The organism is Pseudomonas pudica (assembly GCF_015680405.1).
GTDB classification, from domain to species: domain Bacteria; phylum Pseudomonadota; class Gammaproteobacteria; order Pseudomonadales; family Pseudomonadaceae; genus Aquipseudomonas; species Aquipseudomonas pudica.
This window is the reverse complement of sequence record NZ_JADLJS010000022.1, coordinates 1-84,717: the sequence shown is the minus strand read 5'-3', so window position 1 is coordinate 84,717 and position 84,717 is coordinate 1. Positions and strand designations below refer to the sequence as shown.

Sequence of the window (84,717 nt, the reverse complement as noted above, 5' to 3'; positions counted from 1 at the left end):
TCCCACAGGTACTGCACAGCATATGAACCCTGTGCAGTACCTGTGGGAGCTGGCTTGCCGGCGATAGGGCCGGTACAGGCTGACTTCAGGCGCCCTTCAGGGCCTTGATCTTGGCCTGCAGCCCTTCCCGGGTCTGCTCGCCCATCAACTGTTCCCGCACCTTGCCCTTGTCATCGATGATGTAGGTCACCGGCAATGCCTCGCTGCGTGGCAGGTCATAGCGCTCGGCCGGGTCCTGTGCCAATACGGTGAAAGCAATGCCCAGGGTTTCGGCAGCCTGCTTCAGTTCCTGCCCCTGCAAGCCATCGAAGTTCACCCCCACCACCTTGATACCATCGGCCGCCCATTGCTTGGCTGCCGCGTTCAGTTCAGGGATTTCGGTACGGCACGGCCCGCACCATTCGGCCCAGTAGTTGAGCACCAGCCAGTGCCCATCAATCTGTTCGGCCTTAACCGTATTACCGTGTTGGTCCACGCCATAATCGGCACCGCAACCACCGAGCAACAGGCTCGCGGTGATTGCCAGTACTGCTGCCAGACGCCTTGCCATGGGTCAATCCTTCTCGAGTTTTAAAGCAAATTGGTCAGTCGCTGCGGTTAGAATAGCCGCCACAACCTGCTGGATGCGACCCGACATGACCGACCTTACGCTCTATCATAACCCGCGCTGCTCGAAATCCCGCGGTGCCCTGGAACTGCTCGAAGCTCGCGGCCTGGCGCCGACCATCGTGCGCTACCTCGAGACACCGCCCGACGCTGCTACCCTGAAGGCCCTGCTCGGCAAGCTGGGCATCGCCCCGCGCCAGCTGCTGCGTACCGGCGAGGACGAGTACAAGGAGCTGAACCTGGCCGACCCGGCGCTGACCGACGCACAACTGATCGAGGCCATGGCCCGGCACCCCAAGCTGATCGAGCGGCCGATCCTGGTCGCCGGTGACAAGGCCGTGGTCGGACGACCGCCCGAGAAAGTACTGGAGATTCTACCGTGAGCCAGCCCTACATCCTGGTGCTGTATTACAGCCGCCATGGTTCGACCAGCGAGATGGCCCGGCACATCGCCCGCGGCATCGAACTGGCCGGCATGGAGGCCCGCCTGCGCACGGTGCCGGCGATTTCCACCGAGTGCGAAGCAGTGGCCCCGGACATCCCGGCCAGTGGCGCGCTGTACGCCACCTTGGACGACTTGCGCCACTGCGCCGGCCTGGTATTGGGTAGTCCGACCCGCTTCGGCAACATGGCGGCGCCGCTCAAGTACTTCCTGGATGGCACCAGCAGCCTGTGGTTGGGCGGTGAACTGGTCGGCAAGCCGGCGGGTGTTTTCACCTCTACCGCCAGCCTGCACGGCGGGCAGGAAACCACCCTGCTGTCGATGATGCTGCCGCTGATGCACCACGGCATGCTGGTAATGGGCTTGCCGTACAGCGAATCGGCATTGCTCGAGACCCGTGGCGGCGGCACCCCGTATGGCGCCAGCCATCATGCTGGCGCCGATGGCAAGCGCGAGCTCGACCAGCACGAGATAGCCCTGTGCCGCGCACTTGGCCAACGCCTGGCGACCACTGCCAAGGCACTGGAGGCCGCACGTGGCTAAGAAGCCCAAGGTATTGCCGGCGCTGGAATGGCTGGCACCGCGTCTGCGCCTGACGCGGACCTTGAGCCTGGCGTTCTTCTTCGGCCTGATCGCTCTGCTGGTGGTGAACAACCTGTGGTTCGCCAACCTGCACGGGGCGCGGGTCGAGGTGATCCTGGCGATCGAACTGGTGCCGTTGCTGCTGTTGCTACCGGGCATGCTGACAGGCAGCGCCCGGGCACATGCCTGGACCTGCTTCGTGGTGAATATCTATTTCATCAAGGGCGTGCTGGCGGCGTTCGACCCGGCACGGGCGGTATTTGGCTGGGTAGAAGTGCTGGTGAGCCTGGGGCTGTTCATTACCGGGCTGCTGTATGTGCGCTGGAAGTTCCAGCATGAGCGGCGCATGGCGGGCGAAGGCAGTTGATATCCCGGGGCCGCTTAGCGGCCCCAGCAATTTCAATGGTTGACGGTATGCGCCAGCATCACCGACAACTGGCACAGCGGCCGCCCACTCTCGGCATGCCACTGGTTGAACGCCTGCTGCACCAAGGCCAGGTCCCGCTGGCTGGTCGGCGGTTTGTCGATCACCTTCTGCGCAATCAACGCCGCAGCCATGTCATCGGTAGGAATGAACGTATCCTTGCCGACCATGCGCAAGAAGCGCGGTGCCGACAACCCGCCCAGCTGGTTGCCGTGCTTGGCCAGGTACTTCCACAAACCGACGATGTCGGTCACCGGCCAGTCGGCGATGAAGGCGCCGAAACTGCCCTTCTCCTTGGCCACGTCAAGAACCATCTGCGCATTGCGCGGCACGCTCTTGAGCTTGCCCAGGTGGCGGATGATGCGCTCGTCGTGCATCAGCCGCTCGAGGTGCTCGGCGCCCATCAATACCACCTTCTCCGGGTCGAAGCCGAAGAACACCTGCTCGAACGCCGGCCACTTGGCATCCACCAGGCTGTGCTTGAGCCCGGCGCGGAATACGCGCAGGGCCAAGGTCGACAGGTAGCGGTCGTCGCTGATATCACGCAGCTGCGCCGGTGTGCGCGGCTGCGGCAGGAAGGCCTCCAGGGCCTGGCCCGAGCCGAAGCGGTTCAGGCAGTACTCGTGCAACCACTGGTAATCGCGCATGGGCTCAGATGTTCAGCACGTCAAGAAAACGCGGGGTGGCGTTTTCGTCGATCTTCAGGCTGGTGAAGTCGAACAGGTTGCGGTCGGCCAGCTGCGACGGTGCCACGTTCTGCAGGGCGCGGAAGATGCTCTCGGTACGGCCCGGGTGCTTGCGCTCCCATTCCACCAGCATGTCCTTGACCACCTGGCGCTGCAGGTTTTCCTGCGAACCGCACAGGTTGCACGGGATGATCGGGAATTCCTTCATGTCCGAATAGGCCTGGATATCCTTCTCGCTGCAGTAGGCCAGCGGACGGATCACCACGTTGCGGCCATCGTCGGCACGCAGCTTCGGCGGCATGCCCTTGAGCGCGCCGTTGAAGAACATGTTGAGGAAGAAGGTTTCGACGATATCGTCGCGGTGGTGTCCCAGCGCCATCTTGGTCGCGCCGATCTCGTCGGCGAAGGTGTAGAGGGTGCCACGGCGCAGGCGCGAACACAGCGAGCAGGTGGTCTTGCCCTCGGGGACCAGCTCCTTGACCACCGAGTAGGTGTCCTTCTCGACGATGTGATACTCGACGCCCAGTTCCTTGAGGTAGGCCGGCAGCACGTGCTCGGGGAACCCCGGCTGCTTCTGGTCCATGTTCACCGCCACGATCTCGAACTTGATCGGTGCCACCTTCTGCAGGTGCAACAGAACGTCGAGCATGGTGTAGCTGTCCTTGCCGCCGGACAGGCAGACCATGACCTTGTCGCCATCCTCGATCATGTTGTAGTCGGTGATGGCTTCGCCGGCGAGACGACGCAGGCGTTTTTGCAGTTTGTTCTGGTTGACCGAGAGGGTGCCCATAGCGCTTGGATCCGCGAGGTGTGACAAAAGCGGGCTATTTTACGCACAAACGCGGCGGTGCTGTAGGCATTCCGATAAAGACTTCATTGTAATCAACAGCGCGCGTTACAGCGCAATTTGCTCTAAAAAGCGCGGTTTATGCGGGTAACGGCTTCCTATACTGCGACATAAGGCCACATTACCGCTTGCTTAGGTGTTCGGGCCTCGGGCCGCTTGCGCTCCATCTGGGGGGCGTTTGGCAACATTGAGAGGAGTGATCGGCATGATTCATCACGTTGTGGGGCTGTTTACCCATCCCGACCAGGAATGGCGGGAAATTCGTGGCGAAGAAGAAACCATCAGCCACATGTACCTGACGCACACCCTGATCCTGGCTGCGATCCCCGCCGTTTCGGCGTTCATCGGTACCACCCAGGTCGGCTGGGTGATCGGCGACCGGCCAGCGGTGATGCTGACCATGGAAAGCGCCATCTGGATGAGCATCATGTCGTACCTGGCGATGCTTGCCGGGGTGGCGGTAATGGGGGCGTTCATCCATTGGATGGCCCGCACCTACGATGCCAACCCGTCCATGGCACAGTGCATCGCCTTTGCAACCTATACCGCCACACCGCTGTTCATCGGCGGCCTGGCGGCGCTGTACCCGCACCTTTGGCTGGGCATGCTGATCGGCACCGCCGCCATCTGCTACACGGTGTACCTGTTGTACGTCGGTTTGCCGACGTTCATGAACATACCATCCGACGAAGGCTTCCTGTTCTCCAGCTCGGTGCTGGCGGTAGGCCTTGTGGTACTGGTGGCGATCATGGCCGCCACTGTGATCATCTGGGGACTGGGCGTGGGGCCCGTCTACACCAACTAGAACAGACTCGACCAACACTGGGGCATCAAACCTGGGGCCGCCGCAAGGCGGCCTCTGGCTGTGCGCTGACCGGTGGCTCGGCAGGCTGCCCGGGGTTGCGGCATAATGCCCGGTCAGGAGAACCACCCCGCCATGCCCGAGCTGCTCAGACAACGCGTCGAAACCTGTTACCAGCAAGCTGAAACCTTCTTCAAACGCCCCTTCCCGCGCCCGGAAGTCAGCTTCAAGCTGCGCGGGCAAAAAGCCGGTGTCGCTCACCTGCACGAGAACCTGCTGCGCTTCAACCTGCAGCTTTACCGCGAAAACCAGGAAGACTTCCTGCGCCAGACCGTGGCCCATGAAGTGGCGCACCTGGTGGCACACCAGCTGTTCGGCGACCGTATCCAAGCCCATGGCGAGGAGTGGCAGCTGATCATGCGCGGGGTGTATGAACTGCCGCCCAACCGTTGCCACAACTACGAAGTGCAACGGCGCGTGGTGACCCGCTACATCTACCGGTGCCCGTGCCCGCAGAGCGACTTTCCGTTTACCGCGCAGCGGCACAAGCTGGTGCGCCAGGGGCGGCGCTACCTGTGCAAGCGGTGTCGGGAAATATTGGTGTATAGCGGCGAGACGCGCGTCGAGTAGATTGTGCCTTGCCTGTTCCGGCCTCTTCGCGGGTAAACCCGCTCCCACAGGGGTACCACTGACCTCAGGGCTTGAGATATCCCTGTGGGAGCGGGTTTACCCGCGAAGAGGCCGGTGCTGGCGATACATGATTCACAGGCACAAGAAAGGCGACCCAAGGGTCGCCTTCTTTGCCTCAGTCTGTGCCTTACTTCTCGACGAAGGCACGCTCGATCAGGTAATCACCCGGCTCGCGCATGCGCGGGGAGATCTTCAGGCCGAAGCTGTCCAGCACTTCGCTGGTCTCGTCGAGCATGCTCGGGCTGCCGCAGATCATTGCGCGGTCGTCCTGCGGGTTGATCGGTGGCAGGCCGATGTCGCTGAACAGCTTGCCGCTGCGCATGAGGTCGGTCAGACGGCCCTGGTTCTCGAACGGCTCACGGGTCACGGTCGGGTAGTAGATCAGCTTGTCGCGAACCGCTTCACCGAAGAATTCGTTCTGCGGCAGGTGCTCGGTGATGAACTCTCGGTAGGCCACTTCGTTCACGTAGCGCACGCCATGAACCAGGATCACCTTCTCGAAGCGCTCGTAGGTTTCAGGGTCCTGGATGACACTCATGAACGGTGCCAGGCCAGTGCCGGTGCTCAGCAGGTACAGGTGCTTGCCCGGGTTCAGGTCGTCGAGTACCAAGGTACCGGTAGGCTTCTTGCTGATGATGATCTCGTCGCCTTCCTTCAGGTGCTGCAGCTGGGAGGTCAGCGGACCGTCCGGCACCTTGATGCTGAAGAACTCCAGGTGCTCTTCCCAGTTCGGCGAAGCGATGGAATAGGCGCGCATGAGCGGACGGCCGCTTTCTTGTTGCAGGCCGATCATCACGAACTGACCGTTCTCGAAGCGCAGGCCCGGGTCGCGAGTGCACTTGAAGCTGAACAGAGTGTCGTTCCAGTGGTGCACACTGAGGACACGTTCGTGGTTCATGTTGCTCATTTAATGGGGCTCCTGAAGAAAGACGCGGCGCGCGCAAGACGCGCAGTTGCGCGATAGTTTAGGGGCAGCGACAATATCTGTTAACTGGATTATCAAGATATGTGTTATCGGTTATATCGATATGCGATTTACACTTCGTCAGCTGCAAGTCTTCGTTGCCGTGGCCCAGCACCAGAGCGTTTCGCGCGCCGCCAGTGTGCTGGCCTTGTCGCAGTCGGCCGCCAGCACCTCGATCACCGAGCTTGAGCGCCAGTCCAGCTGCCAGCTGTTCGACCGCGCCGGCAAGCGCCTGAGCCTCAACGCCCTGGGCCAGCAACTGTTGCCGCAGGCCGTGGCCCTGCTCGACCAGGCCAAGGAAATAGAAGACCTGCTCAACGGCAAGTCCGGTTTCGGCTCGCTCGCAGTCGGCGCCACGTTGACCATCGGCAACTACCTGGCCACCTTGCTGATCGGCAGCTTCATGCAGGTGCACCCGGAAAGCCAGGTGAAGCTGCATGTGCAGAACACTGCGCATATCGTGCAACAGGTGGCGCATTACGAAATTGATCTGGGTCTGATCGAAGGCGATTGCAACCACCCGGACCTGGAAGTGCAGCCCTGGGTCGAGGACGAGCTGGTGGTGTTCTGCGCGCCGCAGCACCCGCTGGCCAAGATGGGCCGGGCCGATGTACAGACCTTGTCCCAGGAAGCGTGGATCCTGCGTGAACAGGGCTCGGGCACGCGCCTGACCTTCGACCAGGCCATGCGCCACCACCGCACCAACCTCAATATCCGCCTGGAGCTGGAACACACCGAAGCGATCAAGCGCGCGGTGGAATCAGGCCTGGGCATCGGCTGCATCTCGCGCCTGGCCCTGCGTGACGCCTTCCGCCGCGGCAGCCTGGTAGCGGTGGAAACCCCTGAGCTGGACCTGATGCGCCAGTTCTACTTCATCTGGCACAAACAGAAGTACCAGACCTCGGCCATGCGCGAATTTCTCGAACTGTGCCGCAACTTCACCGCGGGCTTCACCCGCAGTGACGAGATCGTGTTGCCACCGATCGCTTAAAGCAGGATCACACCCCACACCAGCGCCACCATGGTCAGTGCCACCAGTTGCGCGGCGCTGCCCATGTCCTTGGCGTTTTTCGACAGCGGGTGGCGCTCCAGCGAAATGCGGTCGATGGCAGCTTCCACCGCCGAGTTGAACAATTCGACGATCAAGCCCAACAGACACACGGCGATCATGATCGCCCGCTCCGCACGGCTGACCGGCAACCAGAAGGTGATCGGGACCAGCAGCACATTGAGCAGCACCAACTGGCGGAACGCGGCCTCGCCCTTGAAGGCGGCGCGCAGGCCGTCCAGCGAATAGCCGGCGGCGTTGAAGATACGTTTGAGGCCGGTCTGGCCCTTGAATGGCGATGTCATGTGAGTCACTTCACAACGGAAAGGCCGGCAGACTAGACCGGCTCGGGTCAAAAAAGCGTGAAGCCACGCGCACTCAGCTGCTGGCAACCGATTCAAGTTGTTGCAGCAGCAACGCCGCCTGGGTGCGGGTACGCACACCCAGCTTGCGGAAGATCGCGGTCACGTGGGCCTTGATGGTCGCTTCCGACACGTTCAGCTCATAGGCGATCTGCTTGTTCAGCAAGCCTTCGCAGACCATGGTCAGCACGCGGAACTGCTGCGGCGTGAGGCTGGCAAGGCCTTCGCTGGCGGCCTTGGCCTCGGCCGAGACATCGACCTTTTCGAAAGCCTGCGGCGGCCACCAGACCTCGCCGTCGAGCACCTTGCGCACCGCATCCTGGATCACTTCCAGGGTGCTGGACTTGGGAATGAAGCCACTGGCGCCAAACTCGCGGGACTTGACCACCACTGCAGCCTCTTCCTGCGCCGATACCATCACCACGGGGATCTGCGGGTATTGCCCGCGCAGCAGCACCAGCCCGGAAAAACCGTAGGCACCCGGCATGTTCAAGTCCAGCAACACCAGGTCCCAGTCGGCTTTTTCGCTCAGACGGGTTTCCAGTTCGGCAATGCTGGCGACTTCAACCAGGCGTACATCCGGGCCCAGGCCGAGGGTAACGGCCTGGCGCAAGGCGCCACGGAACAGCGGGTGGTCATCGGCAATCAGGATTTCGTAAGTGGCCATCGATCTGGGGATCCTGTTCTGTGTCGGGCACTCGGGTAAGGGTCATTATGAACCAAAGCAGGGGTTGTGCCCCTTGGACTATAGGAAGGTATGCAAACGCTGGTGGGTGTCGTCCTGCTCGTCCAGCGGCAGGCGCCGCTTGCCGCTCAGGTAATGCAGGCTGAACACATCCAGGTAGGCGTCCAGCGCTTGCGAGGCCTGGGTATCACCGGCCAGGTCCAGGCACATGGCGGCGACTTCCGCGGTGCAGAAATGATCGTCGCGCTTGGAGCGCCGCAGGCGGTAGCGGGACATCTGCTCGGCCTGCAGGCTCAACACCGGGAAGCGGTCAAGGTACGGGCTTTTGCGGAACATCTTGCGCGCTTCGGTCCAGGTGGCATCCAGCAAGATGAACAGCGGGCGCTTGCCCGGCTCGCGCACTACCTCGCTGACCACCCGCTCCTGGGCAACGAACTCGCCGGGGAAGACGATGTAGGGCTGCCAACGCGAGTCGTCCAGCAATGCCAGCAAGCGTTCGTCGACAGAAGTGCGCAGCCAGCCGAAAGCCGAGGTGTCCTCTATCAGGTCGGCGATCAGCCAACCAGTATTGGTGGGCTTCAGCGGCTCGGTGTCATGCATCAGCAGGCACACCCCGGAATCGGCCTGCACCCGGGGCTTCCAGGCGCACAGGCAATGAGTGGCGATGACCCGGCAATCGGGGCAGCGTTCGGCACGCGAACCACGAGCGATGAAGGGCTTGTTGCTGCGGGCCAGCCGTTCGGCACGCAGGCGCGCTACCGCATGGCTCATGCCGGCAGGCCTCTGGACAGGTTGGGAATGGACACAAGGATGACTCGGAAAAAACTAAGGGCGCCAGTCTACCAGAACAGGGGGCAATTGCTGTGCAGGTGGCGGCGCGGTCCCTATAATCGCTGTTTTTACCGTACCCCGGCCTCGCGCCTGCGCGATTTCAGGGAACGCCGTCGACCCGCGCATGTCAAAGCGCCAGTCATCGAACCAGGAGAGATTCATGCTGCGCCGTATCGTCCCCGCCCTGAGCCTGTTGCTCGCCCTGCCTCTGGCATCCCAGGCGGCTTCCAAGCAGGAATACGACCTGAACAACATGCTGCAGAAGGTTGCCAAAGAGAGCAGTGTCGGCACCCCGCGAGCCATCAACGAGGACATCCTCGACCAGGGTTACACCGTGGAAGGCAAGGCACTGGTCAACCACCTGAGCGTGCGCCAGGACCATGCCGCGCGCATGCAGGCCAACCCGGAACAAGTACGCAGCCAGCTGGGTGACAGCGTCTGCCGCAACAGCGGTTTCCGCAACCTGATGTCCAAAGGCGCGGTCATGGTCTACCGCTTCACGGTCTACAAGACCAACCAGCCGATCATGGACCAGGCTTTCGACAATGCCAGCTGCGTGGCCGGCAACAAGAAGAAGTAACCCACTTCGATAGCTACGCCTTCTCATCTTCACGGGCGCACCAACGCCCTTCAGCGGCATCGGCGCGCATATCTGCCAGCAGCGCCTGCAGGTAGCGCGACTGGCATTCCAGCCCCGACAGCCTGCGCCGGCACTCGGCTTCCAGGCTCAGGTGATGCACCTGGGCCGCATTCTCCAGCTGCTGGTAAAGCTGCCGGTCCACTTCGATGATCAAGCGATGCATACCGCCACCTCCTGCATCGACACGTTTCGCTTTACCCAGTTAACCAAACCCACATCCCCCGTGGCCGCATGCCGACGGGCGGCTGTACCGAAGACCCTCGGCACAATTGAGCGCAAGGGTCTAGATTGAGGTCAGAGGTATTGGTGCAGAAGGAGACGTTGCATGCCTTACCAATCGAGTGAACCGCTGTTCAGCCACTTCCGCGATAACAACATCGACCTGAGCAACATCGACGCACAACTGCAACTGGTAGCACCGAACAGCCCCAACCTGCCGCTGTACCGCGACATGATGCTGACCATCCTGCGCATGGCCCATGACGACACCGACCGCTGGAGCGCCAAGATCACCCTGCAGGCCCTGCGCGAACTGGACCATTCGTTCCGCACCCTGGAACGCTACAAGGGACGGCGCAAGGTGACCGTGTTCGGCTCGGCGCGCACCCCGCTGGAACACCCGATGTACGCCCTGGCACGCGAACTGGGCGCAACCCTGGCACGCTCCGACCTGATGGTCATCACCGGTGCCGGCGGCGGCATCATGGCAGCTGCCCACGAAGGCGCCGGCAGCGACCACAGCCTGGGGTTCAACATCACCCTGCCCTTCGAACAACACGCCAACCCCACGGTGGATGGCACCGACAAGCTGCTGCCGTTCCATTTCTTCTTCATCCGCAAGCTGTTCTTCGTCAAGGAGGCCGATGCCCTGGTGCTGTGCCCGGGTGGTTTCGGCACTCTGGATGAAGCGCTGGAGGTGCTGACCCTGATACAGACCGGCAAGAGCCCGCTGGTACCGGTGGTGCTGCTGGATTCGCCAGGCGGCAGCTTCTGGCGCGATTGCCTGGACTTCATCAGCCGCCAACTTGAGGAAAACCGCTACATCCTGCCCAGCGACCTGAAACTGCTGCGCCTGGTGCACAGCGCTGACGAGGCAGTGGAAGAAATCAACCAGTTCTACAGCAACTACCACTCCAGCCGCTGGCTGAAGAGCCAGTTCGTGATCCGCATGCATCACCCGCTCAGCGAGGCGGCGCTGTATGACATCCAGGAAGGATTTGCCGACTTGCGCCTGAGTGGCAAGTATCACCAGCAACCTGATAGCAGCGCCGAGCACGAAGTGGGCAATTTCAGCCACCTGACCCGTTTGTCATTTGCCTTCAATGGTCGGGACCAGGGCAGGCTGCGCGAGCTGGTGGACTTCATCAACCTGCCGGAGAACTGGGCCAAGCCGCAACCCATGCATACCACACAGCGGGCCAGGGAGGCGTTGAAGGTCAGTTGATTCCGTGTCCAACGTCAGGGGCGCAATTCACCCTGTGGGAGCGGGTTCATCGAGGCGTCGAACCGCCGCGAAGAATCCGGCGTGGTGCATGGCACCGGCTACGCCGGTGTTCGCGGGTAAACCCGCTCCCACAGAGTCCGTGCCTTCAGTAATCGTCAAGATCACGCCCACTGAGCAGGCGGCCGATCATGTCCATGGGGAAACCCCGGTAAGCCAGAAACCGGGTCTGCTGGGCACGGCTGCGCGGATCCTGCGGGCGCTGCCCGGCAAACTTGCGCTGCCATACGTCACGCATGCGCTCGCCCCAGTCCACCTCGCTCTCGCGAAGCGCCTGCTCGATATCAGCACGCGCCAAACCGCGCTGGCCTAGCTCTTCGCGAATACGCGCAGGGCCGTAACCGGAGCTGGAACGGTACCGGATGAAACTTTCCAGGTAGCGGGCTTCGCTAAGCAGCCCTTCTTCGGCGAGCCGGTCGAGTTCAGGCTCGATAAGCTCGTCCGAAGCGCCGCGCTGACGCAATTTGCGCGTCAGCTCGACGCGACCGTGCTCACGTCGCGCGAGCAGGTCCATGGCTGTCCGCCGGATGGCGACGGGGGTGTCGAGTACGGCGGACATGTTCGGCTATCTACCGCGCAATCAATAACCGGCGTCAGCGTCGGCCATATCATCGGCATCGGCTTCGGCAGCAGCAGCCTTACCAGCAGCCGCAACAGCCCCCGAGGTCAGCAGCTTCTCGCGAATCTGCTTCTCGATCTCGGCACCAATAGCCGGGTTTTCAGCCAGGTACTTGGCAGCGTTTGCCTTGCCTTGACCGATCTTGTTGCCCTGGTAGGCGTACCAGGCACCGGACTTCTCGACCAGGCCTTGGGAAACACCCAGGTCAATGATCTCGCCGTTACGGTAGATACCCTTGCCGTAAAGGATCTGAAACTCGGCCTGACGGAATGGCGGCGAAACCTTGTTCTTGACGATCTTGACGCGGGTTTCGCTACCGACCACCTCGTCGCCTTCCTTGACCGCGCCGGTACGGCGGATATCCAGACGCACCGAGGCGTAGAACTTCAGAGCGTTACCACCGGTGGTGGTTTCCGGGCTGCCGAACATCACGCCGATCTTCATACGGATCTGGTTGATGAAGATGACCAGGCAGTTGGCGTTCTTGATGTTACCGGTGATCTTGCGTAGCGCCTGGGACATCAGGCGCGCCTGCAGGCCCACGTGCATGTCACCCATCTCGCCTTCGATCTCGGCCTTAGGTACCAGAGCAGCCACGGAGTCGACGATGATCACATCAACAGCGTTGGAACGCACCAGCATGTCGGTGATTTCCAGGGCCTGTTCGCCGGTGTCCGGCTGCGAAACCAGCAGGTCGTCGACGTTGACGCCCAGCTTGCCGGCGTACTCCGGGTCGAGGGCGTGTTCGGCGTCGACGAAGGCGCAGGTGGCGCCGTTTTTCTGGGCTTCGGCGATGACCGACAAGGTCAGCGTGGTCTTACCCGACGATTCCGGGCCGTAGATCTCGACGATACGGCCTTTTGGCAGGCCGCCGATGCCCAGGGCAATGTCCAGGCCCAGCGAGCCGGTGGAGATGGCGGGGATAGCCTGGCGCTCGTGGTCGCCCATGCGCATGACGGCGCCCTTGCCGAATTGGCGTTCGATCTGACCCAGGGCCGCAGCCAAGGCGCGCTTCTTGTTGTCGTCCATTGAAATCCTCACGTGTTCGACTTGGCCCTGACGGCCGGAATACCTGTATAAGTAGCCAGTATTATTCCACAGGCAAGCGCCCGCGCAAACCCCTGTCTTCGATTTACTCGGCACCAAGCTGTAACAAGCCGTCTAACGCGGCGATCACCGTCTGTCGGCGCACCGCCTCGCGGTCGCCGTCGAACTGGCGCCGCTCGCTGAACACGTGGTTGCCGTCGGCCCAGGCCAGCCACACGGTGCCCACCGGTTTGGCCGGCGAACCACCGTCCGGCCCGGCCACGCCGCTCACCGCCACGGCAAAGCGCGCGCCGCTGGCGGCCTGGGCACCACGGGCCATCGCTTCGACCACTTCCTGGCTGACCGCGCCAACCTGGCCGAACAATGCCGCGGGCACACCCAGCTGACGGGTTTTCTGGGCGTTGGAATAGGTCACGTACCCAGCCTCGAACCAGGCCGAGCTGCCGGGCACACGGGTGATGGCCTCGGCGATGCCGCCACCGGTGCAGGATTCGGCGGTGGTCACCTGCGCGTTGAAGCGGCGCAGGTGTTCACCCAGGCGGGTGGCAAGCGTGGTGATCGGGTCCATGTCGGGCTCCTTGAGGGCTGCCCTCTACCCTAGCATTTCAGGGATGAGAAGTTCGCCATCGGATTTTTGGCGCTCGATCTCGCAAGCGGCAAACCTCTCAAGGCATGCACCTGAAGCCCGCACCGATCAGAAATTCAGCCGAAGCACAGTCCGCCAGATGTTCTTCATCGGTGAACGACGATGCTTGGCCCAGTTGCGCTCCCACCACTCATCCTCGTTGCGCACCACCTGTTCCAGGTCGCTACCAGCCACTGCGGCGGCGTGCTGGCGGAACATCATGGGGAACACGCAGTGCTGGCGTATCCGGTGCTTGACCACCACATCCACCGGGGTGCCATCGTAGGGCGTCTCTGCCAGGATCCGGCAGCCCTCGCGCGACAGTACATAAGCATGCAGCGCCACCACCCGCCCGCGGGCGATGAACGGGAACCAGGTCAGCCAGGTTCGCCCCATGGAATAGCCCAGGTGCAAGGCCTCGAAGGGCCGTTTCTGCATGAAGCGGTTCACCCAGCGCACTTGCGAAGGCTTGAACTCATAGGCCTTGGCATCGTCTTCGAAGATCAGGATTCGATCGAGGCCATTGTCCAGCGCATGCCGGGCCAGTTGCTGATGGGACTCGTAGCAACCGCGCTTGGGGTCGCTGTTTTTCTCGACAACATGAAAGTGCACTTCGTTGTCGAGCTGTCGCCCAATGGTTTCGCTGAACAGCGTGCGCCGGTCAGCGCGGGTATCGAGGGAAATACAAAAAACCGCATCTACATCAAAACGAATTGTGCTCACTGCACTGATCAACCTGTTGCAATAATTTTTTACTGGGCCGCAGGCCACCGCAAATGCGTCAGGCAAGCCATCCCTGATGGGCGAAGGCAGGCAATTCTCCACGGAGGCACCATGATGTCAACCTGCCTTCAGCGCATCCCTGTGCACTCGCCGGACTTGCAGGTACAGCCTGCAGGGTAGCCGTGTTAACCTATGCGGCTTGAAAATCCGGTGGGTCTCGGCGACGCGCATGCAACACAGAACGCCCCAATTTGCCCCACAATATTGAGACCTACTTTCTAAGCCCTTGATGAATAAAGCAATTTCCGATTTCTCCGCACACACCCCAATGATGCAGCAGTACTGGAAGCTGAAGAACCAGCACCCGGACCAGCTGATGTTCTACCGCATGGGCGACTTCTACGAGATCTTCTACGAAGATGCGAAAAAAGCCGCAAAGCTGCTGGACATCACCCTGACCGCGCGCGGTCAGTCGGCCGGCCAGTCCATCCCCATGTGCGGGATTCCGTTCCATTCGCTGGAAGGCTACCTGGCCAAGCTGGTCAAGCTCGGCGAATCGGTGGTGATCTGCGAGCAGATCGGCGACCCCGCCACCAGCAAGGGCCCGGTGGAACGCCAGGTAGTGCGCATCATCACTCCGGGCACGGTCAGCGACGAGGCCCTGCTCGACGAGCGTCGCGACAACCTGATTGCCGCGCTGCTCGGTGACGAGCGTCTGTTCGGCCTGGCCGTACTGGACATCACCAGTGGCAACTTCAGCGTGCAGGAGATCAAGGGCTGGGAAAACCTGCTGGCCGAGCTCGAGCGCCTGAACCCGGTCGAGCTGCTGATCCCCGACGACTGGCCGCGCGACCTGCCTGCCGAGAAACGCCCGGGCGCCCGTCGCCGGGCGCCATGGGACTTCGACCGCGACTCGGCGCGCAAGGCCCTGTGCCAACAGTTCGCGACCAAGGACCTCAAGGGCTTTGGCTGCGACAAGCTGACCCTCGCCATCGGCGCCGCCGGTTGCCTGCTGATCTACGCCAAGGAAACCCAGCGCACCGCCCTGCCGCACCTGCGCAGCCTGCGCCACGAACGCCTGGACGACACAGTCATCCTCGACGGCGCCAGCCGCCGCAACCTGGAGCTGGACATCAACCTGGCCGGCGGCCGTGACAACACCCTGCAGTCAGTGATCGACCGCTGCCAGACCGCCATGGCCAGCCGATTGCTGAGCCGCTGGTTGAACCGCCCGTTGCGCGACCTAAAGGTACTGCAGGCACGCCAGGACTCTATCCGTTGCCTGCTCGACAGCTACCGCTTCGAGAAGCTGCAGCCGCAGCTCAAGGAAATTGGCGATATCGAGCGGATTCTCGCCCGTATCGGCCTTCGCAACGCCCGCCCACGCGACCTGGCACGCCTGCGCGATGCCCTGGGCGCGCTGCCCGAGCTGCAGAACGCCATGGCCGAGCTGGAGGCGCCGCACCTGGCCCGCCTGGCCGCCATTACCGGCACCTACCCCGAACTGGCCAGCCTGCTGGAGCGGGCGATCATCGACAACCCGCCGGCGGTGATCCGCGATGGCGGCGTGCTCAAGGCCGGCTATGACAACGAACTGGACGAGCTGCTGGCGATCAGCGAGAACGCCGGCCAGTTCCTGATCGACCTGGAAGCCCGGGAAAAGGCCCGCACCGGCCTGGCCAACCTCAAGGTCGGCTACAACCGGGTGCATGGCTACTTCATCGAGCTGCCGACCAAGCAGGCCGAGCAGGCCCCGGGCGACTACATCCGCCGCCAGACTCTGAAAGGCGCCGAGCGCTTCATCACTCCCGAGCTGAAGGCGTTCGAGGACAAGGCCCTGTCGGCCAAGAGTCGCGCCCTGGCCCGCGAAAAGATGCTCTACGACGCCCTGCTGGAAACCTTGATCAGCCACCTGGCACCGCTGCAGGACAGCGCCGCCGCCCTGGCCGAGCTGGACGTGCTCAGCAACCTGGCCGAACGTGCACTTAATCTGGACCTGAACTGCCCACGCTTCGTCGACGAGCCGTGCCTGCGCATCGAGCAGGGCCGCCACCCAGTGGTGGAACAGGTATTGACCACACCGTTCGTGGCCAACGACCTGGGCCTGGACAACAGCACACGCATGCTGATCATCACCGGCCCGAACATGGGCGGTAAGTCCACCTACATGCGCCAGACCGCCCTGATCGTGCTGCTGGCGCATATCGGTAGCTTCGTGCCGGCTGCCAGCTGCGAGCTGTCGCTGGTCGACCGCATCTTCACCCGCATCGGCTCCAGCGACGACCTGGCCGGCGGCCGCTCGACCTTCATGGTCGAGATGAGCGAAACCGCCAACATCCTGCACAACGCCACCGACCGCAGCCTGGTGCTGATGGACGAAGTGGGTCGTGGCACCAGTACCTTCGACGGCCTGTCGCTGGCCTGGGCCGCCGCCGAGCGCCTGGCCCAGCTGCGTGCCTACACGCTGTTCGCCACCCACTACTTCGAGCTCACCGTGCTGCCGGAAAGCGAGCCGCTGGTAGCCAACGTGCACCTGAACGCCACCGAGCACAACGAACGCATCGTGTTCCTGCACCACGTGCTGCCTGGCCCTGCCAGCCAGAGCTACGGCCTGGCCGTGGCGCAGCTGGCCGGCGTGCCGACGGCCGTCATCCAGCGTGCCCGTGAACACCTGGCAAGGCTGGAAACCACCAGCCTGCCGCATGAACAGCCCCCGGCCCATAAGGCCAAGGACGTGCCACAGGTCCCGCACCAGAGCGACCTGTTCGCCAGCCTGCCACACCCGGCCATCGAGAAGCTGGGCAAGCTGCAGCTGGACGACATGACCCCGCGTCAAGCTATCGAAATGCTATATCAACTAAAGAACCTGTTATAACGGCGCCCACTACAAGCTGGTAGAATCCGCCGCGGTTTGCTGGTGCTGCAGGTTATTAGCCTGGCCTGCAGCCACATGCCCGCAAACCGCGCGGACCTGAGAGGAAGGGCCGCCGCCGTCGCCTGAGGAGAGAATTAGAAATGACCTTCGTCGTCACCGACAACTGCATCAAATGCAAATACACCGACTGCGTGGAAGTCTGCCCGGTGGACTGCTTCTACGAAGGCCCGAACTTCCTGGTCATCCACCCGGACGAGTGCATCGACTGCGCCCTGTGCGAGCCGGAATGCCCAGCGCAAGCCATCTTCTCGGAAGACGAAGTGCCTGCAGGCATGGAGAACTTCATTGAGCTGAACGCCGAACTGGCGGAAATCTGGCCGAACATCACCGAGCGTAAGGATGCCCTGCCGGACGCTGAAGAGTGGGATGGCAAGACTGGCAAGATTGCAGACCTGGAGCGCTGATAGCGTCCGGACACGAAAAAGGCCCCTTTGGGGCCTTTTTTGTTTTCTGCGGGCAAAAAAAAGGGGCGGTTTGACCCGCCCACATTTTTTCCGTAGTCCCTGCTTGTCCCAAACATCATCCTGATGAAATCGCTTCTTGCGACGTCCCTGGCTTCCATCCTGAAAGCCTGTGCATGTCCCTGTGCACAGTTCGAATACTAGCGACTTGAGCCGGTCGGGCAACCGCGAAACCTCACAGAGTGTTGCAGGTGACACATTTCCTCACAGCCGAATAAACCAGGATTTTCAATGAGTTGGGAAAACGCAGGTGCTGGATACGACAATGATTTACTGAAGCGTACATAGAAGGCTTACAGAACAAGTAAGCAAAGGCTTACACGCGATGTTACTGGGGTAGCGCAGTACATAATGTTTTGGGGCTGCTTTGCAGCCCTTTCGCGACACAAGGCCGCTCCCACAGGATAGTGGCGCATTCGAAGGCGATGAAATACCTGTGGGAGCGGCCTTGTGTCGCGAAAGGGGCGCAAAGCGCCCCCGGCAATTTTGAATGGGGCACCTCTGATCGAAACATACAAAAACGCCCCGAAATCATCGGGGCGTTTTCTGTTACAGGCTTTCGCTACTGGAACAATGACTCACTGGACAAGCCGTTCTTCTCGAGGATCTCACGCAAACGCTTGAGCCCCTCGACCTGGATCTGCCGCACCCGCTCACGGGTCAGGCCGATCTCCAGGCCAACATCCTCCAGGGTGCTGCTTTCATGCCCGCGCAGGCCAAAGCGACGCACCACCACTTCACGCTGCTTGTCTGTCAACTCGCCCAGCCATTGGTCGATGCTCTGCGACAGGTCGTCATCCTGCAGCAGTTCGCACGGGTCGGTCGGGCGGTCATCGGTCAAGGTATCGAGCAGGGTCTTGTCCGAGTCCGGGCCGAGCGACACATCCACCGAAGACACCCGCTCGTTCAGGCCCAGCATGCGCTTGACCTCGGCGACCGGCTTCTCCAGCAGCGTGGCGATTTCTTCTGGCGAGGGTTCGTGGTCCAGTTTCTGCGTCAGCTCGCGCGCAGCGCGCAGGTAGACGTTCAGTTCCTTGACCACGTGGATAGGCAGGCGAATGGTGCGGGTCTGGTTCATGATCGCCCGCTCGATGGTCTGGCGAATCCACCAGGTCGCGTAGGTCGAGAACCGGAAACCACGCTCCGGGTCGAACTTCTCGACCGCACGGATCAGCCCCAGGTTGCCCTCCTCGATCAGGTCGAGCAGCGAAAGGCCGCGATTGACGTAACGACGGGCAATTTTTACAACCAGGCGCAGGTTGCTTTCGATCATGCGCTTGCGGCCGGCAGGGTCGCCCTTTTGCGACAGGCGCGCAAAGTGCACTTCCTCTTCCGGCGAAAGCAGAGGCGAGAATCCGATCTCGTTGAGATACAACTGGGTGGCATCGAGCGCCCGGCTGTAATCGATATACTTGTGTTGCTTGAGCGAAGAGCCTGACTTGGCCCTCGTCCGAACCGAAGATACAGCAGGTTCGTCTGACACCACATCCGTTTCCAAAACGATCCCCGTCTCCATCAGAAGCAGGTCATCGTCGATGTCAAACTCCGGCACTTCTTTACTGAGAGCCATTGTTATAGTCCTTTGCTGAGTTCGAACTCAGACTCGAGCGGCACCTGTCTCCCTGGCAGCGCTGGAGCCTGTCCCCTCTACATCACAGGAACAGGCCGGGTACAACGGTCAACGACGTGGCAGGAACTGGAGCGGATCGACGGGTTTGCCCTGGCGGCGAATCTCGAAATGCAGCTTCACCCGATCTGTGCCCGTGGACCCCATTTCAGCAATTGACTGCCCTGCCTTGACCTGCTGCCCCTCCCGAACCAACAGCCTGCGGTTATGGCCGTAGGCACTGACGTAGGTATCGCTGTGCTTGATGATGATCAGTTCGCCGTAGCCCCTCAAGCCACTCCCGGCGTACACCACCGTACCATCAGACGCAGCAAAAACAGGCTGTCCCAAATCACCGGCGATATCAATGCCTTTATTCAAACTACCGTTTGAAGCGAATTTTCCAATCAGCACACCGTTGGCAGGCCAGGTCCAGCCGCCTACCGCACGCTCCGCGGCAGGCACCGTAGCGACCACCGGGGCGCTGCTGGAGGCTGCCGGCGTGGCCGGTTTGCTGGTGCTGGCAGGGGGTGTGCCGGTGCTTCCCACAGGCCGCCGGATAACCGTGGTCTTGCTCGACGACGATGGGCTGGATACCACCGTGGTGCTGCCGGTAGAGCCACTGCTGAAACGAATCGCTTGCCCCGGGCGAATGGTATAGGGCGCCGCGATGCCGTTGCGCGCAGCCAGTTCCTTGTAGTCCCAGCCATAACGGAAGGCGATGGAGAACAGCGTATCACCAGGTTTGACGATGTACTGCCCGGTAGTTACCGCCGGGCGCTTGGGCACGGTGTTATTGCGGTCGACCACCCGTGCACTGTTGCTGCTGGTGCTCGAGCAACCCACCAGTAGCGCGCCCATGGCCAGTGCAATCACCAGAAGCGTGAAACCCGAACCGTCCTTGCGCTGCCGAATGACTGTGTGACCCACCCGCGCTCCCCTCATGGTGCCAAAAACGATATGAAGACAAGAAATGCAATATTATTGCAATTATAACCAAGCCCGCCCGCATTGGCAGGGTTGGTGAAAGACTGCTGCAAAGCCATGGCACACGCTGTACGCTAGCGCTCCACCCCGCCAGATAGACAGGGCGCTGCTGCAAGAATTCGGTGCTGGCGTAAAAATATCGCGCGGCTCGAACCAGCAGTGTTCAGGCCAGCGGGCCGTTGAGCAGCGGTACGAAGCGCACTGCCCCCAGCACGCGGCGGGAGAATCCATGCTCCTCGCGCACGATCAGCATCAGCTGCTGGGTTTCGCCGGCGGACCCCACAGGGATCACCATACGACCACCGGGCGCCAGCTGGTCGAGCAGTGCCTGCGGCACTTCCGGCGCCACAGCGGTGACGATGATGCCATTGTACGGCGCGAGCGCCGGCCAGCCTTCGCAACCGTCACCCCAGCGGAACACCACGTTGCGCAGGTTCAGTTCTACCAGGCGCTCCTTGGCCCGGTCCTGCAACACCTTGATGCGTTCTACCGAGAACACCCGCTCGACCAGCTGGGCCAGGATTGCCGTCTGGTAGCCAGAGCCGGTACCGATTTCCAGCACCTTGTCCAGCGGGCCGGCCTCGAGCAGCAGCTCGCTCATGTGGGCAACCATGAACGGTTGCGAGATGGTCTGGTTGTGACCGATCGGCAGCGCGGTATCTTCATAGGCGCGATGCGCCAGCGCCTCGTCGACGAACAGGTGGCGCGGGGTACGACGGATCACGTCGAGCACCTTGGTGTTCGAAACGCCCTCCTCGCACAGGCGCTGGATCAGCCGCTCCCGGGTACGCTGGGAGGTCATGCCGATGCCACGCCGCAGCATATCGTCCTCACGCATCAGAGCAGGCCCTCCAGCCAACCGTCGAGCTGCTCGAAGGCGTCACTGAAGGTGCGATCGAGCTGCAGTGGAGTGATCGATACATAGCCTTGCATCACTGCATGGAAGTCGGTACCCGGGCCACCGTCCTCGGCGTCCCCGGCCACAGCGATCCAGTAGCCTTCCTTGCCGCGCGGGTTGACCACCTTGGTCGGCGCCGCCGCCCGCGCCCGGTGACCGAGGCGAGTGAGCTGGATGCCACGAATGTGCTCCAGCGGCAGGTTGGGGATGTTGACGTTGAGCACGGTACGCGGCGGCAACACCAGGCGCGACTGCGCCTCGACCAGGCGGCGGGCGATATGGGCCGCGGTCGGCAGGTTGTCCGGCAGGCGCGACAACAGCGAAAACGCCAGGGAGGTACCGCCAAGGAAGCGACCTTCCAACGCGGCTGCGACCGTGCCCGAATAGAGCACATCGTCACCCAGGTTGGCACCGAGGTTGATCCCCGACACCACCATGTCCGGCGCCTGTGGCAACAGCCCATTGAGCCCCAGGTGCACACAGTCGGTCGGCGTGCCGTTGAGGCTGATGAAGCCATTGGCCAAGGTCTGCGGGTGCAGTGGCCGGTCCAGCGTCAGCGAACTGCTGGCGCCGCTCTTGTCTTGATCCGGGGCAATAACCACGCACTCGGCGTAATCCGCCAGCGCAGCGTGCAGCGCGGCGATGCCGGGTGCGGTAACACCGTCGTCGTTCGAAATCAGAATACGCATGAGCTGTCCGTCTGCCCCGCCGACACCAGATCCACGACTTCGCGCACCACCACGGTGGCGAAGCATCCGGCCGGAAGGACGAATTCCAGTTGCAGGATATCAGGCTCGGGATAATGCCACGTAAGACCGCCAATAGGGAGCCGCAGAATGCGTCGTTCGTGATCCATGCCCGCCAAGGCCAGCCACTGGCAAAGTGCCGGCTGCCGTGCGGCGATCGCATCCTCTTGTTGCGCGGTGCCTCCGGTAGCTGGCGAATCGCCGGCCCCCCACAGCGGGCCGGTCGGATGCAGGTCAAGGATCGCCAGCCGAGGATCAGAACATTCCGACTCTCCAGCAGGAAAGAAGCTACGACTCGTGGTGAACGCCAACAGGTCGCCCACCTGCGCACGCGCCCAGCTGCCGTCGGCAACACGGGCTGCCAACACTTGGTTGAACAGGTAGCTGCGCCCGGCAGAAAGCAACCGCGAACGCACGTTGCGCTGTTCGGGCAGGGCCTTGCGTGCGGCCCAATCGAGGGCGTCATGAACGTTGCCACCACCGTGGCCGAAGCGCTGGGCGCCGAAATAATTCGGCACACCGTGCTGCTTGAGTTGTTCCAGGCGCGCATCCAAAGCCTTGTGATCGGCAGCCAGGGCCGTCAGGCGCAGCGTGAAACCGTTGGCCGAATGTGCACCGCGCTGCAGCTTGCGCTGATGGCGCACCTGTTTGAGCACACGCAGGCTGGCATCCTCGGCACGCGACAGGTCCGGGTCGGCCTTGCCTGGCAGATGCAGGCTGAACCACTGGCGGGTCAACGCCTGGCGGTCCTTGAGGCCGGCATAGCTGATCGTACGCACCGGCACGCCGGCGGCACGCGCCAGGCGGCGGGCGGCCTCCTCGGTATTCAGGTCACGCTTCTCGACCCACAGCCAAAGGTGCTCGCCCTGGCCCGACAGAGGGATGTCCAGTACTTCGTCGACCTGAAAATCTTCGGCCACCGCCTTGAGGACGGCGGTACCCAGTGGTTCGCCCGATGCGCGCGGGCCCAGCAGTTCCAGTTCGGTCATGCTGGCAGCAGCAGGGCTACCGAATGCACGGCGATGCCCTCCTCGCGGCCGGTGAAGCCGAGCTTCTCGGTGGTGGTAGCCTTGACGTTGACCTGGTCGAGTTCGACCTGCAGGTCTTCGGCGATCAGCTTGCGCATGGTCTCGATGTGCGGGGCCATCTTCGGCGCCTGGGCGACAATGGTGGCGTCGATGTTGCCGACCTTCCAGCCCTTGGCCTGCACGATGCCGACCACATGGCGCAGCAGAACGCGGCTGTCGGCGCCCTTGAACTGCGGATCGGTGTCGGGGAAGTGTTTGCCGATGTCACCCAGCGCAGCCGCGCCAAGCAAGGCATCGCTCAGGGCGTGCAGCAGCACGTCGCCATCGGAATGGGCCAGGAGGCCGTATTTGTGGGGGATACGCACCCCGCCCAGGGTAATGAAATCACCGTCGCAGAAACGGTGCACATCGTAGCCGTGGCCAATACGCATAGAAAAACGCCCTGAATGAGTCAGGGCGTGATTCTACCTGCTTTAGCCGGTATTGGGGCCGTCGTTGTAGGAGCAGCCTTGTGCTGCGAATGGGCCGCAAAGCGGCCCCGGCAATATCGGCGATAGCGTCAGACCCAGGGTCTGCTTCGCAGCCCATTCGCAGCACAAGGCTGCTCCTGCAGGCGATCAAGCAAACACCAGCTACGCCTTAGACCCGCCCCAGCGCCACCGCATGATGACGCAGGTGCTCCTCGATGAAGCTCGCGATGAAGTAGTAGCTGTGGTCGTAGCCAGGCTGCAGGCGCAGAGTCAGTTCATGCCCGCCTTTGCGTGCCGCCTGCTCCAGCGCTTCAGGCTTGAGCTGCTTCTCGAGGAAGTCGTCGCGGTCGCCCTGGTCCACCAGCAACGGCGGGCATTCGCCGGCCGGGGTCTCGGCAAGCAGCACGCTGGCATCCCACTCACGCCAGCGCGCACGGTCTTCACCCAGATAGCGGCTGAAGGCTTTCTCGCCCCACGGGCAATCCATCGGGTTGCTGATTGGCGAGAACGCCGACACCGAACGGTAGCGCCCCGGGTTGCGCAAGGCGCACACCAGCGCACCATGCCCCCCCATGGAGTGGCCACTGATGCTGCGCTCACCCGAGGCCGGGAAGTGCGCCTCGATCAACGCAGGCAACTCGTCCACCACATAGTCGTGCATGCGGTAGTGCTGGGCCCACGGCTGCTGAGTGGCATTGAGGTAGAAGCCGGCACCCAGGCCGAAGTCCCAGGCACCGTCCGGGTCGCCCGGCACCTGCTCGCCACGCGGGCTGGTGTCGGGGGCGACAATGATCAACCCAAGCTCCGCGGCCAGGCGCTGGGCGCCGGCCTTCTGCATGAAGTTCTCGTCGGTGCAGGTGAGGCCGCTGAGCCAGTACAGCACCGGCAGCTTCTCGCCCTGTTCGGCCTGCGGTGGCAGGTAGACGGCGAACACCATGTCGCAACCCAGCACCTTGGAGTGATGCCGGTAACGCTTGTGCCAGCCGCCGAAGCTCTTCTGGCAGGAGATGTTATCCAGGCTCATGGCAAACCTCAGAAGTGGATCACGCTGCGGATGCTCTTGCCTTCGTGCATCAGGTCGAAAGCCTTGTTGATGTCTTCCAGCCCCATGGTGTGGGTGATGAAGGTATCCAGCGGGATCTCGCCCTTCTCGGACATTTCCACGTAGCTTGGCAGCTCGCTGCGACCACGCACGCCGCCGAATGCCGAACCACGCCATACGCGGCCGGTGACCAGTTGGAACGGACGAGTGGCGATTTCCTGGCCTGCGCCGGCCACGCCGATGATCACCGACTCGCCCCAGCCCTTGTGGCAGCATTCCAGCGCAGCACGCATCAGTTGCACGTTGCCGATGCACTCGAAGGAGAAGTCCACGCCGCCGTCGGTGAGGTCGACGATCACTTCCTGGATCGGGCGGTCGTAGTCTTTCGGGTTGATGCAGTCGGTGGCACCCAGCTGGCGGGCGATTTCGAACTTGGCCGGGTTGATGTCGATGGCAATGATGCGCGACGCCTTGGCCTTGACCGCACCGATCACTGCCGACAGGCCGATGCCGCCCAAGCCGAAGATGGCCACGGTGTCACCCGGCTTGACCTTGGCGGTGTTGAGCACCGCGCCAATACCGGTGGTGACGCCACAACCCAGCAGGCAGACCTTTTCCAGCGGCGCTTCTTTCTGGATCTTGGCCACGGAGATTTCCGGCAGCACGGTGTACTCGGAGAAGGTCGAGGTACCCATGTAGTGGAACAGCTGCTGGCCCTTGTAGGAGAAGCGCGTGGTGCCGTCCGGCATCAGGCCCTTGCCCTGGGTGGCGCGGATGGCCTGGCACAGGTTGGTCTTGCCCGAGAGGCAGAACTTGCACTTGCCGCATTCCGGGGTGTACAGCGGAATGACGTGGTCACCAACGGCGACCGAGGTAACGCCCTCGCCTACCGCTTCGACGATCGCGCCACCTTCGTGGCCGAGGATCGACGGGAAGATACCCTCCGGGTCGGCGCCGGACAGGGTGTAGGCATCGGTGTGGCAGACACCGCTGGCGACCACGCGCAGCAGCACTTCACCGGCCTTGGGCATGGCCACGTCGACTTCGACGATTTCCAGGGGTTTCTTGGCTTCGAAGGCTACGGCAGCACGGGACTTGATCATCAAAGGTCTCCAGACAGAGGGTCGATTCAGTCTGGCAGTGTAATTCACCACCTTTTGATGAATAATCCGGACAAAGACAAAACATTATTGCCATGCAGGGATAATCAATGAGCAGCCGCTGGGAAGGTATCGACGAATTCGTCGCGGTGGCCGAGTCGGGCCAGTTCACCGCGGCCGCCGAGCGCCTGGGGGTTTCCTCATCGCACATCAGCCGGCAAATCGCCCGGCTGGAGGAGCGCCTGCAGACACGCCTGCTGTACCGCAGCACCCGGCGGGTGACCCTGAGCGAGGCGGGGCAGACATTTCTGCAGCACTGCCAGCGCCTGCAGGATGGCCGCGAGGAAGCCCTGCGCGCCATGGGCGACCTGGCCAGCGAGCCCAAGGGGTTGCTGCGCATGACCTGCGCGGTGGCTTACGGCGAGCGCTTCATCGTGCCGCTGGTGACACGGTTCATGGCGCTGTACCCGCAGTTGAGGGTGGACGTGGAACTGAGCAACCACACCCTCGACCTGGTGCATGAAGGCATGGACTTGGCCATCCGCCTGGGCCGGCTGGCCGACTCGCGACTGGTGGCCACCCGCCTGGCGCCCCGGCGCATGTATTTGTGCGCTTCGCCAGCTTACCTGGAACATTATGGTCGGCCACACAGCCTGTCGGAACTGGCGCGGCACAATTGCCTGGTGGGCAGCTCGGACTTGTGGGCGCTACAGCAGGACGGCCGGGAGATCAGCCAGCGAGTGCAGGGCAACTGGCGTTGCAACAGCGGGCAGGCGGTGCTGGACGCGGCGCTGCAGGGAATGGGGTTGTGCCAGCTGCCGGATTATTACGTACTGGAGCACTTGAATAGTGGCGCGCTGGTGTCATTGCTGGAGGCGCACCAGCCACCGAATACCGCGGTGTGGGCGCTGTATCCGCAGCAGCGGCACCTGTCGCCGAAAGTGCGGCGGCTGGTGGATTACCTGAAGGAAGGATTGGCGGGGTTGCCGGAGTATCGCTTGAGTTGAAACCTTGTGCTGGCTGGTCTGGCCTCTTCGCTGGTAAACCCGCTCCCACAGGCACAGCGCAAACCTGAAAGGATGTGCGATACCTGTGGGAGCGGGTTTACCCGCGAAAAGGCCGGCACTGGAACGAGAAATTCAGCGGCGCCCTGCCCAACGCTGGCGCAACCACTCCAGGTCTTCCGGCCGGGTCACCTTGATATTGTCGCTGCGCCCTTCGACCAGCCGCGGTGCCTGGCCGGACCACTCGATTGCGGACGACTCGTCGGTTACCAGCACATCCGACACCAGGCACTCCGCCAGCGCCCGATGCAATGCCCCCAGGCGGAACATCTGCGGCGTATAGGCCTGCCAGATGGTGCTACGGTCGACAGTAGCACCCACCCGGCCATCGGCATCGGCCCGCTTGAGGGTATCGCGCGCCGGTACCGCCAGCAGGCCACCCACCGGGTCATCCGCCAGGTCCGACAACAGCTTGTCCAGATCGCTGCGCGCCAGGTTCGGGCGCGCGGCATCATGCACCAGCACCCAGTCGCTGTCCGCCGCCCCTTGGGCATGCAGCATCAGCAAGGCATTGAGTACCGAGTCGGCACGCTCGCGTCCGCCCGCCGCGCGTTGGATACGCGGGTCACTGGCGCAGCGCAGGCCAGGCCAGTACGGGTCATCTTCGGCAATGCTGACCACCACGCCCTTGAGCATCGGGTGGCCAAGAAAACAGTCGAGGCTGTGCTCGAGAATGGTCTGCCCGGCCAGCTCCAGGTACTGCTTGGGGCGGTCGGCAGCCATGCGGGCACCTATGCCCGCAGCAGGAATCACGGCCCAGAAGGCCGGTAAGGTTTCGATCATTTCTGTGGCAACTGGAAGAGGGTTTCGCCCTCTTTGACCATCCCCAATTCGTGGCGAGCCCGCTCTTCAACGGTCTCCATGCCTTTTTTCAGCTCCAGCACTTCGGCATCGAGCACGCGGTTGCGCTCGAGCAAGCGCTCGTTTTCGGCATGCTGCTCGGCAATCTGCTGCTTCAGCTCGGTCACTTGCGCCAGGCTGCCATTACCCACCCAAAGGCGGTACTGCAGGCCACCCAGCAGCAGGAGCAGGACGAGGAACAACCAATAGGGACTGCGCATCACGTTATCCAGGTTAAAAAGGCTGCCGGGTATTATTTACTTCGGGGCCTCGAATAGCACGAAGCCTGGCCGAGGCCAGGCTTCGTCGACAGAAACCCGTTGGAATGTAGGAAAGAACAGTACGAACGTTCCTACAACTCCGGCTGCTGTCTTTTTACCATCTCTTGCTTAGCCGCGAAACTCGGCACGACCGCGGTAAACCGCTTTGGCACCCAGCTGCTCTTCGATGCGCAGCAGCTGGTTGTACTTGGAAACGCGGTCGGAACGGCACAGCGAACCAGTCTTGATCTGGCCAGCAGCGGTACCCACGGCCAGGTCGGCAATGGTAGAGTCTTCGGTTTCACCGGAACGGTGCGAAATCACCGCGGTGTAGCCAGCAGCCTTGGCCATCTGGATGGCTTCCAGGGTTTCGGTCAGCGAGCCGATCTGGTTGAACTTGATCAGGATCGAGTTACCGATGCCCTTCTCGATGCCTTCCTTGAGGATCTTGGTATTGGTCACGAACAGGTCGTCACCTACCAGTTGCACCTTGGCGCCGATCTTGTCGGTGAGGATTTTCCAGCCAGCCCAGTCGGACTCGTCCAGGCCGTCTTCGATCGAGATGATCGGGAAGCGCTCGGTCAGGCCTTTGAGGTACTCGGCAAAGCCTTCGGCGTCGAACGACTTGCCTTCGCCGGACAGGTTGTACTTGCCGTCTTCGTAGAACTCGGAAGCCGCGCAGTCCAGCGCCAGGGTCACGTCGGTGCCCAGCTTGTAGCCGGCTTTCTCGACGGCTTCGGCGATGGCGCCCAGGGCGTCTTCGTTGGAAGCCAGGTTAGGCGCGAAACCACCTTCGTCACCAACGGCAGTGTTCAGGCCACGGGCCTTCAGCACAGCTTTGAGGTGGTGGAAGATCTCGGTACCCATGCGCAGGCCGTCGGAGAAGGTCTTGGCGCCAACCGGCTGAACCATGAACTCCTGAATGTCGACGTTGTTGTCGGCGTGCTCGCCACCGTTGATGATGTTCATCATCGGTACCGGCATCGAGTACTGGCCCGGGGTGCCGTTCAGGTTGGCGATGTGCGCGTACAGCGGCAGGTCCTGGTCCTGGGCAGCGGCCTTGGCGGCAGCCAGGGAAACGGCCAGGATGGCGTTGGCGCCCAGCTTGGCCTTGTTTTCGGTACCGTCCAGTTCGATCATGGCGCGGTCCAGGGCCTTCTGGTCGGCAGGGTCCTTGCCCAGCAGCAGGTCACGGATCGGACCGTTGATGTTGGCGACGGCCTTCAGCACGCCCTTGCCCAGGTAACGGCTCTTGTCGCCATCACGCAGCTCCAGCGCTTCGCGCGAGCCAGTGGAAGCACCGGACGGCGCGCAGGCGCTGCCGATGATGCCGTTGTCGAGCAGTACATCGGCTTCCACGGTGGGGTTGCCACGCGAATCGAGAACTTCACGACCTTTGATGTCGACGATTTTTGCCATTGTTGTAAGCACTCCAGAATTGACGAAAACAACTTAGCTTAGGAAATTCTTGCCGTTCACCGGGCGGACTTGCAGTGGGCAGGCCGGGTGAAGGGAACCCCTGACCGACTGGTCAGGGGTGGATCGGACGGTACTTTACCCGAGAATCGAGCTTTACGCGGTTTCTACCGTCGGAAAACTTTTCACCAGGTCGTCCAGTTGCTTGAGCTGGGCCAGGAACGGCTCCAGTTTGTCCAGGCGCAGGGCACATGGGCCATCGCACTTGGCGTTGTCCGGATCGGGGTGGGCTTCCAGGAACAGCCCGGCCAGGCCTTGGCTCATGCCGGCCTTGGCCAGGTCGGTGACCTGGGCGCGGCGACCACCGGCGGAATCGGCGCGACCACCCGGCATCTGCAGGGCGTGGGTCACGTCGAAGAACACCGGGTACTCGAACTGCTTCATGATGCCGAAGCCGAGCATGTCCACCACCAGGTTGTTGTAGCCGAAGCTCGAACCACGTTCGCAGAGGATCAACTGGTCATTACCGGCCTCTTCGCACTTGGTCAGGATGTGTTTCATTTCCTGGGGTGCGAGGAACTGCGCCTTCTTGATATTGATCACTGCGCCGGTCTTGGCCATGGCCACCACCAGGTCGGTCTGCCGAGACAGGAAGGCCGGCAGCTGGATGATGTCGCATACCTTGGCTACAGGCTCGGCCTGATAAGGCTCGTGCACGTCGGTGATGACCGGCACGTTGAAGGTGCGCTTGATCTCCTCGAAGATCTTCAGCCCCTCTTCCATGCCCGGGCCACGGTACGAGGTTACCGACGAACGGTTGGCCTTGTCGAAGCTGGCCTTGAACACGTACGGGATACCGAGCTTCTCGGTCACCCGCACGTACTCCTCGCAGACCTTCATTGCCAGGTCACGGGACTCCAGGACGTTCATGCCGCCGAACAGGACGAACGGCTTGTCGTTGGCGATCTCGATGTTACCGACGCGAATGATCTTCTGGGTCATTGATCAGGCCTTGTTCTTCTGAGCCAGGGCTGCCTTGACGAAGCCGCTGAACAGCGGGTGGCCGTCACGCGGAGTCGAAGTGAATTCCGGGTGGAACTGGCAGGCGACGAACCATGGGTGGTCCTTGGACTCGACCACTTCCACCAGCGCACCGTCTTCGGAACGGCCGGAAACCACCAGGCCGGCATCGACCAGTTGCGGCAGCAGGTTGTTGTTCACTTCGTAGCGGTGACGGTGACGCTCGGTGATCACGTCCTTGCCGTAGCAGTCGTGCACCTTGGAACCGGCGGCCAGCTGGCAGTCCTGTGCACCCAGGCGCATGGTGCCACCCAGGTCGGAGGCTTCGCTGCGGGTTTCGACGGCACCGGTGGCATCGGCCCACTCGGTGATCAGGCCGACTACCGGGTGGCCGCTGTTGCGGTCGAACTCGGTGGAGTTGGCGTCTTTCCAGCCCATCACGTTACGGGCGAATTCGATCACGGCCACCTGCATGCCCAGGCAGATACCCAGGTACGGCACCTTGTTCTCACGGGCGTATTGCACCGCGGTGATCTTGCCTTCCACGCCGCGCAGGCCGAAACCGCCCGGCACCAGGATGGCATCGGCGCCTTCGAGCAGGCTGGTGCCCTGGTTCTCGATGTCTTCCGAGTCGATGTAGCGCAGGTTGACCTTGGTGCGGTTGGTGATGCCGGCGTGGCTCATCGCTTCGATCAGCGACTTGTACGCATCCAGCAGTTCCATGTACTTGCCGACCATGGCGATGGTCACTTCGTGCTCAGGGTTGAGCTTGGCATCGACCACCTTGTCCCACTCGGACAGGTCGGCGCCATTGCACTGCAGGCCGAAGCGCTCGACGACGAAGTCGTCCAGGCCCTGTGCGTGCAGCACGCCCGGGATCTTGTAGATGGTGTCGACGTCTTCCAGCGAAATCACCGCGCGCTCTTCAACGTTGGTGAACAACGCGATCTTGCGACGCGACGAGGCATCGACCGGGTGGTCGGAGCGGCAGATCAGCACGTCAGGCTGCAGGCCGATGGAGCGCAGCTCCTTCACCGAGTGCTGGGTCGGCTTGGTCTTGGTCTCGCCAGCGGTGGCGATGTACGGGACCAGGGTCAGGTGCATCAGCATGGCGCGCTTGGAGCCCACTTCGACGCGCAGCTGGCGGATGGCCTCGAGGAACGGCTGCGACTCGATGTCACCCACGGTACCGCCGATTTCCACCAGGGCCACGTCGGCATCGCCGGCACCCTTGATGATGCGACGCTTGATTTCGTCGGTGATGTGCGGGATGACCTGGATGGTCGCGCCCAGGTAATCACCACGACGCTCCTTGCGCAGTACGTGCTCGTAGATGCGGCCGGTGGTGAAGTTGTTGTTCTGGGTCATGGTGGTGCGGATGAACCGCTCGTAATGGCCCAGGTCGAGGTCGGTCTCGGCGCCATCGTGGGTGACGAACACTTCACCGTGCTGGAACGGGCTCATGGTACCCGGATCGACGTTGATGTACGGATCCAGCTTGAGCATGGTGACCTTCAGGCCCCGCGCTTCCAGGATGGCCGCCAGGGAAGCCGAGGCAATGCCTTTCCCCAATGAAGAAACAACACCGCCCGTGACGAATATGTAGCGCGTCATGAAAAACCCTAGAAGTCTGCGTTAAGGCGGCCAGCGCCGCCGGAGAAAGCGAAGGAAGGCCGAAGCCCCCGATCACCTGCGTCAATCACAGTGCATCTCGAAAAACTGCCGCGTCTGTACAGACCAGGAATATCCCGGCATGGAGCTCGCTCGTCATTTTAAGAATCAGCCCAGCAAAAAACTGCTTGGTAATCGGCAACTCCTGTGTTTTCGCGGAACCCACAGAAGCTGTATCAAGAAGGGAGGGTAGTCTACCCGAATGTACCCTTCAGCTCAAACCTTGCGCGTTCGTCGGCAATTGCCAATACAGCTGGCAATCCGCCTGCACCAGCCCGGGCAGGTTGGCCACCGCCAGCAGCCGCTCGCCCTGGTACAGCAATGGCAGGCGCGGGCGCAGGAAGAGCGGCACCTGCAACTCGTTGAGCAAGCGCTTCAGGTCGCGTCGGCCACGGCCGGGGACATCCAGCACTTCACCGCCCTGGCGGTAGGCAATGCGCAAGCCGTGCAGCGGCGCTGCGCCAGCAAGACGCACCCTGCCGTTACCCGGCAACGGCAAAGACTCGGCGGGATCGGCCCAGCCCAGTTCGCCGACGGGCAGTTGCAGCCAGTCACCGCTCAACCACCAGATGCGCCCATGACCGCGCAGCAGCTGCCCATCGGCAAGGCGCCAGACGGGCTGGGCATCGGCGGCGGCATCGCACAGGTCCGCCCAGCCGGCCCAGTGCCGGGTGTCAGGCAGGCGGGTACGGCGGCTCAGCCAGTATTGCAGGGCATTGCGCTGACGGGCCGGCGACAGCGCCAGCAGGGTGGCCAGGTCGAGGGAGTCCAGCCCCGGCCAGGCCACCGGCGCGCCCTCCCCGGCGAGCGCCAGGTCGTCCTGCGCCAGTTCGTCCAGCAGGCCCAGGGCTTCGCCCAGGTGCTCGGCGGCGCGGGCCAGGTTCTGGCTGGCTTGTGGCCAACGTTGCCGAAGTAGCGGAAACACTTCGCTGCGCAGGTAGTTGCGGGCAAATTGTGTGTCAGCGTTCGATGGATCTTCGATCCAGTCCAGCCCATTGGCCTCGGCGTGGTCCTGCAGCTGCTGACGGGAACAGCCCAGCAATGGCCTGACCAGGCTGCCCTGCCCTAGCGCGCGCTGCCCCGGCATTGCAGCCAGGCCACGCAGGCCTGCGCCGCGCAGCAGGCGGAACAGCAGGGTTTCGGCCTGGTCTTCGCGGTGCTGGCCGGTGAACAGGATGTCACCCGGGCCGAGGGCTTGCCTGAAGGCAGCATAGCGGGCGTCGCGGGCGGCCTGTTCGAGGCTGGCGTCGGGGGTGACCTGGACGTGGATGACCTGGAGTTCGATGCCGAGATTGTCGCAGACGGTTTGGCAGTGGGCGGGCCAGGCATCGGCGGCGGTTTGCAGGCCGTGATGGATGTGGATGGCGCGCAGTGGAGGTGATGCGTGATTGCGGGCGTAGTCAGCCAGCAGGTGCAGGAGGACGGTGGAATCGAGGCCGCCGGAGAAGGCGATGTACCAGGTGGGGGCGTTGAGCCAAGGTGTGAGGTTGATCATCGAACCCGCACTCAATTCGAGTATGCAGTCGCGGGTGAACCCGCTCCCACAGGGATCGCGCCGTTTCAGAGGGCTGCGCAATACCTGCGGGAGCGGGTTCACCCGCGCACACCGGCGAAGCCGGTGCCATTCATCTCGCTATCAGAGACCGTAGCTCATCAGGCGATCGTAACGGCGGGCCAGCAGCGCGTCATGGTCGAGCTTGCCGAGCATGTCCAACTGCTGCACCAGGTCGGCACGGATGCTTTCCGACATCTTCGCCGGGTCACGGTGAGCGCCGCCCAGCGGCTCCTGGATGACCTTGTCGACGATGTTCAGGCTCTTCAAGCGCTCGGCAGTGATGCCCATGGCTTCGGCTGCATCAGCTGCCTTGTCGGCAGTCTTCCACAGGATCGAGGCGCAGCCTTCCGGCGAAATCACCGAGTAGGTGGAGTACTGCAGCATGTTCAACTGGTCACACACGCCGATGGCCAGCGCACCGCCGGAACCACCCTCGCCGATCACGGTGGCGATGATCGGGGTTTTCAGGCGCGCCATCACGCGCAGGTTCCAGGCGATGGCCTCGCTCTGGTTGCGCTCTTCGGCGTCGATGCCTGGGTAGGCACCAGGGGTGTCGATGAAGGTCAGGATCGGCATCTTGAAGCGCTCGGCCATTTCCATCAGGCGGCAGGCCTTGCGGTAGCCCTCAGGGCGCGGCATGCCGAAGTTGCGGCGTACCTTCTCACGCACTTCACGGCCCTTCTGGTGGCCGATGACCATGACCGGCTTGCCGTCCAGGCGCGCGGTACCACCGACGATGGCAGCGTCGTCGGCGAAGTGGCGGTCGCCGTGCAGCTCTTCGAACTCGGTGAAGATGTGCTCCAGGTAGTCCAGGGTGTAAGGACGACGCGGATGACGGGCCAGGCGGGCGATCTGCCAGCTGGTCAGGTTGCCGAAGATGCTTTCGGTCAGGGTGTTGCTCTTGTCTTGCAGACGGGCAATTTCATCGCTGATGTTCAGCGAGTTGTCGTTGCCTACCAGGCGCAGGCCTTCGATCTTGGCTTGCAGGTCGGCAATCGGCTGTTCGAAATCGAGAAAATTCGGGTTCATAGTCATCCGTCTAGGGTCTACGGCCAGGCGGCCGGCCGGTTGATCCGTTTGGCGCCCTACCTTAAGGGATCAGGCGCATTCAGGTCGAGATTAAATTTTTGTCGGTTCAACGATATTGCAGGAAGACGTTCTCACGCCCGAACTGGTCACGCAGCGCCTGAATCAGCCCATCGGCCGGGTCGATAGCCCACTGTTCGCCAAACTGCAGCATGGCCTTGGCGTCGCTGCCGGTGTACTCGAGGGTGATCGGGCAAGCGCCGCGATGGCGGGTGATCAGCTCGCCCAGCCACTTCAGCCGGTCGCCCTTGAGCGCTTCGTGTGCCACCTTCAGGCGCAGGCTCTCGGCCAGCTTGGTGCGCGCATCCTCCATGGTCATCACCTGCTTCACCCGCAGGCGCAGGCCACCGGAGAAGTCGTCGTTACTGACCTCGCCTTCGACCACCACCATGGCATCGGTCTGCAGCAAGGACTGTGCCGCCATGAAGGCGTCGGCAAACAGCGATGCCTCGATGCGGCCGGAGCGGTCATCCAGGGTGACGAAGCCCATCTTGTCACCCTTCTTGTTCTTCATCACCCGCAGGGCAATGATCATGCCGGCGATGGTCTGGGTATCGCGTGACGGCTTGAGGTCGATGATGCGCTGGCGAGCGAAGCGGCGGATCTCGGTCTCGTACTCGTCGATCGGATGGCCGGTGAGGTACAGGCCAAGAGTGTCCTTCTCGCCCTTCAGGCGTTCCTTGAGGGTCAGTTCGCGCACCTTGCGGTGGTTGGCGTAGACGTCGGCATCCGCCGCTTCGAACATGCCGCCGAACAGGTCGACATGGCCACTGTCAGCGGTGTGGGCGGCTTGCTCGGCAGCCTTGATGGCTTCGCCCAGCGCCGAAAGCAAGGTTGCACGATTGATGTCGATGTTGGCGTGGTAGGCCTTGATCTCGTCATGGAAGTGCGGGCCCAGGCGGTCCAGCGCACCGCTGCGGATCAATGCGTCGAGGGTACGCTTGTTGACCCGCTTGAGGTCGATGCGCTCACAGAAGTCGAACAGGTCCTTGAACGGGCCACCCTGGGCGCGGGCCTCGACGATCGCCTCCACCGGTCCTTCACCGACACCCTTGATGGCGCCCAGGCCGTAGACGATGCGCCCGTCATTGTTGACGGTGAACTTGAAGTCCGAGAAGTTCACGTCCGGCGCGTCGAGGCGCAGCTTCATGCTGCGCACTTCCTCGACCAGCACCACCACCTTGTCGGTGTTGTGCATGTCCGCCGACAACACCGCAGCCATGAACGGCGCCGGGTAGTGGGTTTTCAGCCAGGCGGTCTGGTACGACACCAGGCCATAGGCGGCGGAGTGGGATTTGTTGAAGCCATAGCCGGCGAACTTTTCCACCAGGTCGAAGATGTTGCCGGCCAGGTCTGCATCGATATTGTTGTTGGCACAACCTTCGATGAAACCACCGCGCTGCTTGGCCATCTCCTCAGGCTTTTTCTTACCCATCGCACGGCGCAGCATGTCGGCGCCGCCGAGGGTATACCCAGCCATCACCTGGGCGATCTGCATCACCTGTTCCTGATACAGGATGATGCCGTAGGTCGGTGCCAGCACCGGCTTCAGGCCTTCGTACTGGTAGTCCGGATGGGGGTAGGCAAGCTCGGCGCGGCCGTGCTTGCGGTTGATGAAGTCGTCCACCATGCCCGATTGCAGCGGGCCTGGGCGGAACAGCGCCACCAGTGCGATGAGGTCTTCCAGGCAGTCGGGCTTGAGCTTCTTGATCAGCTCCTTCATGCCCCGCGATTCAAGCTGGAACACCGCCGTGGTTTCGGCCTTCTGCAACAGCTCGTAGGTCTTGCGGTCGTCCAGCGGGATGAAGTCGATGTTGACGTCGGGCAGGTTCTTCTTGGCCTGCTCGCGGTTGATGATCTCCATCGCCCACTTGATGATGGTCAGGGTCCGCAGACCAAGGAAGTCGAACTTCACCAGGCCGGCCGCCTCGACGTCATCCTTGTCGAACTGGGTTACCAGGCCGCCGCCCTCTTCGTCACAGGCGATCGGCGAGAAGTCGGTGAGCTTGGTCGGGGCAATGACCACACCACCGGCGTGCTTGCCGGTACCGCGGGTCACGCCCTCGAGCTTCAGCGCCATGTCCCAGATCTCGCGGGCGTCTTCGTCGCCCTTGAGGAAGTCGCGCAGGATCTCTTCCTGCTCGTAGGCCTTCTCCAGGGTCATGCCCACTTCGAAGGGGATCATCTTCGACAGGCGATCGGCCAGGCCGTAGGACTTGCCCTGCACCCGCGCTACATCTCGCACTACCGCCTTCGCCGCCATGGTACCGAAGGTGATGATCTGGCTGACCGCGTTGCGGCCATAGGCTTCGGCCACGTAGTCAATCACCCGGTCACGGCCATCCATGCAGAAGTCGACGTCGAAGTCGGGCATGGAAATACGTTCAGGGTTGAGGAAGCGCTCGAACAGCAGGTCGTAGGCCAGCGGGTCGAGGTCGGTGATCTTCAGCACGTAGGCCACCAGCGAGCCGGCACCCGACCCCCGGCCCGGGCCCACCGGCACGCCGTTGTTCTTGGCCCACTTGATGAAGTCCATCACGATCAGGAAGTAACCGGGGAAGCCCATCTGGATGATGATGTCCAGTTCGAACTTCAGGCGGTCCAGATAGACCTGGCGCTTCTCTTCGTAATTGGGCGTGGTCTCTTTCGGCCACAGCACCGCCAGGCGCTCTTCCAGGCCTTCGTGGGACACATGCCGCAGGTAGTCATCGATGCCCATGCCGTTGGGCGTGGGGAAGTCGGGCAGGAAGTACTTGCCCAACTGCACCTGGATATTGCAGCGCTTGGCAATCTCGACAGTGTTGGCGATGGCGTCGGGAAGGTCGCTGAACAGCTCGGCCATTTCCTCGGCCGACTTCAGGTACTGCTGGTCGCTGTACATCCTTGGCCGGCGCGGGTCGTCGAGGGTCCAGCCCTCACCGATGCATACGCGGGTTTCGTGTGCATCGAAGTCCGACTGCTTGATGAAACGCACGTCGTTGGTTGCCACCAGCGGAGCGCCGAACTTGTCAGCCAACGCCACGGCGGCGTGCACGTACTCTTCGTCGCGAGCGCGGTTGGTACGCTGCACCTCGACGTAGAAGCGCTCGGGGAACATGCCCATCCAGTCTTGCAGCAGGGCCTCGGCTTCATCGTCCTTGCCTGCCAGCAAGGCCATGCCGATATCGCCTTCCTTGCCTGCGGAAAGGGCGATCAGGCCCTCGCTGGCAGGGGCGATCCATTCACGCTGGAGGATGACCAGGCCATTGCGCTGGCCCTCGGTCCAACCGCGCGAGATCAGCTCGGTGAGGTTGCGGTAGCCCTTGGGGTTCATGGCCAGGAAGCAGATACGCGACAGCGGTGCTTCCGGGTCGGCAGCGGCCAGCCACAGGTCGGCGCCGCAGATCGGCTTGATGCCGGCGCCCATGGCGGTCTTGTAGAACTTGACCAGCGAGCACATGTTGCTCTGGTCGGTGATTGCCACCGCCGGCATGTTCATCCCGGCCAGCGCCTTGGCCAGCGGTTTGATCCGCACCAGGCCGTCGACCAGCGAGAATTCGGAGTGGACGCGCAGGTGAACGAAGGGAACCGACATGGAAGATCCTGTAGCAGTGCTGAACGACAAGGGCGGGATTGTAGCTTAATTGAGGTTTTTTTTTGGGGCTGCTTTGCAGCCCATCGCCGGCAAGCCAGCTCCCACGGGGACCGCGTAGCTGTCAGGGGCTGTACGTTCCGTGTGGGAGCTGGCTTGCCGGCGATGGGCCGCAAAGCGGCCCCCCGGGGGTTCAGATCAGGGAATCGAGAACACCGGCACGCGCTTCCCAAGCTGCCCGCACCGGGGCAAAGGAACGCCGATGAATGGGCGTTGGCCCCAACCGTGCCAGCGCCTCGAGGTGCACCGGGGTCGGGTAGCCCTTGTGCCCGCCAATGCCATACCCCGGGTAGATCAACTCGAATGCGCTCATCTCCCGGTCACGGGTCACCTTGGCCAGGATCGACGCCGCCGCGATGGCCGGCACCTGGCTATCACCCTTGACCACCGGCGATGCCGGTACGGCCAGTTTCGGGCAGCGGTTACCGTCGATCAGGGCCAGCTTCGGTGTAATGTGCAGCCCTTCCACCGCGCGCTGCATGGCCAGCATGGTCGCATGCAGAATGTTCAGGCGGTCGATTTCCTCGACCTCGGCGCGGGCGATGCAAAAGCTCAGGGCCTTTTCGCAGATCTCGTCGAACAGCGCTTCGCGCTTGGCTTCGGTGAGTTTCTTCGAATCGTTCAGGCCGAGGATCGGGCGCGCCGGGTCGAGGATCACCGCTGCGGTCACCACCGCGCCGCACAACGGGCCACGGCCCACTTCGTCGACGCCGGCGACCAAGTCTTCGACCAGGTTGAAATCCAGTCCCATCTGCATGTCAGCGGTCCTTGAGCAACGCCAGTACCGCCTCGGCTGCCTGGTTGGAGGCGTCACGGCGCAGGGTGCGATGAATTTCGTCGAAACTTTCGGTCTGCTGGCTGCCATCGGCTACCAGGGGCGCCAGGGTGTTGGCAAGGGCTTCGCTGGTGGCGTCATCCTGCAGCAGCTCGGGAACCAGCGCACGCTGGGCCAGCAAGTTCGGCAACGACACGTATGGGCTCTTTACCAGGCGCTTAAGGATCCAGTAGGTCAGGGGCGCCAGGCGATAGGCCACAACCATGGGCCGTTTGTACAACAGCGCTTCGAGGGTAGCGGTGCCCGAGGCGATCAGCACCGCGTCACAGGCCGCCAGGGCCTGGTGCGACTGGCCATCGAGCAGGGTCAGCGGCAGCTGGCGCCCTTCGAGCATCTGCTCGACCTGGGCGCGACGCGCGGCATTGGCGCAGGGCAGCACGAAACGCACGCCCGGTACCTGCTGGCGCAGGCGCTCGGCAGCATCCAGGAACAGAGCCCCCAGGCGCCCTACTTCGCCGCCCCGGCTGCCCGGCATCAACGCCACTACCGGCCCTTCGCCCAGGCCCAGCGCGGCACGTGCGGCAGGGCGGTCGGCTTCAAGCGGGATGGTGTCGGCCAACGGGTGGCCGACGAAACGTACAGGCACGCCCTGCTCTTCATAGAACCGCGCCTCGAACGGCAACAGCGTCAGCATCAGGTCGCAGCCTTCGCGAATCTTCAGCACACGCTTCTGCCGCCAGGCCCAGACAGACGGGCTGACGTAGTGCACGGTCTTGATCCCGGCCTGACGCAGTTTCAGTTCGATGTTGAGGGTGAAATCGGGGGCATCGATGCCGATGAACACATCGGGCTTTTCACCGATCAGGGTCTCGATCAGCAGCTTGCGGCGCTTGAGCAGCTCGCGCAGGCGCCCCAGCACTTCGACCAGGCCCATGACGGCCAGGCGTTCCATGGGGAAATAGGACTGCAGGCCTTCGGCTTCCATCAAGGGGCCGCCAACGCCGATGAACCTTACGTCCGGGCGGCGTGCCTTGATGGCACGCATCAAGCCTGAACCGAGGATATCACCGCTGGCCTCACCCGCGACCAAGGCTACGCAAAGCTGGGCCATGTCAGCGGGTGATGCCGCGAGCGGAGTTAACGATCGACTGACGGAACAGATCGACCTCAGGGTGCTTCGCAGCCAGTTCGTCCAGTTCCTTGAGCGCGTCTTCGACGGTCAGGCCCTGGCGATAGACGATCTTGTAGCAACGGCGCAGCACATGGATCACCTCGTCGCTGAAACCCCGGCGGCGCATGCCTTCGAAGTTCATGCTGCGGGCTTCGGCTGGGCTGCCGAACACGGTGACGAAGGCCGGGACATCCTTGCCAATCGCCGTACCCATGCCGGAAAACGCGTGGGCACCGATATGGCAGTACTGGTGCACCAGGGTGTAGCCGGACAGGATCGCCCAGTCCCCAACGTGCACATGGCCGGCCAGGGCCGTGTTGTTGACCAGGATGCAGTGGTTGCCGATGACGCTGTCGTGGCCGATGTGGGCATAGGCCATGATCAGGTTGTGGTCGCCCACTGTGGTTTCCGCACGGTCCTGGACGGTGCCGCGGTGAATGGTCACCCCTTCGCGGATCACGTTGTGATCGCCGATCACCAGGCGCGTCGGTTCACCCTTGTACTTGAGGTCCGGGGTGTCTTCGCCGATCGAGGAAAACTGAAAGATACGGTTGTGCTTGCCGATGCGGGTCGGCCCTTTGAGCACAACATGTGGGCCGATGACGGTGCCCTCCCCGATTTCTACATCGGGGCCAACGATCGACCAGGGGCCGACCTCGACACCCTCGGCCAGCTTGGCCGAGGGGTCGATAATGGCCCGAGGATCAATCGAATTCATAGGGAGCGTTCCGCACAGGTGATTTCTGCCGAGCAAACCGGCTTGCCGTCGACCAGGGCGCGGCACTCGAATTTCCAGATCATGCTCTTGCGGCTGAGGAACTTGGCTTCCAGCACCAACTGGTCACCCGGCAGTACCGGCTGACGGAAACGCAGCTTGTCGGAGCCGACGAAGTAGTACAGGGTGCCATCGGCCGGCTTGGCGTCGAGCATCTTGAAACCGAGGATACCCGCGGCCTGTGCCATGGCTTCGATGATCAGGACGCCCGGCATGATCGGATGCGCCGGGAAATGGCCGTTGAAGAACGGCTCGTTGATGCTGACATTCTTGTAGGCACGAATGCTCTGGGCCTCGTAGTCCAGCTCCGTCACGCGGTCCACCAGCAGGAACGGGTAACGGTGAGGCAGGTATTCGCGAATCTCGTTGATGTCCATCATTTCGGGGGGGAAGCCTGTAATAAGAATAGGGAGCGCAGGTGCTGACCACACGCTCCTTTTGCAGTCCAAAGAGGAGCCAGCTAGCGACTGTTCACTCTTGCTCAGGGAATGGTATCAGCCTTCTGATGTCGGCTGGCCACCTGAGGTCACGGTATCGACGCGTTTTTCCAGCTGCTGGAGACGCTTGGCCATGTCGTCCAGGTGGCGGATACGCGCGGCGCTCTTGCGCCATTCAGCCAGTGGCTGCATGGCAGTGCCGGAAGAATAGGCACCCGGTTCGGTGATCGAACGGGTCACCATGGTCATCCCGGACACGAAAACGTTATCACAGACATCGATATGACCCACCATGCCAACACCTCCGGCAATGGTGCAATGCTTGCCGATGCGCGTGCTGCCGGAAATTCCGACGCAGGCGGCCATGGCCGTGTGCTCACCGATCTGCACGTTGTGGGCGATCTGGATCTGGTTGTCGAGCTTGACCCCGTCAGCGATCCGCGTATCCGACAGCGCACCACGATCGACCGCAGTGTTGACACCGATTTCCACGTCGTCGCCGATGGTCACGCCACCGATCTGGGCGATCTTGCGCCACACGCCCTTCTCGTTGGCAAAGCCGAAGCCTTCACCGCCGATCACCGCACCCGACTGGATGACCACACGCTTGCCGATGGTCACATCATGGTACAGGGTGACCCGTGGAGCCAGCCAGCCGCCCTCTCCGATCACGCAACGGGCGCCGACCACGCAGTGTGCACCCACACTGACATTGGCCGCGATGCGCGCACCGCTTTCGATGACCGCAAACGGTCCGATGCTGGCGCTGGCATCCACCTGCGCGTCCTCAGCCACCACGGCGCTGGGATGAATACCCGCCACAGCCTTGGGTTTGGGGTCGAACAGATGGGAAATGCGTGCATAGGCCAGGTACGGATCGGCGACGATCAGCGCATTGCCGGCAAAGCCTTCGGCGTCCGCCGCCTTCAGCAGCACCGCGGCCGCCTGGCTGCTATCCAGGAATTTGCGGTACTGCGGGTTGGCGAGGAAGCTCAACTGACCTGGGCCAGCCTCCTGCAAGGTGGCCAGCCCGGTAATCTGCAGCGCCTCGGGCCCCTTGAGGGTGGCGCCGAGGGCCTCGGCCAACTGGCCTAGCGTCATGGTCACGGTCATATCAACGGGCTTGGTTCATGCGCTCGATGACCTGGCGGGTGATGTCGTACTGAGGCTTGACATCGATGACCGCACCACGCTCGAGGACCAGGTCGTAACCACCTTTCTTGATCACTTCCTCGACAGCGCCATCCAGCTTCGGCTTCAGTTGCTTGAGCATGTCGCGGTCAGCAACAGCCTTGGCTTCGTTCAGCTCCTTGGACTGGAACTGGAAGTCACGCGCCTTCTGCTTGAACTCGAGCTCCAGGCGCTCGCGCTCCTGCTGCTGCATCTTGTCGCCGCCCTTGATCAGACGGTCCTGGATGCCCTTGGCGCTGCTTTCCAGGCTTTTCAGCTTGGTCAGTTGCGGGCCGAACTTCTTCTCGGCATCTACCGCGTACTTCTTGGCGGCATCCGACTCCAGCAGGGCCATCTGATAGTTCAGGACGGCAACCTTCATTTCGGCGAAAGCCGGGGTGGCGACCAGCGCCGCGGCCACTACGGCCAGTTGGGTCAACTTACGCACGATGCACTCCTGGATAAACCGTTGTCGTTAAGCAAGGGCCGACCTCAGAAGGTCTGGCCCAGAGAGAATTGGAACACCTGGGTGTCGGCATCGTCCGGCTTCTTGACCGGCATTGCCAGGCTGAAACTCAGCGGGCCCAGTGCGGTGATCCAGGTCACGCCCAGGCCGACCGAACTGGCCATGCCCGAGAAACCGACCTTCTCGCAATCAGGCTGGTTGCCGCAATTGGTATCGAAGACGTTACCCACGTCCCAGAACACGGAGGTGCGCAGCGAACGCTGGTCCTTGACGAACGGCAGCGGGAACAGCAGCTCGACACCACCTTGTACCAGTACGTTGCCACCAAACGGCAACGGATCCTGGTCCGGGTCGGCGATGGTGCCTGGCTTGCCACCGTTGGCCTCGCCGCGGCTTGGGGTACTGCGTGGGCCCAGGCTGCTGTCCTTGAAGCCACGGACAGAGTTGAAACCACCCGCGAAGTAGTTCTCGTAGAACGGCAGGCCCGAGGTGCTGCCATAACCATCACCATAACCCAGCTCGGTATGCAGACGCAGGGTGTAGTCGTTGGTGATCGGCTTGAACAGCTGGCCGCGGTAGTCGAGCTTGAAGAACGACAGGTCGCTGCCCGGAATGGTGGATTCCAAGGTTACGCTTTGCGAATGACCGCGGGTCGCCAGTACACCTTTGTTTAGGGTCGATTCCGACCAGCCGATCGAGGCTTTGAAGTTCAGGAAGTTGTCGCCTTCCTCTTCGAGGAAGTCGAAGATCTCGTCAACGGTGTACTTGCCAGTCTTGATCTTGTCCTGCTGCACGCTCAGGCCATAGGTCAGGCGCGAGGTCTCGCTGATCGGGTAGCCGAGGCTGACGCCCGCACCGTAGCTGTCCACCGCGTAGCTGGCCACGTCGACGTCGAGGTCGTCGTAGTCGGTGCTGCGGTAGAAGGCGTTGTAGCCCAGGCTTACGCCATCGGCAGTGAAGTAGGGGTCAACGAAGCCGAAGTTGTAGCGGGTCTGGTATTCCGAACGGGTCAGGCCGATCGACACCTTGTTACCGGTACCGAGGAAGTTGCTCTGGCTGATCGAACCACCGAGGATCAGGCCGGCGCTCTGGGCAAAACCGACGCTGGCGGTGATCGAGCCGGAGGCCTGCTCTTCGACGCTGTAGTTGACGTCGACCTGGTCGTCGGTGCCCGGCACCGGTGGAGTCTCGACGTTCACTTCCTTGAAGAAACCCAGGCGCTCCAGGCGGGTCTTGGACTGGTCGATCAGGTAGGTCGAGGCCCAGCCGCCTTCCATCTGGCGCATTTCGCGACGCAGCACTTCGTCTTCGGTCTTGGTGTTGCCGCGGTAGTTGATGCGGTTGACGTAGGCACGCTTGCCCGGGTCGACCACGAACATGATGTCGACGGTGTGGTCTTCATCGTTCGGCTGCGGCACGCCGTTGACGTTGGCGAAGGTGTAGCCTTCGTTGCCCAGGCGGCGGGTGATCAGCTCGGAGGTACTGGTCATCACCTTGCGCGAGAACACCTGGCCAGGCTGCACCAGCAGCAGCGACTTGACCTGGTCTTCCGGCACCTTCAGGTCACCGGACAGCTTCACGTCGCGGACGGTGTACTTCTCGCCTTCGTTGATGTTGACGGTGATGTAGACGTGTTTCTTGTCCGGCGTGATGGACACCTGGGTGGAGGCGATGTCCATGTTGATGTAGCCGCGGTCCAGGTAGTAGGAACGCAGGCGCTCCAGGTCACCGGAGAGCTTTTCGCGGGCGTACTTGTCGTCGTTCTTGAAGAACGACAGCCAGTTGGTGGTCTTCAGCTCGAACAGCTGCGCCAGGGTCTCGTCGTCGAACACGTTGTTGCCAACGATGTTGATGTGCTGGATGGCGGCGACGGTGCCTTCGTTGATCTTGATCTTCAGCGCCACACGGTTGCGCGGCTGCGGCACCACCTCGGCGTCGACCTCGGCCGAGTAGCGGCCCTGGGCCACGTACTGGCGCTGCAGCTCGTTACGCACACCTTCGAGGGTGGCACGCTGGAAGATCTCGCCTTCGGCCAAGCCCGATTGCTTGAGGCCCTTCATCAGGTCTTCGGTGCTGATGGCCTTGTTGCCTTCGATCTCGATGCTCGACACCGACGGGCGCTCGACCACGTTGATGATCAGGACATTGCCATCGCGGTTCAGCTGAATGTCCTGGAAGAAGCCGGTCTTGAACAGGGAACGGGTCGACTCCACCAGTCGGCGGTCATCGGCCTGGTCGCCGACGTTCAGCGGCAAGGCACCGAAGACACTGCCGGCGGAAACCCGCTGCAGGCCGTTGACGCGGATATCGGAGATGGTGAAGGACTCGGCGTGAACTTCAGCGATCATCAGTGCGGACATGACCGCAGTTAGCAGCAGACGTTTCATGAAGTCCTTTTATTCCAACTGGCAATAAACAGCCCGCCGCGACAAGACGGCAGGTTTCGCAATTGAGCGAAGCTTTATAGTCGACCCAGATCGTTGATCAGAGCGAGCAACATCACCCCTATGACCAAACTGATACCGATCTGGACCCCCCAACCTTGCACCCGATCCGACAGAGGACGACCGCGCGCCCACTCGACCAGGTAAAACAGCAAATGCCCCCCATCCAGAACCGGGATGGGCAGCAGGTTAAGAACCCCCAGGCTTATGCTCAGGTAGGCCAGGAAATTCAGGAAATCCCCCACGCCGGACTGGGCTGAAGCGCCCGCCACTTTAGCAATGGTTATCGGTCCGCTCAAGTTTTTTACCGAGAGCTCCCCGAACAGCATTTTCTTCAGCGATTCAAGGGTCAGGACGCTCATGTTCCAGGTACGTGACAAGCCCTCCCCCACTGCATCCAGCGGGCCGTAGCTGACTTCGCGGAGCATGTTGGCAGGCCATTCGCCACCCTTTACCCCTGCGCCAAGATAGCCGCCAGCCGCCTTGCCCTCGCCCTTGCGCGCCAGGGTGACCGGGACGTCCAGCGCAGTACCGTCGCGCTCGACCCGCACCACTACCTTGGCTTGCGGTCGAGCCCGCACAGCATCGACCACCTGCTGCCATTCGCCCACTGCTACACCATCGAGGGCCAGCAGCTTGTCACCGGTTTTCAGGCCCGCTGCGGCAGCTGGCCCCTTGGGATCGATCTCTGCCAACACCGGCACAATGGCCGGGCGCCAAGGGTGCAGCCCAAGGGATTGGATCGGGTCCGGCTCGTCGGCGCCCTTGAGCCAGCTGTCCAGCTTCACCTGTAGCTGGCGCTCGGCGCTGGCGCCCTCTTCACGCACGCCAACCTGCAGGGTGCCACTCTCGCCCAGACGACGAACCAGCTGCAGGTTGACCGCAGACCAACCATTGGTCGGTTTGCCGTCGATGGAGACGATTTCCTGACCTGCGGTCAGGCCTGCCGATGCTGCCAGGCTGCCAGCATCGACCGCACCGATCACCGGGCGGATTTGCTGGGTACCCAGCATCGCCAGCACCCAGAAGAACAGGATGGCCAGCAGGAAGTTGGCAACCGGGCCCGCCGCGACGATCGCGATGCGCTGGCGCACGGACTTGCGATTGAACGACTGCTCGATCAGCGCCGGCGGCACGTCACCCTCGCGCTCGTCGAGCATCTTGACGTAACCACCCAGCGGGATCGCAGCGATCACGAACTCGGTGCCATGGCGGTCATGCCAGCGCAGCAATGGCGTGCCGAAGCCCACCGAGAAGCGCAGCACCTTGACACCGCAGCGGCGCGCCACCCAGAAGTGGCCGAATTCATGGAAAGTGACCAGTACACCCAAGGCTACGAGGGTGCCGATAATCATGTAGAGCGCTGTCATATCCATCTCCGAATGATGTTCAGCGGGCTGGCATCATGCCCAGCCCCCTCGTGAACCATGGTGGGCCTGCATCAGCGACCGTGACGCCTCAGCCACTCACGGGAAAGCTCCCGGGCACGCTGATCGGCGGCGAACACCGCGTCCAGCGACGGCAGCGGTACGACGGGCTCCTGATCGAGCACCTGTTCGATCATACCCGCGATCTCCGGAAAGCGGATACGCCGCTGGAGAAATGCATCGACCGCAACCTCGTTGGCCGCATTGAGCACGGCCGGTGCGCTGTTGCCAGCCTCGGCAGCCTGCCGCGCAAGGCGCAGGCAAGGGAAGCGCTGCTCGTCGGGCGCCTGGAAATCCAGACGGGCGATGGCGAACAGGTCCAGCGGCGCCACCCCGGAATCGATCCGCTCGGGCCAGGCCAGGGCGTTGGCGATGGGTGTGCGCATGTCCGGGTTACCCAGCTGCGCCAGCACCGAACCGTCGACATAATCCACCAGGGAGTGGATCACGCTCTGCGGGTGCACCACCACCTCGACCCTGGCCGGTGCGGCATCGAACAACCAGCAAGCCTCGATCAGTTCCAGGCCCTTGTTCATCATGCTGGCCGAATCCACTGAAATCTTGCGCCCCATGGACCAGTTGGGGTGCGCACAGGCCTGTTCCGGGGTGACGTCCAGCAGCGCCTCTACAGGCGTCTCGCGGAACGGGCCGCCGGATGCGGTGAGCAGGATCCGGCGCACGCCGACTGCACTCAGGCCGCGCGCGTAGTCGCCGGGCATGCACTGGAAGATCGCATTGTGCTCGCTGTCGATCGGCAGCAGCACGGCGCCACTGCGCCGCACCGCCTCCATGAACAGCGCGCCGGACATGACCAGCGCCTCCTTGTTGGCCAGCAACACCTTCTTGCCCGCCTCGACCGCCGCCAGGGTGGGGCGCAGGCCAGCGGCGCCGACGATGGCCGCCATCACCGCGTCCACTTCCGACGCAGCCGCCACCTGACACAACCCGGCCTCGCCTTCCAGCACCTCGGTGACGCACCCCGCCGCAGCCAGGCTGTCGCGCAGTCGCGCGGCCGCCTCGGCGCTCGGCACCACGGCGAATGCCGGGCGGTGGCGCACGCACAGGGCCTGCAATTCGTCGAAACGCGAATAGCCACTCAGGGCGAACACCTGGTAACGGTCGGGATGGCGCGCGATGACATCCAGCGTGCTCAGGCCGATGGAGCCGGTGGCCCCGAGCACGGTAATACGCTGCGGACGGCTCACATCACACCCCATTCGGCGGCCCACAGCAGCACGGCGAAAACCGGGATCGCCGCGGTCAGGCTGTCGATGCGGTCGAGCACCCCACCATGGCCAGGCAGCAGGTTGCTGCTGTCCTTGATGCCCGAACGGCGCTTGAACATGCTTTCGGTCAGGTCACCGACCACCGAAGACATGACCACCAGCGCGGCACTCAGCAGGCCCAGCAGAATCTGCCCGAAGCCCCAGTCGCGGCTGATACCGACCACCAGGGTGATCACCAGACTGACCGCCAGGCCGCCATACACGCCTTCCCAGCTCTTGCCAGGGCTGACCTGAGGCGCCAGCTTGCGCTTGCCGAAGGCACGGCCGGAGAAGTACGCGCCAATATCGGCAGCCCACACCAACACCATGACCGACAGGATCAGCCAGTTACCCAGCGGCCAGTGCTTGAGCAGCACCAGCCCCTGCCAGGCCGGCAGCAATACCAGCAGGCCGATCAGCAACCGACAGGCGGCACTGGCCCACAGTTCACTGCTGCGCGGATAGGTAAGCACCAGCCAGGTGGCCAACCCCCACCAGATCACCGCGGCGCCCAGCACCCAGGGCGCCAGCTCCGGAAGGATGTACAGCAACATCAGCGCTCCGGCGACGACCACGGCATAGGCGATGCGCAGCGGTTGGGCCATGAGCCCGGCCAGGCGCGCCCACTCCCAGGCACCGAGGGTCACCACGAAGCCGATGAACAGGGCGAAATCCCCACCGTTGAGCAGGAAGAAGCCACCCAGCGCGATCGGCAGCAGGATCAGCGCGGTAATGATGCGTTGTTTAAGCATTAAGCACGAGCTCCAGCCTCGACCTGCTCGCTGGTCTTACCGAAGCGGCGCTGGCGCGAAGCGAAATCGGCCAGGGCGTTGCGCATGGCCTCGTGTTTGAAGTCCGGCCAGTAGAGGTCGGAGAAGTACAGCTCGGCGTAGGCCAGCTGCCACAACAGGAAGTTGCTGATGCGGTGCTCGCCACCCGTGCGGATGCACAGGTCCGGCAGCGGCAGCTCGCCGGTTGCCAGGCAGGTCTGCAGCAGACCCGGGGTGATGTCTTCCGGACGCAGGTGCCCGGCTTGCACCTCCCGCGCCAACCGCTGTGCGGCCTGGGCGATGTCCCACTGGCCACCGTAGTTGGCCGCGATCTGCAGGATGAAGCGGTTGTTGCCGGCGGTCAGCGCCTCGGCCTCGCGCATGGCGGCCTGCAGCTCGGGATGGAAACGCGAACGGTCACCGATGATACGCAGGCTGATGTTGTTCTCGTTCAGGCGCTTGGCCTCGCGGCGCAGGGCCGAGAAGAACAGCTCCATCAACGCACCGACCTCTTCGGCGGGGCGCTGCCAGTTCTCGCTGGAGAAGGCGAACAGGGTCAGTACCTCGACCCCGGACTCGGCACAGACTTCGATGACCGCGCGAACGGCGTCGACACCCGCCTTGTGCCCGGCAACGCCGGGCAACAGGCGCTTTTTCGCCCAGCGGTTGTTGCCATCCATGATGATCGCGACATGACGCGGCACCGAGGACGGCGCCGCTGGCTTGGTCTTTTCCATTAAAAAACCCCGGCCTTAGACGGCCATCAGGTCCTTTTCCTTGGCTTTGAAGGCAGCATCGACTTCGGCAACGTACTTGTCGGTGAGCTTCTGGATCTCGTCAGCGGCACGACGCTCTTCGTCTTCGCTGATTTCCTTGTCCTTGGTCAGTTTCTTAAGGTCGGCCAGGGCGTCACGGCGCACGTTGCGCACGGCTACCTTGGCATCCTCGGCAACGCCGCTGGCCTGCTTGGTGTAGCCCTTGCGGGTTTCCTCGGTCAGGGCCGGCATCGGCACACGGATGGTGGTACCGGCGCTGGACGGGTTCAGGCCCAGATCGGAGGTGAGGATGGCCTTCTCGATGGCAGCGCTGAGGTTCTTGTCGTGGGCGACGATCTTCAGGGTGCGGGCATCTTCGACGGTGATCGCGGCCACCTGGTTCAGCGGCATCTCGCTACCCCAGGCCGGGACCTTGACGCTGTCCAGAATGCTCGGGTGGGCGCGACCGGTGCGGATTGCCGCCAGGTTGCGGGCCAGGGCCTCGAGGGACTTGGTCATGCGCTCCTGCGCGTCTTTCTTGATGTCGTTGATCATGCTTGGCCTTCCTCGATCAGAGTACCTTCAGCGCCACCCACCACGATGTTCAGCAGGGCGCCAGGCTTGTTCATGTTGAATACCCGCAATGGCATCTTGTGGTCACGGCACAGGCAGATTGCGGTCAGGTCCATCACACCCAGCTTGCGATCCAGGACCTCGTCGTAGGTCAGGTGATCGAACTTCTCGGCATGCGGGTCCTTGAATGGATCGGCAGTGTACACACCATCGACCTTGGTCGCCTTCAGCACCACATCGGCATCGATTTCGATAGCGCGCAGACAGGCCGCGGAGTCGGTGGTGAAGAACGGGTTGCCGGTACCGGCGGAGAAAATTACCACATCCCCGGAGTTGAGGTGGCGAATAGCTTTGCGACGATCGTAATGATCGGTGACACCGACCATGGAAATGGCCGACATGACCAGGGCCGGGATGTTCGAACGCTCCAGCGCGTCGCGCATGGCCAGGCCGTTCATCACGGTGGCCAGCATGCCCATGTGGTCACCGGTGACGCGGTCCATGCCGGCTGCGCTGAGCGCGGCGCCGCGGAACAGGTTGCCACCACCGATCACCAGGCCGACCTGGACACCGATCCCTACCAGTTGGCCAACTTCCAGGGCCATGCGATCCAGCACTTTCGGGTCGATCCCGAAGTCTTCCGAGCCCATCAGGGCCTCGCCGCTAAGTTTGAGCAAAATGCGTTTATAGCGAGGTTGGCGACCACTCACCTGCTGAGCCATTGCGAGTCTCTCCTGCGGCGTACTTTTAGAAAATTCGTGCGGGCTGTTTGCAGCCTGCTAACTGTAGCGTGGCACCGTCTTGGTGCCAGCGGCGGCAGGTTTTATAAACCCTTCGCCGTTTTGACAAAGAGGCTGCGCGCGTGAGCGGGCAGCCTCTTCGGGGCGACAGACGGGGCTGTCTTACTGCTTGGCAGCAGCTACCTGAGCGGCAACTTCAGCAGCGAAGTCGTCGACTGGCTTCTCGATGCCTTCACCGACCTTGAAGTAGGTGAAGGAAACGATTTCAGCACCGGCTTTCTTGGCCAGCTCGCCAACCTTGACTTCCGGGTTCATTACGAAGGCTTGCTCTTTCAGCGAGGCTTCGGCCTTGAACTTGGTGATACGGCCGTTGATCATGTTCTCAACGATGTTTTCCGGCTTGCCAGCGATCTTGTCGGCGTTCAGCTGCAGGAAGACGTTCTTCTCGCGCTCGATGGCTTCAGCGGAGATTTCCGACGAATCCAGGAACTCAGGGTTCGAAGCCGCAACGTGCATGGCGATGTTCTTCGCCAGCTCGATGTCGCCGCCTTTCAGGACAACGGCAGCGCCGATCTTGTTGCCGTGCAGGTAGGCACCGACAACGTCACCTTCGACGCGCACCAGGCGACGGATGTTGACGTTCTCGCCGCACTTGGCAACCAGGGCTTCACGAGCAGCTTCACGCGATGCGATCAGCGGGGCGGCGTCGGTCAGCTTCTGGGCGAAGGCTTCTTCGATGCTGTCGGCAACGAAGTTCTTGAAGTCGTCTTGCAGGGCCAGGAAGTCGGTCTGCGAGTTCACTTCCAGCAGGACGGCGGATTTACCGTCGGTCTTGACGGCGATAGCGCCTTCAGCAGCGACGTTGCCAGCCTTTTTGGCGGCCTTGATGGCGCCCGAGGCACGCATGTCGTCAATGGCTTTTTCGATGTCGCCGCCGGCCTTTTCCAGGGCCTTCTTGCAATCCATCATGCCTTCGCCGGTACGCTCGCGCAGTTCTTTGACCAGCGCTGCAGTAATTGCTGCCATTTCAAAATCCTCTTGGAAAGTTTTTCAACCATTCCACCCGCTCGTCACGGGCGTTCAATTCTGCAAATCCGCTGTATTTATCTCAGCGAGCCCATGATGCGGGGCCGATGCTGACAGCAGGATTTCAAGGTGGCAAAAAGGGGGCAGAGCCCCCTTTTTGCGTGCCAAGTCGACGCTAGCGTCTAATTACTCGGCAGCAGGTGCAGCCGCTTCTTCAGCGTAAACTTCGGTGCCGCCGGCAACGTTGTTACGGCCGCGGATGACTGCGTCAGCCATCGAAGTCATGTACAGCTCGATAGCGCGGATGGCGTCATCGTTACCTGGGATGATGTAGTCAACACCTTCCGGGCTGCTGTTGGTATCGACAACGCCGATAACCGGGATGCCCAGCTTGTTGGCTTCGGTGATCGCGATGCGCTCGTGATCAACGTCGATAACGAACAGTGCGTCTGGCAGACCGCCCATGTCCTTGATGCCGCCCAGGCTGCGATCCAGTTTTTCCAGGTCGCGGGAGCGCATCAGGGCTTCTTTCTTGGTCAGCTTGGCGAAAGTGCCGTCTTCGGCCTGGGTTTCCAGGTCGCGCAGACGCTTGATCGAAGCGCGGATGGTCTTGTAGTTGGTCAGCATGCCGCCCAACCAACGGTGGTCAACGTACGGCGAACCGCAACGAGCAGCTTGCTCGGCGACGATCTTGCCGGCGGAACGCTTGGTGCCGACGAACAGGATCTTGTTCTTGCCCTGGGCCAGGCGCTCTACGAACGCCAGAGCGTCGTTGAACATCGGCAGGGTTTTTTCCAGGTTGACGATGTGGATCTTGTTACGCGCGCCGAAAATGTACTTGCCCATTTTCGGGTTCCAGTAACGGGTCTGGTGGCCGAAGTGCACACCGGCCTTCAGCATATCGCGCATGTTGACTTGGGACATGATAGTTCCTTGATAAGTCGGGTTGGGCCTCCACGTATCCCAATGACCAACCCGCGAATTCTGCAACTCGGGGCACCCAGGTCATCGTGTCGACACGTGTGTGGGTTAAGTGCTTACGGGGTCGTCCCCGAAAGCGGCGCATTTTATACCACAGACCGCGGCCGAACGGAACCCGAATGCTGTTGCGTCCGTCAGCGGCTTTTGCAGCACCCCGGCTTTCGCGCCAGAATGCCAGCTATAGACAGCAGCATGGCCGCCTTTATCCCGACCGATCGGCGCCCTGCTCTGCTAGAATCCGGCCTTTCCCGTTTGTTCGCGCCGTGCACGGCGCTGTAGAGAGCCTGTAATGACCGTCACCATCAAGACCGCAGAAGACATCGAGAAGATGCGCATCGCCGGCCGCCTGGCCGCCGAGGTGCTGGAAATGATCGAGGAACACGTCAAGCCCGGTGTCACCACCGAAGAGCTGGACCGCCTCTGCCACGACTATATCGTCAACGTCCAGCAGGCCATCCCGGCGCCGCTCAACTACAAGGGCTACCCGAAGTCGATCTGCACCTCGATCAACCATGTGGTCTGCCACGGCATCCCCAACGACAAGCCACTCAAGGACGGTGACACGCTGAACATCGACGTCACCGTGATCAAGGACGGCTACCACGGCGACACCAGCCGCATGTTCCACGTCGGCACCGTGCCGGTATGGGCGGAGCGCCTGTCCAAGGTCACCCAGGAGTGCATGTACAAGGCCATCGAACTGGTCAAGCCGGGCTGCCGCCTGGGCGACATCGGCGAAGTGATCCAGAAGCACGCTGAAAAGAACGGCTTCTCGGTAGTGCGCGAGTTCTGCGGCCACGGCATCGGCAAGGTGTTCCACGAGGAGCCGCAGATCCTGCACTACGGCCGCGCTGGCACTGGCATGGAGCTGAAGGAAGGCATGACCTTCACCATCGAGCCGATGATCAACCAGGGCAAGGCCGACACCAAGGTGCTGGGCGACGGCTGGACCGCCATCACCAAGGACCGCAAGCTCTCGGCCCAGTGGGAGCACACCCTGGTAGTGACTGCGACCGGCTACGAGATCTTCACCCTGCGCAAGGACGACACCATCCCGCGCACCTCGGCCTGACCGCACTCCGACAGGCCACCCCCACGACAGGAACGTGACGCGATGCCCCAGGTGGATCCCGAGCTGTTCGACCGCGGCCAGTTCCAGGCGGAACTGGCCCTCAAGGCGAGCCCCATCGCCGCCTTCAAGAAAGCCATCCGCCAGGCCGGCGAGGTGCTCGACAAGCGTTTCCGCAGTGGCAGCGACATCCGCCCACTGATCGAGGCCCGCGCCTGGCTCGTCGACAACATCCTGCAACAGGCCTGGAACCAGTTCGACTGGGGCGACCAGAGCGGCATCGCCCTGGTCGCGGTGGGTGGCTACGGCCGCGGTGAGCTGCACCCGCATTCGGACATCGACCTGCTGATCCTGCTGGGTGCTGCCGAACACGAGCAGTACCGCGACGCCATCGAGCGTTTTCTCACCCTGCTGTGGGACATCGGCCTGGAAGTTGGCCAGAGCGTGCGTACCGTCGACGAGTGCGCCGAGCAGGCCCGCGCCGACCTGACGGTCATCACCAACCTGATGGAAAGCCGCACCGTTGCCGGCCCCGAAGCCCTGCGCCAGCGCATGCTGGAGGTGACCAGTACTGCGCACATGTGGCCGAGCAAGGATTTCTTCCTGGCCAAGCGGGCCGAACTCAAGGCCCGTCACCACAAGTACAACGACACCGAGTACAACCTCGAACCCAATGTGAAAGGCTCGCCAGGTGGCCTGCGGGACATCCAGACGGTGCTGTGGGTGGCCCGGCGCCAGTACGGCACCCTCAACCTGCACGCGCTGGCCGGCGAAGGTTTCCTGCTGGAAAGCGAGAACGAGCTGCTGGCCTCGTCCCAGGACTTCCTGTGGAAGGTGCGCTACGCCTTGCACATGCTGGCCGGGCGCGCCGAGGACCGCCTGCTGTTCGACCACCAGCGCAGCATCGCCGCACTGCTGGGCTACAGCGACGACAACCCCAAGCGGGCGATCGAGCAGTTCATGCAGCAGTACTACCGGGTGGTGATGAGCATCAGCCAGCTGTGCGACCTGATCATCCAGCACTTCGAGGAGGTCATCCTCGCCGATGACGACAGCGGCACCACCCAGCCGCTGAATGCGCGCTTCCGCCTGCATGACGGTTATATAGAAGCGGCCAGGCCGAACGTGTTCAAACGCACGCCGTTCGCCATGCTGGAAATCTTCGTGCTGATGGCCCAGCACCCCGAGATCAAGGGCGTACGCGCCGATACCGTGCGGCTGCTGCGCGAACACAGGCACCTGATCGACGATACCTTCCGCACCGATATCCGCAACACCAGCCTGTTCATCGAGCTGTTCAAGTGCGAAATCGGCATCCACCGCAACCTGCGGCGGATGAACCGCTACGGCATCCTTGGACGTTACCTGCCGGAGTTCGGCCTGATCGTCGGGCAGATGCAGCACGACCTGTTCCACATCTATACGGTCGATGCGCACACCCTCAACCTCATCAAGCACCTGCGCAAGCTGCAATACACGCCGGTGTCCGAGAAATTCCCGCTGGCCAGCAAGCTCATGGGCCGTCTGCCCAAGCCCGAGCTGATCTACCTGGCCGGCCTGTACCACGACATCGGCAAGGGCCGCCAGGGCGACCATTCCGAGCTGGGTGCGGTGGATGCGAAGAAGTTCTGCGAACGCCACCAGTTGCCCGCCTGGGACAGCCGACTGATCGTCTGGCTGGTGCAGAACCACCTGGTGATGTCGACCACCGCCCAGCGCAAAGACCTGTCCGACCCACAGGTGATCAACGATTTTGCCCTGCACGTGGGTGACGAGACGCGCCTGGACTACCTGTACGTGCTGACCGTGGCCGATATCAACGCAACCAACCCCAGCCTGTGGAACTCGTGGCGGGCCAGCCTGCTGCGCCAGTTGTACACCGAGACCAAGCGCGCCCTGCGCCGTGGCCTGGAAAACCCGCTGGACCGCGAGGAGCAGATTCGCCAGACCCAAACGGCGGCGCTGGATATCCTGGTGCGCGAAGGCACAGACCCGGACGACGTCGAGCAGCTGTGGTCGCAGCTGGGCGATGACTACTTCCTCAAGCACACCGCCGCCGATGTGGCCTGGCACAGTGACGCGATCCTCCAGCAGCCGGCCGATGGCGGGCCGCTGGTGCTGATCAAGGAAACCACCCAGCGCGAGTTCGAGGGTGGCACGCAGATTTTCATCTATGCCCCGGACCAGCACGACTTCTTCGCCGTGACGGTGGCGGCCATGTCGCAGCTGAACCTGAACATTCATGACGCGCGGATCATCACCTCGAGCAGCCAGTTCACCCTCGACACCTACATCGTGCTGGACAACGACGGCGGCTCGATCGGCGACAACCCGCAGCGGGTCAAGCAGATCCGCGACGGCCTGACCGAAGCGCTGCGCAACCCCGAGGACTACCCGACCATCATCCAGCGCCGGGTACCGCGCCAGCTCAAGCACTTCGACTTCCCGCCACAGGTGACCATCCTCAACGATGCCCAGCGTCCGGTGACCATCCTCGAAATCACCGCGCCCGACCGCCCAGGCCTGCTGGCCCGGCTGGGGCGCATCTTCCTGGAGTTCGACCTGTCGCTGCAGAACGCCAAGATCGCCACCCTTGGCGAGCGGGTGGAAGACGTTTTCTTCATCACCGATGCCGACAACCAGCCGCTGTCCGACCCACAGCTGTGCAGCCGACTGCAGGAGGCCATCGTCCAGCAGTTGCAGGCCGGCCAGGCCAGCGATGCCAGCCCTACCCGCGTGACCTTTTAACGATTAGACGATTGACGAGACCTTGCGCCGATGAACCATGCCTTGACCCAGCTTCAGCCCTACCCGTTCGAAAAACTCCGCGCCCTGCTGGGCAGCGTTGCGCCTGCGGCGGACAAGCGCGCCATCGCCCTGTCGATCGGTGAGCCGAAGCACGAATCGCCGGCGTTCGTCGCCCAGGCCATGGCCGACAACCTCGACAAGCTGGCAGTGTACCCAAGCACCATCGGCCTGCCGGCCCTGCGCCAGGCCATCGGCCAGTGGTGCGAGCGGCGCTTCGGCGTACCGGCCGGCTGGCTGGATGCCGACCGCCACATCCTGCCGGTCAACGGCACCCGTGAAGCACTGTTCGCCTTCACCCAGGCCGTGGTCAACCGCGCCGATGACGGCCTGGTGGTCAGCCCCAACCCGTTCTACCAGATCTACGAAGGCGCAGCGCTGCTGGCCGGTGCTACCCCGCACTACCTGCCGTGCCTGGAGAGCAACGGGTTCAACCCCGACTTCGACGCCGTGCCGGCTGAAGTGTGGAAGCGTTGCCAGATCCTGTTCCTGTGTTCGCCGGGCAACCCCACCGGCGCACTGGTGCCGATGGGCACCCTGAAGAAGCTGATTGCCCTGGCCGACGAGCACGACTTCGTGATTGCTGCCGATGAATGCTACAGCGAGCTGTACTTCGACGAGGATGCCCCGCCACCAGGCCTGCTGACTGCCTGTGCGGAACTGGGCCGCAGCGACTTCAAGCGCTGCGTGGTATTCCACAGCCTGTCCAAGCGCTCCAACCTGCCTGGCCTGCGCTCGGGCTTCGTCGCCGGTGACGCCGAGATCATCAAGCCGTTCCTGCTGTACCGTACCTACCACGGCTGCGCCATGCCGGTACAAACCCAGCTGGCCAGCATCGCAGCCTGGCAGGACGAGACGCATGTGCGCGAGAACCGCGATCAGTACCGCGCCAAGTACGATGCCGTGCTGGATATCCTGCAACCGGTGCTGGATGTGCAGCGGCCGGATGGCAGCTTCTACCTGTGGGCCAAGGTGCCAGGCGACGATGCCGAGTTCACCCGCGACCTGTTCGAGGCCCAGCATGTGACAGTGGTGCCGGGGTCGTACCTGTCGCGCGAAGTGGATGGCGTGAACCCGGGCGCCGGGCGTGTGCGCATGGCGCTGGTTGCGCCGCTGGCCGAGTGCATCGAGGCGGCAGAGCGGATTCGCGCATTTCTGCAGAACCGCTGATTCGCTCAAGGGGGGCGCTTTGCGCCCCTTTCGCCAGCAAGCCAGCTCCCACTCTGACCGCATCAACCTCAGGCCCTGTGCATTACCTGTGGGAGCTGGCTTGCCGGCGAAAGGGCCGCAAAGCGGCCCCTGCGGTCTACCTGACCGCCCCTAGGTTCGCTTCACTCATATCCAGCTCACCCAGCACCTGACGTACCACTTCATCCCCCACCAGATGTTGGCGATGCAGCTCATACAGCTCCAGCCGCTGCGCCCGCAGCGCCCGCAAGCGCAAACGCCGCTCCAGCAGGTCCATCTGCTCGGCCAGCGCCTTGGCTTCGGCGCTGTCGTTGTAGCTGTCCAGCTCATCGCGGTATTCCGCCATCAAGCGCGCCTTCAACTCGGTCGCCAGGGTCGCCTGCGCGGCATCCTGCGGCGCATTGCTGTCGATCACTTCCTCTGCCTCCAGCGCATGGATCGCCGCCTCGGCCGTACGTCGCCAGGCCTCCTGCACTTCCTGGTGCAAGCGCTCGTCCGGGCTCTTGGTCACCCCGCGCAGCAACAGCGGCAGCGCGATACAGGCACTGATCAACGACAGCAGGATCACCCCAGCCGCAATGAAGATCAGCAGGTCACGCTCCGGGAAGGCCTTGCCTGCACCCATCAACAACGGAATCGACATCACGCCGGCCAGAGTGACCGCACCGCGCACCCCACCCAGGGTCAGCAACCAGCAAGAACGCGCCGTGGGCATCAGCACCAGCGCCGGCTTACCGCGCCAGCGGCGTACCACGCCGATCGAGCGCCAGATGCTCTGGACCCAGATGAACCGCAGCAAGATCAGCGCCACAAAGATCGCCACCACGTCCAGGCAGCGCCAGGCCAGGGTCGGCCAGACGGTGGGTTCATGGCTGACCACGGCCTTGATGATATCCGGCAGTTGCAGGCCCAGTAGCAGGAAGATCAGGCCGTTGAAGGCGAACTCCAGCAGCGACCACACGCTGCGGTTGAGCAGGCGCGTGCTGGTCTGCCGTGGCAGCAGGTCGAGCCAGCTCTGCATCATGCCGGCCGCCACCGCCGAAAGGATGCCCGACACGCCCAGGCGCTCGGCCAGCACGTAGGCGGCGAACGGCAGCAGCAACATGAACACCACGTGGGTGGCCGGGTCGTCCCAGCCGCGGGCAATCATCCAGGCACGCAGGCGGCCGATCAGCCAGCTCAGGGCCACGCCCACCGCCAGGCCGCCCAGGGCGACCAGTACGAAGCTGAAGCTTGCGTCGGTCAACGAGAACACCCCGGTGATTGCCGCCGCCAGGGCGAACTTGAAGGTCACCAGGCCCGAGGCATCGTTCATCAGGGCCTCGCCCTGGAGCATGTGCATCAGCGGGGTGGGCAGGCGGTCCTGGGTAATGGCCGAAACCGCCACGGCGTCGGTTGGCGACAACACTGCGGCCAGGGCGAAGGCCACGGGCAGCGGGATGCTCGGCAGCAGCCAGTGAATGAAGTAACCCGCCCCGACCACGGTAAACAGCACTAGACCCACGGCCAGCGCCACCACCGGCCCACGAATGCGCCACAACTCGCGCTTGGGAATACGCCAGCCGTCGGCGAACAGCAACGGCGGCAGGAACAGGAACAGGAACAGCTCGGGGTCCAGTGCCACATGCAGGCCCAGTGTCGGCCACGCAAGCAAGGCGCCGGCAGCGATCTGTACCAACGGCAAGGGCAGCGGAATCATGCGGCCGACCAGCTTCGACACGCTGACCAGCGTCAGCAGGATGAGGACGGTGTAGGCGGACTGCATCCGGGAAAGCTTCCTTTGTGAACCAGAAACGACAACAGGGCGAAACATCGCCATTGAAACAATATGTTAGCGGCGATGGGCAATTCAGGGCCGCTGCACGATAGTCGCAGGTGGCGGATGAATATGTAACATGATGATACTTCGGTTTGTCGGTGGCGCAGGTTTGACCTCTTGTCGCTTAGCAGATGCATGCCTTGAGTCTTGCAGTGCCTGTGAGATGCAAGACATGCACACCCGTGGCGCTCACAGGATCGTTCCCGCATAATCCCGCGACTGAAATCGGTAAACGGAGAGGTTGGGGCCGCCTGTGATCCCCAATGCACACAATGACCTACACGCTCTACGGCATAAAAGCCTGTGACACCATGAAAAAGGCACGTACCTGGCTCGAAGACCAGGCCATCGCCTACGAATTCCACGACTACAAGACCCAAGGCATCGACCGTGACAGCCTGAACCGCTGGTGCGACGAACACGGCTGGGAAGTCATCCTCAACCGTGCCGGCACCACCTTCCGCAAGCTGGACGACGCCAGCAAGGCCGACCTCGACCAGGCCAAGGCCGTCGAGCTGATGCTGGCCCAGCCGTCGATGATCAAGCGCCCGGTGCTCGACCTTGGCGCGCGTACCCTGGTCGGCTTCAAGCCCGACCTGTACGCCGCTGCCTTGGCCTGAGCCCCTACCCTATTTCGCACGAGGTAATCACATGTCCAATACCCTGTTCAGCCTGGCCTTCGGTGTCGGCTCCCAGAACCGCCAGGGCGCCTGGCTGGAAGTGTTCTATGCGCAACCGCTGCTCAACCCGAGCGCCGAACTGGTCGCTGCAGTAGCCCCTGTTCTCGGTTACCAAGGTGGCAACCAGGCCATCGCCTTCAGCAACGCCCAGGCCGCGCAACTGGCCGAAGCCGTGAAAGGCGTGGATGCCGCCCAGGCCGCCCTGCTGACCCGCCTGGCCGAAAGCCACAAGCCGCTGGTCGCCACGCTGCTGGCCGAAGATGCCGCGCTGACCTCGACCCCAGAGGCCTACCTCAAGCTGCACCTGCTGTCCCACCGCCTGGTCAAGCCGCACGGCGTGAGCCTGGCCGGCATCTTCCCGCTGCTGCCGAACGTGGCCTGGACCAACCAGGGCGCGGTCGACCTGGCCGAACTCGCCGAACTGCAACTGGAAGCGCGCCTGAAGGGCGAGCTGCTGGAAGTATTCTCGGTGGACAAGTTCCCGAAAATGACCGACTACGTGGTCCCGGCCGGCGTACGTATCGCCGACACCGCCCGCGTGCGCCTGGGCGCCTACATCGGCGAAGGCACCACCATCATGCACGAAGGCTTCGTCAACTTTAACGCTGGCACCGAAGGCCCGGGTATGATCGAGGGCCGCGTTTCCGCTGGCGTATTCGTCGGCAAGGGCTCGGACCTGGGCGGCGGCTGCTCGACCATGGGCACCCTGTCCGGTGGCGGCAACATCGTCATCAAGGTTGGCGAAGGCTGCCTGATCGGCGCCAACGCCGGTATCGGCATTCCGCTGGGCGACCGCAACACCGTCGAAGCCGGCCTGTACATCACCGCCGGTACCAAGGTGAACCTGCTGGACGAGAACAACCAGCTGGTCAAAGTGGTCAAGGCCCGCGACCTGGCCGGCCAGACCGACCTGCTGTTCCGCCGCAACTCGCTGAACGGCGCGGTGGAGTGCAAGACCCACAAGTCGGCCATCGAGCTGAACGAGGCGCTGCACGCGCACAACTGAGAACCCTTCAACCGCTGCCGGAGCGAGCTTGCTCGCGAACAGCGGATTCTCAGCGTTTGAAATGTTAAGATCGGGTCTGGCACCACGCCAGACCCGATTTTCATTCCAGGCCCCGCGACCATGTTTCAGCCCTCCCCCTGGCGTGCCGATTTTCCCGCCATCGCCGCCCTGCAACGGCAGCACCAGACCTACCTGGACAGCGCCGCCACTACCCAGAAGCCGCAAGCCCTGCTCGATGCCCTGAGCCATTACTACGGCCATGGCGCGGCCAACGTGCACCGTGCCCAGCACTTGCCCGGCGCACTGGCGACCCAGGCCTTCGAAACCAGCCGCGACAAGGTTGCCGCCTGGCTCAATGCGGCAGACTCGCGGCAGATCATCTTCACCCACGGGGCCACTTCGGCGCTGAACCTGTTGGCCTACGGCCTGGAACACCGCTTCGAGGCGGGTGACGAAATTGCCGTCAGCGCTCTGGAGCACCATGCCAACCTGCTACCTTGGCAACAGCTGGCGCGCCGGCGCAACCTGCGCCTGGTAGTGCTGCCGCTGGATGCCGATGGCCGCATCGACCTGGACCAGGCGCTGCAACTGATCGGCCCGCGCACTCGGGTGCTGGCGGTGAGCCAGCTGTCCAACGTGCTGGGCACCTGGCAGCCGCTGCCGGCACTGCTGGCCCATGCCCGTGCGCAAGGCGCGCTGACCGTGGTCGACGGTGCCCAGGGCGTGGTGCATGGCCGCCATGATGTGCAGCAGCTTGGCTGCGACTTCTATGTGTTCTCAAGCCACAAGCTATACGGCCCGGAAGGCGTCGGTGTGCTGTACGGCCGCAGCCAGGCGCTGGAACGGCTGCACCACTGGCAGTTCGGCGGTGAGATGGTGCAACTGGCCGAATACCAGAGCGCCAGCTTCCGTCCGGCACCACTGGGGTTCGAGGCAGGCACGCCGCCGATCGCCGGGGTGATCGGCCTGGGTGCGACCCTGGACTACCTGGCAAGCCTCGATGCCCAGGCACTCGAAGCTCATGAAACCAGCCTGCACCAGCACCTGCTGCGCGGCCTGAGGGACCGCGATGGCGTGCGCATCCTCGGCAAGCCACAGGCGGCCCTTGCCAGTTTCGTCATCGAAGGCGTGCATAACGCCGATATCGCCCATCTGCTGACCGAGCAAGGCATTGCCGTGCGTGCCGGGCACCACTGTGCCATGCCGCTGCTGAGGGACTTAGGCCTGGAGGGCGCGATCCGCGTCTCTTTGGGGCTGTATAACGACAGCGATGACTTGCAGCGTTTCTTCGAGGCGCTCGATCAAGGCCTGGAGCTGTTGCGATGAGCTTGCCGGACCAGGCGCGCCAGGCGCTGGAAGCTTTCGAGCAGGGCAAGGGCTGGGAACAGCGCGCGCGGCTGCTGATGCAGTGGGGCGACCGGCTGGAACCGCTGGATGAAACTGAAAAGACCGAGGCCAACCGGGTGCATGGCTGCGAAAGCCTGGTATGGCTGGTGGCCGAGCAGGTCGAGGGCTTGTGGCGGTTCAAGGCCAGCAGCGATGCACGCCTGTTGCGTGGGCTGCTGGCGTTGTTGCTGGTGCGGGTGCAGGGGTTGGCCAGTGAAGAGCTCGCCGGGCTCGATCTGCGTGAGTGGTTCACTCAGCTGGGCCTGGAGCGCCAACTTTCGCCATCGCGCAGCAATGGGCTGCATGCGGTGTTGCAGCGGATGGCGGAGCTGGCGTCCAACCGTTGAATCGGTGCTGGCCTCTTCGCGGGCTCGCCCGCTCCCACAGGTATCGCGTGGCGTTTTGGCTGGCGCTTTACCTGTAGGAGCGGCCTTGTGTCGCGAAAGGGCCGCAAAGCGGCCCCGTCAATCTCTGTGGTGGAACTGGGAACCTGGGGCCGCTACGCGCCCCTTTCGCGACACGAGGCCGCTCCTACAAGGACCGAGTGGGCCAGAAGCAGTTATTCAGGCTTGACCCGCTCCGAAGGCCGCCGCGCCCCCGCTACCAGTTTTTCCACCGCCTTGCTCGCCGCAACCATGCCAAAGGTCGCGGTCACCATCATCACCGCGCCAAAGCCACCCGAGCAGTCCAACCGCACGCCCTCGCCCACAAAGCTTTTCTGCAGGCAAACGCTGCCATCGCCCTTGGGGTAGCGCAGCTGTTCGCTGGAGAACACGCACGGCACGCCATAATTGCGGCTGACATTGCGCGAGAAGTTGTAATCGCGACGCAGGGTGGAGCGCACCCGCGAGGCCAGCGGGTCATTGAAGGTCTTGTTCAGGTCGGCGATCTGGATCTGTGTCGGGTCGATCTGCCCACCGGCGCCACCGGTGGTGACGATGGCGATCTTGCGCCGCCGGCACCAGGCGATCAGCGCCGCCTTGGCCATTACACTGTCGATGCAGTCGATCACACAGTCGAGGTTCTCGGTAATGTACTCGACCATGGTGTCGCGGGTGACGAAGTCGGCCACAGCATGCACCGTGCACGCCGGGTTGATCGCCCGCAGGCGCTCGGCCATGACCTCGACCTTGGGCCGCCCCACCTGCCCTTCCAGCGCATGGGCCTGGCGGTTGGTGTTGCTGACGCACACATCGTCGAGGTCGAACAGGGTGATCTCGCCCACGCCACTGCGGGCCAGCGCTTCCGCCGCCCACGAGCCTACCCCGCCAATACCGACCACGGCCACATGGGCCTGGCCCAGACGGTGCAACCCCTGGTCGCCATAAAGCCGGGCGACACCGGCGAAGCGTGGATCTTCTGTGCTCATGTTCATACCCCAAAAAACCGGCGCGCATTATATGCCAGGGGGCCCATGGCCTGCATCGTTAGGAAAGAGACTACCAACCCTGCTTTAATGTCCTATCACTTCGACACATATGGACGACAATGTCTTCACGTAAATTCGGCCTGAACCTGGTCGTGGTCCTGGCCATCGCCGCGTTGTTCACCGGGTTCTGGGCGCTGATCAACCGCCCGGTATCCGCCCCCGCCTGGCCAGAACAGATATCCGGCTTCTCGTATTCACCGTTCCGCCTGGGCGAAAGCCCGCAGAAGGGCCAGTACCCCAGTGACGACGAGATGCGCCAGGACCTGGAGCAGTTGAGCAAACTGACCGACAGCATCCGGATCTACACCGTGGAGGGCACCCAGGCGGATATCCCGCGCCTGGCCGAGGAATTCGGCCTGCGGGTGACGCTGGGCATCTGGATCAGCCCGGACCTGGAGCGCAACGAACGCGAAATCGCCACGGCCATCCAGCTGGCCAACACCTCGCGCAGCGTGGTGCGGGTTGTGGTCGGCAACGAGGCACTGTTCCGCGAAGAAGTCACCCCGGAAAACCTGATCAAGTACCTGGACCGGGTACGCGCAGCGGTCAAGGTGCCGGTGACCACCAGTGAGCAGTGGCACATCTGGAAGGAAAACCCGCAGTTGGCCAAGCACGTCGACCTGATTGCCGCGCACATCCTGCCGTACTGGGAGTTCGTGCCGATGAAGGATTCGGTGGAGTTCGTGCTCGACCGCGCCCGCGAGCTGAAGCACCAGTTCCCGCGCAAACCCCTGCTGCTGTCGGAAGTCGGCTGGCCGAGCAACGGCCGCATGCGCGGCGGCGCCGATGCTACCCAGGCCGACCAGGCCATCTACCTGCGTACCTTGGTCAACACCCTCAACCGCCGCGGTTACAATTACTTCGTGATCGAGGCCTACGACCAGCCGTGGAAGGCCAGTGACGAAGGCTCGGTGGGCGCCTACTGGGGCGTGTACAACGCCGAGCGCCAGCAAAAATTCAACTTCGACGGCCCGGTGGTGGCGATCCCCCAATGGCGCGCCCTGGCGGTGGCCTCGGTGGTGCTGGCAATGATCGCCCTGATGGTGCTGTTCATCGACGGTTCGGCCCTGCGCCAGCGTGGCCGTACCTTCCTCACCTTCATCACCTTCCTGTGCGGTTCGGTGCTGGTATGGATCGCCTACGACTACAGCCAGCAATACAGCACCTGGTTCAGCCTGACCGTGGGCGTGCTGCTGGCCCTCGGCGCGCTGGGCGTGTTCATCGTGCTGCTGACCGAGGCCCACGAACTGGCCGAGGCGGTATGGATACACAAGCGCCGGCGCGAATTCCTGCCGGTGCAGGCCGACAGCGCCTACCGGCCCAAGGTGTCGGTGCACGTACCGTGCTACAACGAGCCGCCGGAGATGGTAAAACAGACCCTTGACGCACTGGCAGCGCTGGATTACCCCGACTACGAAGTGCTGGTGATCGACAACAACACCAAGGACCCGGCCGTGTGGGAGCCGCTCAAGGCCCATTGCGAGAAACTCGGCGAGCGCTTCAAATTCTTCCATGTCGCGCCCCTGGCCGGTTTCAAGGGCGGCGCGCTGAACTACCTGATCCCGCACACCGCCAAGGACGCCGAGGTGATCGCGGTGATCGACTCGGACTACTGCGTCGACCGCAACTGGCTCAAGCACATGGTGCCGCACTTCGCCGACCCAAAGATTGCCGTGGTGCAGTCGCCGCAGGACTACCGCGACCAGCACGAAAGCGCTTTCAAGAAGCTGTGCTACAGCGAATACAAGGGCTTCTTCCACATCGGCATGGTCACCCGCAACGACCGTGACGCGATCATCCAGCACGGCACCATGACCATGACCCGGCGCAGTGTGCTGGAAGAGCTGGGCTGGGCCGAGTGGTGCATCTGCGAGGACGCCGAACTGGGCTTGCGGGTATTCGAGAAGGGCCTGTCGGCCGCCTATGCCCACAACAGCTACGGCAAGGGCCTGATGCCCGATACCTTCATCGACTTCAAGAAGCAACGCTTCCGCTGGGCCTACGGCGCCATTCAGATCATCAAGCACCACGCCAGCGCCCTGCTGCGCGGCAAGGACAGCGAGCTGACCCGCGGCCAGCGCTACCACTTCCTGGCCGGCTGGCTGCCGTGGATCGCCGATGGCATGAACATCTTCTTCACCATCGGCGCGCTGCTGTGGTCGGCGGCGATGATCATCGTGCCGCACCGGGTCGACCCGCCGCTGATGATCTTTGCCATTCCGCCGCTGGCACTGTTCTTCTTCAAGGTCGGCAAGATCATCTTCCTCTACCGCCGCGCGGTAGGGGTGAACCTGAAGGATGCCTTTGCTGCGGCGCTGGCGGGGCTGGCGCTGTCGCACACCATCGCCAAGGCGGTGCTGTACGGGTTCTTCACCAGCAGCATGCCGTTCTTCCGCACACCGAAGAACGCCGACAGCCACGGGCTGCTGGTGGCGATTTCCGAGGCGCGGGAAGAGCTGTTCATCATGTTGCTGCTGTGGGGCGCAGCGCTGGGCATCTACCTGGTACAGGGGCTGCCGAGCTCGGACATGCGCTTCTGGGTGGCAATGTTGCTGGTGCAGTCGTTGCCTTATGTGGCGGCGCTGGTGATGGCGTTCCTGTCTTCGCTGCCCAAGCCCGGGGAAAAGGCTGCCGAACCGCAACAGGCTTGAGGGGTGCTGGAACGGCCTGATATTCAGAAGTGACCGCGAACCGGCCCCACGGCCAGGCGGGACAATGGCCGCTTGAGCCATTCCAGACGCTGTTCGACGCCGACCAGCGTTCTGGGCCTCTTCTCTCAAGTACCCGCCGAGGCCACCACGTGCTGACGCGCGCCATGCAAAATATTGAAGTTCCGTTTAGCTGGAACTTCAATGACCCCAGCGTCGCAGGCATGGCATTCGGTGCGGTTCCTAATAAAAACCCGGGCAGACCGCGTCCACCAGAGGCATTCACGCGCCCACGTATCCTGGCAATTCTGATAGTTGTTGACAAACAGGGGAACTCCTAAGCTGAACGCTCTAAGTTAATTACCCGGAGTGAACAATGATGTGCCAGCAGCGTCCAACAGAAAACTCTTTCAAAATTGAACCAACCCGCATCAGCTTTAGCTACTTGAATCAACGAAAAGACAGCCTTCGGTGCACGATAAATACGAACGAAACAACCTACGAAACTGAAATCAGTGAAGTGCTGGTACCTCTCATGCTAATGGCTCGCGAAAAAATCAATGATGAAACAACCTATGTAAATATGTGGGCAGAAAATGCCGACAGTGGCGGCAGGAACATTACAATTACCAGCCTCGGCATTAACCAACTCTAAAGAAACAGCGGCAGTTATCAGCAGGATAACTGCCGCTGTCACAGGTAAAAACAAGCCTTTCTGATACCCGCACATGGCGCCATTCATATGCAACTGGGTGAAGGGTGTTTAGCCAATAACAAACGTTGCACATGCCACTGAAAACGTTGCGCCATCACCTAGGCCAATCCGGTCGTACCTTTTACATCCATTTGATATAAGATAACGCCCCTCAGATTTCCCCGCCTTGCCTTGCCCCGGAGTCCCCCATGACGGCCCCTACCGAGCTCTCGCCTACCCTTCAACTGGCCTGCGACCTGATCCGCCGCCCCTCGGTCACCCCCGTCGACGCCGACTGCCAGGCGCAGATGATGAACCGCCTGGGCGCCGTGGGCTTCCAGCTCGAGCCGATGCGCTTCGAGGACGTCGACAACTTCTGGGCCACCCACGGCAGCCAGGATGGCCCGGTGCTGTGCTTTGCCGGCCACACCGACGTGGTCCCCACCGGCCCGGTGCAGCAATGGCAGCATGAGCCGTTCGAAGCGCTGATCGACGCCGATGGCATGCTCTGCGGCCGTGGCGCCGCCGACATGAAAGGCAGCCTGGCCTCCATGGTTATTGCCAGCGAGCGCTTCGTGCAGGACTACCCGGGGCACCGCGGCAAGGTCGCGTTCCTGATCACCAGCGACGAGGAAGGCCCGGCCCAGCATGGCACCAAGGCCGTGGTCGAGCGCCTGAAAGCACGCAACGAGCGCCTGGACTGGTGCATCGTCGGCGAACCCTCCAGCACCACCCTGCTGGGTGACGTGGTCAAGAACGGCCGCCGTGGCTCGCTGGGCGCCAAGCTGACCGTACGCGGCAAGCAGGGCCATGTGGCCTACCCGCACCTGGCGCGCAATCCGATCCACCTGGCAGCACCGGCCCTGGCGGAACTGGCGGCCGAGCACTGGGATGAAGGCAATGCGTTCTTCCCGCCGACCAGCTTCCAGATCTCCAACCTCAACTCCGGCACCGGCGCCACCAACGTGGTCCCAGGCGAGCTGACCGCACTGTTCAACTTCCGCTTCTCCACCGAGTCCACCGTCGAAGGCCTGCAGGCGCGGGTGTCGGCGATTCTCGACAAGCATGAACTGGACTGGTCGATCGACTGGGCGCTGTCGGGCCTGCCGTTCCTCACCGAGCCGGGCGAATTGCTGGACGCCGTCTCGGCCAGCATCAAGGGCGTCACCGGCCGTGACACCCAGCCGTCGACCAGCGGCGGTACCTCCGATGGCCGCTTCATCGCCACCATGGGCACCCAGGTGGTCGAGCTCGGCCCGGTCAACGCCACCATCCACCAGGTGGATGAACGGATCCTGGCAAGCGACCTTGATCTGCTGACCGAAATCTATTACCAGACCCTGGTCCGGTTGCTCGCCTGATGCTCGCCTGCCCTCTTTGCCAGGCACCACTGAGCCGGCTCGACAACGGTGTGGTGTGCCCGGCCGGCCACCGCTTCGACCGGGCCCGCCAGGGTTACCTGAACCTGCTGCCGGTGCAGCACAAGAACAGCCGCGACCCGGGTGACAACCAGGCCATGGTCGAAGCCCGCCGCGATTTCCTCGACGCCGGCCACTATGCGCCGGTGGCGCGCCGCCTGGCCGAACTGGCCGCCGAGCGCCAGCCCGGAGCCTGGCTGGACATCGGCTGTGGCGAGGGTTACTACACTGCGCAAATCGCCCAAGCCCTGCCGGCTGCCGACGGCTACGCCCTGGACATCTCCCGTGAGGCAGTCAAGCGTGCCTGCCGCCGCGCACCCGAAGTTACCTGGATGGTCGCCAGCATGGCCCGCGTGCCGCTTGCCGACGCCAGCTGCCAGTTCATCGCCAGCGTGTTCAGCCCGCTGGACTGGGCCGAGGCCAAGCGCCTGCTCAGCCCCGGCGGCGGCCTGATGCGGGTCGGCCCCACCAGCGGCCACCTGATGGAACTGCGCGAAGTGCTCTACGATGAAGTACGCCCTTACGCCGACGACAAACACTTGGCCCTGGTGCCCGAAGGCATGGCCCATGCCCACAGCGAAACCCTGGAGTTCCGCCTGAGCCTGGCCGCGCCCAGGGCCCGCGCCGACCTGCTGGCCATGACCCCGCACGGCTGGCGTGCCAGTGCCGAAAAACGTGCCCGGGTAATCGACCAGCCCGAGCCGTTCGAGGTCACGGTTTCCATGCGTTATGACTATTTCGTGCGCCAAGACTGAGCACACCCGGAGCCCTTATGCGCCAACCTGATATCGAGATCTACCTGAAGGACGCCGACGTCGACCACAAGCAGATTGCCGAGTGGCTCGCCCAGGCAATCGGCCCATGCAGCGAATGGAAGCAGAAAGGCCATACCTTCAAATGCCAGGCCGGTAACATTCCGGTCACCTGGCTACCCAAGGCTGTAGGGAAATGGAACAGCCTGTACCTGGAAAGCGACCAGACGCCGTGGGCCGATGATGTCGCCTGTGCCCGCGCCGCATTTGCCGCACTGGGCGTGGAAGTGCGCTGCGCGCCAGGTGGCTGGGTGGAGGAAGATGGGGAAGAAGATGCCGACCGTTGGGTCCGCATCAGCGCCGACGGTGAAGAGGAAATCACCTGGCGTACCTGAATGCACTGCATTCATTGTGGGAGCCCGGCTTGCCGGCGATGCAGGCAACACGGTGCCTGGCATCGGCTTCGCCGGTAATCGCCGGCAAGCCAGCTCCCACAACAAGCCTTACAGCATGAGGCTCAGAGGCCCACTACGTCCTCGGCTTGCAGGCCTTTCTGGCCCTGCACGCAGGCGTATTCCACCCGCTGACCTTCGACCAGGGTACGATGCCCCTCACCGCGGATCGCCCGATAGTGGACGAATACATCCGCACCACCTTCGCGCTGAATGAAGCCATAACCCTTGGCATCGTTGAACCACTTTACATTCCCAGTCTCACGAGACGACATCTGAACTACTCCGGATTTTTATTGTGAAGATCGCCTTGCAGACACAGAGTCCCTCCCTGTGTCGACGCCGCTTGCGCAAATATCTTGCAAGTGGCAGGCCGAGTATATGACACAGAACAAAAAAATTTGATGACCGTCGCGCCGTTCGGCGATTTTTGCTGAACTTGCGCGGATACGGCAGACTAATTGGCTGGATACCCACCTGAAAATCACTCCCAGGGCACACACCCCATGACCCGTTCCCCCCTGCGCCGCCTGATCTTCGGCGCCCTGCGTCGCCTGTTGTACCTGTGGGTGCGCTCTGAGACCATCAACCAGTCCTCCCTCACCCTCAAGCTCGACCGCAGCCGCCCGGTGTTCTATGCCCTGCCCTCGCCCGCGCTCACCGACCTGGCCGTGCTCGACCACGAATGCACCAAGGCAGGTCTGCCGCGCCCGGTGCTACCGGTGGCGGTCGGCCCGCTGCAGGAGCCGGCGGCATTCTTCTACCTGACCCCGGACCCGGACTGGCTCGGCCGCCACGACAAGCGCGGTGCCCCGCCTACCCTGGAGCGCCTGGTCGCCGCCGTCAGCCAGCATGCCGAAGAGGATGCGCAGATCATTCCGGTCAGTGTGTTCTGGGGCCAGACCCCGGCAAGTGAATCCAGCCCGTGGAAATTGCTGTTCGCCGACAGCTGGGCGGTTACCGGGCGCCTGCGCCGGCTGCTGACCGTGCTGATCCTCGGGCGCAAGACGCGGGTGCAGTTCTCCGCGCCCATCCACCTGCGCGAACTGGTACAGCACAACAAGGGCCACGAACGCACCGTACGTATGGCCCAGCGCCTGATGCGCGTGCACTTTCGCAACCTGAAGACCGCCGTCATCGGCCCGGACATCTCGCACCGTCGCAACCTGGTCAAAGGCCTGATCCACGCGCCCCAGGTGCGCCAGGCCATCGTCGATGAGGCGCAGCGCGAAAACCTGCCGCTGGCCAAGGCCGAAGCCCAGGCCCTGCGCTATGGCAACGAGATTGCCTCGGACTACACCTACACCGCGATCCGCTTCCTCGAAGTGGTGCTGAGCTGGTTCTGGAACAAGATCTACGACGGCATCAAGGTCAACCATATCGAGCAGGTGCAAGGCATCGCACCCGGCCACGAAGTAATCTATGTGCCGTGCCACCGCAGCCATATCGACTACCTGCTGCTGTCGTACCTGCTGTTCCGCAACGGCCTGACACCACCGCACGTGGCCGCGGGCATCAACCTCAACATGCCACTGGTGGGTAACCTGTTGCGTCGTGGCGGTGCCTTCTTCATGCGCCGCACGTTCAAGGGCAACCCGCTGTACACCGCGGTGTTCAACGAGTACCTGCATACCCTGTACACCAAGGGCTTCCCGGTGGAGTACTTCGTCGAAGGCGGCCGCTCGCGCACCGGGCGTATGCTGCAGCCGCGCACCGGGATGCTGGCCATTACCCTGCGCAGCTTCCTGCGTTCGTCGCGCACGCCGATCGTGTTCGTGCCGGTGTACATCGGCTACGAGCGCGTGCTCGAAGGCCGCACCTACCTGGGCGAACTGCGCGGTGCCAGCAAGAAGAAAGAGTCGATCTTCGATATCTTCAAGGTATTCGGCGCGCTAAAGCAGCGCTTTGGCCAGGTATACGTGAACTTCGGCGAGCCGATCCGCCTGGCCGGCTTCCTCGACCAGCAACAGCCCGGCTGGCGTGAACAGGATCACGGCCCGCAGTACCGCCCGGCCTGGCTCAATGCAACCACCGCCCGCCTGGGCGAAACCGTGGCCCGTCACCTCAACGAGGCGGCCGCGATCAACCCGGTCAACCTGGTGGCCCTGGCTCTGCTGTCCACGAGCCGCCTGCCCCTGGACGAGCGCGCCTTGACCCGCGTGCTCGACCTGTACCTGACCTTGCTGCGCCAGGTGCCCTACTCGCCGCACACTACCCTGCCGGATGGCGACGGCCAGGCGCTGATCGAACACGTGCGCGGGATGAACCTGGTGGCCGAGCAGAAGGACGCATTGGGTCGCATCCTGTACCTGGATGAAGGCAACGCGGTACTGATGACCTATTACCGCAACAACGTGCTGCACATCTTCGCCCTGCCGGCGCTGCTGGCGAGCTTCTTCCTCAGCAGCTCGCGCATGAGCCGCGAACTGCTGGGCCAGTATGTGCACGCGCTGTACCCTTACCTGCAGGCCGAACTGTTCCTGCGCTGGTCGCCGGAGCAACTGGATGAGGTGATTGACCAGTGGCTGGCCGCGCTGGTCGAGCAAGGGCTGCTGCGCCAGGACAACGACACCTACATTCGCCCGGCGCCCAGTTCGCGGCAGTTCGTGTTGCTGACCCTGCTCGCCCGCACCATCACCCAGACCCTGCAGCGTTTCTACATGGCCACCTCGCTGCTGCTGAACAGCGGGCAGAACAGCCTCAGCGCCGAAGAACTGGAAGACCTGTGCGTGATGATGGCCCAGCGCCTGTCGATCCTGCACGGCCTGAACGCCCCGGAGTTCTTCGACAAGACCCTGTTCCGCCACTTCATCCAGACCCTGGTCGAGCAAGGCGTGCTGCATGCAGATGCCCAGGGCAAGCTGGGTTATCACGCCAAGCTCGGCGAGCTGGCCGAAGGCGTGGCCAAGCGCGTGCTGTCAGCGGAGCTGCGCCTGTCGATCCGCCAGGTGGCATTGCACCGTGAAGACGGGCTGGAAACTTCCACCATCTGAGGCTTTATCAGCCGGGAAAATCCGCTAGAGTCCCTGGGGTTGGCCACAAGCCAACGCCAAGGACTTCGGAGATACCATGAAAAAGCTCTTTATGCTGTGTTGCGCATCCTTGCTCGCAGCCTGTTCCAGCCACACGCCGTCCAACCAGGCCAGCCTGGATGGCGAAGTCTTCTACCTGCAGCGCAGCGCCCTGCCACCTGCCGCCACCCTCAGCGTGGAGCTGCAGGACGTCTCGCTGATGGACGCCCCGGCGGTTACCCTGGCCCGCCAGGCCGGCCCGGTCAAAGGCAATGTACCGCTGCCATTCCACCTCACCTACGACCCGGCCCAGATCAAGCCCGGCCACCGCTATGCGGTAAGCGCGCGCATCGAGCTGGACGGCAAGCTGCTGTTCATCAACACCGAACACCACGGCGTCATGCTTGACGGCAGTGACCCACAGCCCGTGCGGATCAAGGTCGACCCAGTCCGCTGATACCCGTATTCATCTGTTTACAAGGAAAGCTTCATGATCCGCACTTCCCTGCGTTTCACCACCCTGTGTGCCGGCCTGCTGCTGTCGGCCAGTGCCCTGGCCCTGTCGCTGGGCGACCTGACCCAAAAGGACGCCACCGGCGGCCTGAAGGATGCCCTGACCCAAGGCGCACAACTGGCCGTCAAGCAGCTGAGCACCCCGGGTGGGTTCAGCAACAACCCTGACGTGCGTATCGAACTGCCAGGCAACCTGGGCAAGGCCGCCAAGGCGATGAAGATGTTCGGCAAGGGTGAACAGGTCGAAGCCCTGGAAACCAGCATGAACAAGGCCGCCGAGGCTGCCGTGCCGCAGGCCCAGGCGATTCTGGTGGATGCCGTGAAGAACATGAGTGTGACCGATGCCAAAGGCATCCTCGCCGGCGGTGACGACTCGGCTACCCAGTACCTGAACAAGAGCAGCCGCGAGCAGATCCGCGCAAAGTTCCTGCCAATCGTCAAGCAGGCTACCGACAAGGTTGGCCTGGCTCAGCAGTACAACAACTTTGCCGGGCAGGCCGTGGCGTTGGGTGTGGTCGATGCCAAGAGCGCCAGCATCGAGAACTACGTGACTGAAAAGGCACTGGATGGCCTGTTCGAGATGATTGCCAAGCAGGAGCAGAGCATTCGCCAGAACCCGGCTGAAGCGGCAACCAGCCTGGCCAAGAAGGTCTTCGGCGCCCTCTGAGGGCCCTGGGGGCTGCTTGCAGCCCATCGCGACACAAGGCCGCTCCTACATTGATCGGCGAATGCAGGACCTTTGTAGGAGCGGCCTTGTGTCGCGATAGGAGGGCAAAGCCCTCCCCTGCGGTCTTCAGCCCTTCTTCACCCTGAACCACGCCGCATACAACGCCGGCAGGAACAGCAGGGTCAGCACGGTGGCCACGATCAACCCGCCCATGATCGCCACCGCCATCGGCCCGTAGAACACACTGCGCGACAACGGAATCATCGCCAGCACCGCTGCCAGTGCGGTCAGCACGATCGGGCGGAAGCGCCGCACCGTGGCTTCTATGATAGCCTGCCAGCGCTCCAGCCCCGCCGCGATGTCCTGCTCGATCTGGTCCACCAGAATCACCGAGTTGCGCATGATCATCCCCGCCAGGGCAATGGTGCCAAGCATGGCGACAAAGCCGAACGGCTGGCGGAATACCAGCAAGAACAAGGTCACGCCAATCAGCCCCAGCGGCGCAGTGAGGAACACCATCACCGTGCGCGAGAAGCTGCGCAGCTGGATCATCAGCAAGCTCAGCACCACCACCACGAACAGCGGCATGCCGGCATTCACCGACTTCTGCCCACGCTCGGAGTCCTCGACCGTGCCGCCCACTTCCAGCAAATAACCATCCGGCAGCTTGGCACGAATGTCACGCAGGGTCGGTTCTATCTGTTTCACCAGCGTCGCCGGCTGCTCCTTGTCGTAGATATCGGCGCGCACGGTCACCGTCGGCAAACGGTTACGGTGCCAGATGATGCCTTCTTCGAAGCCGTACTCCAGGGTCGCAACCTGCGACAGCGCCACGCTCTGGCCATTGTCGGTCGGCAGCGCCAGGCTGCCGAGGTTGCCCAGCTCGCTGCGTTCCTGCCGGGTGCCGCGCAGCAGGATCTCGATCAGCTCGTTGTCCTCGCGGTACTGGCTGACCGTGGTGCCGGTCAGCGAGCTTTGCAGGAAGCTCGACAGGTGAGCGGTGCTCACGCCCAGGGCGCGGGCGCGGTCCTGATCGATCTCGAGGAACACCGCCTTGCTCGGCTCTTCCCAGTCCAGGTGCACGTTCACCACATGCGGGTTCTGGCGCACCTTGTCGGCCACTTCGCGCGCCAGCGCACGCGCCTTCTCGATGTGCTCGCCAGTCACCCGGAACTGCACCGGATAACCCACGGGCGGGCCGTTTTCCAGGCGGGTGACCCGGGCACGCAGGTCGGGGAACTGCTGGTCCACGGTGCTGATCAGCCAGCTGCGCAGGCGCTCGCGGTCTTCCATCGACTTGGCCAGTACCACGAACTGGGCGAAGCTGGCCGCCGGCAGCTGCTGGTCCAGCGGCAGGTAGAAACGCGGGGAACCGGTGCCCACGTAGGCCACGTAGTTGTCGATACCCTCTTGCTGCTTGAGCAACACCTCAAGTTGCTTGACCCGCTCGGCGGTGTTGGCCAGCGAGGCACCCTCGGCCAGTTTCAGGTCGACCATCAGTTCCGGGCGCCCGGAGGCCGGGAAAAACTGCTGGGGCACGAAGCGGAACAACAGGATACTGCCGACAAAGGCGGCAACGGTCAGCAGGATCACCGTCTTGCGCCGCCGCACGCACCATTCGACCACCCGCCGTACACGCTGGTAGAACGGTGTGGCGTAAGGGTCTGGCGCGTGGCCATCCTTGCCATGGCGCGCGCCATGCAGCTTGGCCAGGTCCGGCAGCAGGCGCTCACCCAGGTAAGGCACGAATACCACGGCGGCCACCCAGGAGGTCAGCAAGGCGATGGTCACCACCTGGAAGATCGAACGGGTGTATTCGCCCGTGCTGGAGGCTGCCGTAGCAATGGGCAGGAAGCCCGCCGCCGTGATCAGGGTGCCGGTGAGCATCGGGAAGGCAGTGCTGCTCCAGGCGTAGCTGGCCGCCTTGAGGCGGTCGTAGCCCTGCTCCATCTTGATCGCCATCATTTCCACGGCAATGATCGCGTCATCGACCAACAAGCCCAGGGCCAGCACCAGCGCGCCAAGAGAGATCTTGTGCAGGCCGATGCCGAAGTAGTGCATGGCGGCGAAGGTCATGGCCAGCACCAGCGGTATGGCCAGCGCCACCACCAGCCCCGTGCGCAGGCCCAGCGAGAAGAAGCTCACCAGCAGCACGATGACCAGCGCCTCGACCAGCACCTGGACAAACTCGCCCACACCAGCCTTGACCGCTGCCGGCTGGTCAGAGACCTTGCGCAGCTCCATGCCGGCTGGCAGGCTGCGCGCCAGGCGCTCGAACTCGCTTTCCAGTGCCTTGCCCAGCACCAGGATGTCGCCGCCATCCTTCATCGAAACCGCCAGGCCAATGGCATCCTCGCCCATGAAGCGCATGCGCGGTGCGGGCGGGTCGTTGAAGCCGCGGTGCACCTCGGCCACATCGCCGATACGGAAGGTGCGGTCACCCACGCGGATGGGGAACTGGCGAATCTGCTCGACGCTGTCGAAGCGCCCGCTCACCCGCAGTTGCAGGCGCTCGCTGGGCATTTCGAAGAAGCCAGCGGTGCTGACCGCATTCTGCTCCTGCAGGGCCTGCTGCACGGCCTCCAGCGGCACGCCGAGGGTGGCCAGCTTGAGATTGGAGAGCTCGATCCAGATTTTCTCGTCCTGCAGGCCGATCAGCTCGACCTTGCCCACATCCTTGACCCGCTGCAACTGGATCTGGATACGGTCGGCATAGTCCTTGAGCACCGCGTAGTCGAAGCCCTCCCCCGTCAGCGCATAGATATTGCCGAAGGTGGTGCCGAACTCGTCATTGAAAAACGGGCCCTGGATCTCCGGCGGCAAGGTGTGGCGGATGTCGGCGACCTTCTTGCGGATCTGGTACCACAGCTCGGGAATGTCCTTGGAATGCAGCGAGTCGCGGGCCATGAAGGTGACCTGCGATTCGCCCGGACGGGAGAACGAGACGATTCGCTCGTACTCGCCGGTTTCCATCAGCTTCTTTTCGATGCGCTCGGTGACCTGGCGGGACACTTCCTCAGCGGTGGCACCGGGCCACAGGGTACGGATGACCATGGCCTTGAAGGTGAACGGTGGGTCCTCGCTCTGGCCGAGCTTGGTGTAGGACATGGCGCCAATGGCCGCCAGCAGGATCATCAGGAACAGGACGATCTGGCGATTGCGCAGCGCCCAGGCAGAAAGGTTGAAACCCATCGGGACTTACTCCTTGGCCGTCAGGTTCACTACGCGGTTGGTACGGTCCACGGGGCGTATCTCCTGGCCCTCGCGCAATACATGGCCACCTGCGGCGACAACCCAGTCGTCGGGGGCGAGGCCTTCAAGCACGGGTACGCTGTCGGCGCCGTAGGGCCCCAGGCGCACTACGGCCCGCTCCAGGCGGCTTTCCTTGTTGACCCGCCAGACGTAGGCCTGGCCGTTTTCCGCAGTGACTGCCGACAGCGGCACCGCCAGCGGGATCTGCCCTTCGTGGGCGATGAACACCCGGGCGCTCTGGCCCAGCTCTGCCGGCGTGGCGGCCGTGGTAAAGGCGATGCGGGCAGCGAAGGTGCGCGAACGCGGGTCGGCGGCCGGTGACAACTCGCGGATGCGCCCCTGGAAGCGCTCTTGCGGGTGCGACCACAACTCGACGCTCACCGGCTGGCCCACGGCGAAGCGGGCGAACTGCTGCTCCGGCAGGCCGATAGCCACTTCCCGTTCGCCATCGGCGGCCAGGGTGAACACGGTCTGCCCCGCGGCGACCACCTGGCCCACTTCCACCTGGCGCTTGGCGATCACTCCGGCCTGGGGTGCGCGCAGCACAGCATATTCAGCCTGGTTGCCAGCCACGTCGAACTCGGCCTTGGCCTGTTTCAGCCGGGCCAGGCCGGCGCGGTAGAGGTTTTCGGCGTTATCGAACTGGGAATGGCTGACCATCTGCCGGTCCAGCAGCTTCTGGTAGCGATCGCGCTCGGCGCGCACCAGCGACAGGTTGGCCTCGGCGGCAGCCAGCTGGGCACGGTTGGCTTCCAGTTGCAGGCGCACATCCTGCGGGTCCAGCTCGGCCAGCGGCTGGTCGGCCTTGACCCGCTGCCCTTCCTCGACCAGGCGTTTGCTGACCTTGCCGCCAATGCGGAAAGCCAGTTCCGGCTCGAAGCGCGCCCGCACTTCGCCGGGGTAACTGTCGGCAGCGGCTTCGGCCGGCTGCGGCTGCACCACCAACGCCGGGCGCGGCGCAGCAGGTGGGGCGGCTTCCTGGCCGCACGCCGCCAGCAACAGCACGGCAGCGGCGGACAGAGCGATGGACAAGGCATGGCGCAACATGATGAATCCTTTCCCAGAGAGCACATCGAATATTTATACTGACAAGTATATTAAATGAGGCAGTGGGTGCCGGGAAGGGTATGTACCGTTTTTTGCAGAGCAGTGGTTGAGCGTTGTGGGAGCGGTTTCACCCGAATGGCGTCTGAGCCGGTAAGATGAGCGAATCTTCAACCAGATGCAGACCACGATGTCCAACGACGCCCCCATCGGCCCGGGCCGGCCCAAGGATCTGGCCAAGCGCGAGGCGATTCTCGAAGCAGCCAAGGCCCTGTTCCTCAGCCTTGGCTACGCCAACACCAGCATGGATGCGGTCGCTGCGGCGGCAGGTGTTTCAAAGCTCACCGTATACAGCCACTTCACCGACAAGCAGACGCTGTTCTGCTCGGCGGTCATGGCAACCTGCCAGATCCAGTTGCCCGACCTGCTGTTCGAGTACCCCGAAGGGGCACCGGTGGAAGAGGTGCTGCTGACCATTGCCCGTGGCTTCCAGGCGCTGATCAGCAGCGATGAAGCGGTCAAGCTCAGCCGCCTGATCATGGCCCAGGGCAGCCTCGACCCGAGCTTTGGCGAGTACTTCTACGAAGCCGGGCCCAAGCGCGTGCTGGCGGGAATGGAGGCATTGCTGCGCGGGGCGCATGAGCGCGGGCTGTTGCGCATCGACAACCCGCTGCGTGCGGCGGAGCACTTCTTCTGCCTGGTCAAGGGCGCACCGGATTACCGGTTGCTGCTGGGATGCGCGGGGCCGCTGGAGGGGGATGAGGCCGAGGCGCATGTGCGCGAGGTGGTAGGTGTGTTCCTGCGGGCGTTCCAGCCCTGAGACATCAGGCTGCCAGGACTGGCCCCATCGCCGGCAAGCCAGCGCCCACCTTGATCGCACTGTCCTCAGGGCTGTGCAGTACCTGTGGGAGCTGGCTTGCCGGCGATAGGGCCCTTACAGGCAACATAAGATAGTTGCTCCTACAGGATACCGAAGCTCTCAGCTCAGGCCTTGAGGGCCTTCTTCGGGTAAATGTCATACCGGCTCGACTTGCCCTCCAGGCTATGGCTCGGCTTCGGCCCGTCGATGATCGGCGCCTTGCGCGGCCGCTTCACCACCACCCGGTGGCTGGCCAGCGCCAGGGCAGCTTCGAGCAGGGCCGGGGCATCCAGGTCATCCCCCACCAAGGGCCGGAACACACGCATTTCCTTCTTCACCAGCGCACTCTTGTCCCGGTGCGGGAACATCGGATCGAGGTAGATCACCTGGGGTGCCTCGCCCTCCCAGGCGCGCATGCGCTCGATGGCGTTGCCGGCAAGCAGGCGCATGCGCCCGACGATCGGCCCCACCTCTTCATCCGACCGCGCCCGCGCCAGGCCATCCTCCAGCAGCGCGGCAATCAGCGGCTGGCGTTCGATCAGGGTCATCTGGCAGCCAAGGCTGGCCAGCACGAACGCGTCCTTGCCCAGCCCGGCAGTGGCATCCAGCACCTGCGGACGCACGCCTTGGGCAATGCCCACCGCCTTGGCGATCATCTGCCCGTTGCCACCACCGAACAGGCGCCGGTGCGCGGCCTGGCCTTCGACAAAGTCCACCCGCACCGGCCCCGGGGCCTGCGGGCCCAATTGCTGGATCTGCAAGCCATCAACACCAACCTGCACGGCAAACCCGGCAGCATCGTCCTGCAGCGGCAACCCCAGGCGCTGCGCCCACGCAGCGGCTTGCGCCTCGAATTCAGCCGACAGCGCCTCGACCCGGATACCTGTGCCCTGCTCTTCCATCATTCACACCTAGAAATTGAACCCAGCCGTTAATGTATCGGCTACTTCGGCCGATACAGGCAATATCCCGCTATTCTGCCAGAGCACAACGCGCGCGACTGCCATGTCAGATACTCTTCCCATCGGCTTGACCTACCTGTCGCCTGTCGGCAACTACAGTCAGCACAACACCCAGGCACTGGGGGGCGTCAGCCACCTTTGGCAGGATTTCTTTGCCCGGGCCATGGCCGAGCAGCAGGAAGAGCCCGTAGACAGCGTCAGCCAGTCGTTCGTGCAATACGACCAGAGCAGCGGCGAGCCGATCGGCGGCGCCCGTGCACTGGCCCTGATCGACGCCCAGCGTGCCTGCCCGGTACACGACACCGAGGTGGCACCGCCCGAGCCACTGTTTCTGCCCAAGGCAGAGCTCGAAGCCAATCTGCTGCCGCCTGCCCCCGAGCCGTTCAGCGCAGCCGAGCTGATCGAGCAGCAGCGTCAGCTCGATATCAGCAACAGCTGGCTACGCCCGGTGGTGATGAGCCAAGGTCACCCCATTGCCGAACCCGGCCCCGGCCCTATCCCGCGTTCGCTGTTCCTGCCGATCGCCGAGTTCGAGACCAATCTGCTGGACCCGGCCCCCGAGCCGTTCGATGACGCCACCCTGGCCAAGCAGCAGACCGATCTGGAGTTCGACATCCACTGGGCACGCCCGGTGGTGCTGAACAACGTGCGCGCCCACGCCTGAACGTGCCCACGCTCAGCGACAGATCTGCCAGCGGCCCATGTCCACATGAAAGTGGTTGTGGTGTGCAGCGTTGTAGTCCGGCCCCAGTACCGTGCTGAAGCTGTCACAGGCTGCCTGCTGCACCTGACGAAGGAATTCCGCTTTCTGCCCACCCGCCTGCCAGTCCCGCGCAAGGACAATGCGCTGGCCGTCTCGCAGGCGAAAGCCACTGATGTCCAAGGCATCGGCCGTGGCGTGCTGGCTCAGCCTGCCCTGCTTGCGGTGGTAGACATTGCGGCAGGCAAAACTGCCCAGATGGTCGACCTGTGCCACCGGCTGCCCAAACACCCGTTGCGCCGCAGGCTGCAGACCATGTTTTTCGAACAGTGCGTACGCCACCGCCAACGGACAACTGGCCAGAAAGCTGCCGCCGAGCCGCGCCTGACCACCTTCGATACGCCATACGTTCCGCAATGGGCAGTTGGCAGCAGCCGAGCTGTCGGCTTGTGCCCGGTAGCGCAGCTGGCTGGTTTGAAGCGCCAGGCGACAGAGTGCCGGGTCATCGCGAAGGCGGGACAGTTTGTAGGGAGTCAACAGGTTGGGTGGCTGACGCACATCCAGCGGCGCCCAAGGGCTCCATGCGGCGGGCAGACGCCAACCCAGGTGCCAGGCCAGCCCCGCAAACAACGACAGGCAGACCAGCAACGCCAGCACCGCCCTCATCGGCGGTGGAACAGCTCGTTGAGTTGGGCGAACGGCAGCGCCTGCTCACCGTAGCCGAAGGTGCCCTCATCGCGAATCTCCAGCGCAGCCCGGTGGAAGGCCCCCAACGCGGCACGGGCAAGCGATGAGCCGACGCTGATGCGACGTACACCCAGGTCCTGCAACTGGTTGACGCTCAGCGGCACGCCCGCCATGCCCATCAGCACATTCACCGGCCGTGGCGCGACGGCCTGCACCACCGCGCGGATTTCCTCGACAGTACGCAGCCCGGGAGCGTAGAGCACATCGGCACCGGCCTCGGCATAGGCCTGCAGACGCAGGATGGTGTCGTCCAGGTCCATGCGCCCGTGCAGCAGGTTCTCTGCCCGGGCGCAAAGGGTGAACGGGAACGGCAGGCTGCGTGCCGCCTGAACTGCTGCGCGCACACGCTCTACTGCCAGCCCGAAATCATAGATCGGCGTATCGCTGCGACCACTGGCATCCTCGATAGAGCCACCCACCAAGCCAACTTCGGCAGCCCGCAGAATGGTCTGGCCGCAATCCTCGGGCAGGTCGCCAAAGCCGTTCTCCAGGTCAGCGGCCACCGGCAACGGGGTGGCGTCGACGATCTCGCCAGCATTATCGAGGGTATCGTCCAGGCTCAAGGCGCCTTCGGCGTCCGGACGGCCCAGGCTGAAAGCCAAGCCGGCACTGGTGGTGGCCAGCGCCTCGAAGCCCAGGCTGGCCAGCAACTTGGCCGAGCCGGCATCCCACGGGTTGGGGATGACGAAAGCGCTGTCACGCTCGTGCAAGGCCTTGAAGGCTTCGGCTCGCAGGGTTTGCACATCCATGGTTCAACCTCCGGCAGTCAGGGAAAGGTCAGAGTAGCCCCAGTTGTTCGACCTCGGGGGTGCGCGGCAATTCCGGCAACGCGGCAAGGCCCGGCAGGCGCTGCATCAGGCGTTGGTGAAAGCGCTGGGCCAGTGCCGCGGCCAGGCGGTTGTCCGAGGTGTGCAGGAAGATGTAGGGGTTGCGGCCTTCCTCGATCCAGGCGGCGATCTTGTCCACCCAAGGGGCAAGAAAAGCCTCGTTGGCCTCCAGCTGCGGGTGGCCGATGAAGCGCACCTGGGGGTGCTGGCTGAAGGCTGCCGGGCGTGGCGGTACCTTGGGCTTCTTCGCCTGCGCATGCAGCACGGCGGGGTCACGAGAGGTGCAGCTGAACAAGGCGCGCGGGTCGAGGCAGATACGTTCCACGCCTCGCTCATGCAGCAGGCGGTTGAGCAACCGTTCTTCTTCACCCTTGGCGAAGAAGGCCTGGTTGCGCACCTCCACGGCCACCGGCACTCCGACTTCGTCAAGGAAGTGGCAGAGTTCGCCCAGCCGTGCGGGGCTGAACTGGGCCGGCAACTGCAGCCAGTACGGCGCTACGCGCTGACCAAGCGGGGCCATCAGGCGGGTGAAGTCAAAGGCCGGTTCCAGCTGATCGCGCAGGTCGCCTTCATGGCTGATGTCCCGGGGGAACTTGGCAGTGAAGCGAAAGTGTTCGGGCATGATCTGCGCCCAGCGCACAATGGTGCCGGGTGCAGGACGTGCATAGAAAGTGGTATTGCCCTCGACGGCGTTGAACACCTGGCTGTAATAGCCGAGCATTTCACTGCTGTTGGCATCGGCGGGATACAGGTAGTCGCGCCAGGCGTTTTCGCTCCATGACGGGCAACCGAGAAAATAAGGCAGTGGTGATGGACTCATCCACTAAATGTACAGGTCAAGCCCCAGTACTTCCATGTCCCAGTCGGTAAAACCGGCGGTGCTCAGGTAGCTGGCCAATGCGGTAGCCGTGCGCCGGTCACGTGCGCGGGGGAAAATCATGTCCTGCTGGCGGGCTGGCAGGCCACCGCTGCGACGGCGGGCGGCGGCTTCCTGAGGGGCGGTATCGACCTCCTCGATCACCTCGGCATCATCTATGGCCTCGTCACGCACCGCTGCTTTTCGCGGAGTGCGCTTGATCGGGTAGGACTGCGGTGAGAAACCGTCGATTCGCATGGCATGAGCACTCAGAACCAATGATGGCAATTTAGCAGCATCAGGATTCCATCGCTAATGCTCGAGTGATAACTGGACCACAGATCGCGCAAAAGGTTTTAGTGTCATCGGCGATAACCGACGAACAACATTCAGCGTTTCTTGGGTGTCGCTACATTATCGCGCAAGTAGACCGGTTGCGCCTGTTCGGCAGCGATCGCCTCGCCGCGCGCCCAGGCAAAGCTGGCCAGGCTGAGGATGTCCAGGGCGTTGGGCAAGGCACTGGCATTGCTGGCGGCCACTTGCACTGCCAGGCGCTCGGCATAACCCCAACCGGTACCGGCGCCGAACCACTCGCCAGCGCTGCCCGCCGGCAGCGCCACCTGCTCGGGCGGCAGCACAGCCTCCTGGCCGACCAGGCGCATTTCACCTTCGGTGGCCTGGTAGCAGCCCCAATACACTTCATCCATGCGCGCATCAATGGCGGCCGCCACTTGCTGCACACCCTGTTCGCGCAGCGCGCCCTGGGCCAGTGCGGCCAGGTTGGACACCGGCAAAACCGGGCGCTCCAGGGCAAAGGCCAAGCCCTGGACCACACCGATGGCAATACGCACGCCAGTGAACGCGCCCGGGCCACGGCCAAAGGCGATGGCATCCAGCGCATTCAGCGCCACACCGGACTCGGCCAGCAGCTGCTTGATCATCGGCAGCAGCTTCTGGGCATGCATGCGCGGGATCACCTCGTAATGGCTGGTTACCATGCCGTCATGCAGCAGTGCGACGGAACAGGCTTCGGTAGCGGTATCCAGGGCCAGCAGGGTGGTCATCGAACGGGTATCCAGGTACTAGGGGAAAAAGAGCGGCAGTATAGAACAGCAGCGGCGCTGTGTCCGCAAGGGGCCGCTGTGCGGCCCATCGCCGGCAAGCCAGCTCCCACAGGTACTGCACAGCCTTCAGAATCGGCGCGGTCCTGTGGGAGCC

82 protein-coding genes are annotated in these 84,717 nt (G+C 63.1%); 28 read left to right on the top strand and 54 right to left on the bottom strand.

Translation table 11 applies throughout. The features are described 5' to 3' along the window. Positions 1-85: 85 nt before the first annotated feature. On the bottom strand, positions 86-550 hold the full coding sequence (locus tag IRZ77_RS16615) for a TlpA disulfide reductase family protein (RefSeq protein ID WP_085602068.1): 465 nt from the start codon (positions 548-550) through the stop codon (positions 86-88). 85 nt (positions 551-635) lie between these two features. Here IRZ77_RS16615 and arsC point away from each other — a divergent pair, with 85 nt between their 5' ends. From arsC to IRZ77_RS16600, 3 genes are read left to right on the top strand one after another with little or no spacing between them, the layout of a single operon-like run. Beyond that, positions 636-989 carry an arsenate reductase (glutaredoxin) gene (gene arsC / locus IRZ77_RS16610; RefSeq protein ID WP_061551299.1) on the top strand — a complete coding sequence of 118 codons (354 nt, stop codon included), beginning with the start codon at positions 636-638 and terminating at the stop codon, positions 987-989. Beyond that, complete coding sequence (gene wrbA / locus IRZ77_RS16605; RefSeq protein ID WP_025338005.1) at positions 986-1,591, top strand: NAD(P)H:quinone oxidoreductase; 606 nt, start codon at positions 986-988, stop codon at positions 1,589-1,591. Before arsC ends, wrbA begins: the two co-directional genes overlap by 4 nt. Next, positions 1,584-1,997 carry a DUF2069 domain-containing protein gene (locus IRZ77_RS16600; RefSeq protein WP_196173956.1) on the top strand — a complete coding sequence of 138 codons (414 nt, stop codon included), beginning with the start codon at positions 1,584-1,586 and terminating at the stop codon, positions 1,995-1,997. The genes wrbA and IRZ77_RS16600 overlap by 8 nt, the downstream gene beginning before the upstream one ends. Positions 1,998-2,029: 32 nt before the next feature. On the opposite strand, the gene IRZ77_RS16595 is transcribed toward IRZ77_RS16600, so the two are convergent. Further along, entirely contained in the window at positions 2,030-2,701 is a 672-nt protein-coding gene (locus IRZ77_RS16595) for a DNA-3-methyladenine glycosylase I (protein WP_085602070.1), read from the bottom strand. Between the two features lie 4 nt (positions 2,702-2,705). Continuing rightward, positions 2,706-3,530 (bottom strand): tRNA 2-thiocytidine(32) synthetase TtcA, encoded by an 825-nt coding sequence (gene ttcA / locus IRZ77_RS16590; RefSeq protein ID WP_012270926.1) that lies wholly within the window; start codon positions 3,528-3,530, stop codon positions 2,706-2,708. Positions 3,531-3,792: 262 nt separating this feature from the next. Here ttcA and IRZ77_RS16585 point away from each other — a divergent pair, with 262 nt between their 5' ends. Together IRZ77_RS16585 and IRZ77_RS16580 are read left to right on the top strand one after the other, a co-directional pair. Continuing rightward, on the top strand, positions 3,793-4,392 hold the full coding sequence (locus IRZ77_RS16585; protein WP_003252385.1) for a Yip1 family protein: 600 nt from the start codon (positions 3,793-3,795) through the stop codon (positions 4,390-4,392). 132 nt (positions 4,393-4,524) lie between these two features. Further along, positions 4,525-5,019, top strand: a complete 495-nt coding sequence (locus IRZ77_RS16580) for a SprT family zinc-dependent metalloprotease (RefSeq protein ID WP_025338002.1) — start codon at positions 4,525-4,527, stop codon at positions 5,017-5,019. Between the two features lie 187 nt (positions 5,020-5,206). Here IRZ77_RS16580 and fpr read toward each other — a convergent pair whose 3' ends face one another. Beyond that, entirely contained in the window at positions 5,207-5,986 is a 780-nt protein-coding gene (gene fpr / locus IRZ77_RS16575) for a ferredoxin-NADP reductase (RefSeq protein WP_046616646.1), read from the bottom strand. Positions 5,987-6,107: 121 nt separating this feature from the next. Here fpr and finR point away from each other — a divergent pair, with 121 nt between their 5' ends. Then, positions 6,108-7,034 (top strand): LysR family transcriptional regulator FinR, encoded by a 927-nt coding sequence (finR, locus tag IRZ77_RS16570; protein ID WP_046616645.1) that lies wholly within the window; start codon positions 6,108-6,110, stop codon positions 7,032-7,034. Here finR and IRZ77_RS16565 read toward each other — a convergent pair. The 3 genes from IRZ77_RS16565 to IRZ77_RS16555 form a co-directional block, all read right to left on the bottom strand. Continuing rightward, positions 7,031-7,396 carry a diacylglycerol kinase gene (locus tag IRZ77_RS16565; protein ID WP_046616644.1) on the bottom strand — a complete coding sequence of 122 codons (366 nt, stop codon included), beginning with the start codon at positions 7,394-7,396 and terminating at the stop codon, positions 7,031-7,033. The genes finR and IRZ77_RS16565 overlap by 4 nt on opposite strands. Positions 7,397-7,469: 73 nt before the next feature. Then, positions 7,470-8,120 carry a response regulator transcription factor ErdR gene (erdR, locus tag IRZ77_RS16560; protein ID WP_025338000.1) on the bottom strand — a complete coding sequence of 217 codons (651 nt, stop codon included), beginning with the start codon at positions 8,118-8,120 and terminating at the stop codon, positions 7,470-7,472. A gap of 78 nt (positions 8,121-8,198) precedes the next feature. Further along, positions 8,199-8,909, bottom strand: coding sequence for a tRNA-uridine aminocarboxypropyltransferase (locus IRZ77_RS16555; RefSeq protein WP_108480675.1), 711 nt, complete (start codon positions 8,907-8,909; stop codon positions 8,199-8,201). A gap of 220 nt (positions 8,910-9,129) precedes the next feature. Between IRZ77_RS16555 and IRZ77_RS16550 the strand changes: the two genes are divergently transcribed. Beyond that, entirely contained in the window at positions 9,130-9,549 is a 420-nt protein-coding gene (locus IRZ77_RS16550) for a quorum-sensing-regulated virulence factor family protein (RefSeq protein WP_085602074.1), read from the top strand. A 13-nt stretch (positions 9,550-9,562) separates the two neighbouring features. Here the strand turns inward: IRZ77_RS16550 and IRZ77_RS16545 are convergent, their stop codons facing one another. Then, the gene (locus tag IRZ77_RS16545) at positions 9,563-9,772 is read right to left on the bottom strand and encodes a hypothetical protein (protein WP_046616640.1); all 210 of its coding nucleotides are present in this window, start codon (positions 9,770-9,772) and stop codon (positions 9,563-9,565) included. 162 nt (positions 9,773-9,934) lie between these two features. Here IRZ77_RS16545 and IRZ77_RS16540 point away from each other — a divergent pair, with 162 nt between their 5' ends. After that, on the top strand, positions 9,935-11,053 hold the full coding sequence (locus IRZ77_RS16540) for an LOG family protein (RefSeq protein ID WP_196173954.1): 1,119 nt from the start codon (positions 9,935-9,937) through the stop codon (positions 11,051-11,053). A 145-nt stretch (positions 11,054-11,198) separates the two neighbouring features. Here IRZ77_RS16540 and recX read toward each other — a convergent pair whose 3' ends face one another. The 4 genes from recX to IRZ77_RS16520 all read right to left on the bottom strand — a co-directional run bounded on the left by recX (position 11,199) and on the right by IRZ77_RS16520 (position 14,124). After that, positions 11,199-11,669, bottom strand: coding sequence for a recombination regulator RecX (recX, locus tag IRZ77_RS16535; protein ID WP_046616639.1), 471 nt, complete (start codon positions 11,667-11,669; stop codon positions 11,199-11,201). 21 nt (positions 11,670-11,690) lie between these two features. Next, a complete protein-coding gene (recA, locus tag IRZ77_RS16530) occupies positions 11,691-12,758 on the bottom strand; it encodes a recombinase RecA (protein ID WP_015269214.1) in 1,068 nt (355 codons plus the stop codon). A gap of 103 nt (positions 12,759-12,861) precedes the next feature. Further along, positions 12,862-13,344, bottom strand: coding sequence for a CinA family protein (locus tag IRZ77_RS16525; RefSeq protein WP_046616638.1), 483 nt, complete (start codon positions 13,342-13,344; stop codon positions 12,862-12,864). A gap of 126 nt (positions 13,345-13,470) precedes the next feature. Beyond that, the gene (locus IRZ77_RS16520) at positions 13,471-14,124 is read right to left on the bottom strand and encodes a glycosyltransferase family 25 protein (protein WP_196173952.1); all 654 of its coding nucleotides are present in this window, start codon (positions 14,122-14,124) and stop codon (positions 13,471-13,473) included. A gap of 301 nt (positions 14,125-14,425) precedes the next feature. On the opposite strand from IRZ77_RS16520, the gene mutS reads away from it, so the two are divergent. Both mutS and fdxA read left to right on the top strand, forming a co-directional pair. Beyond that, complete coding sequence (gene mutS / locus IRZ77_RS16515) at positions 14,426-16,999, top strand: DNA mismatch repair protein MutS (RefSeq protein ID WP_046616667.1); 2,574 nt, start codon at positions 14,426-14,428, stop codon at positions 16,997-16,999. A gap of 140 nt (positions 17,000-17,139) precedes the next feature. After that, a complete protein-coding gene (gene fdxA, locus IRZ77_RS16510) occupies positions 17,140-17,463 on the top strand; it encodes a ferredoxin FdxA (protein WP_004375459.1) in 324 nt (107 codons plus the stop codon). Between the two features lie 619 nt (positions 17,464-18,082). Here the strand turns inward: fdxA and rpoS are convergent. The 8 genes from rpoS to IRZ77_RS16470 form a co-directional block, all read right to left on the bottom strand. Then, positions 18,083-19,090 (bottom strand): RNA polymerase sigma factor RpoS, encoded by a 1,008-nt coding sequence (gene rpoS / locus IRZ77_RS16505; protein WP_013971277.1) that lies wholly within the window; start codon positions 19,088-19,090, stop codon positions 18,083-18,085. Positions 19,091-19,198: 108 nt separating this feature from the next. Then, positions 19,199-20,056: a peptidoglycan DD-metalloendopeptidase family protein gene (locus IRZ77_RS16500; protein WP_046616636.1), complete on the bottom strand. Its 858-nt coding sequence runs from the start codon at positions 20,054-20,056 to the stop codon at positions 19,199-19,201. A 220-nt stretch (positions 20,057-20,276) separates the two neighbouring features. Further along, on the bottom strand, positions 20,277-20,915 hold the full coding sequence (locus IRZ77_RS16495; RefSeq protein WP_161797639.1) for a protein-L-isoaspartate(D-aspartate) O-methyltransferase: 639 nt from the start codon (positions 20,913-20,915) through the stop codon (positions 20,277-20,279). Between the two features lie 35 nt (positions 20,916-20,950). After that, a complete protein-coding gene (gene surE / locus IRZ77_RS16490) occupies positions 20,951-21,700 on the bottom strand; it encodes a 5'/3'-nucleotidase SurE (RefSeq protein WP_046616634.1) in 750 nt (249 codons plus the stop codon). Further along, positions 21,688-22,746, bottom strand: a complete 1,059-nt coding sequence (truD, locus tag IRZ77_RS16485; RefSeq protein ID WP_196173950.1) for a tRNA pseudouridine(13) synthase TruD — start codon at positions 22,744-22,746, stop codon at positions 21,688-21,690. Before truD ends, surE begins: the two co-directional genes overlap by 13 nt. Next, the gene (gene ispF / locus IRZ77_RS16480) at positions 22,743-23,216 is read right to left on the bottom strand and encodes a 2-C-methyl-D-erythritol 2,4-cyclodiphosphate synthase (RefSeq protein WP_015269207.1); all 474 of its coding nucleotides are present in this window, start codon (positions 23,214-23,216) and stop codon (positions 22,743-22,745) included. Before ispF ends, truD begins: the two co-directional genes overlap by 4 nt. 208 nt (positions 23,217-23,424) lie before the next feature. After that, positions 23,425-24,279, bottom strand: coding sequence for an S-formylglutathione hydrolase (gene fghA, locus IRZ77_RS16475; RefSeq protein ID WP_196173948.1), 855 nt, complete (start codon positions 24,277-24,279; stop codon positions 23,425-23,427). A gap of 8 nt (positions 24,280-24,287) precedes the next feature. Next, positions 24,288-25,400 carry an S-(hydroxymethyl)glutathione dehydrogenase/class III alcohol dehydrogenase gene (locus IRZ77_RS16470; RefSeq protein WP_016712915.1) on the bottom strand — a complete coding sequence of 371 codons (1,113 nt, stop codon included), beginning with the start codon at positions 25,398-25,400 and terminating at the stop codon, positions 24,288-24,290. A 107-nt stretch (positions 25,401-25,507) separates the two neighbouring features. Between IRZ77_RS16470 and IRZ77_RS16465 the strand changes: the two genes are divergently transcribed. Further along, positions 25,508-26,404 (top strand): LysR substrate-binding domain-containing protein, encoded by an 897-nt coding sequence (locus tag IRZ77_RS16465; RefSeq protein WP_196173946.1) that lies wholly within the window; start codon positions 25,508-25,510, stop codon positions 26,402-26,404. A 132-nt stretch (positions 26,405-26,536) separates the two neighbouring features. On the opposite strand, the gene ispD is transcribed toward IRZ77_RS16465, so the two are convergent. From ispD to rpsB, 23 genes are all read right to left on the bottom strand, one after another. Continuing rightward, positions 26,537-27,244, bottom strand: a complete 708-nt coding sequence (gene ispD, locus IRZ77_RS16460) for a 2-C-methyl-D-erythritol 4-phosphate cytidylyltransferase (RefSeq protein ID WP_046616629.1) — start codon at positions 27,242-27,244, stop codon at positions 26,537-26,539. Then, positions 27,241-27,522, bottom strand: coding sequence for a cell division protein FtsB (gene ftsB / locus IRZ77_RS16455; protein ID WP_004375443.1), 282 nt, complete (start codon positions 27,520-27,522; stop codon positions 27,241-27,243). Before ftsB ends, ispD begins: the two co-directional genes overlap by 4 nt. A 168-nt stretch (positions 27,523-27,690) precedes the next feature. After that, a complete protein-coding gene (gene eno / locus IRZ77_RS16450) occupies positions 27,691-28,980 on the bottom strand; it encodes a phosphopyruvate hydratase (RefSeq protein WP_013971266.1) in 1,290 nt (429 codons plus the stop codon). A gap of 153 nt (positions 28,981-29,133) precedes the next feature. Next, positions 29,134-29,979 (bottom strand): 3-deoxy-8-phosphooctulonate synthase, encoded by an 846-nt coding sequence (gene kdsA / locus IRZ77_RS16445; RefSeq protein ID WP_025337985.1) that lies wholly within the window; start codon positions 29,977-29,979, stop codon positions 29,134-29,136. A gap of 3 nt (positions 29,980-29,982) precedes the next feature. Then, positions 29,983-31,611: a CTP synthase gene (locus tag IRZ77_RS16440; RefSeq protein WP_025337984.1), complete on the bottom strand. Its 1,629-nt coding sequence runs from the start codon at positions 31,609-31,611 to the stop codon at positions 29,983-29,985. 268 nt (positions 31,612-31,879) lie between these two features. Continuing rightward, positions 31,880-33,163: a tRNA lysidine(34) synthetase TilS gene (gene tilS, locus IRZ77_RS16435; RefSeq protein WP_196173944.1), complete on the bottom strand. Its 1,284-nt coding sequence runs from the start codon at positions 33,161-33,163 to the stop codon at positions 31,880-31,882. Between the two features lie 141 nt (positions 33,164-33,304). Further along, positions 33,305-34,252 (bottom strand): acetyl-CoA carboxylase carboxyl transferase subunit alpha, encoded by a 948-nt coding sequence (accA, locus tag IRZ77_RS16430; protein WP_046616627.1) that lies wholly within the window; start codon positions 34,250-34,252, stop codon positions 33,305-33,307. 106 nt (positions 34,253-34,358) lie between these two features. Further along, on the bottom strand, positions 34,359-37,883 hold the full coding sequence (gene dnaE, locus IRZ77_RS16425) for a DNA polymerase III subunit alpha (protein WP_046616626.1): 3,525 nt from the start codon (positions 37,881-37,883) through the stop codon (positions 34,359-34,361). Between the two features lie 190 nt (positions 37,884-38,073). After that, positions 38,074-38,697: a ribonuclease HII gene (rnhB, locus tag IRZ77_RS16420; RefSeq protein ID WP_046616625.1), complete on the bottom strand. Its 624-nt coding sequence runs from the start codon at positions 38,695-38,697 to the stop codon at positions 38,074-38,076. 1 nt (position 38,698) lies between these two features. Beyond that, positions 38,699-39,826, bottom strand: a complete 1,128-nt coding sequence (lpxB, locus tag IRZ77_RS16415; protein ID WP_196173942.1) for a lipid-A-disaccharide synthase — start codon at positions 39,824-39,826, stop codon at positions 38,699-38,701. A gap of 1 nt (position 39,827) precedes the next feature. Further along, positions 39,828-40,604: an acyl-ACP--UDP-N-acetylglucosamine O-acyltransferase gene (gene lpxA, locus IRZ77_RS16410; RefSeq protein ID WP_046616623.1), complete on the bottom strand. Its 777-nt coding sequence runs from the start codon at positions 40,602-40,604 to the stop codon at positions 39,828-39,830. Further along, positions 40,601-41,041, bottom strand: a complete 441-nt coding sequence (gene fabZ / locus IRZ77_RS16405; protein ID WP_004375427.1) for a 3-hydroxyacyl-ACP dehydratase FabZ — start codon at positions 41,039-41,041, stop codon at positions 40,601-40,603. The genes lpxA and fabZ overlap by 4 nt, the downstream gene beginning before the upstream one ends. Positions 41,042-41,155: 114 nt before the next feature. Continuing rightward, positions 41,156-42,211, bottom strand: a complete 1,056-nt coding sequence (gene lpxD / locus IRZ77_RS16400) for a UDP-3-O-(3-hydroxymyristoyl)glucosamine N-acyltransferase (RefSeq protein ID WP_013971258.1) — start codon at positions 42,209-42,211, stop codon at positions 41,156-41,158. 1 nt (position 42,212) lies between these two features. Continuing rightward, on the bottom strand, positions 42,213-42,716 hold the full coding sequence (locus IRZ77_RS16395) for an OmpH family outer membrane protein (RefSeq protein WP_015269197.1): 504 nt from the start codon (positions 42,714-42,716) through the stop codon (positions 42,213-42,215). A 44-nt stretch (positions 42,717-42,760) separates the two neighbouring features. Further along, positions 42,761-45,121, bottom strand: a complete 2,361-nt coding sequence (bamA, locus tag IRZ77_RS16390; protein ID WP_196173941.1) for an outer membrane protein assembly factor BamA — start codon at positions 45,119-45,121, stop codon at positions 42,761-42,763. A gap of 74 nt (positions 45,122-45,195) precedes the next feature. Then, a complete protein-coding gene (gene rseP, locus IRZ77_RS16385; protein ID WP_046616146.1) occupies positions 45,196-46,548 on the bottom strand; it encodes an RIP metalloprotease RseP in 1,353 nt (450 codons plus the stop codon). Positions 46,549-46,619: 71 nt separating this feature from the next. Continuing rightward, positions 46,620-47,810 (bottom strand): 1-deoxy-D-xylulose-5-phosphate reductoisomerase, encoded by a 1,191-nt coding sequence (ispC, locus tag IRZ77_RS16380; protein WP_196173940.1) that lies wholly within the window; start codon positions 47,808-47,810, stop codon positions 46,620-46,622. Further along, positions 47,807-48,622, bottom strand: coding sequence for a phosphatidate cytidylyltransferase (locus IRZ77_RS16375; protein ID WP_046616141.1), 816 nt, complete (start codon positions 48,620-48,622; stop codon positions 47,807-47,809). Before IRZ77_RS16375 ends, ispC begins: the two co-directional genes overlap by 4 nt. Then, the gene (gene uppS / locus IRZ77_RS16370) at positions 48,622-49,377 is read right to left on the bottom strand and encodes a polyprenyl diphosphate synthase (RefSeq protein ID WP_015269194.1); all 756 of its coding nucleotides are present in this window, start codon (positions 49,375-49,377) and stop codon (positions 48,622-48,624) included. The genes IRZ77_RS16375 and uppS overlap by 1 nt, the downstream gene beginning before the upstream one ends. Positions 49,378-49,392: 15 nt before the next feature. Continuing rightward, the gene (frr, locus tag IRZ77_RS16365; protein WP_025337974.1) at positions 49,393-49,950 is read right to left on the bottom strand and encodes a ribosome recycling factor; all 558 of its coding nucleotides are present in this window, start codon (positions 49,948-49,950) and stop codon (positions 49,393-49,395) included. Next, positions 49,947-50,690: a UMP kinase gene (pyrH, locus tag IRZ77_RS16360; protein WP_003252294.1), complete on the bottom strand. Its 744-nt coding sequence runs from the start codon at positions 50,688-50,690 to the stop codon at positions 49,947-49,949. The genes frr and pyrH overlap by 4 nt, the downstream gene beginning before the upstream one ends. A 180-nt stretch (positions 50,691-50,870) precedes the next feature. Then, positions 50,871-51,734 carry a translation elongation factor Ts gene (gene tsf / locus IRZ77_RS16355; RefSeq protein ID WP_046616140.1) on the bottom strand — a complete coding sequence of 288 codons (864 nt, stop codon included), beginning with the start codon at positions 51,732-51,734 and terminating at the stop codon, positions 50,871-50,873. A 186-nt stretch (positions 51,735-51,920) separates the two neighbouring features. Continuing rightward, positions 51,921-52,658 (bottom strand): 30S ribosomal protein S2, encoded by a 738-nt coding sequence (rpsB, locus tag IRZ77_RS16350; RefSeq protein WP_046616139.1) that lies wholly within the window; start codon positions 52,656-52,658, stop codon positions 51,921-51,923. Positions 52,659-53,004: 346 nt separating this feature from the next. Between rpsB and map the strand changes: the two genes are divergently transcribed. The 3 genes from map to dapC are packed head-to-tail and all read left to right on the top strand — an operon-like array spanning position 53,005 to position 57,759. Further along, entirely contained in the window at positions 53,005-53,787 is a 783-nt protein-coding gene (map, locus tag IRZ77_RS16345; RefSeq protein ID WP_004375406.1) for a type I methionyl aminopeptidase, read from the top strand. A gap of 42 nt (positions 53,788-53,829) precedes the next feature. Further along, complete coding sequence (locus IRZ77_RS16340; protein WP_046616138.1) at positions 53,830-56,532, top strand: [protein-PII] uridylyltransferase; 2,703 nt, start codon at positions 53,830-53,832, stop codon at positions 56,530-56,532. A gap of 30 nt (positions 56,533-56,562) precedes the next feature. Further along, on the top strand, positions 56,563-57,759 hold the full coding sequence (gene dapC / locus IRZ77_RS16335; protein WP_046616137.1) for a succinyldiaminopimelate transaminase: 1,197 nt from the start codon (positions 56,563-56,565) through the stop codon (positions 57,757-57,759). A gap of 136 nt (positions 57,760-57,895) precedes the next feature. Here dapC and IRZ77_RS16330 read toward each other — a convergent pair whose 3' ends face one another. Then, on the bottom strand, positions 57,896-59,542 hold the full coding sequence (locus tag IRZ77_RS16330; protein ID WP_046616136.1) for a Na+/H+ antiporter: 1,647 nt from the start codon (positions 59,540-59,542) through the stop codon (positions 57,896-57,898). A gap of 326 nt (positions 59,543-59,868) precedes the next feature. Between IRZ77_RS16330 and IRZ77_RS16325 the strand changes: the two genes are divergently transcribed. The 4 genes from IRZ77_RS16325 (at position 59,869) to IRZ77_RS16310 (ending at position 63,015) form a co-directional block, all read left to right on the top strand. Beyond that, on the top strand, positions 59,869-60,216 hold the full coding sequence (locus IRZ77_RS16325; protein WP_075043977.1) for an ArsC family reductase: 348 nt from the start codon (positions 59,869-59,871) through the stop codon (positions 60,214-60,216). A 31-nt stretch (positions 60,217-60,247) separates the two neighbouring features. Next, positions 60,248-61,282 (top strand): 2,3,4,5-tetrahydropyridine-2,6-dicarboxylate N-succinyltransferase, encoded by a 1,035-nt coding sequence (dapD, locus tag IRZ77_RS16320; RefSeq protein WP_025337969.1) that lies wholly within the window; start codon positions 60,248-60,250, stop codon positions 61,280-61,282. A 120-nt stretch (positions 61,283-61,402) separates the two neighbouring features. Beyond that, positions 61,403-62,608, top strand: coding sequence for a cysteine desulfurase (locus tag IRZ77_RS16315; RefSeq protein ID WP_108480693.1), 1,206 nt, complete (start codon positions 61,403-61,405; stop codon positions 62,606-62,608). After that, positions 62,605-63,015: a SufE family protein gene (locus IRZ77_RS16310; protein ID WP_085601967.1), complete on the top strand. Its 411-nt coding sequence runs from the start codon at positions 62,605-62,607 to the stop codon at positions 63,013-63,015. Before IRZ77_RS16315 ends, IRZ77_RS16310 begins: the two co-directional genes overlap by 4 nt. Positions 63,016-63,227: 212 nt before the next feature. Here IRZ77_RS16310 and tcdA read toward each other — a convergent pair whose 3' ends face one another. Next, positions 63,228-64,037: a tRNA cyclic N6-threonylcarbamoyladenosine(37) synthase TcdA gene (gene tcdA / locus IRZ77_RS16305; RefSeq protein WP_166674220.1), complete on the bottom strand. Its 810-nt coding sequence runs from the start codon at positions 64,035-64,037 to the stop codon at positions 63,228-63,230. A gap of 119 nt (positions 64,038-64,156) precedes the next feature. Between tcdA and IRZ77_RS16300 the strand changes: the two genes are divergently transcribed. The 5 genes from IRZ77_RS16300 to IRZ77_RS16280 all read left to right on the top strand — a co-directional run bounded on the left by IRZ77_RS16300 (position 64,157) and on the right by IRZ77_RS16280 (position 70,004). Continuing rightward, positions 64,157-66,748, top strand: a complete 2,592-nt coding sequence (locus IRZ77_RS16300; RefSeq protein WP_135001699.1) for a glycosyltransferase — start codon at positions 64,157-64,159, stop codon at positions 66,746-66,748. A gap of 373 nt (positions 66,749-67,121) precedes the next feature. Continuing rightward, entirely contained in the window at positions 67,122-67,400 is a 279-nt protein-coding gene (locus IRZ77_RS16295) for a hypothetical protein (RefSeq protein ID WP_046616131.1), read from the top strand. A 248-nt stretch (positions 67,401-67,648) separates the two neighbouring features. Further along, positions 67,649-68,800: a succinyl-diaminopimelate desuccinylase gene (gene dapE / locus IRZ77_RS16290; protein WP_196173939.1), complete on the top strand. Its 1,152-nt coding sequence runs from the start codon at positions 67,649-67,651 to the stop codon at positions 68,798-68,800. Continuing rightward, entirely contained in the window at positions 68,800-69,612 is an 813-nt protein-coding gene (locus tag IRZ77_RS16285; protein ID WP_196173938.1) for a putative RNA methyltransferase, read from the top strand. The genes dapE and IRZ77_RS16285 overlap by 1 nt, the downstream gene beginning before the upstream one ends. Before the next feature lie 17 nt (positions 69,613-69,629). Beyond that, positions 69,630-70,004, top strand: coding sequence for a hypothetical protein (locus IRZ77_RS16280; protein WP_003257701.1), 375 nt, complete (start codon positions 69,630-69,632; stop codon positions 70,002-70,004). A gap of 122 nt (positions 70,005-70,126) precedes the next feature. On the opposite strand, the gene IRZ77_RS16275 is transcribed toward IRZ77_RS16280, so the two are convergent. Continuing rightward, positions 70,127-70,336: a cold-shock protein gene (locus IRZ77_RS16275; RefSeq protein ID WP_003252255.1), complete on the bottom strand. Its 210-nt coding sequence runs from the start codon at positions 70,334-70,336 to the stop codon at positions 70,127-70,129. Positions 70,337-70,567: 231 nt separating this feature from the next. Between IRZ77_RS16275 and plsB the strand changes: the two genes are divergently transcribed. The 3 genes from plsB to IRZ77_RS16260 all read left to right on the top strand — a co-directional run bounded on the left by plsB (position 70,568) and on the right by IRZ77_RS16260 (position 74,252). Further along, complete coding sequence (gene plsB / locus IRZ77_RS16270; protein ID WP_196173937.1) at positions 70,568-73,054, top strand: glycerol-3-phosphate 1-O-acyltransferase PlsB; 2,487 nt, start codon at positions 70,568-70,570, stop codon at positions 73,052-73,054. 76 nt (positions 73,055-73,130) lie between these two features. Continuing rightward, complete coding sequence (locus tag IRZ77_RS16265) at positions 73,131-73,529, top strand: YbaY family lipoprotein (RefSeq protein WP_085601960.1); 399 nt, start codon at positions 73,131-73,133, stop codon at positions 73,527-73,529. Between the two features lie 33 nt (positions 73,530-73,562). Continuing rightward, complete coding sequence (locus IRZ77_RS16260) at positions 73,563-74,252, top strand: DUF4197 domain-containing protein (protein ID WP_046616127.1); 690 nt, start codon at positions 73,563-73,565, stop codon at positions 74,250-74,252. Between the two features lie 126 nt (positions 74,253-74,378). Here the strand turns inward: IRZ77_RS16260 and IRZ77_RS16255 are convergent, their stop codons facing one another. Next, on the bottom strand, positions 74,379-77,444 hold the full coding sequence (locus IRZ77_RS16255) for an efflux RND transporter permease subunit (RefSeq protein ID WP_046616126.1): 3,066 nt from the start codon (positions 77,442-77,444) through the stop codon (positions 74,379-74,381). Positions 77,445-77,450: 6 nt separating this feature from the next. After that, complete coding sequence (locus IRZ77_RS16250) at positions 77,451-78,551, bottom strand: efflux RND transporter periplasmic adaptor subunit (RefSeq protein WP_085601958.1); 1,101 nt, start codon at positions 78,549-78,551, stop codon at positions 77,451-77,453. Between the two features lie 175 nt (positions 78,552-78,726). On the opposite strand from IRZ77_RS16250, the gene IRZ77_RS16245 reads away from it, so the two are divergent. Continuing rightward, positions 78,727-79,368, top strand: coding sequence for a TetR/AcrR family transcriptional regulator (locus tag IRZ77_RS16245; RefSeq protein WP_025337952.1), 642 nt, complete (start codon positions 78,727-78,729; stop codon positions 79,366-79,368). Positions 79,369-79,532: 164 nt separating this feature from the next. On the opposite strand, the gene IRZ77_RS16240 is transcribed toward IRZ77_RS16245, so the two are convergent. After that, on the bottom strand, positions 79,533-80,309 hold the full coding sequence (locus IRZ77_RS16240; protein WP_046616122.1) for a class I SAM-dependent methyltransferase: 777 nt from the start codon (positions 80,307-80,309) through the stop codon (positions 79,533-79,535). Positions 80,310-80,412: 103 nt separating this feature from the next. On the opposite strand from IRZ77_RS16240, the gene IRZ77_RS16235 reads away from it, so the two are divergent. Beyond that, positions 80,413-81,033, top strand: coding sequence for an energy transducer TonB (locus tag IRZ77_RS16235; RefSeq protein WP_085601955.1), 621 nt, complete (start codon positions 80,413-80,415; stop codon positions 81,031-81,033). A gap of 12 nt (positions 81,034-81,045) precedes the next feature. Here the strand turns inward: IRZ77_RS16235 and IRZ77_RS16230 are convergent, their stop codons facing one another. From IRZ77_RS16230 to tsaB, 5 genes are all read right to left on the bottom strand, one after another. Next, positions 81,046-81,735, bottom strand: coding sequence for an extensin-like domain-containing protein (locus IRZ77_RS16230; protein WP_196173936.1), 690 nt, complete (start codon positions 81,733-81,735; stop codon positions 81,046-81,048). Next, the gene (locus tag IRZ77_RS16225; protein WP_046616119.1) at positions 81,732-82,565 is read right to left on the bottom strand and encodes an isocitrate lyase/PEP mutase family protein; all 834 of its coding nucleotides are present in this window, start codon (positions 82,563-82,565) and stop codon (positions 81,732-81,734) included. The genes IRZ77_RS16230 and IRZ77_RS16225 overlap by 4 nt, the downstream gene beginning before the upstream one ends. 28 nt (positions 82,566-82,593) lie before the next feature. Continuing rightward, positions 82,594-83,463: a DUF72 domain-containing protein gene (locus IRZ77_RS16220; protein WP_085601953.1), complete on the bottom strand. Its 870-nt coding sequence runs from the start codon at positions 83,461-83,463 to the stop codon at positions 82,594-82,596. A 3-nt stretch (positions 83,464-83,466) separates the two neighbouring features. Next, positions 83,467-83,757, bottom strand: coding sequence for a hypothetical protein (locus IRZ77_RS16215; RefSeq protein ID WP_046616117.1), 291 nt, complete (start codon positions 83,755-83,757; stop codon positions 83,467-83,469). A gap of 131 nt (positions 83,758-83,888) precedes the next feature. After that, positions 83,889-84,563, bottom strand: a complete 675-nt coding sequence (gene tsaB / locus IRZ77_RS16210) for a tRNA (adenosine(37)-N6)-threonylcarbamoyltransferase complex dimerization subunit type 1 TsaB (RefSeq protein ID WP_108479794.1) — start codon at positions 84,561-84,563, stop codon at positions 83,889-83,891. Positions 84,564-84,717 lie beyond the last annotated feature (154 nt).

Excerpts from the sequence above, each read along its gene's own strand:
- IRZ77_RS16615 (WP_085602068.1), bottom strand. The coding sequence starts at position 550 with ATGGCAAGGCGTCTGGCAGCAGTACTGGCAATCACCGCGAGCCTGTTG.
- arsC (WP_061551299.1), top strand. The coding sequence starts at position 636 with ATGACCGACCTTACGCTCTATCATAACCCGCGCTGCTCGAAATCCCGC.
- IRZ77_RS16595 (WP_085602070.1), bottom strand. The coding sequence starts at position 2,701 with ATGCGCGATTACCAGTGGTTGCACGAGTACTGCCTGAACCGCTTCGGC.
- ttcA (WP_012270926.1), bottom strand. The coding sequence starts at position 3,530 with ATGGGCACCCTCTCGGTCAACCAGAACAAACTGCAAAAACGCCTGCGT.
- IRZ77_RS16585 (WP_003252385.1), top strand. The coding sequence starts at position 3,793 with ATGATTCATCACGTTGTGGGGCTGTTTACCCATCCCGACCAGGAATGG.
- IRZ77_RS16580 (WP_025338002.1), top strand. The coding sequence starts at position 4,525 with ATGCCCGAGCTGCTCAGACAACGCGTCGAAACCTGTTACCAGCAAGCT.
- fpr (WP_046616646.1), bottom strand. The coding sequence starts at position 5,986 with ATGAGCAACATGAACCACGAACGTGTCCTCAGTGTGCACCACTGGAAC.
- finR (WP_046616645.1), top strand. The coding sequence starts at position 6,108 with ATGCGATTTACACTTCGTCAGCTGCAAGTCTTCGTTGCCGTGGCCCAG.
- IRZ77_RS16565 (WP_046616644.1), bottom strand. The coding sequence starts at position 7,396 with ATGACATCGCCATTCAAGGGCCAGACCGGCCTCAAACGTATCTTCAAC.
- erdR (WP_025338000.1), bottom strand. The coding sequence starts at position 8,120 with ATGGCCACTTACGAAATCCTGATTGCCGATGACCACCCGCTGTTCCGT.
- IRZ77_RS16555 (WP_108480675.1), bottom strand. The coding sequence starts at position 8,909 with ATGAGCCATGCGGTAGCGCGCCTGCGTGCCGAACGGCTGGCCCGCAGC.
- IRZ77_RS16550 (WP_085602074.1), top strand. The coding sequence starts at position 9,130 with ATGCTGCGCCGTATCGTCCCCGCCCTGAGCCTGTTGCTCGCCCTGCCT.
- IRZ77_RS16545 (WP_046616640.1), bottom strand. The coding sequence starts at position 9,772 with ATGCATCGCTTGATCATCGAAGTGGACCGGCAGCTTTACCAGCAGCTG.
- IRZ77_RS16540 (WP_196173954.1), top strand. The coding sequence starts at position 9,935 with ATGCCTTACCAATCGAGTGAACCGCTGTTCAGCCACTTCCGCGATAAC.
- recX (WP_046616639.1), bottom strand. The coding sequence starts at position 11,669 with ATGTCCGCCGTACTCGACACCCCCGTCGCCATCCGGCGGACAGCCATG.
- recA (WP_015269214.1), bottom strand. The coding sequence starts at position 12,758 with ATGGACGACAACAAGAAGCGCGCCTTGGCTGCGGCCCTGGGTCAGATC.
- IRZ77_RS16525 (WP_046616638.1), bottom strand. The coding sequence starts at position 13,344 with ATGGACCCGATCACCACGCTTGCCACCCGCCTGGGTGAACACCTGCGC.
- fdxA (WP_004375459.1), top strand. The coding sequence starts at position 17,140 with ATGACCTTCGTCGTCACCGACAACTGCATCAAATGCAAATACACCGAC.
- rpoS (WP_013971277.1), bottom strand. The coding sequence starts at position 19,090 with ATGGCTCTCAGTAAAGAAGTGCCGGAGTTTGACATCGACGATGACCTG.
- IRZ77_RS16495 (WP_161797639.1), bottom strand. The coding sequence starts at position 20,915 with ATGACCTCCCAGCGTACCCGGGAGCGGCTGATCCAGCGCCTGTGCGAG.
- surE (WP_046616634.1), bottom strand. The coding sequence starts at position 21,700 with ATGCGTATTCTGATTTCGAACGACGACGGTGTTACCGCACCCGGCATC.
- truD (WP_196173950.1), bottom strand. The coding sequence starts at position 22,746 with ATGACCGAACTGGAACTGCTGGGCCCGCGCGCATCGGGCGAACCACTG.
- ispF (WP_015269207.1), bottom strand. The coding sequence starts at position 23,216 with ATGCGTATTGGCCACGGCTACGATGTGCACCGTTTCTGCGACGGTGAT.
- fghA (WP_196173948.1), bottom strand. The coding sequence starts at position 24,279 with ATGAGCCTGGATAACATCTCCTGCCAGAAGAGCTTCGGCGGCTGGCAC.
- IRZ77_RS16470 (WP_016712915.1), bottom strand. The coding sequence starts at position 25,400 with ATGATCAAGTCCCGTGCTGCCGTAGCCTTCGAAGCCAAGAAACCCCTG.
- IRZ77_RS16465 (WP_196173946.1), top strand. The coding sequence starts at position 25,508 with ATGAGCAGCCGCTGGGAAGGTATCGACGAATTCGTCGCGGTGGCCGAG.
- ispD (WP_046616629.1), bottom strand. The coding sequence starts at position 27,244 with ATGATCGAAACCTTACCGGCCTTCTGGGCCGTGATTCCTGCTGCGGGC.
- ftsB (WP_004375443.1), bottom strand. The coding sequence starts at position 27,522 with ATGCGCAGTCCCTATTGGTTGTTCCTCGTCCTGCTCCTGCTGCTGGGT.
- eno (WP_013971266.1), bottom strand. The coding sequence starts at position 28,980 with ATGGCAAAAATCGTCGACATCAAAGGTCGTGAAGTTCTCGATTCGCGT.
- kdsA (WP_025337985.1), bottom strand. The coding sequence starts at position 29,979 with ATGACCCAGAAGATCATTCGCGTCGGTAACATCGAGATCGCCAACGAC.
- IRZ77_RS16440 (WP_025337984.1), bottom strand. The coding sequence starts at position 31,611 with ATGACGCGCTACATATTCGTCACGGGCGGTGTTGTTTCTTCATTGGGG.
- tilS (WP_196173944.1), bottom strand. The coding sequence starts at position 33,163 with ATGATCAACCTCACACCTTGGCTCAACGCCCCCACCTGGTACATCGCC.
- accA (WP_046616627.1), bottom strand. The coding sequence starts at position 34,252 with ATGAACCCGAATTTTCTCGATTTCGAACAGCCGATTGCCGACCTGCAA.
- dnaE (WP_046616626.1), bottom strand. The coding sequence starts at position 37,883 with ATGTCGGTTCCCTTCGTTCACCTGCGCGTCCACTCCGAATTCTCGCTG.
- rnhB (WP_046616625.1), bottom strand. The coding sequence starts at position 38,697 with ATGCAGATGGGACTGGATTTCAACCTGGTCGAAGACTTGGTCGCCGGC.
- lpxB (WP_196173942.1), bottom strand. The coding sequence starts at position 39,826 with ATGGCCCAGCTTTGCGTAGCCTTGGTCGCGGGTGAGGCCAGCGGTGAT.
- lpxA (WP_046616623.1), bottom strand. The coding sequence starts at position 40,604 with ATGAATTCGATTGATCCTCGGGCCATTATCGACCCCTCGGCCAAGCTG.
- fabZ (WP_004375427.1), bottom strand. The coding sequence starts at position 41,041 with ATGATGGACATCAACGAGATTCGCGAATACCTGCCTCACCGTTACCCG.
- lpxD (WP_013971258.1), bottom strand. The coding sequence starts at position 42,211 with ATGACCGTGACCATGACGCTAGGCCAGTTGGCCGAGGCCCTCGGCGCC.
- bamA (WP_196173941.1), bottom strand. The coding sequence starts at position 45,121 with ATGAAACGTCTGCTGCTAACTGCGGTCATGTCCGCACTGATGATCGCT.
- rseP (WP_046616146.1), bottom strand. The coding sequence starts at position 46,548 with ATGACAGCGCTCTACATGATTATCGGCACCCTCGTAGCCTTGGGTGTA.
- IRZ77_RS16375 (WP_046616141.1), bottom strand. The coding sequence starts at position 48,622 with ATGCTTAAACAACGCATCATTACCGCGCTGATCCTGCTGCCGATCGCG.
- uppS (WP_015269194.1), bottom strand. The coding sequence starts at position 49,377 with ATGGAAAAGACCAAGCCAGCGGCGCCGTCCTCGGTGCCGCGTCATGTC.
- frr (WP_025337974.1), bottom strand. The coding sequence starts at position 49,950 with ATGATCAACGACATCAAGAAAGACGCGCAGGAGCGCATGACCAAGTCC.
- pyrH (WP_003252294.1), bottom strand. The coding sequence starts at position 50,690 with ATGGCTCAGCAGGTGAGTGGTCGCCAACCTCGCTATAAACGCATTTTG.
- tsf (WP_046616140.1), bottom strand. The coding sequence starts at position 51,734 with ATGGCAGCAATTACTGCAGCGCTGGTCAAAGAACTGCGCGAGCGTACC.
- rpsB (WP_046616139.1), bottom strand. The coding sequence starts at position 52,658 with ATGTCCCAAGTCAACATGCGCGATATGCTGAAGGCCGGTGTGCACTTC.
- map (WP_004375406.1), top strand. The coding sequence starts at position 53,005 with ATGACCGTCACCATCAAGACCGCAGAAGACATCGAGAAGATGCGCATC.
- IRZ77_RS16340 (WP_046616138.1), top strand. The coding sequence starts at position 53,830 with ATGCCCCAGGTGGATCCCGAGCTGTTCGACCGCGGCCAGTTCCAGGCG.
- dapC (WP_046616137.1), top strand. The coding sequence starts at position 56,563 with ATGAACCATGCCTTGACCCAGCTTCAGCCCTACCCGTTCGAAAAACTC.
- IRZ77_RS16330 (WP_046616136.1), bottom strand. The coding sequence starts at position 59,542 with ATGCAGTCCGCCTACACCGTCCTCATCCTGCTGACGCTGGTCAGCGTG.
- IRZ77_RS16325 (WP_075043977.1), top strand. The coding sequence starts at position 59,869 with ATGACCTACACGCTCTACGGCATAAAAGCCTGTGACACCATGAAAAAG.
- dapD (WP_025337969.1), top strand. The coding sequence starts at position 60,248 with ATGTCCAATACCCTGTTCAGCCTGGCCTTCGGTGTCGGCTCCCAGAAC.
- IRZ77_RS16315 (WP_108480693.1), top strand. The coding sequence starts at position 61,403 with ATGTTTCAGCCCTCCCCCTGGCGTGCCGATTTTCCCGCCATCGCCGCC.
- IRZ77_RS16310 (WP_085601967.1), top strand. The coding sequence starts at position 62,605 with ATGAGCTTGCCGGACCAGGCGCGCCAGGCGCTGGAAGCTTTCGAGCAG.
- tcdA (WP_166674220.1), bottom strand. The coding sequence starts at position 64,037 with ATGAGCACAGAAGATCCACGCTTCGCCGGTGTCGCCCGGCTTTATGGC.
- IRZ77_RS16300 (WP_135001699.1), top strand. The coding sequence starts at position 64,157 with ATGTCTTCACGTAAATTCGGCCTGAACCTGGTCGTGGTCCTGGCCATC.
- IRZ77_RS16295 (WP_046616131.1), top strand. The coding sequence starts at position 67,122 with ATGATGTGCCAGCAGCGTCCAACAGAAAACTCTTTCAAAATTGAACCA.
- dapE (WP_196173939.1), top strand. The coding sequence starts at position 67,649 with ATGACGGCCCCTACCGAGCTCTCGCCTACCCTTCAACTGGCCTGCGAC.
- IRZ77_RS16285 (WP_196173938.1), top strand. The coding sequence starts at position 68,800 with ATGCTCGCCTGCCCTCTTTGCCAGGCACCACTGAGCCGGCTCGACAAC.
- IRZ77_RS16280 (WP_003257701.1), top strand. The coding sequence starts at position 69,630 with ATGCGCCAACCTGATATCGAGATCTACCTGAAGGACGCCGACGTCGAC.
- IRZ77_RS16275 (WP_003252255.1), bottom strand. The coding sequence starts at position 70,336 with ATGTCGTCTCGTGAGACTGGGAATGTAAAGTGGTTCAACGATGCCAAG.
- plsB (WP_196173937.1), top strand. The coding sequence starts at position 70,568 with ATGACCCGTTCCCCCCTGCGCCGCCTGATCTTCGGCGCCCTGCGTCGC.
- IRZ77_RS16265 (WP_085601960.1), top strand. The coding sequence starts at position 73,131 with ATGAAAAAGCTCTTTATGCTGTGTTGCGCATCCTTGCTCGCAGCCTGT.
- IRZ77_RS16260 (WP_046616127.1), top strand. The coding sequence starts at position 73,563 with ATGATCCGCACTTCCCTGCGTTTCACCACCCTGTGTGCCGGCCTGCTG.
- IRZ77_RS16255 (WP_046616126.1), bottom strand. The coding sequence starts at position 77,444 with ATGGGTTTCAACCTTTCTGCCTGGGCGCTGCGCAATCGCCAGATCGTC.
- IRZ77_RS16250 (WP_085601958.1), bottom strand. The coding sequence starts at position 78,551 with ATGTTGCGCCATGCCTTGTCCATCGCTCTGTCCGCCGCTGCCGTGCTG.
- IRZ77_RS16245 (WP_025337952.1), top strand. The coding sequence starts at position 78,727 with ATGCAGACCACGATGTCCAACGACGCCCCCATCGGCCCGGGCCGGCCC.
- IRZ77_RS16240 (WP_046616122.1), bottom strand. The coding sequence starts at position 80,309 with ATGGAAGAGCAGGGCACAGGTATCCGGGTCGAGGCGCTGTCGGCTGAA.
- IRZ77_RS16235 (WP_085601955.1), top strand. The coding sequence starts at position 80,413 with ATGTCAGATACTCTTCCCATCGGCTTGACCTACCTGTCGCCTGTCGGC.
- IRZ77_RS16230 (WP_196173936.1), bottom strand. The coding sequence starts at position 81,735 with ATGAGGGCGGTGCTGGCGTTGCTGGTCTGCCTGTCGTTGTTTGCGGGG.
- IRZ77_RS16225 (WP_046616119.1), bottom strand. The coding sequence starts at position 82,565 with ATGGATGTGCAAACCCTGCGAGCCGAAGCCTTCAAGGCCTTGCACGAG.
- IRZ77_RS16220 (WP_085601953.1), bottom strand. The coding sequence starts at position 83,463 with ATGAGTCCATCACCACTGCCTTATTTTCTCGGTTGCCCGTCATGGAGC.
- IRZ77_RS16215 (WP_046616117.1), bottom strand. The coding sequence starts at position 83,757 with ATGCGAATCGACGGTTTCTCACCGCAGTCCTACCCGATCAAGCGCACT.
- tsaB (WP_108479794.1), bottom strand. The coding sequence starts at position 84,563 with ATGACCACCCTGCTGGCCCTGGATACCGCTACCGAAGCCTGTTCCGTC.